96 protein-coding genes, 1 pseudogene and 1 riboswitch are annotated in these 106,470 nt (G+C 67.6%); of the genes and pseudogenes, 54 read left to right on the forward strand and 43 right to left on the reverse strand.

The window, feature by feature from the left end; all coding sequences use genetic code 11:
* On the reverse strand, positions 1–1,480 hold a 1,480-nt coding region (locus ACHQ4I_RS00005; RefSeq protein ID WP_420769620.1), incomplete at its 3' end, for a DNA polymerase IV.
* Positions 1,481–1,876: 396 nt separating this feature from the next.
* Here ACHQ4I_RS00005 and ACHQ4I_RS00010 point away from each other — a divergent pair.
* Positions 1,877–2,752: a UTP--glucose-1-phosphate uridylyltransferase gene (locus ACHQ4I_RS00010; RefSeq protein WP_420769539.1), complete on the forward strand. Its 876-nt coding sequence runs from the start codon at positions 1,877–1,879 to the stop codon at positions 2,750–2,752.
* A 10-nt stretch (positions 2,753–2,762) separates the two neighbouring features.
* On the opposite strand, the gene ACHQ4I_RS00015 is transcribed toward ACHQ4I_RS00010, so the two are convergent.
* The 24 genes from ACHQ4I_RS00015 to ACHQ4I_RS00130 all read right to left on the reverse strand — a co-directional run bounded on the left by ACHQ4I_RS00015 (position 2,763) and on the right by ACHQ4I_RS00130 (position 30,409).
* Positions 2,763–3,722, reverse strand: a complete 960-nt coding sequence (locus ACHQ4I_RS00015) for an SMP-30/gluconolactonase/LRE family protein (RefSeq protein ID WP_420769540.1) — start codon at positions 3,720–3,722, stop codon at positions 2,763–2,765.
* 53 nt (positions 3,723–3,775) lie between these two features.
* A complete protein-coding gene (locus ACHQ4I_RS00020) occupies positions 3,776–4,306 on the reverse strand; it encodes a C40 family peptidase (RefSeq protein ID WP_420769541.1) in 531 nt (176 codons plus the stop codon).
* Positions 4,307–4,664: 358 nt separating this feature from the next.
* On the reverse strand, positions 4,665–7,796 hold the full coding sequence (gene ileS / locus ACHQ4I_RS00025) for an isoleucine--tRNA ligase (protein ID WP_420769542.1): 3,132 nt from the start codon (positions 7,794–7,796) through the stop codon (positions 4,665–4,667).
* Between the two features lie 293 nt (positions 7,797–8,089).
* The gene (locus ACHQ4I_RS00030; protein WP_420769543.1) at positions 8,090–8,290 is read right to left on the reverse strand and encodes a hypothetical protein; all 201 of its coding nucleotides are present in this window, start codon (positions 8,288–8,290) and stop codon (positions 8,090–8,092) included.
* Between the two features lie 91 nt (positions 8,291–8,381).
* On the reverse strand, positions 8,382–9,245 hold the full coding sequence (wag31, locus tag ACHQ4I_RS00035; RefSeq protein WP_420769544.1) for a DivIVA-like cell division protein Wag31: 864 nt from the start codon (positions 9,243–9,245) through the stop codon (positions 8,382–8,384).
* An 80-nt stretch (positions 9,246–9,325) separates the two neighbouring features.
* Positions 9,326–9,616, reverse strand: a complete 291-nt coding sequence (locus ACHQ4I_RS00040; protein WP_420769545.1) for a YggT family protein — start codon at positions 9,614–9,616, stop codon at positions 9,326–9,328.
* 125 nt (positions 9,617–9,741) lie between these two features.
* Positions 9,742–10,515 (reverse strand): cell division protein SepF, encoded by a 774-nt coding sequence (locus ACHQ4I_RS00045; RefSeq protein ID WP_420769546.1) that lies wholly within the window; start codon positions 10,513–10,515, stop codon positions 9,742–9,744.
* 105 nt (positions 10,516–10,620) lie between these two features.
* Positions 10,621–11,370 carry a YggS family pyridoxal phosphate-dependent enzyme gene (locus ACHQ4I_RS00050; RefSeq protein ID WP_420769547.1) on the reverse strand — a complete coding sequence of 250 codons (750 nt, stop codon included), beginning with the start codon at positions 11,368–11,370 and terminating at the stop codon, positions 10,621–10,623.
* Positions 11,367–12,062: a peptidoglycan editing factor PgeF gene (gene pgeF, locus ACHQ4I_RS00055; RefSeq protein ID WP_420769548.1), complete on the reverse strand. Its 696-nt coding sequence runs from the start codon at positions 12,060–12,062 to the stop codon at positions 11,367–11,369. The genes ACHQ4I_RS00050 and pgeF overlap by 4 nt, the downstream gene beginning before the upstream one ends.
* Positions 12,063–12,272: 210 nt before the next feature.
* Positions 12,273–13,511: a cell division protein FtsZ gene (ftsZ, locus tag ACHQ4I_RS00060; protein ID WP_420769549.1), complete on the reverse strand. Its 1,239-nt coding sequence runs from the start codon at positions 13,509–13,511 to the stop codon at positions 12,273–12,275.
* A gap of 365 nt (positions 13,512–13,876) precedes the next feature.
* Entirely contained in the window at positions 13,877–14,569 is a 693-nt protein-coding gene (locus tag ACHQ4I_RS00065; protein WP_420769550.1) for a cell division protein FtsQ/DivIB, read from the reverse strand.
* A gap of 6 nt (positions 14,570–14,575) precedes the next feature.
* Positions 14,576–16,015, reverse strand: coding sequence for a UDP-N-acetylmuramate--L-alanine ligase (gene murC, locus ACHQ4I_RS00070; RefSeq protein ID WP_420769621.1), 1,440 nt, complete (start codon positions 16,013–16,015; stop codon positions 14,576–14,578).
* Positions 16,016–16,110: 95 nt separating this feature from the next.
* Positions 16,111–17,289 carry an undecaprenyldiphospho-muramoylpentapeptide beta-N-acetylglucosaminyltransferase gene (gene murG / locus ACHQ4I_RS00075; RefSeq protein ID WP_420769551.1) on the reverse strand — a complete coding sequence of 393 codons (1,179 nt, stop codon included), beginning with the start codon at positions 17,287–17,289 and terminating at the stop codon, positions 16,111–16,113.
* Positions 17,235–18,713: a putative lipid II flippase FtsW gene (gene ftsW, locus ACHQ4I_RS00080; protein ID WP_420769552.1), complete on the reverse strand. Its 1,479-nt coding sequence runs from the start codon at positions 18,711–18,713 to the stop codon at positions 17,235–17,237. The genes murG and ftsW overlap by 55 nt, the downstream gene beginning before the upstream one ends.
* A complete protein-coding gene (gene murD / locus ACHQ4I_RS00085; RefSeq protein WP_420769622.1) occupies positions 18,710–20,155 on the reverse strand; it encodes a UDP-N-acetylmuramoyl-L-alanine--D-glutamate ligase in 1,446 nt (481 codons plus the stop codon). Before murD ends, ftsW begins: the two co-directional genes overlap by 4 nt.
* 49 nt (positions 20,156–20,204) lie before the next feature.
* Complete coding sequence (mraY, locus tag ACHQ4I_RS00090; protein ID WP_420769553.1) at positions 20,205–21,281, reverse strand: phospho-N-acetylmuramoyl-pentapeptide-transferase; 1,077 nt, start codon at positions 21,279–21,281, stop codon at positions 20,205–20,207.
* The gene (locus ACHQ4I_RS00095; protein WP_420769554.1) at positions 21,278–22,792 is read right to left on the reverse strand and encodes a UDP-N-acetylmuramoyl-tripeptide--D-alanyl-D-alanine ligase; all 1,515 of its coding nucleotides are present in this window, start codon (positions 22,790–22,792) and stop codon (positions 21,278–21,280) included. Before ACHQ4I_RS00095 ends, mraY begins: the two co-directional genes overlap by 4 nt.
* Positions 22,789–24,504, reverse strand: coding sequence for a UDP-N-acetylmuramoyl-L-alanyl-D-glutamate--2,6-diaminopimelate ligase (locus ACHQ4I_RS00100; RefSeq protein WP_420769555.1), 1,716 nt, complete (start codon positions 24,502–24,504; stop codon positions 22,789–22,791). Before ACHQ4I_RS00100 ends, ACHQ4I_RS00095 begins: the two co-directional genes overlap by 4 nt.
* Positions 24,505–24,617: 113 nt before the next feature.
* The gene (locus ACHQ4I_RS00105; RefSeq protein ID WP_420769623.1) at positions 24,618–26,525 is read right to left on the reverse strand and encodes a peptidoglycan D,D-transpeptidase FtsI family protein; all 1,908 of its coding nucleotides are present in this window, start codon (positions 26,523–26,525) and stop codon (positions 24,618–24,620) included.
* 2 nt (positions 26,526–26,527) lie between these two features.
* Positions 26,528–27,352, reverse strand: a complete 825-nt coding sequence (ftsL, locus tag ACHQ4I_RS00110; protein ID WP_420769556.1) for a cell division protein FtsL — start codon at positions 27,350–27,352, stop codon at positions 26,528–26,530.
* On the reverse strand, positions 27,349–28,326 hold the full coding sequence (gene rsmH, locus ACHQ4I_RS00115; RefSeq protein WP_420769557.1) for a 16S rRNA (cytosine(1402)-N(4))-methyltransferase RsmH: 978 nt from the start codon (positions 28,324–28,326) through the stop codon (positions 27,349–27,351). The genes ftsL and rsmH overlap by 4 nt, the downstream gene beginning before the upstream one ends.
* Before the next feature lie 216 nt (positions 28,327–28,542).
* Positions 28,543–28,974 carry a division/cell wall cluster transcriptional repressor MraZ gene (gene mraZ / locus ACHQ4I_RS00120; RefSeq protein WP_330253784.1) on the reverse strand — a complete coding sequence of 144 codons (432 nt, stop codon included), beginning with the start codon at positions 28,972–28,974 and terminating at the stop codon, positions 28,543–28,545.
* Positions 28,975–29,423: 449 nt separating this feature from the next.
* A complete protein-coding gene (locus tag ACHQ4I_RS00125) occupies positions 29,424–29,846 on the reverse strand; it encodes a DUF3040 domain-containing protein (protein WP_354958034.1) in 423 nt (140 codons plus the stop codon).
* Between the two features lie 122 nt (positions 29,847–29,968).
* On the reverse strand, positions 29,969–30,409 hold the full coding sequence (locus ACHQ4I_RS00130; protein WP_420769624.1) for an SAV_6107 family HEPN domain-containing protein: 441 nt from the start codon (positions 30,407–30,409) through the stop codon (positions 29,969–29,971).
* Positions 30,410–30,560: 151 nt separating this feature from the next.
* Here ACHQ4I_RS00130 and ACHQ4I_RS00135 point away from each other — a divergent pair, with 151 nt between their 5' ends.
* The 5 genes from ACHQ4I_RS00135 to ACHQ4I_RS00155 all read left to right on the forward strand — a co-directional run bounded on the left by ACHQ4I_RS00135 (position 30,561) and on the right by ACHQ4I_RS00155 (position 35,714).
* A complete protein-coding gene (locus tag ACHQ4I_RS00135; protein WP_420769558.1) occupies positions 30,561–31,178 on the forward strand; it encodes a GNAT family N-acetyltransferase in 618 nt (205 codons plus the stop codon).
* Positions 31,175–32,743 (forward strand): phytoene desaturase family protein, encoded by a 1,569-nt coding sequence (locus tag ACHQ4I_RS00140; RefSeq protein ID WP_420769559.1) that lies wholly within the window; start codon positions 31,175–31,177, stop codon positions 32,741–32,743. The genes ACHQ4I_RS00135 and ACHQ4I_RS00140 overlap by 4 nt, the downstream gene beginning before the upstream one ends.
* On the forward strand, positions 32,740–33,705 hold the full coding sequence (locus tag ACHQ4I_RS00145) for a carotenoid biosynthesis protein (RefSeq protein ID WP_420769560.1): 966 nt from the start codon (positions 32,740–32,742) through the stop codon (positions 33,703–33,705). The genes ACHQ4I_RS00140 and ACHQ4I_RS00145 overlap by 4 nt, the downstream gene beginning before the upstream one ends.
* Positions 33,706–33,822: 117 nt before the next feature.
* Entirely contained in the window at positions 33,823–34,560 is a 738-nt protein-coding gene (locus ACHQ4I_RS00150; RefSeq protein ID WP_420769625.1) for an LppM family (lipo)protein, read from the forward strand.
* Entirely contained in the window at positions 34,557–35,714 is a 1,158-nt protein-coding gene (locus ACHQ4I_RS00155; RefSeq protein ID WP_420769626.1) for a glycosyltransferase family 2 protein, read from the forward strand. The genes ACHQ4I_RS00150 and ACHQ4I_RS00155 overlap by 4 nt, the downstream gene beginning before the upstream one ends.
* A gap of 169 nt (positions 35,715–35,883) precedes the next feature.
* On the opposite strand, the gene ACHQ4I_RS00160 is transcribed toward ACHQ4I_RS00155, so the two are convergent.
* Positions 35,884–36,606, reverse strand: coding sequence for a hypothetical protein (locus tag ACHQ4I_RS00160; RefSeq protein ID WP_420769561.1), 723 nt, complete (start codon positions 36,604–36,606; stop codon positions 35,884–35,886).
* A gap of 331 nt (positions 36,607–36,937) precedes the next feature.
* A riboswitch (SAM riboswitch) is annotated at positions 36,938–37,031 on the forward strand.
* A gap of 10 nt (positions 37,032–37,041) precedes the next feature.
* Here ACHQ4I_RS00160 and ACHQ4I_RS00165 point away from each other — a divergent pair.
* The 13 genes from ACHQ4I_RS00165 to ACHQ4I_RS00225 all read left to right on the forward strand — a co-directional run bounded on the left by ACHQ4I_RS00165 (position 37,042) and on the right by ACHQ4I_RS00225 (position 51,422).
* Entirely contained in the window at positions 37,042–38,067 is a 1,026-nt protein-coding gene (locus tag ACHQ4I_RS00165) for an amino acid ABC transporter permease (RefSeq protein WP_420769562.1), read from the forward strand.
* The gene (locus ACHQ4I_RS00170; RefSeq protein WP_420769563.1) at positions 38,064–38,861 is read left to right on the forward strand and encodes an amino acid ABC transporter ATP-binding protein; all 798 of its coding nucleotides are present in this window, start codon (positions 38,064–38,066) and stop codon (positions 38,859–38,861) included. Before ACHQ4I_RS00165 ends, ACHQ4I_RS00170 begins: the two co-directional genes overlap by 4 nt.
* A gap of 19 nt (positions 38,862–38,880) precedes the next feature.
* Positions 38,881–39,855 (forward strand): ABC transporter substrate-binding protein, encoded by a 975-nt coding sequence (locus tag ACHQ4I_RS00175; RefSeq protein ID WP_420769564.1) that lies wholly within the window; start codon positions 38,881–38,883, stop codon positions 39,853–39,855.
* A gap of 7 nt (positions 39,856–39,862) precedes the next feature.
* Positions 39,863–40,441, forward strand: coding sequence for a GNAT family N-acetyltransferase (locus tag ACHQ4I_RS00180; protein WP_420769565.1), 579 nt, complete (start codon positions 39,863–39,865; stop codon positions 40,439–40,441).
* Entirely contained in the window at positions 40,438–41,583 is a 1,146-nt protein-coding gene (locus ACHQ4I_RS00185) for an LLM class flavin-dependent oxidoreductase (RefSeq protein ID WP_420769566.1), read from the forward strand. Before ACHQ4I_RS00180 ends, ACHQ4I_RS00185 begins: the two co-directional genes overlap by 4 nt.
* Positions 41,580–43,199 (forward strand): ABC transporter substrate-binding protein, encoded by a 1,620-nt coding sequence (locus tag ACHQ4I_RS00190; RefSeq protein WP_420769567.1) that lies wholly within the window; start codon positions 41,580–41,582, stop codon positions 43,197–43,199. The genes ACHQ4I_RS00185 and ACHQ4I_RS00190 overlap by 4 nt, the downstream gene beginning before the upstream one ends.
* Before the next feature lie 2 nt (positions 43,200–43,201).
* Complete coding sequence (locus ACHQ4I_RS00195; RefSeq protein WP_420769568.1) at positions 43,202–44,206, forward strand: ABC transporter permease; 1,005 nt, start codon at positions 43,202–43,204, stop codon at positions 44,204–44,206.
* 123 nt (positions 44,207–44,329) lie between these two features.
* On the forward strand, positions 44,330–45,202 hold the full coding sequence (locus ACHQ4I_RS00200) for an ABC transporter permease (RefSeq protein ID WP_420769569.1): 873 nt from the start codon (positions 44,330–44,332) through the stop codon (positions 45,200–45,202).
* Between the two features lie 35 nt (positions 45,203–45,237).
* On the forward strand, positions 45,238–46,878 hold the full coding sequence (locus tag ACHQ4I_RS00205; RefSeq protein ID WP_420769627.1) for a dipeptide ABC transporter ATP-binding protein: 1,641 nt from the start codon (positions 45,238–45,240) through the stop codon (positions 46,876–46,878).
* Between the two features lie 53 nt (positions 46,879–46,931).
* Complete coding sequence (locus ACHQ4I_RS00210; protein WP_420769570.1) at positions 46,932–48,107, forward strand: LLM class flavin-dependent oxidoreductase; 1,176 nt, start codon at positions 46,932–46,934, stop codon at positions 48,105–48,107.
* Positions 48,104–49,471, forward strand: a complete 1,368-nt coding sequence (locus tag ACHQ4I_RS00215) for an NtaA/DmoA family FMN-dependent monooxygenase (protein WP_420769571.1) — start codon at positions 48,104–48,106, stop codon at positions 49,469–49,471. The genes ACHQ4I_RS00210 and ACHQ4I_RS00215 overlap by 4 nt, the downstream gene beginning before the upstream one ends.
* Positions 49,468–50,274: a DUF1684 domain-containing protein gene (locus ACHQ4I_RS00220; RefSeq protein WP_420769572.1), complete on the forward strand. Its 807-nt coding sequence runs from the start codon at positions 49,468–49,470 to the stop codon at positions 50,272–50,274. The genes ACHQ4I_RS00215 and ACHQ4I_RS00220 overlap by 4 nt, the downstream gene beginning before the upstream one ends.
* A complete protein-coding gene (locus tag ACHQ4I_RS00225) occupies positions 50,271–51,422 on the forward strand; it encodes an LLM class flavin-dependent oxidoreductase (RefSeq protein ID WP_420769573.1) in 1,152 nt (383 codons plus the stop codon). Before ACHQ4I_RS00220 ends, ACHQ4I_RS00225 begins: the two co-directional genes overlap by 4 nt.
* A 148-nt stretch (positions 51,423–51,570) precedes the next feature.
* Here the strand turns inward: ACHQ4I_RS00225 and ACHQ4I_RS00230 are convergent, their stop codons facing one another.
* Entirely contained in the window at positions 51,571–52,572 is a 1,002-nt protein-coding gene (locus ACHQ4I_RS00230) for a methylenetetrahydrofolate reductase (protein ID WP_420769574.1), read from the reverse strand.
* 175 nt (positions 52,573–52,747) lie between these two features.
* On the opposite strand from ACHQ4I_RS00230, the gene ACHQ4I_RS00235 reads away from it, so the two are divergent.
* The 4 genes from ACHQ4I_RS00235 to ACHQ4I_RS00250 all read left to right on the forward strand — a co-directional run bounded on the left by ACHQ4I_RS00235 (position 52,748) and on the right by ACHQ4I_RS00250 (position 58,295).
* A complete protein-coding gene (locus tag ACHQ4I_RS00235; RefSeq protein ID WP_420769628.1) occupies positions 52,748–53,890 on the forward strand; it encodes a polyprenyl synthetase family protein in 1,143 nt (380 codons plus the stop codon).
* 96 nt (positions 53,891–53,986) lie between these two features.
* On the forward strand, positions 53,987–55,570 hold the full coding sequence (gene crtI / locus ACHQ4I_RS00240) for a phytoene desaturase family protein (RefSeq protein WP_420769575.1): 1,584 nt from the start codon (positions 53,987–53,989) through the stop codon (positions 55,568–55,570).
* 62 nt (positions 55,571–55,632) lie between these two features.
* Positions 55,633–57,351, forward strand: coding sequence for an alpha-(1->6)-mannopyranosyltransferase A (locus ACHQ4I_RS00245; RefSeq protein WP_420769576.1), 1,719 nt, complete (start codon positions 55,633–55,635; stop codon positions 57,349–57,351).
* The gene (locus tag ACHQ4I_RS00250) at positions 57,348–58,295 is read left to right on the forward strand and encodes a phytoene/squalene synthase family protein (RefSeq protein WP_420769577.1); all 948 of its coding nucleotides are present in this window, start codon (positions 57,348–57,350) and stop codon (positions 58,293–58,295) included. Before ACHQ4I_RS00245 ends, ACHQ4I_RS00250 begins: the two co-directional genes overlap by 4 nt.
* 123 nt (positions 58,296–58,418) lie before the next feature.
* Here ACHQ4I_RS00250 and ACHQ4I_RS00255 read toward each other — a convergent pair whose 3' ends face one another.
* Positions 58,419–58,787 (reverse strand): Rv2175c family DNA-binding protein, encoded by a 369-nt coding sequence (locus ACHQ4I_RS00255; protein WP_420769578.1) that lies wholly within the window; start codon positions 58,785–58,787, stop codon positions 58,419–58,421.
* 330 nt (positions 58,788–59,117) lie between these two features.
* Between ACHQ4I_RS00255 and pknB the strand changes: the two genes are divergently transcribed.
* Positions 59,118–61,088, forward strand: coding sequence for a Stk1 family PASTA domain-containing Ser/Thr kinase (gene pknB / locus ACHQ4I_RS00260; RefSeq protein ID WP_420769579.1), 1,971 nt, complete (start codon positions 59,118–59,120; stop codon positions 61,086–61,088).
* Between the two features lie 64 nt (positions 61,089–61,152).
* Here pknB and ACHQ4I_RS00265 read toward each other — a convergent pair whose 3' ends face one another.
* On the reverse strand, positions 61,153–62,538 hold the full coding sequence (locus ACHQ4I_RS00265; protein ID WP_420769580.1) for a class II 3-deoxy-7-phosphoheptulonate synthase: 1,386 nt from the start codon (positions 62,536–62,538) through the stop codon (positions 61,153–61,155).
* Positions 62,539–62,645: 107 nt separating this feature from the next.
* Between ACHQ4I_RS00265 and ACHQ4I_RS00270 the strand changes: the two genes are divergently transcribed.
* Complete coding sequence (locus tag ACHQ4I_RS00270; RefSeq protein WP_420769581.1) at positions 62,646–63,164, forward strand: polyadenylate-specific 3'-exoribonuclease AS; 519 nt, start codon at positions 62,646–62,648, stop codon at positions 63,162–63,164.
* 57 nt (positions 63,165–63,221) lie between these two features.
* Here the strand turns inward: ACHQ4I_RS00270 and qcrB (ACHQ4I_RS00275) are convergent, their stop codons facing one another.
* The 4 genes from qcrB (ACHQ4I_RS00275) to ctaE are packed head-to-tail and all read right to left on the reverse strand — an operon-like array spanning position 63,222 to position 67,572.
* Positions 63,222–64,844 (reverse strand): cytochrome bc1 complex cytochrome b subunit, encoded by a 1,623-nt coding sequence (gene qcrB, locus ACHQ4I_RS00275; RefSeq protein ID WP_420769582.1) that lies wholly within the window; start codon positions 64,842–64,844, stop codon positions 63,222–63,224.
* Positions 64,841–66,016 (reverse strand): cytochrome bc1 complex Rieske iron-sulfur subunit, encoded by a 1,176-nt coding sequence (qcrA, locus tag ACHQ4I_RS00280; RefSeq protein ID WP_420769629.1) that lies wholly within the window; start codon positions 66,014–66,016, stop codon positions 64,841–64,843. The genes qcrB (ACHQ4I_RS00275) and qcrA overlap by 4 nt, the downstream gene beginning before the upstream one ends.
* 20 nt (positions 66,017–66,036) lie before the next feature.
* Positions 66,037–66,900 carry a cytochrome bc1 complex diheme cytochrome c subunit gene (gene qcrC / locus ACHQ4I_RS00285; RefSeq protein ID WP_420769583.1) on the reverse strand — a complete coding sequence of 288 codons (864 nt, stop codon included), beginning with the start codon at positions 66,898–66,900 and terminating at the stop codon, positions 66,037–66,039.
* Between the two features lie 60 nt (positions 66,901–66,960).
* Complete coding sequence (gene ctaE / locus ACHQ4I_RS00290) at positions 66,961–67,572, reverse strand: aa3-type cytochrome oxidase subunit III (RefSeq protein ID WP_420769584.1); 612 nt, start codon at positions 67,570–67,572, stop codon at positions 66,961–66,963.
* A 221-nt stretch (positions 67,573–67,793) separates the two neighbouring features.
* On the opposite strand from ctaE, the gene ACHQ4I_RS00295 reads away from it, so the two are divergent.
* Together ACHQ4I_RS00295 and trpD are read left to right on the forward strand one after the other, a co-directional pair.
* The gene (locus ACHQ4I_RS00295) at positions 67,794–68,219 is read left to right on the forward strand and encodes a hypothetical protein (protein ID WP_420769585.1); all 426 of its coding nucleotides are present in this window, start codon (positions 67,794–67,796) and stop codon (positions 68,217–68,219) included.
* A 71-nt stretch (positions 68,220–68,290) separates the two neighbouring features.
* The gene (trpD, locus tag ACHQ4I_RS00300; RefSeq protein ID WP_420769586.1) at positions 68,291–69,346 is read left to right on the forward strand and encodes an anthranilate phosphoribosyltransferase; all 1,056 of its coding nucleotides are present in this window, start codon (positions 68,291–68,293) and stop codon (positions 69,344–69,346) included.
* A gap of 162 nt (positions 69,347–69,508) precedes the next feature.
* On the opposite strand, the gene ACHQ4I_RS00305 is transcribed toward trpD, so the two are convergent.
* Both ACHQ4I_RS00305 and ACHQ4I_RS00310 read right to left on the reverse strand, forming a co-directional pair.
* The gene (locus ACHQ4I_RS00305) at positions 69,509–69,784 is read right to left on the reverse strand and encodes an Lrp/AsnC family transcriptional regulator (protein ID WP_420769587.1); all 276 of its coding nucleotides are present in this window, start codon (positions 69,782–69,784) and stop codon (positions 69,509–69,511) included.
* Positions 69,785–69,789: 5 nt separating this feature from the next.
* Positions 69,790–71,559 carry a DEDD exonuclease domain-containing protein gene (locus ACHQ4I_RS00310; RefSeq protein ID WP_420769588.1) on the reverse strand — a complete coding sequence of 590 codons (1,770 nt, stop codon included), beginning with the start codon at positions 71,557–71,559 and terminating at the stop codon, positions 69,790–69,792.
* 605 nt (positions 71,560–72,164) lie between these two features.
* Here ACHQ4I_RS00310 and ACHQ4I_RS00315 point away from each other — a divergent pair.
* The 18 genes and pseudogenes from ACHQ4I_RS00315 to ACHQ4I_RS00400 all read left to right on the forward strand — a co-directional run bounded on the left by ACHQ4I_RS00315 (position 72,165) and on the right by ACHQ4I_RS00400 (position 89,280).
* Positions 72,165–72,737: a C40 family peptidase gene (locus ACHQ4I_RS00315; RefSeq protein ID WP_420769589.1), complete on the forward strand. Its 573-nt coding sequence runs from the start codon at positions 72,165–72,167 to the stop codon at positions 72,735–72,737.
* 271 nt (positions 72,738–73,008) lie between these two features.
* Positions 73,009–74,034, forward strand: coding sequence for an NlpC/P60 family protein (locus tag ACHQ4I_RS00320; protein ID WP_420769590.1), 1,026 nt, complete (start codon positions 73,009–73,011; stop codon positions 74,032–74,034).
* A 6-nt stretch (positions 74,035–74,040) separates the two neighbouring features.
* On the forward strand, positions 74,041–75,039 hold the full coding sequence (locus ACHQ4I_RS00325; RefSeq protein WP_420769591.1) for a hypothetical protein: 999 nt from the start codon (positions 74,041–74,043) through the stop codon (positions 75,037–75,039).
* A gap of 77 nt (positions 75,040–75,116) precedes the next feature.
* Complete coding sequence (locus ACHQ4I_RS00330) at positions 75,117–76,244, forward strand: glycosyltransferase family 4 protein (protein ID WP_420769592.1); 1,128 nt, start codon at positions 75,117–75,119, stop codon at positions 76,242–76,244.
* A 48-nt stretch (positions 76,245–76,292) separates the two neighbouring features.
* Complete coding sequence (locus ACHQ4I_RS00335; RefSeq protein ID WP_420769593.1) at positions 76,293–76,676, forward strand: polyketide cyclase / dehydrase and lipid transport; 384 nt, start codon at positions 76,293–76,295, stop codon at positions 76,674–76,676.
* A 45-nt stretch (positions 76,677–76,721) separates the two neighbouring features.
* Positions 76,722–77,159 carry an SRPBCC family protein gene (locus tag ACHQ4I_RS00340; protein ID WP_420769594.1) on the forward strand — a complete coding sequence of 146 codons (438 nt, stop codon included), beginning with the start codon at positions 76,722–76,724 and terminating at the stop codon, positions 77,157–77,159.
* Between the two features lie 38 nt (positions 77,160–77,197).
* A complete protein-coding gene (locus ACHQ4I_RS00345) occupies positions 77,198–78,451 on the forward strand; it encodes an ArsA family ATPase (RefSeq protein WP_420769630.1) in 1,254 nt (417 codons plus the stop codon).
* Positions 78,448–78,927, forward strand: coding sequence for a hypothetical protein (locus ACHQ4I_RS00350; RefSeq protein ID WP_420769595.1), 480 nt, complete (start codon positions 78,448–78,450; stop codon positions 78,925–78,927). The genes ACHQ4I_RS00345 and ACHQ4I_RS00350 overlap by 4 nt, the downstream gene beginning before the upstream one ends.
* Positions 78,924–79,937 carry an ROK family protein gene (locus ACHQ4I_RS00355; RefSeq protein WP_420769596.1) on the forward strand — a complete coding sequence of 338 codons (1,014 nt, stop codon included), beginning with the start codon at positions 78,924–78,926 and terminating at the stop codon, positions 79,935–79,937. The genes ACHQ4I_RS00350 and ACHQ4I_RS00355 overlap by 4 nt, the downstream gene beginning before the upstream one ends.
* 134 nt (positions 79,938–80,071) lie before the next feature.
* A complete protein-coding gene (locus ACHQ4I_RS00360) occupies positions 80,072–80,797 on the forward strand; it encodes a lysophospholipid acyltransferase family protein (RefSeq protein ID WP_420769597.1) in 726 nt (241 codons plus the stop codon).
* A gap of 104 nt (positions 80,798–80,901) precedes the next feature.
* Positions 80,902–81,582 carry a phosphoribosylanthranilate isomerase gene (locus tag ACHQ4I_RS00365; RefSeq protein WP_420769598.1) on the forward strand — a complete coding sequence of 227 codons (681 nt, stop codon included), beginning with the start codon at positions 80,902–80,904 and terminating at the stop codon, positions 81,580–81,582.
* A gap of 136 nt (positions 81,583–81,718) precedes the next feature.
* Positions 81,719–82,594, forward strand: coding sequence for a hypothetical protein (locus ACHQ4I_RS00370; protein ID WP_420769599.1), 876 nt, complete (start codon positions 81,719–81,721; stop codon positions 82,592–82,594).
* 285 nt (positions 82,595–82,879) lie between these two features.
* Positions 82,880–84,504 (forward strand): annotated as a pseudogene (qcrB, locus tag ACHQ4I_RS00375) (cytochrome bc1 complex cytochrome b subunit).
* On the forward strand, positions 84,501–84,734 hold the full coding sequence (locus tag ACHQ4I_RS00380) for a hypothetical protein (protein WP_420769600.1): 234 nt from the start codon (positions 84,501–84,503) through the stop codon (positions 84,732–84,734). Before qcrB (ACHQ4I_RS00375) ends, ACHQ4I_RS00380 begins: the two are co-directional and overlap by 4 nt.
* A gap of 153 nt (positions 84,735–84,887) precedes the next feature.
* Positions 84,888–85,352: a nitroreductase/quinone reductase family protein gene (locus ACHQ4I_RS00385; RefSeq protein WP_420769601.1), complete on the forward strand. Its 465-nt coding sequence runs from the start codon at positions 84,888–84,890 to the stop codon at positions 85,350–85,352.
* Positions 85,353–85,425: 73 nt separating this feature from the next.
* On the forward strand, positions 85,426–86,979 hold the full coding sequence (locus tag ACHQ4I_RS00390) for an alkaline phosphatase D family protein (protein ID WP_420769602.1): 1,554 nt from the start codon (positions 85,426–85,428) through the stop codon (positions 86,977–86,979).
* A 52-nt stretch (positions 86,980–87,031) separates the two neighbouring features.
* Positions 87,032–88,309, forward strand: a complete 1,278-nt coding sequence (locus ACHQ4I_RS00395; RefSeq protein ID WP_420769603.1) for an FAD-binding oxidoreductase — start codon at positions 87,032–87,034, stop codon at positions 88,307–88,309.
* A gap of 146 nt (positions 88,310–88,455) precedes the next feature.
* Positions 88,456–89,280, forward strand: coding sequence for an SDR family NAD(P)-dependent oxidoreductase (locus ACHQ4I_RS00400; protein WP_420769604.1), 825 nt, complete (start codon positions 88,456–88,458; stop codon positions 89,278–89,280).
* A 66-nt stretch (positions 89,281–89,346) separates the two neighbouring features.
* On the opposite strand, the gene ACHQ4I_RS00405 is transcribed toward ACHQ4I_RS00400, so the two are convergent.
* Both ACHQ4I_RS00405 and ctaC read right to left on the reverse strand, forming a co-directional pair.
* Positions 89,347–89,763 (reverse strand): cytochrome c oxidase subunit 4, encoded by a 417-nt coding sequence (locus ACHQ4I_RS00405; protein WP_420769605.1) that lies wholly within the window; start codon positions 89,761–89,763, stop codon positions 89,347–89,349.
* A gap of 13 nt (positions 89,764–89,776) precedes the next feature.
* Entirely contained in the window at positions 89,777–90,829 is a 1,053-nt protein-coding gene (gene ctaC / locus ACHQ4I_RS00410; protein WP_420769631.1) for an aa3-type cytochrome oxidase subunit II, read from the reverse strand.
* 517 nt (positions 90,830–91,346) lie between these two features.
* Between ctaC and asnB the strand changes: the two genes are divergently transcribed.
* Entirely contained in the window at positions 91,347–93,290 is a 1,944-nt protein-coding gene (gene asnB, locus ACHQ4I_RS00415) for an asparagine synthase (glutamine-hydrolyzing) (RefSeq protein ID WP_420769606.1), read from the forward strand.
* Positions 93,291–93,454: 164 nt separating this feature from the next.
* Here asnB and ACHQ4I_RS00420 read toward each other — a convergent pair whose 3' ends face one another.
* A complete protein-coding gene (locus ACHQ4I_RS00420) occupies positions 93,455–94,423 on the reverse strand; it encodes a carbohydrate kinase family protein (RefSeq protein ID WP_420769607.1) in 969 nt (322 codons plus the stop codon).
* A gap of 205 nt (positions 94,424–94,628) precedes the next feature.
* Complete coding sequence (locus ACHQ4I_RS00425) at positions 94,629–94,979, reverse strand: HesB/IscA family protein (protein WP_040688522.1); 351 nt, start codon at positions 94,977–94,979, stop codon at positions 94,629–94,631.
* Positions 94,980–95,152: 173 nt separating this feature from the next.
* Here ACHQ4I_RS00425 and ACHQ4I_RS00430 point away from each other — a divergent pair, with 173 nt between their 5' ends.
* Positions 95,153–95,824: a DUF3043 domain-containing protein gene (locus ACHQ4I_RS00430; RefSeq protein WP_420769608.1), complete on the forward strand. Its 672-nt coding sequence runs from the start codon at positions 95,153–95,155 to the stop codon at positions 95,822–95,824.
* Between the two features lie 350 nt (positions 95,825–96,174).
* Here ACHQ4I_RS00430 and ACHQ4I_RS00435 read toward each other — a convergent pair whose 3' ends face one another.
* Positions 96,175–96,333 (reverse strand): hypothetical protein, encoded by a 159-nt coding sequence (locus ACHQ4I_RS00435; RefSeq protein ID WP_420769609.1) that lies wholly within the window; start codon positions 96,331–96,333, stop codon positions 96,175–96,177.
* 86 nt (positions 96,334–96,419) lie between these two features.
* Here ACHQ4I_RS00435 and ACHQ4I_RS00440 point away from each other — a divergent pair, with 86 nt between their 5' ends.
* The 5 genes from ACHQ4I_RS00440 to ACHQ4I_RS00460 all read left to right on the forward strand — a co-directional run bounded on the left by ACHQ4I_RS00440 (position 96,420) and on the right by ACHQ4I_RS00460 (position 101,522).
* A complete protein-coding gene (locus tag ACHQ4I_RS00440) occupies positions 96,420–97,403 on the forward strand; it encodes a helix-turn-helix domain-containing protein (protein ID WP_420769610.1) in 984 nt (327 codons plus the stop codon).
* A gap of 370 nt (positions 97,404–97,773) precedes the next feature.
* A complete protein-coding gene (cobU, locus tag ACHQ4I_RS00445; RefSeq protein ID WP_420769611.1) occupies positions 97,774–98,328 on the forward strand; it encodes a bifunctional adenosylcobinamide kinase/adenosylcobinamide-phosphate guanylyltransferase in 555 nt (184 codons plus the stop codon).
* A gap of 173 nt (positions 98,329–98,501) precedes the next feature.
* Positions 98,502–99,656 (forward strand): nicotinate-nucleotide--dimethylbenzimidazole phosphoribosyltransferase, encoded by a 1,155-nt coding sequence (gene cobT / locus ACHQ4I_RS00450; protein WP_420769612.1) that lies wholly within the window; start codon positions 98,502–98,504, stop codon positions 99,654–99,656.
* A gap of 276 nt (positions 99,657–99,932) precedes the next feature.
* Complete coding sequence (locus ACHQ4I_RS00455) at positions 99,933–100,682, forward strand: adenosylcobinamide-GDP ribazoletransferase (RefSeq protein ID WP_420769613.1); 750 nt, start codon at positions 99,933–99,935, stop codon at positions 100,680–100,682.
* Between the two features lie 126 nt (positions 100,683–100,808).
* Entirely contained in the window at positions 100,809–101,522 is a 714-nt protein-coding gene (locus ACHQ4I_RS00460) for an MBL fold metallo-hydrolase (RefSeq protein ID WP_420769614.1), read from the forward strand.
* Positions 101,523–101,543: 21 nt separating this feature from the next.
* Here the strand turns inward: ACHQ4I_RS00460 and ACHQ4I_RS00465 are convergent, their stop codons facing one another.
* Positions 101,544–102,644: a branched-chain amino acid aminotransferase gene (locus ACHQ4I_RS00465; RefSeq protein ID WP_420769615.1), complete on the reverse strand. Its 1,101-nt coding sequence runs from the start codon at positions 102,642–102,644 to the stop codon at positions 101,544–101,546.
* A gap of 57 nt (positions 102,645–102,701) precedes the next feature.
* The gene (gene gcvT, locus ACHQ4I_RS00470) at positions 102,702–103,802 is read right to left on the reverse strand and encodes a glycine cleavage system aminomethyltransferase GcvT (RefSeq protein WP_420769616.1); all 1,101 of its coding nucleotides are present in this window, start codon (positions 103,800–103,802) and stop codon (positions 102,702–102,704) included.
* A 108-nt stretch (positions 103,803–103,910) separates the two neighbouring features.
* Between gcvT and ACHQ4I_RS00475 the strand changes: the two genes are divergently transcribed.
* Positions 103,911–105,446, forward strand: a complete 1,536-nt coding sequence (locus ACHQ4I_RS00475; protein ID WP_420769617.1) for a leucyl aminopeptidase — start codon at positions 103,911–103,913, stop codon at positions 105,444–105,446.
* Positions 105,447–105,518: 72 nt separating this feature from the next.
* Here the strand turns inward: ACHQ4I_RS00475 and ACHQ4I_RS00480 are convergent, their stop codons facing one another.
* Entirely contained in the window at positions 105,519–105,881 is a 363-nt protein-coding gene (locus ACHQ4I_RS00480) for an oxidoreductase (protein WP_420769618.1), read from the reverse strand.
* 258 nt (positions 105,882–106,139) lie between these two features.
* Between ACHQ4I_RS00480 and ACHQ4I_RS00485 the strand changes: the two genes are divergently transcribed.
* The coding region (locus ACHQ4I_RS00485) for a biotin/lipoyl-containing protein (RefSeq protein WP_420769619.1) at positions 106,140–106,470 on the forward strand (331 nt) is incomplete at its 3' end.

Consider the following 106,470-nt stretch of genomic DNA (forward strand, 5'->3'; position numbering starts at 1 on the left):
CCGCCGATCCGCCCGAAGCCCCCTCACCGCCCGCCGGTCCACCCGAAGGCCCCGGACCGTGCGCCGCCTCAACGCCTGCCAGTCCGACCGACGCCCCCGCGCCGAGCGCCGTCTCGACGCCCGCCGGTCCACCCGATCCCGCCGCGCCAAGCGACGCCTCGACGACCGCCGGTCCACCCGAAACCCCCTCACCGCCAGCCAGGCCACTCGACACTCCCGCGCCGAGCGCAACACCCGCCACTCCGCCCGAAGCCCCCGCGCCGAGCGCCGGTCCACCCGTCGCCCCCGCGCCATGTGCCACCCCGACGCCCGCCGGTCCGCCCGAAGTCCCCGCTGCACGCATCGCCCCACCAGCCGACTGGCCGCCCTCGGCTGCGGACGGCTCCGCCTGTGCACCCCAAGCATTGCCTTCCCGGACGCCCGCGTGCTCGACCGGAGCCTGATCCAGTTCCGGAAACAGTGATTCCTGCCGGACCGTCGATAGGCCGCCGTAGCCGACTCCGACCAGCCGGATCGGCCCGAGTTCGGTCGGATCGATGGCCGAGCGCTGCGCGGCGGTTGTCAGGGTGGCCAGCTCCGTTGTCGCGTACGGCAGCGTGAACGACCTGGTCACGATGCTCATATCGGATTTCTTCAGCTTCAGCACGACCGTGCGCGCGGCGCGCCCGTCCTTTTCCAGGCGACGGTGCGCGGCCGCCGCCATCGTCTCGATGGCCGGGCGCAGCTGGGCCATCGAGACGATATCGGTCTCGTAGGTGGTCTCGGCGCTGATCTGTTTGGCCTCGGCACGCTCGGTCACCGGGCGGTCGTCGATCCCGCGGGCCAGGCGGTGCAGTGCCGCGCCGACACTGCCGCCGAGGATGGAGACCGCCTCCAATTCCGGTAGCGCGGCGAAGGCGCCGACGGTCTCGATGCCGAGGGAGCGCAAGCGGCTCTCGGCCACCGGACCGATACCCCACAGCTTGCGCACCGGCAGGCCAGCAAGCAGTTGCTGCTGTTCGTCCGGCGAAATCACCCGCACCCCATCGGGTTTGGCCATCCCGGAGGCGATCTTGGCGAGCTGCTTGCCGGTACCGGCGCCCACCGAGGCGACCAGCCCGGTCCGCTCCCGCACCAGCGCGCGCAGCTCCTCACAGAATTCGCGCACCCGTTCGACCGTCGCCCCCGCCAATTCCTCGGGTTCCGCGAAAGCCTCGTCGAACGACAGCGTCTCCAGCACCGGAATGCGGCTGCGCAGCGCGTCGAACACCCGCGCGCTCACCACGCTGTAGACCGCACCGCGCGGCGGCACCACCACCGCGGTAACCCCGACCAGCCGCCGCGCCTGATGCATCGGCATCGCCGAGCGCGCACCGAACACCCGCGCCTCATAGCTCGCCCCCGCGACCACCCCACGCCCACCGGTACCACCGACCAGCACCGGGCGTCCACGCAGCGTCGGCCGGGTCAACTGCTCGACCGAAGCGAAGAAGGCGTCCATATCAATGTGCAACACCCACCGCCGGGCCGTGCGCGCCCCCGCATCCCCCACCTCGCCCCGCGGGGCCACAGCGCCGTCGTCAGTGCTCACGCCGCGAAATCTACGCGTCCCCACCGACACCTCAGCCCACCCGCACACGATCAACCGGACAAACTCGTGCGCGGCGCGCCGATTCATCGCATGGGCGGACAACCTGGGCGTCGGATGTGCATCGGCCGCGTAATTACTGCGAAATTGCTGCCGATCTCGAGAGTGCCACGGCCGGCCGAGCGCGCCGCGCGGGGCAGGCGGACCGCCTGTGACCTGGTCTGATTCCAATGTGTTGCCGCCCCGGCGCGACCTGCCGAAGCCCGGGATCGCAGGGTCGGACCCGCCCCGGTATGTGATGATCGGACCATGAAGATCCGCAAGGCCGTGATACCGGCCGCCGGAATCGGCTCCCGGCTGCTCCCGCTGACCAAGGCCATCCCCAAGGAGATGCTGCCGGTCGGCGACAAGCCGGTCATCGAGCACACCGTCCGTGAGTTGGTGGCGTCGGGAATCACCGATATCACCATCGTGGTCAGTGGCGGAAAGTCCTTGATCCAGGACCATTTCCGCCCCAACCCGGCGCTGGTCGCCCAGCTACGCGCCGACGGCAAGACCGCATACGCCGACGCCGTGGAAGAGGTCGGCGAACTGTCCAGGCTCGGTCACATCACCTACCTCGACCAGCACGGCCCCTACGGCAACGGCACCCCGGTGCTCAATGCCGCCCGCAATCTCGGCGACGAGCCCATGCTGGTGCTGTGGCCCGACGACGTCTTCGTCGCCGGCGTCCCGCGCGCACAGCAGTTGATCGACGCCTACGAGACGACCGGCGCCCCGGTGCTCGCGCTGATGCCGATGAATCCGGCCGAATCGCAGCGCTACGGCGTCCCGGTCGTCGCCGACGACCACGGCAACGGTCTGCTGCGCATCACCGGTCTGCGGGAGAAGCCCAAACCCGAGGACGCGCCGTCGAACTTCGCCGCGATCGGCGGCTATGTCGTCACCCCCGGCATCATCTGCGAGCTGCGCAGACAGACCGAGCAATGGTACGAACACCGCACCGGCGAGGTGTATCTCACCGATGCGATCAACGTGCACGCCGCCGATAACCCGGTCTTCGGCCAGGTCATCCGGGGCCGCTGGTACGACACCGGCAACCCGGCCGACTACCTGGTCGCCCAATTCGCCTCGGCGCTGGCCCATCCGCAGTACGGTCCGCTACTTCGCCAGCTCGTCGACTGAATCGGGTCGCTCAGGGCAGGGCGACGGTGGCGACCTTATCGTCGGCCATCGCGGGCACGATCAGGTTCTTCCCGGCCCCGTCGAGGGTGAAATCGGCTGGGCCGTGCAGATCCTGGGGCAACTTGACGCTCGACACCTCGGTGCCGTCGGTGCGATAGATCTTGATCGTGCCGGGCACCGGCTTATCCAAGGACACCCAATCCGATACCGCGAGATCACCGTTGGGCAGCAGTGCGATGCCATCGAAAATTCCGTGCACCGTACCGACCTTGCCCACGGCGGCCGGAGCGTGCCCGACACCGAACTTGTACAGATCGCCGCCTACGAACCCCGCACCGACCGCCGCGACATAGGCGGTCTTGCTCGACTTGTCGATCACGATGCCGTTGGCGCCCGGAATCGACGTGGTCAGCGTGCCGAACTTCTTGCTCTCGATATCGAGCTGGTACACCGAACCGCGCACCGTATCGGTGACGAGCAGGGTCTTATCGTCCAGCACCGCGATGTCATTGAGCAGCGACGCGGCATCGCCGCCCACCGGGGCCTCGAAGACCTGTCCCAGCGTGTCGACGTCATAGCCGACGACGCGGTCGATATCGGCGACGAACACCTTGTTGTCCGCGAAGGCCATCCCCTTGGGCGCGTTGAGCGGCGGATCTCCCGCACGCGGAATCGCCTTGCGCTCGATCACCTTTCCGGTCGCGTCCAGCCGCGACAGAAAACCGTCGCGGTCCTTGGTCATCGGCTCCTGCGCGGCGCCGATATTCGACACGAACCACTTGTCCCCGGCGATCAGCACACTCTCCGGCTTCGAGAAGCCGTCCACCACACCGGGTGCCGCGGCGGCCGCATCCTTCTTGTCGCCGCCACAGCCGGTTACCGCCGCGACGAGCAGTAGCGCACCGGCGATTCCACCCGCCGCTCGCACTACCGATCCGCTACGCACACCGATCACCATCTCGTTCCCCATCGTTTCCGTTTCCGCGCAACCGCGCTGGTCGGTGGAAACGTAGCCGATCAGGATCAGAAACGACGGATCGTGTAGATGTCGAATTCGCTGAGCGGGTGCAGACCGACCGGGATGCCCCAGTCGTGCGCGTCGAGGATCTGGCCGCGTCCAGCGTAGATGCCGACGTGGGAGGCATCGTCGTTCAAGATGACGACATCGCCGAGCGACAGCGCCGCGAACGGGACGGCGGCGCCGACCTTGGCCTGCTGGTAGGTGGTACGCGGGAGATGCACGCCCACCTGACGGAATGCCCACTGGACCAGTCCCGAGCAGTCCCAGGTGAACGGACCGGTGCCGCCCCATTCGTAGGGCTTGCCGATCTGAGTGGTGGCCGCGGCCAACGCACCGAGTCCGGCGATGCTCGGCAACGGCAGAGCCGCGGAGCCGCTGGAACTGCCGGACCCAGAGCCGGAGCCGGAGCCACCCGAACCGGAGGCGCTTCCGGTGCCGGCGCATACCGGTCCGGCCAGTACGAGCATCGCCACGGCGGATACCAGAAACCCGATGGCTATCCGGCGCAATGCCCCTTTGTGCCCGCTGATCATGTGTGCTCGCCCCTTCCGTCGACCCGGCTTCCGCGCGGCACCGGCCTCGACGTCGGGGATGGAACCGCGCGCACAGCACCTGCGCTCATCACGTATCTGATTGCGGCGCAAGGTATTTCAGGTACAGCAGTCCAAGCACGAACATTCACTGCCGCCACAGGGGTATACCTGCGCATCAGCAGCAACATTGCAGATTGTGCCGGGCATTGTGCGGGCACGACAAGGAAATCAGCTATTTCCTGGCATGTGATATACGTCACATGAAACGGGCAAGCAGCCCGAATACGAGCCGGGGCGGGACCTCATGGTCCCGCCCCGACCGCGGATCGAAAGACCCAGCTAACGCCGACGCGCCGGGTCAGACCTTGGCGATCGACACCCGCACACCACCGACGATATCGGCGGCGGCCGCACCCGGATCGCCGAAACTCAGCTCGGTAGCCAGGATTTCACCCGCGATGAGGTCACGGTGCGCCTGCGCCCATGCCTGCTTATCCGCGGGCACCTCGAGCACCACGGTGATGCGGTCGGATACATCCAGCCCCAGGGACTTTCGCGTCTCCTGCAGATCGCGGATCACATCGCGCGCCCAGCCCTCGGCCTCGAGTTCCTCGGTCACCACCGAATCGAGCACGACCAGACCCGCATTGCCGGGCAGAGCCGCCGTGGACTCCGGTTCGGCCGCGACCAGACGCTGGGTGTACTCCTCCGGCAGCAGTTCGATGCCCGCCGCGATGACCACACCGTCGGCGTTCTCGGACCATTCGCCCGCCTTCACCGCCTTGATCACCGTCTGCACATCCTTGCCAAGGCGCGGGCCAGCGGCACGGGCGTTCACGACCAACTCGAATCGGCCGTGCACGGCGACATCGGTGGTCAGGTCGACCTTCTTGACGTTCACCTCGTCGGCGATGATGTCGGCGAAGGGCCGCATCCGCTCGGCGTCGGGCGCGGCGATGGTTACCTCGGCCAGCGGCAGGCGCACCCGCAGGTTCTGCGCCTTGCGCAGGCTCAGCACCGTCGAGCAGACCACCCGGACCTCGTCCATGGCGGCCACCAACTCCGGATCGTCGGGCAGCGCACCCTCCTTCGGCCAATCGGCGAGATGCACCGATTCGCCGCCGGTGAGCCCGCGCCAGATCACCTCGGAGATCAGCGGCAGCAGTGGCGCGGCCAGCCGGGTGACCACCTCGAGCACCGTATGCAGCGTGTCGACGGCGTCGCGGTCCTCCTCCCAGAAGCGCGAACGCGACCGGCGCACGTACCAATTGGTCAGCGCGTCGGCGAACGAGCGCAATTCCTCGCAGGCGCCCGCGATGTCGTAGACCTCGAGCGCCTCGGTCATCGCATCCCGGGTCGCGGCGAGCTTGGCCAGGATGTAGCGGTCCAGCACATGCGGCGAATCCGTGCGCCACACACCGGATTTCGAGGCGTACAGCTGCAGGAAGGTCCACGCGTTCCACAGCGGGCGCAGCGCATGGCTGACACCCTCGCGGATACCGCGCTCGGTGACGATGAGATTGCCGCCGCGCAGGATCGGCGAACTCATCAGGAACCAGCGCATCGCATCGGAGCCGTCCCGGTCGAACACCTCGTTCACATCCGGGTAGTTGCCCTTGGACTTGCTCATCTTCAGCCCGTCGTCACCGAGCACGATGCCGTGCGCGGCAACGGTTTTGAAGGCCGGGCTGTCGAACAGCGCGGTCGAGAGCACGTGCAGGGTGTAGAACCAGCCGCGGGTCTGCCCGTTGTACTCGACGATGAAATCGCCGGGGAAGTGGTTGTCGAACCAGTCCTTGTTCTCGAACGGGTAATGCACCTGGGCGTAGGGCATCGAACCGGACTCGAACCAGCAGTCCAACACCTCCGGCACCCGGCGCATGGTCGACTTGCCGGTCGGGTCATCGGGATTCGGCCGCGTCAGCTCATCGATCATCGGCCGGTGCAGATCGGCCGGGCGCACGCCGAAGTCGCGCTCCAGCTCGTCGAGCGAGCCGTACACGTCGGTGCGCGGATAGGCCGGATCATCGGACACCCAGACCGGGATCGGGCTGCCCCAGTAGCGGTTGCGGCTGATATTCCAGTCCCGCGCGCCCTCGAGCCACTTGCCGAACTGGCCGTCACGGATGTGCTCGGGCACCCAGGTGATCTGCTTGTTCAGCTCGACCATCCGGTCCCGGAATTTGGTCACCGCGACGAACCAGGACGGCACCGCCATATAGATCAGCGGCTGGCCGGAGCGCCAGCTGTGCGGGTAGGAGTGCTCGATCGTCTCGTGCCGCAGCAGCTTTCCGGCCGCCTTGAGGTCCTTGATGATCACCGGGTTGGCGTCGAAGACCATCAGGCCCTCATACGGCGGCACCATCGAGGTGAATTTGCCGCCCGGATCCAGCGGCTGCACCAGCTCGATGCCATTGGCCGCGGCGACGTCCATATCCTCCTCACCGAAGGCCGGTGCGAGGTGCACGATTCCGGTGCCGGAGTCGGTGGTCACATAGTCGGCGTTCAGCACGCGGTGCGCGTTCGGATGGCCGACGAAGAAGTCGAACGGCGGGGTATACGACAGATCCGCGAGAGCCGCGCCATCGAACTCGCCGAGAACAACTGGCTCCTCGCCGAATTCGCGGGCGTAGTGCGAGACCCGTTCGGCGGCCAGCAGATAGCGCTTGCCGTCGGTGGCGCGCACGTGCACGTAGCGCACATCCGGATGCACCGCGATCGCCAGGTTCGACGGCAGCGTCCACGGCGTGGTGGTCCAGATCAGCGCGTTCGCGCCGTCGAGTTCGCGCAGCGGATGCTCGCCGGGCACGCGCAGCACCATATCCACGGTGACGGCCGGGTCCTGACGCATCTTGTAGGCGTCGTCGAGGCGGGTTTCCTGATTCGACAGCGGAGTCTGCTCGTACCAGCTGTAGGGCAGCACCCGGAAGCCCTGGTAGATCAGGCCCTTCTCGTGCAGCGACTTGAACGCCCACATCACCGACTCCATGAAGTCGAGATCCAACGTCTTGTAGTCGTTGTCGAAGTCGACCCAGCGGGCCTGACGCGTCACATAATCGCGCCATTCACCGGTGTAGCGCAGCACCGAGGATTTACAGGCCGCGTTGAATTCCGCGAGCCCCATAGCATCGATCTGTGATTTGTCCGTGATACCGAGCTGCTTTTCCGCTTCGATTTCCGCGGGCAGTCCGTGACAGTCCCAGCCGAAACGCCGATCGACCCGCTTGCCGCGCATCGTCTGGAAACGTGGGACGAGATCCTTGACGTAGCCGGTGAGCAGATGTCCGTAATGTGGCAATCCGTTGGCAAACGGCGGACCATCGTAGAAGACGAACTCCGCCGCACCCGAGCGGTTCTCGATGCTGGCGCGGAAGGTGTCGTCGGCTGCCCAAGCGTCGAGCACACGACGCTCCAGGTCCGGGAAGGATGCCCCGCTGCCAGCACCCAGATCGACGCGCGGGTATGCGCTGCTGGAAGGTTCGTCCGCCATCGCGGATGCGTCTCCTCGTGCCGCCGCGCCGTAGCGCGTATGTGTCAGCACGGGGACGATGACGACGCCCGTTGCGTCGAAACCGCGGTACCACCCCGCTTGCCCGGGAGCCGCGCACGATCCGCGCAACCACCAGGACCTCTCGTTATGAGCTGTGACGGGCTCACCCGTTCGGTTCTACTGAGCGCGCGTGGCGCACCGTTCTTCCGAAGACTCCCCGGTGATGGCCGGATCGACGCCGTGTACATGTTTGATTCTAACCAGTGCGGTCAAACCACTTCGTAGTGGCCACTTCACCGCTTCGCATGCCGCCCGGGTGGCGGCGCGGTATCGCCGTCCGAACTTCGCATGGAGAGCGCACTAACCAGCAACAGCACAGCACCAACGACACAGACGAGGATGCACCCCCAGGCCCACAGCACCGACCCGGTGGTCAGCGCGGCCACTAGCAGGGCGAATCCGATCGCGGCAAGGACGAGCGTCAAGACGAGCATGATGACCCCCTAGGCATGCCAGGCGGCTCGGCAGGTACCTCTAGCTGCTCGAACAGCAACTACAGCAGAGAGATGTCTCTCTACTACGAGATTACTTGCCGCCCTTGGCGAACGATGCCGGAGCAAGATTGTTCGCGGTATTGGCGTCGACGAAGGCCTCGCCGCCGTCGACCGGAACGGCCGAGCCACGGTTCTCCAGCTCCTCGAGCTGCGATTCCAGGTACGACTTCAGCCGCACTCGGTATTCCCGCTCGAAGGTCTTGAGCTGCTCGATCCGGCTCTCCAGCACGCTGCGCTGCTGGGTGATGGTGGCCATGATCTCGGTGTGCTTGCGCTCGGCATCGGCCTGCAGCGCGTCGGCCTTCTCCTTGGCCTGCCGTAGCTGGTTGTCCGAACGGGTCTGCGCATCCGAGAGCATCGCGTCCGACTTCTGGCGGGCATCGGCGATCATCGCTTCCGAGCGGGTCCTCGCATCGCCGACCAGGCGTTCGGAATTGGCACGCGCGTTGGAGAGCAGGTTCTCCGCTTCGAGCTTCGCATCGCTGGTCAGCCGGTCCGCCATCTCCTGGGCGAGGCTGAGCACCTTGGCCGCCTGCAGATTCGCATCGGCGCTCGGCGACTCCTTGGCTACCGGCGCGGCGACGGGCATCGGGGGCGGCGGCGGGGCCTGCTGCACCGGGGGTTTGATGGGCTCGGGCTGTGGTGGCGGGGCTTGCTGTACCGGCGCCTTGACCGGGTTCGGTTGGGCCGGAGGGCGATTCTTCTTGGCGTCGGCCAGTTCGGCATCTAGCTCGGCGACCCGCTGCCGCAGGTCAGCGTTCTCCTCGATCAGACGCGAGAGCTCCTGCTCCACAAGATCCAGGAACGCGTCTACTTCATCCTCGTTGTAGCCGCGCTTCCCGATCGGCGGTTTGCTGAACGCGACGTTGTGCACATCGGCTGGGGTCAGCGGCATGGAAGGATCCCTTCGCGCGTCTTTTGGAGATCTAGCAGATCTAGCAAGCTATCTTCTCGGTTCATTCTGTCACACCGGGGCTACCCGTCGGCGTGGCCGCCCACAAACGTCATCGAGATGAAGACGACGAAAAGCAGGACCATAATCGACAGATCGAGTCGAATTCCTCCCAATGACACCGGTGGTATCAACCGCCTCAGGAGTTTCACCGGAGGATCGGTGATCGTGAAGATCACCTCGAGGACCACGACGACGAAGCCGCTAGGGCGCCAGTCGCGGGCAAAGCTACGGATGAACTCGACGATCACTCGGCTGATCAACAACAGCCAGAAGATGAACAGTACGAAGTACAGCACCGCGAACAAGGCCACGACCTCACTCTGCCCCAAAATCCGCGTCGCGCAAAATGACCACACCGCCCGCGACTGCTCGCACGTCGCTCGAAAAGATCGCCCCGATACGCAACGGGTCTAACAGAACCCCCCGGATCAAAGCGCTATTTCTGGTTGTAGAAGCCGGTTTCGGCGATCCTGCGACGTTCTTCGGCCGAGACGTCCACATCGGCGGGTGAGAGCAGGAACACTTTGGTCGCGACCTTGTCGAATGACCCACGCAGGGCGAAAGCCAGACCGGCGGCGAAGTCGACCAGCCGCTTCGCGTCGGCGTTGCTCAGGTCGACCAGATCCATGATCACCGGGTTGCCCTCGCGGAAGCGCTCACCGATGATGCGGGCCTCGCTGTAGTCGCGCGGGCGCAGCGTCGTGATCTTGGACAAGGGACCTCCGTCCTCGAAGATCCCAGGCCGACGCGCGGGGGCGGGTTCGGGGCGCACGCGCTCCTGCCGACGCTCCTCGGCCTCGGGATCGACGGCGAGCGCACCTCTGGTGGCTCCCCGTAGCATCGGCGCGTTACCGCCAGCACGGAATCGGGACGCGGTCGGCGCGGTATCGATTCTGGTGGGACGAGGCCGCGCGTCATAGCGATCGTCGGTATAGGGCTCGTCGACGTAATCGTCGCGCCGCGATACCGGATAACCCGCCTTGTACGGCGACTTGTACGCGGGCTCAGGGTAATCCGGCTCATCGTCGTATCGGTCATCGGCATAGCGGTCCGCGCCGTATCCGGCGCGCTCGGAGTAGTCACGGGGCCGGGGTCGACGCGAGCCACGCTCGTCCACACCCCGGGGGGCGGGCTCGGCGACATAGTCGTCTTCGTAATCCTCGAGCGGAACCATGCCGAAGTACGCCTTGAACTTGTGCAGCGTGCTCATTTCATAGACCTTCCTTCGGCCCCGGTGGCGGCCGGGTGTTGAAGTCTTGCTCAGTCCTCTGCAGTCCCAGCATATGTGTCAAATGTGACTGATGAGGTTTCTTTGCTACGCCGAGGTTATCGGTCGAGCGCCCATCAAGGCGGTACCGACACGCACACAGGTCGAACCGTGTTCTATCGCCGATTCCAGATCGCCCGACATTCCGGCGGAGAGTTCGACGGCCTCGGGATGATTCGCTCGTACCAGCGCGTGCAAATGTGCAAGGCGTGCAAAAGCGTCGGCGGGCATGGCGTCCAGCGGGGGAATCGCCATCAGGCCCGCGAGCCGCAGTCCCGCCGCGGCGGCCACCCGATCCGTCAGTGCCACAAGATCTTCGGGGGCGACGCCACCGCGACCCGGGTCGTCGTCGAGGCTCACCTGGACCAGCACCCGAACAGGTTCGGTGCGCTCCCCGGCGTCCAATGCGGCCCGTGCCGCGGCGTCAAGGGCCGTTGCCAGGCGTTCGCTGTCCACCGAGTGCACGGTGTGCGCCCAGCGCGCGACGATGCGCGCCTTGTTGCGCTGCAGTCGACCGATCATGTGCCAGGCCACATCCGGCAGGGCGGCCAGTTCGGCGACCTTCGCGGTGGCCTCCTGCTCCCTCGATTCGCCGAATTCCCTACAGCCCAAGCGGTACAGGATCGCGACGTCGCTGGCGGGGAAGAACTTCGTCACGGGCAGCAGCCGCACCGATCCGGGATCACGCCCTGCCGCTTGACAAGCCGCCCCTATGCGTTTGTTCAGATCGGCGAGGTTCGCCGCCAGTTCGGCGGTCCGGCCGTCCATCGCCTCGGCCGCAACGGATTCCGTACTCATGCGCCCGCCTGCATCCAGATCACCCCGGCGATGCGGCCGGTCGGCGCACCGCGGCGATGACTGAACAGGGTCTTGTCCTCGATCGTGCAGCGCGGGTCGACGGCGACCGCGCCGATCCCGGCCTCGGTGAGCTGGCGCCGAATTCCGGCGCGCAGGTCGAGTCCGGGTGTGCCGCGCACGGTGGTGGTCGCACTGCCGGGCAGATGCGCCTCGACATCGGCGCGCATCGCGGCGGGGACCTCGTACTGCCTGCCCGAGGCCGCCGGGCCGAGGAAGGCGCCGGTCCGCTCGAGGCGGGCACCCACCGAAACCATCGCGTCCAGCACCCGCGGCACAATGCCGATGCGCGCGCCGATCCGTCCGGCGTGCACCGCCGCGATCACGCCCGCCTCGTCATCGGATAGCAGAATCGGCACACAGTCCGCGGTGAGCACCACCAGAGCCAGACCCGGCACAGTCGTCACCAGTGCGTCGGTGGCGGGCACCGGCGCATCCCGTGGCCCATCGATGATTTCGACGTTGCGCCCGTGGATCTGTTCCATCCACACCAGCCGATCCGGCGTCAGGCCGATTCCCTCGGCCAGCCGGTCCCGGTTCCGTTGCACGGCCGCCGGGTCATCCCCCACATGATCCCCGAGATTGAACGAATCGTACGGCGGCGCCGAGAAACCGCCCGCTCTAGTGGTCGTCACTCGTCGAACGGTCGATGTCGGCGCTGCTCCCCCGCCTCCCCGGAACTTTTGCCGGTCGTCGAGCGCGTCAACGGCGCCGTCGCGGACCGGCAGTCGTGTGCCCGGCTGGGTGCTCGGCGTACCCGTCGAGTTACCCATGTACGTGCGAGATCAGTTGTTGCTTGGGCATACCGCCCAGTGTGCCAGTTCGATCTACCGATTTGTTCTTGGCTACCGACGCATGAACGACGGCACGTCGACGTCGTCGTCGTCATCGGAATCGGGCGGATCGATGTGCGAGCGCGAGTTGTGCGCCACGGTCGGCTCGGCCAGTGTGCGGGCCCGCTCGGAATCGCGGTAGCTGGGCACGGCACCCCGGGTGGAGCTGTGTTGACCTGCGGCGGAAGCGGTTTCGGCACGCGTGGACGCGGCGATCTCGCTGGTCCGGCTGCTCTGGCCGATCTCACCGGCCCGGCCCGAGCCGATCGCGCCGCGGCCCGCCTCGAAGGTGCGTCGGGCCGGGCCGCCGCCGTCGAAACCGGCCGCGATCACCGTGACGCGAACCTCATCGCCGAGCGAATCATCGATGACGGTACCGAAGATGATATTCGCCTCGATATGCGCGGCCTCCTGCACCAGCGAGGCCGCCTCGTTGATTTCGAACAGACCCAGATCCGAACCGCCCGCGATCGAGAGCAGCACGCCGTGCGCACCGTCCATCGATGCCTCGAGCAGCGGCGAATTGATCGCCGATTCGGCGGCCTTGACCGAACGGCCCTCGCCGCGCGCCGAGCCGATGCCCATCAAAGCGCTGCCCGCGCCGGACATCACGCTCTTCACGTCGGCGAAGTCGACGTTGATCAGACCCGGGGTGGTGATCAGATCGGTAATGCCCTGCACACCGTTGAGCAGCACCTCGTCCGCGGAACGGAAGGCGTCCATCAGGCTGACCGCGGCATCGCCGAGCTGCAGCAGCCGATCGTTCGGGATGACGATGAGCGTGTCGCAGGATTCGCGCAGCAGGTTGATGCCCACCTCGGCCTGGTTGCCACGCCGCTTGCCCTCGAAGGAAAACGGACGCGTGACCACACCGATGGTGAGGGCGCCGAGCTTGCGCGCGATGCTGGCGACGACGGGCGCGCCACCGGTACCGGTGCCGCCGCCCTCGCCCGCGGTGACGAAGACCATGTCGGCGCCCTTGAGCACCTCTTCGATCTCGTCCTTGTGATCCTCGGCGGCCTTGCGGCCGACCTCCGGGTCGGCACCGGCGCCGAGGCCGCGCGTGAGCTCACGGCCGACGTCGAGCTTGACGTCGGCATCGCTCATCAGCAGCGCCTGCGCGTCGGTGTTGACCGCGATGAACTCGACTCCCTTGAGTCCCTGTTCGATCATCCGGTTGACGGCATTCACACCGCCGCCGCCGATACCGACGACCTTGATCACAGCAAGGTAGTTGTGCGGGGGCGTCATGGGCCTTCGCCTTCCTTCGATCTAAAGTCTGTCGTTTTCGGATTCTCGACATTCGGCCTATGGAAACCCCGGTTGTTTCGCTCCGGCAGTTTCGCGAAGTGCTCCACCGTCCGAGCAAACCCTAAACCTCAACCATAGGGTTAGCGTTATGTCAAGTATCCGACTGCTGCGGAACGCTATTCGCAGCCGCCGCGATAGGCGCGCAGGCGCGCCGAAACGAGTGCGGAGAATCTTGTGTGATCTCGCTCGTGTCGCCGCACAACACTCGTATCGTGGACGGTTGCCCCCAAACCCCCGGTCTCGCTGGCCTGTTCCCACTGCGGTCACAGTTCCATCGAAAATCCCCTGGGCACAATGGGTATCGATCACTTTACCGTGACCAGATTCGGACTCGAAACATCGAACACCGTTCCATCGCGGGTCAGCAGCGGCATTACCACTGCCGCCTTGCGTTCCGCGTCATTGGTTCCTCCCCACAGTACCGTGCGACCGTCGCGCAGGTTGAGCGAAATATCCGAAATCGACCGCGCGACAACCTCGTCCACCTGAATGACCAAAGCCGCAGGCAGTACCGACATTACCGAGACCGCCGCGCGGGTGACCGGATCGTCGCCGCCGGGATGGGCGGTATCGAGCTTCGGAACACCGATCGGCGATACCTCGATCGCGAACTCCACACCCTCGGTATCCATCAGATGCGCGCCCTGCGGGCTGTCCCAGAACAATACGGGCGTGCGCTCCACGACCGTCACCTTGACCGTGGACGGAAATACCCGTTGCACCCGGGCGGTGCGCACCTTCGTAATGCTCGCCACCCGCCGCGCCATCGCATCGGTGTCGATGCGCAACATCGAGCGCCCCGACGGGATCTCGAGTTTGTCGCGCACCTCTTGTTCGGGCACCGCGGCCGCTCCGTCGATCTCGACGGTGCTCACCGACAGCGCGGGCGTGAACCAGGCCACCACGGCGAGAACGGTAAGGACGCATACGCCGAGCAAACTCCACAGCCGCAACCGTCCCCGGTGTTGTGCGCCGAACCAGTCACCCGCGGTTCGCATCGCGGGTCACCGCCCGTATTGCGGACGCGCTCGCAGACCGTCGAGGATCTGGCTGCCCAGCATCGTCACATCGCCGGCGCCCATGGTGATCACGACATCACCGGCCAGCGCGAGTCCGGCGACCTGACGGCCGACCCGCGACATATCCGGCTGGTAGTGCACGGGTTTGGTGACGGCTTGGGCGACCAATGCGCCATTGACGCCCGGCAGCGGCTTCTCCCGCGCGCCGTAGACATCGAGCACGACGACCTCGTCGGCGAGGCTCAGCGCCGCGCCGAAATCCTGGGCGAAGGTGGCGGTGCGGCTGTAGAGGTGCGGCTGGAAGACCACGATGACCCGGCCCTGCCGGGAGCGGGCGCCGTCGCGGGCCTCCTGCTGCACCAGTTCGGCCGCGGCGCCGAGTACGGCCCGCACCTCGGTCGGGTGGTGGGCGTAATCGTCGAAGACCCGCACGCCGTTTTCCCGGCCCGAGAACTGGAACCGGCGGTGCACACCGCCGAAACCCTCCAGCCCCTGGACGATTTCGTCGACGTCGGCGCCCGCGGCCCGCGCGGCGAGCAGCGCGGCCAGCGCGTTCAGCGCCATATGCCGACCGGGTACCGACAGTCGCAGGGTGCGCGGCGCCGCCTCGTCGGCGAGCTGGAATTGGGCAAGTCCGCCGACATCGCGCGGCTCCCAGCTGTGCAGGCGCACGCCGACCGGCACCGGCGCGTCGGGCAGTTCACCCGATCCGTAGCCGAGCACCCGGACGTTCTTCTCCGCCAAGCGCGCACCGACCCGCTCGGCCAGCGCCCGCGAACCGGGATCGTCCAGACACACCACCAGCAGGCCGCCCGGACCGAGACGATCGGCGAAATCGTCGAAGACCTGGACGTAGGCCTCATCGGAGCCGAAGAAGTCCAGGTGATCGGATTCGATATTGGTGACCACGGCGACATCCGGGTCGTATTGCAGCAGTGAGCCATCGCTCTCGTCGGCCTCGGCGACGAAGATCTCGCCGGTGCCGTGGTGGGCGTTGGTGCCCGCCTCGTTGAGTTCGCCGCCGACGGCGAAGGACGGGTCGAAGCCGCAGTGCTGCAACGACACGATCAGCATCGAGGTGGTGGAGGTCTTGCCGTGCGTGCCGGAGACCAGCAGGGTGCGATGCCCCTGCATCAGCGATGCGAGCACGGCGGGGCGCAGCAGCACCGGAATATCACGCCGATTCGCTTCCACCAGTTCGGGATTGGTCTTCGGAATGGCGGCGTAGGTGGTGACCACCGCGGTCGGCCCGCCGGGCAGCAGGTCGAGGGCGCTGGCATCGTGACCGATGCGCACCTGGGCGCCGCGCGCCCGCAATGCGAGCACGCCGCGGCTCTCCTTGGCGTCCGAACCGGAGACCGACCCACCGCGCGCGAGCAGGATGCGCGCGATTCCGGACATTCCGGCTCCGCCGATCCCGACCATGTGCACGCGCGCCAATTCGGGCGGCAGGGCCGAGAGCGCATCGTCGGCGACCTCGGATTCGACCGCCCCGGATTCGGTGGCATCGGCTCCCGTGGTCACCGGCCGCTCACCTCCACGACAATGCGCGCCAGCTCGTCGGCGGCATCGCGATGCCCGGCGCCTGCGGCGGACAGGCTCATCTCGATCAGCCGTGCGCGGTCGGTCAGCAGCGGTATCACCTCATCGATCACGTATTTCGGGGTCAGCTCGGCATCGGGGACGATTCTGCCACCGCCCTGGCGGACGATCGGCCTGGCATTGAGTTCCTGCTCACCGTTGCCGTGCGGCAGCGGCACATAGAACGCGGGCAGGCCGACCGCCGACACCTCGGCGACGGTCATCGCGCCCGAACGGCAGACGACCGCGTCGGCGGCGGCATAGGCCAAGTCCATCCGGGAAAGATACGGCACGGCCAGATACCGCGCGCCGCCCTCACCCGAATCCTGGACCTCGAGGGTGTTCTTGGGGCCGTGCGCGTGCAGCACCGAGATGCCCGCGGCGGCCAGCTGTGGCGCCGCGCCGGAGACCGCGTTGTTCAACGACACCGCGCCCTGCGATCCGCCGAAGACCAGCAGCACCGGGCCCTCGGCGGGCAGGCCGAAGTGCGCGCGGGCCTCGGCCTGCAACGCGGCCCGATCCAGTGACGTGATCGACCCGCGCACCGGGATGCCGATGACCTGGGCGTTGGCGAGTCCGGAATCGGGTACCGCGGCGAGCACCCTGGCCGCGCGCCTGGCGCCGACCTTATTGGCGATGCCCGCCTTGGCATTCGCCTCGTGCACCACCACCGGCACCGCGCGCCTGCGCCGCAGCGCCCCCTTGCCCGCGGCGAGGTAGGCGGGCAGCGCGACATAGCCGCCGAAACCGACGATCACATCGGCCTCGACCGCATCGATGATCGACCTGGTCGCGGCCACCGAGGCGCGCACCCGGCCGGGCAGGCGCAGCAGATCCGCGGTCGGCTTGCGCGGCAAGGGAACCGGCGGGATCAACTCGAGCGGATAGCCGCGCTCGGGCACCAATTTGGTCTCTAGTCCGCGTTCGGTGCCGAGTGCGGTCACCCGGATCGAATCGTCGAGTCGCTTCAGCGCGTCGGCGACGGCGAGCGCGGGCTCGATATGGCCCGCGGTGCCACCGCCCGCGACGATCACCGACAGTGGTCTGCGGGGTCGCTCCGCACTCACCTGGATCTTCCCCGATCTCTCGCATGGTTTATCGGATAGCTGGGCTCCCATGCCCTGGTCGCCCGCAGGGAACTCGTCCCCCGGCTCTCGGGCACGCGGCGACGACCCGGTTCGGACTGCGGCCGTCGACCTGGAGGCAGTGCGCCCCGTCCCCGCTCGGCCTTGGCCCGTTCGGTCCGCGCCCGCTGTTCGGCCGCCTTGGCCTTGGCCGCGGCCGAGCGCGCCCGCGCCGCATCCGCCTTGGCCGGTGAGTACACCTCCGGCTTCGGCAGCCGCAGCAGTCGGCTGAATCGTCCGTCCTGTCCGGCCTGCAGCGCCGAAATCGCCTCGGGCTCATGCCTGGCCGCATTGGCGATGATGCCGAACATGAACAGCGTGATGGCCAGCGACGAACCGCCCGCGGAGACCAGCGGTAGCTGCAGACCGGTCACCGGCAGCAGGTTGACCACGTAGCCGATATTGATCAGCGCCTGACCGGTGATCCAGGTCGTCGCGGTCGCGGTGAGCAGCCGCAGGAACGGATCGACCGAGCGGCTCGCGATGCGCAGGCCGGTATAGACGAACAGCGCGAACAGCCCCAAAACCAGTGCGCAGCCGAGGAAGCCGAGTTCCTCGCCGATGATGGCGAAGATGAAGTCATTGTGCGCGTTCGGCAGGTACTGCCATTTGGCCCGGCTCTGACCGAGGCCACGGCCCCAGATGCCGCCGTCGGCCAGTGAGTACAACGCTTGGCGCGCTTGGTAATTGATGCCCTGCGGATCATCGCCCGGATTGAAGAACGCGCGCATGCGGTCCGAGCGGTACCCCGCGGACAGCGCGAGAATGCCCGCGGCGATCACGCCCGAGATCGCGATGGTGACGAACAGTCGCACCGGCAGTCCGCCGAACCACAGCAGCGCGGCCAGTACGATGCCGAGCGCGATGGTGGTCGACAGGTTCGGCTCGAGCACGACGAGCAGACACACCAGCAGACCGGCGGGCACCAGCGGCGTCAGGATCTCTTTGAGGCTCGCCTGTTCGGAGCGGCGCGAGGCGAGCAGATGCGCACCCCACACCACCAGGGTCACCTTCACGATCTCCGAGGGCTGCACCGAGATCGGGCCGAGGAAGAACCAGCGCCGCGCGCCCTGCACCTGTGAGCCGATGCCGGGAATCAGCACCAGCACCAGCGCCAGCACCGAGATCGCGAACAGCGGAAACGACCATTGCCGCAGCCGCCGCAGCGAAATCCGCAGTGCCAGATAGAACAGCACCGCACCGATCGCGGCGAACATGGCCTGCTGGATGAACAGCGAATACGCCGATCCACCATCCACATACGCCTCGACGCTCGACGCCGAAAGCACCATGACCAGGCCGAGCACGGTCAGCAGTGTCGCGATCGTGACGACGAGGTGGAACGACGCGAGCGGGCGCGCCAGCCAGGCGCCGAATTTGGTGGCCGCCAGCCGATTCCGCCGTGTCGTCTCGGTCATAGCTGCCGCCCGATGTCACCGTCTTCCAGCGCGGCCACCGCGGCGGCGAAACTGCGCCCGCGGTGGGTGTAGTCGGCGAACATATCCAAGGAGGCAGCGGCCGGAGCCAGCAGTACGGCGTCGCCGGGACGTGCGAGCCCGGCCGCGGCGCGCACGGCCCGCGCCATCACGGCATCGGCACTGGCCGCCGCATCGTTCCCAGCGTCACCCATCCCTGCATGGTCTCCCGCGCGGACCTCGACGACCGGGACCTCGGGCGCGTGTCGCGCCAATGCGGCCGCTATCACCGGTGCGTCGGCCCCGATCAGCACGGCGGCGACAAGGCGGTCGGCGACCTCATCGACCAGATCCTCGACCGACGCACCCTTCAGTTGCCCACCGGCGATCCACACCACCTGCGGGTGACCGAGAATCGACGAACGCGCGGCATGCGGGTTGGTGGCCTTGGAGTCATCGATGAATTCGACACCGGCCACCTCGCGCACGAACGCGGCCCGATGCGGACCGACCTTGTGCTCGATCAGCCCCTCTCGCACGAATTGCGGTGCGACCTCGATCGCCCTGGTCAGTGCGGCGGCGGCGAGTGCGTCGGCGACGCCGGCGGGTCCCTTGGGGCTGATATCGCCGACCTCGGCCAGGATCGCGGCCTTCGTGAAGGCGCGGTCGAGCAATTTGCCGTCCACCACACCGAGTTCGCCGTCGGCGGGCACGCCGATCCGGAAGCCGACCGTGCGGCGCGCCTTACTGCGGCGGGCCAGCGAGGCGGCCACCGGATCGTCGAGTCCGACGACGCCGACACGGCCATACAGCGCTCTGGACTTCGCCGCGGCATACGCATCGAGCCCGCCGTGCCAATCCAGATGATCCTCGGCCACATTCAGCACGACACCGGCCTCGGGCCGCACCGAAGGGGCCCAATGCAATTGGAACGAGGACAGCTCGACAGCCAACACCTGCGGACCGGGATTGCGCCGCAGCGCATCCAGGATCGGCAGCCCGATATTGCCGCAGGCGACACTGGCGATGCCCGCCGCGCGCAGAATCGAATGCACCATCGAGGTGGTGGTGGTCTTGCCGTTGGTGCCGGTCACCACCAGCCACTTGCGGACCGGACCGTAGATTCTGGCCTGATCGACCCACCAGGCGAATTCGACATCACCCCACACCGGGGTGCCCTCGGTGACGGCCGCGGCGAGCACCGGTGAGTCGGGTCGCCAGCCCGGGCTGGTGATGACCAGCGCGAAGCGGCTCCAGTCCGCGGACTCCAGTTCTGTGCAGGTCGCGATGTCCAGGCCGAGCCCGGCCGCCTCGGCCAGTGCGGCCGCGCCGCCGTCGGTGACCACCGGGCGCGCGCCGATATCGCGCAGCGGTTCGATCAGCGAGCGACCCGAAACACCCCATCCGGCCACCAGAACGTCACGGCCACGCAGGAATTCGAGCATGGGCCCTGGCGATCGCAGGGCCCGCGGAGAATGTTCGACCATCGCTACTTCACCCGACCGCTGAGAGATATTCGCTGTAGAACAGGCCGAGTCCGACCGCCGACGCCATGGCCGCCAGTAGCCAGAACCGGATGATCACCGTAGTTTCGGCCCATTTGCTGAGCTCGAAGTGATGATGGAACGGCGCCATCTTGAATAGCCGGTTGCGGGTTGTGCGGTACACCGCGACCTGCAACACCACCGAGGCGGTCTCGGCGACGAACAGCGCGCCGATCACGACCATTAGCAATTCCGTTCGCGTGGTGATCGAGAGTCCGGCGAGCATGCCGCCCAGTGCCAGCGAACCGGTGTCGCCCATGAAGATCTTTGCGGGCGCGGCATTCCACCACAGGAAGCCCACGCACGCGGCCGCGGCCGAGGCGCACACCAGTGCCAGATCCAGCGGATCGCGCACGTTGTAGCAGCCTGCCTCGGGAATCGTCGCGCAGGCATTGCGGTACTGCCAGAACGTGATGATCACGTAGGCGCCGAGCACCAGGCTCATCGAACCCGCGGCGAGACCGTCCAGGCCGTCGGTGAGATTCACCGCATTCGACCAGGCGACGACCAGCAGGCAGACCCAGCACAGGAAGATGATCGCACCCATCGACACCGTGGTGATGTCGCGGACATAGGACAGGTGCTTACTCGCCGGAGTCAGCCCGTTGCCGCCGTGGAACTGCAGCGCGAGCACGCCGAAGATGACCGCGGCGCTGAGCTGACCGATGTACTTGCCCGCGGCCGACAAACCCAGATTGCGCTGCTTGCGCAGCTTGATGAAGTCGTCGAGGAAGCCGACGACACCGAGTGCGGTGGTCAGCCCGAGCACCAGGATGCCCGAGGCCGACGGGCCGTCCGCGTCGTAGCCGATGCCGATGAGGTGTGAGCCGAGGTAGCCGGCCCACATGCCGACCAGGATGGCCACACCACCCATGGTCGGGGTGCCGCGCTTGGCCTGATGACTGGCCGGGCCGTCGACCCGGATCTCCTGGCCGAAGCCCTGCTTGGCGAAGATCCGTATCAACAGTGGCGTCAGCAGGATGGAGACCGCCAGCGCGATCCCCGCCGCGAACAGAATCTGCCTCATCCAAGAGCCTCCGTGCTACCCCTGCTAGTTCCCGCACGCTCCGTACCGGTCAAATGCTCGGCGACCTCCCACAGGCCGACCGCCTTGGACGCTTTGACCAGCACCACATCGCCCGACTCGACCTCGTCGTCGAGCAGCGCGATGGCCGCGCCGATATCGGGCACGAGGATCGACTCCTCGCCCCACGAGCCTTCCATTACCGCACCCTGGTGCATCGCGTGGGATGGCCTTCCGGTGCCGACCACGATCAACCGGGAGACATCCAAGCGCACCGCCAAGCGGCCGATCCGGTCGTGTTCGATGACCGATTCCTCGCCGAGCTCACCCATTTCACCGAGCACGGCCCAGCTGCGGCGCGGAGTGTCGCCCGCGCGGGACATGGTCACCAGGGCCTTGAGGGCGGCGCGCACCGAATCCGGATTGGCGTTATAGGAGTCGTTGACGACGGTGATGCCGTCGGCGGTGGTGCGCACATCCATGCGACGCGCCGAGGCGGCGTGCGCCCCGGACAGTGCCTGCGCGACGGTGTCGAGGTCGGCGCCGCATTCGAGCGCGACCGCGGCCGCGGCCAGTGCGTTGCCGACCTGGTGTTCGCCGTGCACGGCCAGCCGCACCGCAACGCTGCCCTCAGCGGTGTGCATGGTGAAACCCGCGCGTGCCTCGCCGTCGAGTTGTACATCGGTGGCGCGGATTTCGGCGTTGGTCGCCTGTCCGACCGTCACCACCCGGGCATTGGTGCGCGCGGCCATCGCGGCCACCTGCGGATCGTCGGCGTTGAGGACGGCGAGTCCGGTGGGCGGCAGTGCCTCGACCAGTTCGCCCTTGGTCTGCGCGATCACCTCGCGGCTGCCGAATTCGCCGAGATGGGCGGTGCCGACATTGAGCACCACGCCGATCTTCGGCGGCGCGACCCGCGCGAGCGCGGCGATATGACCCGGACCGCGGGCGGACAGTTCCAGCACCAGGAAGCGGGTGTCGGCATCGGCGCGCAGCGCGGTCCACGGATGACCGAGCTCGTTATTGAAGGAACCGGGCGGTGCGATGACCGGACCGAGCGGCGCGAGCACGGCGGCGAGCAGATCCTTGGTCGAGGTCTTGCCCGAGGAGCCGGTCACCCCGATCACCGTGAGTCCGCCTGCCGCGGAAAGACGTTCGACGCTCACCTGGGCGAGGGTAGCCAGCGCGGCCAGCACAGCGGCTCCCGACCCGTCCGAATCACCGGCCAGCGCAACGGATTTCGCGGGAACGGTGCCGGGGCTCGGGGTCACCACGATCGCGGGCACGCCCACCGGCCGGGCCGCGAGCACCGCGACCGCACCGGCGTCGATCGCTGTCTTCGCGTAGTCGTGGCCGTCGGCTTGCTCGCCGGGCAGGGCCAGGAAAAGATCCCCGGAACCGATTCGGCGCGAATCGAATTCGACCGAACCCGTTACCGTCACCTCCGGGTCGGGGGCGTCGTGCAGCGTGCCGCCGACGACCTCCGCGATCTCCCGCAGTGTCATCTCGATCATGAAACCGTCAAGTCCTCCGCGTCCGACCCCTGCGGACTCTGCTCAGTGTTGTCATCCTGCGTCGCCTGGTCGCCGCGCAGGCTCCGCTCCGGTCCCCCGAGTCGCCGTTCCAACGCCGCCGCGAGCACCTCGCGGTCGTCGAACGGATACTTCACACCCTGGATCTCCTGCCCGGCCTCATGGCCCTTGCCCGCCACCAGCACCACGTCACCGGGACGGGCCCAGTCGACGGCGGCGGCGATGGCCGCGACCCGGTCCCCGATCTCGCGCACCTCGCCGCGTTCGGCGGGCGGGACCTCCAGCGCACCTCTGCGCAGTGCGGCACGGATCGCGGCCGGATCCTCGGAGCGCGGATTGTCATCGGTAATGATCAGCAGGTCGGCGCCGCGCGCACCGGCCGCACCCATCAGCGAGCGCTTGCCCGCATCCCGGTCACCGCCCGCGCCGACGACCACGGCCAGCCGACCACCGGTATCCGCGGCAGTGTTGGATTCGCGGCGCCCGCCGTGGCCACGCTCGGCAACCGCCTCCGGGCCCGTCGCTCCCGCCGCCAGATGGCCGCGCAGCGTGGCGATCACCGACTCCACCGCGGCGGGTTTGTGCGCGTAGTCGACGATGGCCAGGAAATCCTGGCCCCGCTCGACCCGCTGCATCCGGCCCGGAACGTCCACGGTGGCCAGCGCGGGCGCCGCGACGGCGGCATCGGCTCCGGCGGCCGCGCACACGGCGACCGCGAGCAGTCCGTTGGCGATGTTGTAGCGGCCCGGAAGCCGCAGGCGCACGTCGACATTCGTCTCCGGTCCGGCGGCGGTGAACTCCTGTTCGCCGCCGTGCGCGGATATCTCGCCGGTGAGCTGCCAAGTGCCGGAACCGGTGGTGGACACGGTGATCGGGTCGGCGAGGTCGGCGGCGAGGCGCTGTCCCCACTCGTCATCCACGCAGATGACCGCGGTGCGCGCGGCGATCGGCGACTCCGGTTCGAACAGCCTGCGCTTGGCGGCGAAGTAGTCCTCGAAGTCGGCGTGGAAGTCCAGGTGGTCCTGCGACAGATTGGTGAACGCGCCCACCGTGAAGCGCACGCCGTCCACCCGGCCCAGCGCCAGGGCGTGGCTGGAGACCTCCATCACGACCGCGTCCACACCCTGCTCGACCATCAGCGCGAAGATCGCGTGCAGCTGCGGCGCCTCGGGCGTGGTCAACGCGCTCGGCACCCGGCGACCGCCGATCCTGGTCTCGATGGTGCCGATCAGCGCCGTGGACAGGCCGGCGGCGGCCAGTCCGGCCTCCACCAGATATGCGGTGGTGGTCTTGCCGGAGGTGCCGGTTATGCCGACGATGCGCAGTTGCTCCGACGGATTGCCGTAGAGCGCGCCCGACAGCTCGCCGAGCACCGACCTCGGCTGCTCACGCACCAGCACCGGCACGCCGAGATCACCGGCCAGCTCCGCACCCGCCGGATCGGTGAAGATCGCGACCGCGCCCCGTTCGACGGCGTCGCGAGCGAACCGGGCCCCATGCGACTGCGCGCCGGGCAGCGCGGCGAACAGGTCACCCGGCAGCACCGCGTTCGAGCGCTGCTCGATGCCGGTGACCTGGATCTGGGCGAGATCCGCACGCGACGAGCTGGCGCCGGTCAGTGCCAGCACGGTGGACAACGACGTCGACCGCGGATGGGTCGGCCGGAGCGCGTGCTGGCTGGACTGCGCGGGCACAGGGCTCCTCTCGGGAATCGGCACGGATGGGACTGAGTGGATCTATAGGAAGGCAGGGAACGTCGAGTCAGGTTACCGACGTCGGCTCGCGGCCGAACAACGCGGCTCCAATCTTATGGAGCCTGCAGAACGAACCGCCGCGACGGCTCGGGCGAGGGCGGGATCCGGTCGCGTTGCAGCGCCCAGGAGGCGATGTTGTGGAACAGCGGCGCCACCGACCCGCCGCCGCTGCCGTCGGAGCTGCGAATCGGCGCGTCGAGCATCAGGCCGATGACATAGCGCGGATTGTCCGCGGGGGCCATGCCGGCGAAGGTGATGTAGAACGACGAGGTCGAATAGCAGCGGCAGCTCGGATCGACCTTCTGCGCGGTGCCGGTCTTACCCGCCACCTGATAGCCATCGATCGACGCTGGCGAACCGGTGCCCGTCTGCACACCCATCGGATCGCGCTGCACGACCGCCTGGAACATGGTGCGCAGCGTCGCCGCGGTCTGCTCGCTGACCACCCGCACGCCATCGGGCTGGGTCTCCTCGGTGCGGGTGCCGTCCGGCGCGACTTTGGCCTTGACGATGCGTGGCGGAATCCGCAGGCCGCCATTGGCTATGGCCTGGTACATCCCGGTCATCTGCAGGTTTGTCATCGAAAGGCCCTGTCCGATGGGCAGATTCGCGAAGGTACCGCCGGACCACTGGTCGCGCGCCGGCACCTGCCCCGGACTCTCACCCGGCAGTCCGACACCGGTGCGCTGACCGAGGCCGAACCGGTTGACCATATCCGCGAACCGGTCCTCACCGACCCGCTGCGCCAGCATCAGCGTGCCGACATTGGAGGACTTACCGAAGATGCCGGTGGTGGTGTACGGCGTGGTGCCGTGCACCCAGGCATCGTGCACGGTGACACCCGCCATCCGGATCTCACCCGGAACCTGTAGCACCTCATCGGGATTGGTCAATCCGTATTCGATGGCCGCGGCCGCGGTCACGATCTTGTTGACCGAGCCGGGCTCGAACGGGTCCTGCACCGCGGGGTTCTGCATTTCGGCATTGCCCCAATGCTGTGGTCCCAGTCCGGGATTGAAGGTGTTGTCATTCGACATCGCCAGTACCTGGCCGGTTTTCGCATCCAGCACGACGGCCGAGGCCGCGTTCGCCCCGGACGTCTCCTTGGCCTGCTGCACCTGCTGCTGCACGTAGTACTGCAGATCCGAATCGAGGGTCAGCTCGACGCCGTAGCCGTTCACCGCGGGCTGCTTATCGCGCCAACTGCCGGGAATGACCGCGCCGTCGGACCCACGATCGTAGGTGTGCGAGCCGTCGGTACCCGCCAGCAGCGAGTCCAGTGACGATTCCAGCCCCATTTGGCCGTGTCCGTCCCAACCGGTGGTGCCCAGCACATTGGCGGCCAGCGATCCGCCCGGATATTCGCGCACATCCTGGCGTTCGACGCCGACCTCGGGACACAGCACGGTGATATCGGAGGCGATGCGCGGATCGACATTGCGGGCGAGATAGACGAAGGTGTCGTCACTCTTCATCTTCTCCAGCAGCGCGGATTCGGCGGGCGCGTCCTTGCCGAGCTTGTCGTGAATGGTCTTCGCGATAGTTTTGAGCCGCTCCTCCGGATCCGGCGCCTTGGCCGATTTGGCCTTCGCATCGGCGAGTTGCTTGCGCACGATCGGCGGCTGGAAGTTCAACGCCTGTGCGCTCAGCGTGAACGCGAGGGATTTGCCGTTGCGGTCGGTGATGGGTCCGCGGGTCGCCGTATCGATCTTGCGAGTGGTGCGCTGATCGGCCGCCTGCGCGGACAGGCTCGGCGCGGAAATGCTCTGCACCCACAGTAACTGGAGCGCGACGACCGCCAGCGCGACCAGCATGATCACCCGGCCGACACCCAAGCGCAGACGCAGCGGCCGGTCGACGGTGGCCGTGCGCGGTCTGGATGCACCGGTCGCCCTCGACGATCCAGCCTTGGACGCCGCTGGCCCGCGGCGCTGGCGCGACGCGGGCTTGGTCTGACGCATGCTCATCGGGCGCCCCCGTCCGGGGTGCCCGGTGGTTCGGATTGCGCTTCTGCCTGAGGTGTCGCGGGCTGGGGTGTTTCCGGTTGGGGCGTCGCGGGCCGCGGCGTTTCGGGCTGCGGTGTTTCCACCGGAGCCAGCGCGGCGGGACTCGGCGTCGGCAGCGAACTGGCAGGCGTCGGGCTGGGCTGTCCGGCAACGGCATTCGCGGGCTGCCCGGTATTCGGCTGGGCGGACGGAGTCGGCGCGGGCGTGGTCGTCACCGGAACCACCCGCTCGCCGCGGGCCAGCGCGTTACCCGGCTGCGCGGTGGTCGGCGCGGTCGGCGAGGGGTTCAGCGGGGGCACGGGTGCGCCCTGGGCGGGCGTCGGCTTGCCGATCACCGTCACCCCGCCATCCGGCCCTATCACCAGCCGGGCCGGATCCTTGGCCGGGATCATCCCGAGTTCGCGGGCCCGCGCGGCGAGTTCGGGCGCGGAGTCGGCGGCCTCCACCTCGCGCTGCAGCGCCGCCCGTTCGTCGGCCAGCCTGCGGTTGGTCGCCCTGGCGTCGCCGAGCTGATAGCTGTCCTCCGCCGAGCGGGTGGTGAGCAGCAGGGTGAGCGCGAGACCGCAACCGAGCAGCGCAATGATCGCCGCTACGAACGGAATTCGCTCCGTCATCGCCGAGGCGCGCAGCTTCGGCAGGTCCTGGCGGCCCCCCGACTGCTCGGCCCGCATCCGGCGCTTGGCGTAGGCCCGTTGTGCGGCACCCGATTTCACCCGCTCGGCGGCCTGAACCCGGCGGGCGATCCGGCCCGGCGCCTCGACGGTACGCGTGCGCACACTCATGCAGTCCCCTCCTGGATTCGCTCTGCCGCGCGCATCCGCACAGGAGCCGCCCGCGGGTTCTCTTCGATCTCTTGTTCGGTAGCCTTCTCGGCGCCCCGGGTCAGCAGCTTGAATTCCGGTCCCATACCGGGCAATTCGACCGGCAGGTCGACCGGTGTCCGCGATGTGGTGCGCGGCGCCAACTCCTGTTTGACCACCCGGTCCTCGAGCGACTGATACGACATGATCACGATTCGCCCGCCGACCCGCAGCGAGTCGAGGGCGGCGGGCAGTGCGGCCCGCAGCGAATCGAGTTCGCCGTTGACCTCCACCCGCAGCGCCTGGAAGGTCCGCTTGGCCGGGTGGCCGCCGGTCCGCCTGGTCGCGGCCGGGATTGTCGCGTAAAGCAATTCGACCAGTTCGGCACTTGTGGTGAACGGCTTCTGCTGGCGACGGCGCACAACCGCGGAGGCGATTTTGCCCGCGAAGCGTTCCTCGCCATAGGTTTTCAGCACCCGCGCCAAATCGCCATGGCTGTAGGTGTTGAGCACATCGGCGGCGGTGATGCCGGTGGTCGGGTCCATCCGCATATCCAGCGGCGCGTCGACGGAGTAGGCGAAGCCGCGCTCGGCCTCGTCCAGCTGCATCGAGGAGACGCCGAGATCCATCAGGATGGCGCTCACCGAACGGGTGGTCGGCAGTCCGGCCTGTTCGAGCGCGGCGGCGATTCCGTCATATCGGATGTGCACCAAGGTAATTCGGTCCGCGAACGGGGCCAGGCGGGCACCCGCCAGCGCGAGCGCGTGGGTGTCGCGGTCGAGTCCGACGAGATGGATGTTCGGGTAGGTCCGTAGGAAGTGTTCGGCGTGACCGCCCAAACCCAGCGTGGCGTCTACATAGACGGCGCCGGGTTCGGACAGTGCCGGGCCGAGCAGCGCGTCGGCTCGCTGGAGTAGAACCGGAACATGGCGGGGGCCGTCGTGTTCACGGTTCACCTCGTCCTCCCGGAATCGTGCCTCGCGTCGTTGCGCACCGAGCGGTGCCATTGGTTCACTCGCTACGCCCGATCACGGGTCGCCTTGTTACACAGCTGCTTTCAAAAATACGAATGCCCCGGGGTCTCTGACCGGAGCCTCGGCACCTGGCGTCGGGGAAGTACGTCAGGGTCCGCGCGTCCGGGCAGAGGCCGCGTGGCACTCGTTCGCTCAGGGCTAGAAGATGCCGCCCAGCGACTCGTCTCTCGCTTCGGCGTAGTCCTCCTCGTGCTCGGCGAGGTAGGACTCCCACGCCTGCTTATCCCATATCTCGAGGAAGTCGACCGATCCGATCACGACACAATCCCGCGAAAGGTTCGCGTAGCGACGATGATCGGCCGACAACACGATCCGGCCCTGGGCGTCCGGACGCTGTTCATCGGTTCCGGCCGCAAGTGCCCGGACGAACGCGCGCGCCTGCGGATTGCTTCGAGACGCCGCCGCGGCTCGCCGAGCGAGCGCGGTGAACTCTTCCTTGGGGTATACGGCAAGGCTGTGGTCCTGACCCTTCGTGACCATCAACCCTCCCGCCAGATCGTCTCGAAACTTCGCAGGCAACGTCAGTCGCCCCTTGTCATCCAACCGAGGAGTGTAGGTACCGAGAAACAACCCGCTACCTCCTGGATCAACCCCGCTACGCGGGGAGCGCGATCTCCTCGGATGTATGCCCTTCCTCTAGTGCGCGCTCCACATTACCCCACTTTCCCCCACTTTCAATCGAAACTCGGGGTGATCTGGCTCCCCGCGTCGTCGATTACGCAGGTCATCCCAGCTATCACGGTGGTGGAGAACTTTTTCCGTGTTCTGGCGACACGCGCCGCACGGCCAGACGATCGCCCGACAACAACCAGCAAACGCCCTGGTTCGCCCCATTTCAACCAATGATGGGCGGCCGCGCGGGTGGGTGGTGGGGCACGGTGGGGGAAGATCGTGGGGCGTTGTGGGGTACCGCCCGCGGAGACCACCCAGCAGCCGGGCGGTTCACACATGCGAACGCGCCGCCGCACCCTTTCGGTGCGGCGGCGCGTTTCGATATGTAGATGTCGGCTACGGGCGCGCTACTCCTGATCGAAGCGGCGGCGGAACCGATCCTCCATGCGTTCGGAGAAACCACCGGACTTGCGCTGTCGCCCACGTCCGCTCGATCCACCACTCGCGCCACCGGATTGGGCATTGCCCGACCGGTCGCCCTTGGCGATGCCCTTGGAACTGCCGAGCAGCAACAGCACGCCTGCGGCGAACATCACGATGAATCCGATCAGGCTGATGATCGGAAAGTCGCCGAGCTTCACCGGAGCGGCGATGCCAGCGACGAGTAGAAACAGACCAAGGACGAACAAGGCCGCGGCCTGGAGTCTGCGGCGACTCGAGGTCGAGCGAAGGCGTCCGCCGCGGACGGACGACGCGAACTTCGGATCCTCAGCATAGAGCGCGCTCTCGATCTGTTCGAGCATGCGCTGCTCGTGCTCGGAGAGTGGCACGGTACCTCCCCCGGCACTAGGACGTGGCTGTCGCCTCCGGGTAGGCGACAGATAGCCAAGGTCGGCTATCTGCCACCAATGATACGAGTTCGATCAGTGCCGTACCACCTACTCGCCGATAACTAAGCGGTCATACCGCCCGACCACCCCGGCGCAGGGCGCAGTCGAGCACCGGCGTTCAGCAGATCTTCGATGTCGTGGAGGAATGCGCCCACCCGCGAATAGAACTCGTCGGCCTGCTGATCATCGATGTTGCGGTCCAGCCCCGCCTCCAGCGCCGCCCTGATCTCCGAGCGAGCGCTGAAGTAGTCGGCCCACATGACGAATTCGGGCGCGGCGCGCTGCATCAGCACCCAGGCATTGCGCGAACGCGCCCGCGGCGCGGCGTCCGCCCCGGTATACGCGAGCACCGCCCCGGCGCCGCGCAATGCGGCGAGATACGCGGTCCGGAAACGCTCGCGCGGGTCCAGCTCGCCCGCCGCCTGCATCAGCAAGCCGTCCGCCCGCTGCAGCAGCTTGCCCGCCTTGCCGGGTTGCCCCGGGTGTTCGATCCGACCAGACATCAGCCGTCCCTCCGAGTCGCTCACCTGGCCTATCCTGGGCGCGAGCGCCGAGTTTCCCAACACCGCGCGGATCGAACAGGTATTCGAACGTTTGAATTGAGATTGAATATAGGGACACCCACCGACAACTTTCCGCGGACCGACGAGAGCCATGACCGCCGTCAAGCCCAAACACACCCCCGCAAACGCACCCGTCGTCATCGATCTATCGATCACGGCCCTACGCTCCCGGCTGCACGATGCGCTGGCGGTGTACGTCGCGGCGATGGAGTATCCACACGGCACCGAGCACCATCGCGCGCCGATGTGGACCGAGCACACCACTCGCCCCGGCTGGCAGGCCGTCGCCGCCGTCGTCCCCGATGATTCCGGGCAGATCGACCTGCGGACCGCGCCGATCGTGGCCATCGCCTACGGCTATCGCGGCGCCGCCCACCAGTGGTGGCATCAGCAGGTGCACAGCGGGATGCGCCGCTCGGGGTGGCCGGAACACTCTGCGCGCGAACTACTTTCGGACTATTTCGAATTGACCGAGTTGCATGTGCATCCCTCGGCGCAGGGCCGAGGCATCGGCGCCGCGCTGCTGACCCGGCTGCTGGCGAACCGCACCGAGAACGTGGTGCTGCTGTCCACACCCGAGGTGGAGCGCGAGGCCAACCGCGCCTGGAAGCTGTATCGGCGACTCGGATTCACCGATGTGATCCGGGATTTCGTCTTCGCCGGGGATACCAGGCCGTTCGCGATCCTCGGGCGGCGGCTGCCCCTGTGACGGTCGTTGTCGTCGGGTCGGGCCACAACGCGCTGGTCGCCGCATGCTATCTGGCACGCGCCGGTGAGCGGGTGGAGGTGCTCGAACGCGATGAGGTGCTCGGCGGCGCGGTGTCGACGGTCGAACGCTTCCCCGGCCATCTGGTCGATCGCGGATCCTCGGCGCACATCATGGTGCGCCATACCGGGATCATCGAGGAACTGGAGCTTTCTCGCTTCGGACTGCGCTATATCGACTGTGATCCTTGGGGTTTCACGCCCGCGGGACCGGATGGTGGTGCGCCGATCGTGTTCCATCGTGATCTCGATCGCACCTGTGCGGGGATCGCGGAGGTCTGCGGCGCGCGGGATGCGGCGGCGTATCGGCGCTTCGTCGAGATCTGGGGACCGCGCTCGGCGCGGGTGATGCGCGCGTTCGGCGGCGCGCCGACGCCGGGCCGGCTGTTGCGTTCATTCTGGGGGCTGGACGCGCGCGATGGCGGGAGTGCGCTGTCGCGGGAGTTCCTGCAGACCGGGGATGCGCTGCTGGACGCCTACTTCGACGACGAGCGACTCAAGGCGTCGCTGGCCTGGTTCGGGGCGCAGTCCGGGCCGCCGATGTCGGAACCGGGGACCGCGCCGATGGTCGGATTCGCCGCGCTGATGCACACCTTGCCGCCCGGGCGGGCGGTGGGCGGGAGTGGCGCGCTCACAACGGCATTGGTCGCGCGGTTGCGTGCCGACGGCGGTGTTGTGTCGGCGGGCGATGCGGTCACCGCACTTCGACAGGTCGGTTCGGGCTGGCGGGTTTCGACCGCTTCGGGCCGAATTCTGCACGCGGACACCGTGATCTCGGGAACGCATGTGCTGACCACGCTGGATCTGTTGCGGGACGGCGGATTCGACGGTGCCGTGCTCGACGACTGGCAGCGGCGGATCCGGGTCGGTCCCGGCATCGGCATGGTGGTGCGGCTCGCGACCAACGCGCTGCCGCAGTATCCCGGAAGCTCGACTGCCGAATCCGCCAACGGTCTGCAGTTTCTGGTTTCGGATCGACGCCAGCTGCGCCGGGCGCACGGTGCGGCCTCGGCCGGTGATCTGCCGCCGCGTCCGGTGGTGCTCGCGATGAGCTTCAGCGCGCTGGACCCGAGCATCGCCCCCGCCGGTGAACATCAACTCTCGCTCTGGGCGCAATGGCATCCGTACCAGTTGGCCGACGGGAGCGACTGGGCGGCGCACGCGGAGCCCGAGGCCGATCGGCTCATCGCCGAAGTCGACTCCTACGCACCGGGTTTCGCGGCGAGCGTGCTGCGGCGGTATGTGCAGACGCCGGTGGATCTGGAGCGTGAGATGGGGTTGCGCGGCGGGAACGTGATGCATGTGGAGATGTCGCTGGATCAGATGATGTTGTGGCGGCCGCTGCCGGAATTGTCCGGGCAGCGGGTGCCGGGGGCGGCGGGGTTGTATTTGACCGGGGCGTCGACGCATCCGGGCGGCGGGGTGTCGGGGGCGAGTGGGCGCAGTGCGGCGCAGTTGGTGCTGCGTGATCGACGGCGTAATCGGTTTCCCCTGCTGCGCAGGCGATGACAGAGCCGGATCCGCAAACGGACTGCTGGCAATGGACGCCGCGATTCGTCGTGCCGGCGGTATTCGCGGTGCTGCTCGTGCTCGCGCAGATCGGTTATCCGCTGTCCTCGGGCATCGCTCGCGATCGGGTGACCGTTGTGGTGGTGATGTTGTCGGCGGGCACGGCGTTGGTGCATGCCGCAGCGACGCGCGGGATTCGGTATGCCGTGGGCTTTCTGATGATCGTCTCCGGGCTCGGACTACTTGCCGAGATCATCGGCACCGCGACCGGATTCCCGTTCGGCTGTTATGACTACGCCGACGGCAGGATAGGTCCTACCGTGGCGGGGGTGCCGTTGGTGGTCGCGCTGGCCTGGACGGGCGGGCTGTACCCGGTGTGGGTGGTGGCCGGGCTGCTGACTCGACGGCTGCTCGGCCGGGTGCTGATGACGGCGGTAGGCGCGGTGGGTTGGGACCTGTTCCTGGATCCACAGATGGTGGCGGACGGGCAGTGGAGTTGGTGTGCCGCGGGGTGGGGTCTGCCCGGGCTGCACGAGATTCCATATACGAACTACCTGGGCTGGTTCGCCGTGGCGGTGGTCATGGCGGCACTGCTGACCGGTTTGGATCGTGTGGTGGGAATGCGGGTGATGGGCGCGCGATCGGCGGGTGTGCGGGTTTCGAACGCGGAGACCACCGGAGGTGGAACCTCGCCGGCGGAGTCGAGAACCGGAGCCAGGGAGTTGCAGACCGCGCTGGCGTCGACTGCTCCCGGATCGGAGGAGGAAGCGCGGGGGCCGGGATGCCGAATTCCGGCGGGGGTACTGGTGCCGGTCGCGGTGTTTCTGTGGACGTGGTTGGGGTCCACGCTTGCGCATGCGGTGTTCCTCGATCTGCCGTATTCGGCATGGTATGGGTGTGTCGGGTTGGGGGTGCTCGGCGTGCCGCTAATGGTGCGGTTGGTCGGCGCTCGGCGGGGGTGAATGGTGCGGACACCATTTGTCCGATACTTCAGTCCATGCGCGTTCCGCCCGTCGCGTGGCAATCCGGGTCGGCGGCCTGGCACGATGTGAGCCGTGCAGCCGAGTCCTCTCACCGCAATGCCCGATACCCCGGTTCTACGTTCGCCCCGGCCCGGGGCGCGGGTAGCGGCGGCAGTTCTGCTGGCCGCATTGTTGGTGCCCGTGCTCGCGGGCTGCCTGCGGGTGCAGGTTTCGATGGGTGTGTCGTCCAATGACCGGGTCTCCGGCCGGATCGTCGCCGCGGTCGTGCCCGCGGATGCCAATGACAAGGGCCCGCAGCTGAAGGCGCCCGATTCGCTGGCCGCGAAGGTGCGAGTCGAGCCGTACAGCCAGGACGGCTACGTCGGCAGCAAGGTGTTCTTCGAGGATCTGTCCTTCGGCGAGGTCGGCCAGCTCGGCGGACTCTCCGAGCAGACCCAGGGCATGTTCAATCTGTCGTTCCAGCGCACCGGCGACCTGGTCAGCCTCAACGGCCGAGTCGACCTGAAAGCCGTGCCACCGCACGGCTCGGACGTGCAGTTCACGGTGGCATTCCCGGCCCGGGTCGCCAAAACGAACGGCAACCGCGAGGACGACTCCACCGTCTCCTGGAAACTCCCGCCCGGCGACGTCTCCACCCTGCGCGCCGAAGTCAGCTACGCAGACCCGAACACCCGCTCCTTCGCGGGCTGGGCCGGAATCGTCGGCGGCATCACCCTCGCCGTCGCCGCCATCATCGCCGCCATCGCCTACATGGACCGCAACCCCGCACCCCCCGGCGCCCCCCAAGGCGGTTTCTCCCTGAACAGCCTGTTGCGTTCGCGGATCCGACGCTGACCTTGCCGAGGGCGGCCGCGGCTGTCGGGACCCGGATCGGCGCGGCGATCGCGTTGTTCGGTTGCGGGGTTGCGCTATTCAACCGGGCCACGGTGCGCAGGCTGTCAACTGGATCGACAACCGCGATCGAACACGTGACGATCTGCGTCCCCGCGCGTGACGAGGCGCGGCGACTGCCCGGGCTGATCGACGATCTTCGACGGCAGGTGGGGGTACCGCGGCTGCGGGTGCTGATACTCGATGACGCGTCCAGCGACGGGACCGAAGCGGCCGCGGTGGCCGCGATCGCGGGCGATGCCCGATTCACGGTGATCCGATCCGAGGCCGAACCCGCGCCGGGGTGGACCGGGAAGGCCGCGGCCTGCGCCCGGCTGGCCGAGTTGGCCGACGCGTCGGTGCTGATCTTTCTCGACGCCGACGTGCGGCTGGCGCCGAGCGCGGTCGCCGCCGCGGTCGCCGAGCTGCGCCGGAGCGGGGCCGCGTTGCTGTCGCCGTGGCCGTATCAGGTGGCCGAATCGCTCGCCGAGGCGCTGGTGCAGCCGCTGCTGTGCTGGTCGTGGGCGGCGACCCTGCCGATCGCGATCGCCAACCGCAGCCGCAGACCCTCGACAGCGGTCGCCTGCGGCCAATTCCTCGTCTTCGATGCCGCCGCCTACCGCGCCATCGGCGGCCACACCTCGGTCGCCGCCAGCCCCACCGAGGATCTGGATATCGCTCGCGCCCTGCGCCGTTCCGGTCGCCGCACCGAACTGGTCTCTGCGGGCCGCTCGGCGCGCACCCGAATGTACCGCGACGCAACCGAACTCGAAGCAGGCTATACCCGCTGGCTCTGGTCGGCATACGGCGGCACGACAGTCGGCGGCGCGGCCGTGGGAGCTATCGCCGCACTGGCCTACTGGGTACCACCCCTCGCCGCCATCGCCGGTCGCGGCCGGACGCGCGCCACCGGTCTCATCGGCTACACCGCCGCAGTCACCAGCCGCCTACTCACCCGCTCCCTGGAAAACGGCCCCCTCACCCGCACCGATACCCTTGCCGCCCTAGCACACCCACTCTCCATCGCCGCCTACCTCCGCCTATGGACCCACTCCCACCAAGCCCACCGCACAAACACCCTGACCTGGAAAGCCCGCCCCCTCACCCCCACCCACTGACCCGCCCCTCTCCCCGCCGCCCTCAATTGGCGACCAAGATCAGGTGGAATCTATGGCGGCATCGCCCGAGAGAACCCCGCCACCAGTTCCACCTGATCTTGATCGAATCCGCGGCAGGTTCGCGACCCCGCTTGGTGGGTCTGGTTGGCGACGTTGGAGTTCGCCGGGGTCAGCGGACCGTGGTGATGCCCACGGTCGGGAGGAAGTAGCAGGGCTTGCCGCCGTTGTCGATGGATCCGAAGACTGCGGCGAGGACGGTGCCGGAGCCGGTGTCGACCGGGACGGCGCGGACGCCGCCGGCGGGAAATGCGCTGAAGAAGTCCTGGATGGCGCGTTCGGCGAGTGGTCTTACCTCGGCGGGGATTTCGGCGGGGACGATCGATCGGACCACGTCGGAGAGCGGGCCCATCGCGGTAATACCGCTGCGGCCGTTTGCCAGGTTCACCCAGGCGACATTCATGCCGGAGACGTTCGTGCGCTCCGGCCCCACGCCGTAGGGCACGAAGGTGAACATCGTCTGGCCCGACTTGACCGCGGACAGGTCGAGTCCGGGGATGGCCACAGTCGTCTTCGGCCACGGGCCGGGAACCGCGCCGGCGACGGCGGGGGTCAGGCCGAGGGTGGTGTCGTTGGAGCAGAAGGCCGCGGCCGCCGGATACAGGAACGGGTCGATGCCGAAGGCGCGCAGCGCTTCGACGGCGGCTCGGTAGGCGCTGAGTAAATCGCCGGGCGCGGCGGTACCGGCTTGGCCGGCCGGCTCGCCCGGCGTGGTCACCGCGGGTACGGGCATCGGCGCGGGAGCCGCGGCGGCGATGCCGGGGGCGGCGAGTGTCACCGCGGCCGCACCGGTCGCGATGGCGGTAAGCGTGGTCAGACGGCGCAGCACGGTCATACAGACCTCCTCATCGTCGGGCACGATCGAGGTCCGAGAGTACTCCGGCAAACCTTCGCAACTGGGCTCATTTCGACTGCCAACTCGGCCGCGTCGCGCGCCCGATCGGACTGCCGCACCGACCCGCCGCGCGGGCGAACCAGACGAAAGGCGCGGAAAGGACTGCGCCCCATGCACCACGAGCAACCGCACGACCGGGCCAATAATCGCTGCTCATGGCCATTCGGACAAGGTCTGCGCTCACGCTGATTCGTACCCTTGTGCCGGACTTCGCCTGCTTCGCATGATATTTCGGCTAGACCCATTGACCGACCCGTGCTCGGCGTCGGACACACCATCCAGAGCGACCGAGAGACCTGGCTCGTCGACGTCGCAGCAACCCCCCGGCCACCGGGTGCGGGTGCTTCCGCCGGGAACGATGGAGGAACCGAAATCATGAGCGCGTCCGTCGCATCCGATGCTGTGGCATCGGATGCCCCGATACCGGGTGCCCACACACCCGATGCCACGGCATCAGGTGCACTCGGCGCTGCCGTAACCACCGCCGACGCCCCCACCGTCGCAAGGACCTGGCACCCGTGGCGCTGGGTGGTCAGCGTCATCGCACTCGTCCTGCTCGCGCAGTTCATCCACGGGCTGGTCACCAATCCGGGCTGGGATTGGTCGACCTTCGCCAAGTACTTCACCGCGAAGTCGGTGTTGTCGGCGCTGAAGGTCACGCTGGAGCTGACGCTGTGGGGTACGGCACTCGGATTCCTGATCGGCACCGCGCTGGCGATCGCCCGGTTGTCGAATAATCCGGTGCTGCGGGTGATCTCGTGGGTCTACATCTGGGCGTTCCGGTCGATTCCGCTGATCGTGCAGCTGTTGTTCTGGTTCAACATCGCCTACCTCTACAACACGCTCTCACTCGGGATCCCGTTCGGCCCCGGCTTTCTCACCTTCGAGGTGAACGGCGTGATCAGCGGGTTCACCGCGGCGGTCATCGGCCTGGCACTGCATCAGGCCGCGTATTCGGCCGAGATCATCCGGGCGGGATTCATCTCGGTCGATCCCGGACAGCTGGAAGCCGCCGCGGCGCTCGGCATTCCGCGCCTGCGCCAGTTCCGCACCGTCATCGTCCCGCAGGCCATGCGCTCGATCCTGCCGAATGCGACCAATGAGGTGATCAGCCTGTTCAAGGGCACCTCGATCGTCTCGGTGATGGCGATCGCCGAACTCTTCTACCAGGTTCAGGTGATCTACGGGCGCAATGGCCGGGTGGTCCCACTGCTCATGGTCGCCACGGTCTGGTACATCGTGCTGACCACGATTCTCTCGGTGGCGCAGTACTACATCGAACGCCACTACGCCAAGGGCGCGCACCGCACACCCCCGCCGACGCCATTGCAGAAGGTGTGGAGCAAGCTGCGCGAAATCGCCGAAAGCGGTTCCGCCGCACCGCGCGGAGCGACCCGATGAGCGCGCCGGCAGCCGACGCGGTCGGCACCGACAAGGCCCCGGCCGTAGCGGTCCGCGGCGTGCGAAAGTCCTACGGCGCCACCGAGGTACTGCGACACATCGATCTGATTGTGCGTGCCGGCGAGGTGGTCACCGTGATCGGCCCGTCCGGCTCCGGCAAGTCGACCCTGCTACGCGTGGTCAACCACCTGGAGTCGCTGGACGCGGGCACCGTGCACATCGACGGCGAGCTGATCGGATACCGGCTGCGCCGCAACAAGTTGCACGCGCTGTCCGATCGCGAGGTGCGCAAGCAGCGCTCGCACATCGGCTTCGTCTTCCAGCAGTTCAATCTCTTCCCGCATCTGACGGTGCTCGACAATGTCACGCTCGCGCCGATTTCCGCGCAGGGTCGCCCGCGCCAGGAAATCGAGCGCGAGGCAAAGGAACTGCTGGACCGCGTCGGGATCGGCGAACTGGCCGACGCCTATCCGCGGCGGCTGTCCGGCGGACAACAGCAGCGCGTGGCCATTGCCAGGGCGTTGGCGCTGCGACCGCCGGTGATCCTGTTCGACGAACCGACCTCCGCACTGGATCCGGAACTCGTCGGCGAGGTCCTCGACGTGATCCGCGATCTCGCCGACGGCGGCACCGCGCTGGTGATCGTCACCCACGAAATCGGTTTCGCCCGTGAGGTGGCCGACACCGTCGTATTCCTCGACGGCGGCGTGATCGTCGAACAGGGCCCGCCCGTCGCCGTGCTCGACAACCCCGAGCATCCGCGCACCCGCGCATTTCTATCCCGAGTCCGCTGAGCGCGGTGCGCGCTCCCCGATGAACAGGTATTCCATGAAGATCTCCGCCCTGGTCGGCCTGGCCGCCACGGTCGCCCTGCTGGCCACCGGCTGCGGCACCGACCCCGATGCGGAAAACTCCGCCCAGCCCGCCGGTTCGATCACCTTCGACCTCTCCCCGGCCCAGTCCGGCCGGATCCACGCGCCCAAGGTCGATGCCATCGCCGCCGAACTGCCGCAGGCCATTCGGGACCGTGGCACGCTGGTGGTGACCGGATCGGGCAGCGCCGCACCGCCGCTGCGGTTCTACGCCACCGACGATAAGACCATCGTCGGTTCCGAGGTCGATTTCGCCTCGCTCATCGCCGATATCCTCGGACTGAAACTCGTTGCACAGGTGGCCGATTGGTCGCAGAACTTCGTGCGGGTCGACTCCGGCGAGGCCGATGTGTTCATCTCCAACGTCACCGTGACCGAGGAGCGCAAGGAGAAGTACGACTTCGCCACCTACCGCAACGACACCGTCGCGCTGGAGATCCCCAAGCAGAGCACGCTCGACTACAAGGATCGCAAGAGCCTGGCGGGCAAGCGGATCGGCGTCGGCAGCGGCACCAATCAGGAGCAGCTGCTGGTGAAGTGGAACGAGCAGAACATCGCCGAGGGCCTGCCCGCCATCGATATCGCCTACTTCCAGCAGATCACCGACTACTATCTGGCGCTGGCCTCGCAGCGCCTCGACGGCTACATCGGCCCGAATCCGTCCGCGATCTATCACAGCACGACCGCGAACCAGACCAAGATCGTCGCGACCTTCTCCGGTGCGGGTGAAACGCTGCAGGGCGAGATCGGTGTGCTCACCAAGAAGGACAACGGTCTGATCGGCCCGATCAACAAGGCGATCAACAACGCCATCCAGACCGGCACCTATCAGCAGGTCATCGATCGCTGGGGATTGAAGACCGAGACCGTGCCGAGTTCCCGGATCAACCCGCCCGGCCTACCGAAGAAGTCGTGATCGGCTTATGACAGCACGACTTTCACCGATCACGCGGCGGACATCGGCGCGGCCGGAGCTGCGCGTGCACGCGGTCGCCCAGGATGATCCGCTGACCACACCACTGCTCGCCGAACTCGCCGTCGAATACAGCACCCGATACGGCGGAACCGTTGGCGAGGTGCACGATTCGCTGCGCGACTACCCGGCGCAGGAGTTCGCTCCGCCGCGTGGCGGACTGCTGGTGGTCACCCGCGACGGAGAACCCGTGGCGGGTGGGGCATTCCGCCGCTACGACGACGAAACCGCCGAGCTCGAACGGATCTGGACCGCCCGCGAACACCGCAGGCAGGGGCTCGGCCTATTCGTGCTCGAGCAGTTGGAGACCCAGATCGCCGAACGTGGTTACCGGCGCATCTATCTGACCACCGGCCCACGCCAACCCGAGGCTGTCGGGCTGTACCTGGCGCACGGGTACACCGCGCTCTACGACCCGGATATCCCGGCCGAAGAGGTCGGCCCGCACCCCTTCGAAAAGTATCTGTCCCCCAAAAGCCATCTCCCCGCATCGCATTCCATCGCCGACCAGGTAGGGGCCCGCGCATGAAGTTCCTGCTGTTCACCCTCGTCACCCGGGTGCCCGATCCGAGCACCGGACGGCTGCCCGGCACGAGGGAACGTCTGACCAATGTCATCGACCAGGCCCGCCTCGCCGAGGAACTCGGCTACGACGGGTTCGCCGTCGGTGAGCGGCACGAGGATCCGTTCCTATCGGCCGCGCCGCCGGTGATTCTGTCCCATATCGCCGCGGTCACCTCGCGGATCAGCCTGTTCACCGCCGTCACCACGCTGAGTCTGCTGGATCCGGTGCGCGCGTTCGAGGACTACTCGACGCTGGACAACCTCTCCGGCGGACGCCTCGAACTGATCATCGGCAAGGGCAATGGCGCGGCGCAGGCGAAGCTGTACCACGTCACCACCGAGGACCAGTGGGATCGCAATCGCGAAGGCTACGAACTGTTCCGGGCGCTATGGGATAGCGACATCGTGACCTGGTCGGGCCGGTTCCGTCCGGAGTTGGTCGAGGCCAAGGCCCTGCCGCGACCGTGGCAGCCGCGCATCCGGATCTGGCACGGCAGCGCGACCAGCCGCGATTCGGTGGAACTCGCTGCACGCCACGGTGATCCGCTGTTCTCGGCGAATGTCACCAATCCGATCGAGCCGTATGCCGAACTGGTGCGCCACTATCGGGAGCGCTGGGAGCACTACGGGCACGACCCGGCCGACGCGCTGGTCGGTGCGGGTACGGCCGGATTCCACGTGGCGCGCACATCCCAGGAGGCCCTCGACGTATACCGCCCGATCTTCGAGGCGCGCTTGGCGCTGGCGCGCAGGGTCGGACTGCCGATCGTCTTCGAGACCCTCGACGATTTCGTCGCGCGCAGTTCGGCATTGGTCGGCAGCCCGGAGCAGGTGATCGACAAGGTCGGCCGCCAGCACGAGGCCTTCGGGCACGAGGTGATCCACCTGTCCGCCGAACGCGACGGGCGCACCGAGGCCCAGCATCGCGGGAGTCTCGAACTCTTCCAGGCCGAGGTCGCACCCGAACTGCGTCGTCGCATTCCGAGCAGACCGCTGGCCACCGACCGCGACACCGCCGAAAACGGCAGCGGGCGTCCAACCACTGACTACGACATCGATTCCCGCGGCGAACTCGTCCGCACCGAAACATCTGGAGTATCACAGTGATCCGTCCTCGACACCGAGTCGCGGCCATCGCCGCCGCCGTCACCGCGGCCGCGAGTCTTGCCGCCTGCGGCAGTGATTCGGCAACGGGCGGCGGCGACGCGGGCCCTGCGAAACCGGGCGGAACCTTGCGTTACGGCCTCTCGCAGGCCCCGACCTGCTCGGATCCGGCGCAGTCCGGTACCAACCAGACGCTGTATGTGACCCGCCAGATCGTGGATTCGCTGACCGATCAGGACCCCGCGACCGGTGAGATCAAGCCCTGGCTGGCCAAAAGCTGGGAGATCTCGCCCGACGCCAAGGTATTCACCTTCCACCTGGCCGATGGCGTCACCTTCAGCAATGGCACGCCGCTCACCGCGGAATCGGTGCGCAACACCTTCGATTCGGTGATCAAACTGGGCGCGGCCAAGGCACCGCTCGGCGCCAGCTATCTCACCAACTATGTCGGCACCACCGCGGTCGACAAGGTGACCGCGCGGGTCGAGTTCAGCAAGCCGAATGCGCAGTTCCTGCAGGCCTCCTCGACGGCGCAACTCGGCATTCAGGGCGATGTCACCACGGCCAAGGCCGCCGATCAGCGCTGCCTCGGCGACAATGTCGGCAGCGGCCCGTTCACCTATGCGTCCTGGCGGCAGGACGCCTCGGCGACCCTGGCCAAACGCGCCGGGTACAGCTGGGGTTCGACGGTCTTCGCCCATCAGGGCGAGGCGTACCTGGACAAGATCGAATTCACGGTGGTGCCGGAATCCGGTGTCCGCACCGGCAGTCTCATCTCCGGTCAGCTCGACGCCGTCAGCGACGCGCTCCCGCAGGACGCGCCGCAGATCGAGGCCGCGAGCGGGCGGGTACTGAGCACCGCGAATCCCGGTGTGCCGTTCGGCTTCCAGGCCAACCTCACCCGTGGTCCGCTGCGCGACGCCGCGGTGCGCCAGGCGCTACTGCCAGCGATCGACCGGAAACAGCTGGTGGACACCGTGCTCGGCCCACAGTTCAAACCGGCCACCAGCACACTGGCCAGCAGCACGCCCGGCTACCAGGATCTTTCGGCACGCCTGGCCTACGACCCGGCCAAGGCGCGCGGCATCCTGGATCAGGCGGGCTGGGTGCCCGGCGGTGATGGCATTCGCACGAAGAATGGTGAGCGCCTGTCCTTCTCGGTGCTCTTCAGTCAGGTGTTCGCGGGCAACCAGGCCATCCTGGAGCTGGTGCAGCAGCAGCTGCGGCAGGTCGGCGTCGAGCTGAAGCTGGACTTGGTGTCGGGGCCGGAGAGCACGGCCCGGCAGAACGTCAAGGACTTCGACACCACCTACTACAACACCACGCGCGCCGACGGTGACATCCTGCGCACCTCCTTCAGCGTCGACGGCCGCAATCTCAATGCCCGCGAACGCATCCCGGCGCTGGACGATGTCCTCGACGGCCAGTTGAGCGCCTCGGATACCGCCGCGCGCACCGCGCTGATCCGCACCGCGCAACAGGCGGTGCTCGATGCGGGGCTGTGGATTCCGACGGTCGAGCTGTCCCAGGCCATCGGTGCGGCACAGAGCGTGCAGCAGCTGAAGTTCGAGGCCTCGGCCCGGCTGCAGTTCTTCGACACCTGGTTGAGCGGGCGATAGTCATGGCGCGGTATGTCGTTGTGCGGATACTGCAGGCGATTTGGGTGCTGTGGGCGGCCTTCACCATTTCATTCGTCGTGCTCTACCTGCTGCCCGCCGACCCGGTCTCCATCGCGGCCGACGGCGCGGGTGCCGGCACCCCGATCGATAAGGCCGCCATCGCCGAACTGCAGGCGCGCTACGGGCTGGATCGCCCACTGTGGGAACAGTATTGGACAGCGTTGACGCATGCGGCGACCGGCGACCTCGGCCACTCGATCAGCACCGGCCAGTCCGTCACCCGCGCACTCGGTGACGCAGTGCCCAACACCCTCGGATTGGCCGGGCTCGCGCTGCTGTTCGCGGTGGTCGGCGGGGTCGGGCTGGCCTTCGCGGCGACCTATACCCGTCGTCCGTGGTTGCGCAACGCGCTGAGTTCGGTTCCGTCGCTCGGGGTTTCGGTGCCTACCTTCTGGACGGGACTGCTACTGCTGCAGCTGTTCTCGTTCCGCTGGCACCTCGCCCCGGCCTTCGGCGGTCACGGTTTCAAGGGCACGGTGCTGCCCGCGCTGACGCTCGCGATCCCGATCGGCGCGGTCATCGCGCAGGTGCTGACGGCCGGACTCGAATCGACCTGGCGACAGCCGTTCGTCGATGTGGCGCTGGCCAAGGGGGGTTCGCGCTCGTGGGTGCTGCGCAAACATGTGCTGCGGCCCGCCAGTGTGCCCACCTTCACCATCGCCGGGGTGCTGGTCGGCAATATGCTCGCCGGTTCGGTCGTGGTCGAGACGGTCTTCGCCCGCCAGGGTGTCGGGCGGCTCACCCAGACCTCCGTACTCGCCCAGGACATTCCGGTCGTGCAGGGGATCGTGCTACTCACCTCGACGGTGTTCGTCACCGTGAATCTCGCGGTCGACCTGCTGTATCCGCTGCTCGACCCGCGCATCGCCGGACGCAGCCGCAGTGCGGCGACCGATTCCGAGACCGCCGATATCGATACTGCCGAGGAGGTGGTCGTGCATGCGTGAGACACAGGTACCCGAAACCGACGCGGTGCGCGATAACGCCCATGCCGACGCCAGGAATTCTCGCCGTGGGCTACGGCTTCGCACCGTGGCTGCTCGCCGACCTTCGACAGCAAGTGGCCGATCATGGTTGATGTAATCGATGAGTCACGGCGAGTCGCGTTTCCGGGGCTGCGGCGTCCGGTATGGCGGTGGAAGTCGTTGCGCGGCAATGCCGCGGTCGTGCTCTCCGGTGCGGTCGCCGCGCTGGCGCTCGGCTGGGCGCTGCTGCCCTCGGTATTCGCCAGCGGTGATCCGCTGACCGGCGTGCCGGCACAGAAGTTCCAGGGGCCCAGCGCTCAACACTGGTTCGGCACCGACAATCTCGGCCGTGACCTGTACACCCGGATGGTGCACGGGGCTGGGCTCTCGCTCACCGCCACGCTCTCTGCAGTCGCCATCGCACTGGTCGCGGGTTCGATTCTCGGGCTGCTGTCCGGGTCGATCGGCGGCATCCTCGACACCGTCATCATGCGATTCGTCGATGTGCTGCTGTCCATTCCGTCGCTGCTGTTGTCGCTCGCGCTGGTCACCGCGCTGGGCTTCGGCACCCGGAACGTGGCCGTCGCGGTGGGTGTTTCGCTGATCGCCAACTTCGCCCGGGTGATGCGTTCGGAGGTGCTGCGGGTGCGCCAGGCACCCTATGTGGAGGCCGCACACGCAGCGGGCGTCCGCTGGTACACGGTGCTCGCCCGTCACATCCTCCCGAACTCTTATCAGCCCGTCCTGGCCTTGGCCGCAGTCGAATTCGGCATGGCCGTGCTGGCCGTCTCCGCACTGAGCTTCCTCGGCTACGGCGCGAAGCCGCCGACACCCGAATGGGGCTCGCTGATCTCCGAGGGCCGCAACTTCCTCGCCACGGCCTGGTGGCTGACCACCCTGCCCGGTCTGGTGATCGTCGCCGTCGTCCTGTCGGCCCAACGTCTCGGCCGCGCCGTAGCAAGGAGTCATCGCGCATGAGCGAGCGAACAATAGACACAGCCGATATCTCGGTCATGCCGGAGGCGAGCGTCAGCGAGGCGCAGTCGGCCTTGCTGACCATCGAGGGCCTGCACGTTCGCTATCGCTCCGACAGCGGCGCTGTCACCGCACTGGCCGGTGTCGGCCTCACCGTCGCCCGCGGCGAAGTCGTGGCGCTGGTCGGCGAATCCGGTTCCGGCAAGTCGACTCTCGCACAATCGGTGATCGGGTTACTCGGGCCGAATGCCGAGATCACCGGCGGAACCATCACTTTCGACGGGGAACAGGTGGACACCGGATCCGAGCGCGCGCTGCGCCGGATTCGTGGTGCACGCATCGGTTTCGTGCCGCAGGATCCCGGACTGTCGCTGAATCCGGTACGGCGCGTGGGTGCTCAGGTCGCCGAATCGCTGCTGGTACACGGGCTGGCCGACCGGCGCGACGCGGCCGCGCAGGCAGTCGAGCTGCTCGGGGAGGCCGGTTTGGATCGACCGGAATTGCGGGCCGCGCAGTATCCGCACGAATTGTCCGGTGGCCAGCGGCAGCGAGTGCTGATCGCGGCGGCACTGATCGCCGGACCGGAGTTGGTCATCGCCGATGAGCCGACCAGCGCGCTCGACGCCACGGTCGCGCGACGGGTGCTCGACAAACTCGCCGCGCAGACCACGGCCCGCGGCACCGCGGTCCTGCTGATCACCCACGACCTCGCGATCGCCGCCGAGCGAGCCGATCGCCTCGTGGTGCTGAGCGGCGGGGAGATCGTCGAAACCGGACCGACGGCAACGGTGCTCGCCGAACCCCGGCATCCGTACACCAAGCGGCTGCTCGCGGCCTCGCCCAGCCTGGCCCCGTTCGAGGGTTTCCGCGCACCGCGGGTCAGCGCTGGTCCACCGCTGCTCACGGTTCGCGACGTGCACAAGCGCTTCCGCGCACAGGCCGGTGATTCGGTGACCGCGGTGGCCGGTGTGGGATTCGAACTCGGACGCGGCGAAACCCTTTCGCTGGTCGGCGAATCCGGCTCCGGCAAGTCGACCACCGCGCGAATCGCCCTGCGGCTCACCGAACCCGACAGCGGTGCGGTCACCTTCGACGGTCACGACCTGACCACCGTCAAAGGCGGACGACTGCGCGCGCTGCGCCAGCGTTTCCAGGTGGTCTACCAGAATCCCTACGGCTCACTCGATCCGCGCTGGCGGGTCGGCTCGATCATCGAGGAACCGCTGCGCGCCTATGCCGTCGGCGACCGCAAGGCCAGGCAGGAGCGGGTGCGCGAACTGCTCGGCCAGGTCGCGCTGCCGGAGAACTTCGCGCAGCGCCGCCCCGCGGAATTGTCCGGCGGACAACGCCAACGCGTCGCCATCGCCCGCGCCCTGGCCCTGCACCCGGACCTGCTGGTGCTCGACGAACCGGTCTCCGCGCTCGACGCCTCGGTACAGGCCCAGATCCTGGAGCTGCTGGACCGCCTGCAAACCGAACTCGGACTGAGCTATCTGTTCATCTCCCACGACCTCGCCGTGGTCCGCCGCATCAGCGACCGCGTCGCGGTCATGCGTCACGGCCGCATTGTCGAATCCGGTTCCACCGCAGACATTTTCGACAACCCCCAGCACGAGTACACCCGCGAACTGCTGTCGGCCATTCCCACCCCGCACGCCGCATCGGGGGCAGCCCGATGACCTGCAGCTCGAACACCCCATCGCCGCGCATCGACTGGAAAGGACGGTAGGTGATGACGGAGCTCTTCCTCGCCATCGAGCTCGACGGAACCGGCGCACATCCCGCATCGTGGCGGCGTCGGGATTCCCGCGCCGAGGACCTGTTCACCGGCGGGTACTGGGTCGATGCGATCACGGCCGCCGAGAAGGCCGGTGTCGACGCGGTTTTCGTGCCCGATTCGTTCGGTCTGCAGCCCGGCGGCCCCGGGGTGACCCGCGGTGTGCTCGACGCGATCGCGATCAGCGCGCGGGTCGCCGCCGCCACCCACCGCATCGGTCTACTCCCCCAGGCCCCGGTCACCCACACCGAACCGTTCCATCTGGCCAAGGCGATCCAGAGCCTGGACTTCGCCAGTCTCGGCCGTGCGGGCTGGGAGGTCACCGTGTCGGAGGGGCCGGAACAGGCGGCAGCCTTCGGCCGCAAGCCGGCCCAGGCACCCGCTGCACTGTGGCAGGAGGCCGATGAGGCGATCGAGGTGGTCACCCGGCTGTGGGACAGCTGGGAGGACGACGCCGAGATCCGCGACGTCCGCACCGGCCGCTTCATCGATCGGGACAAACTGCACTACATCGACTTCACCGGCGAGCACTTCTCGGTGCAGGGGCCATCCATCACCCCGCGCTCGCCACAGGGCCAGCCGATCGTCGCGGTCCGCGCCGAGGATGCCGCGAGCAGCGCCGTCGCCGCCCGCCGCGCCGATCTCATCCGCATCGCCGCAACCGATCTCGGCAGCGCGCACGTCCGACGCGCCGCACTGCGCACGGCAATCCTCGCCGCCGACCGTGACCCGGATGCGGTACAGGTGCTGCTGGACATCGACATTCACCTCGCCGACACCACGGCGGCGGCACAGGCCGAGCTTGCGCAACTGGATCAGTGGGCCCCGATCACCACGCCCGGCCCGGCACCGCGCTTGCGGCACATCGGTACCGCGGAGTCGCTGCGCGAGCTGCTGTCCGCCGTCGCCGAGGCGGAGGCCGCCGACGGCGTCGTGCTGCGTCCCCTGGCCGCACCCGCCGCTCTCCAGCACCTTCTCGGGACCCCTTCCGCGCGAATCCTGGCTGCGGATCCCGGCCCGACCCTGCGCGCCCGCCTCGGCCTGCCCCGTCCCGCCAGCCGCTACGCCGCACCCAACACCAGCCCCGGCATGACCGCCCCGGCCACCTTCGCGAAAGGAATGCGGTCATGACCGAAAAGCCCCGCAAACCAGTCCATTTGGCCGCACACTTCCCGGGCGTGAACAACACGACCGTGTGGAGCGATCCGGCGTCCAAGAGTCAGGTCGACTTCGAATCCTTTGTGCACCTGGCGAAGACCGCCGAACGCGGTCTATTCGACTTCTTCTTCCTCGCCGAGGGATTGCGGCTGCGCGAACATCGGGGCCGCATTCACGATCTCGACGTGGTCGGCAGACCGGATACCTTCACCGTGCTCAACGCACTGGCCGCGGTCACCGACAAACTCGGCCTGGCCGGCACGATCAACAGCACCTACAACGAACCGTTCGAACTGGCCAAGCAATTCGCCTCACTCGACCACCTCTCCGGCGGCCGTGCCGCCTGGAATGTCGTCACCTCGTCCGACGCGTTCACCGGCGAGAACTTCCGACGCGGCGGCTATCTGGAGCACAGCGAGCGCTACCGCCGGGCCGCCGAGGTCGTCGAGGCGACCCGTGCGCTGTGGGACAGCTGGCCGACCGACTCGCTCGTTGTCGACCGCGCGGCAGGCGTGTTCGCCCGCGACATCCCCGAAACCAGCTACCGCAATACCCAATTCGATATCACCGGACGATTCACCCTGCCGCCGAGCCCGCAGGGACATCCGGTGCTGTTGCAGGCGGGCGATTCCGATGACGGTCGCGAATTCGGCGCCGCCACCGCCGATGCCATCTTCACCGGGCACGGCTCCCTCGAAGCGGGCCAACGCTTCTACGCCGACGTCAAGGGTCGACTCGCGAAATATGGTCGCGCACCCGAGGATTTGAAGATCCTGCCCGCCGCGACCTTCGTACTCGGCGATACCGCGACCGACGCCGAGGAGCGCGCCAGGCATATCCGGCTGCAGCAGGTCGGGCCGCAGACCGCCATCGCCTTCCTCGAACAGGTCTGGGGCCGTGACCTTTCCAGCTACGACCCGGACGGTCCGCTGCCCGAAATCGAACCGGCGGCCGATGTGAACATCACCCGCGGCCGGGTGCGCCACGCCAAAGATCCGCGCGCGGTCGCGGCGGCATGGCGGGCCAAGGCGGAGGCGGGCAACCTGAGCATCCGCGAGCTGATCATCGAGGTGACCGCGCGGCAACAGTTCGTCGGCACCCCGGCCGCGGTCGCCGAGCAGATCGACGGCTATGTGCAGGCCGATGCCAGCGACGGGTTCATCCTCGTCCCGCACCTCACGCCCGGCGGGCTCGACGAATTCGTCGACCACGTCGTCCCGGAACTGCAGGAGCGCGGCAGTTTCCGAACCGAATACACCGGCACCACCCTGCGCGACCACCTCGGCCTAAGCCATCCCCATCGCAACCGCACACTCGAAGGAGCCAGAGCGTCATGACGACCAGCATCACCAGTCTTTTCGAAACCGAATGGGCGCATTGGCACAACGCCAGGGAGGACCAGTTGCGCGATCCGCTCGGCTTCCTGAGCCTGACCGGATTGCATTGGCTCACCGACCAACCCGAGCGTCTCCCGGACGTCCCGGGCACCTGGTGGGTCACCGACGACAAGGTGTTCATCACCGCCCAACCCGCCGACCGGCTGGAGTTCGACGGCAGCCGCATCGGGGGCGTGCAGATCATCGCACCCGTCGAAGGCGCGCCGGGACTCAATGTGCTGCACGAGAACCGGGTGCTCGAGGTGATCCGCCGCACCGGTCTGTACGCCGTGCGCGTGCACGATCCGGCCGCACCGACACTGCTGAGCTTCGAGGGCATTCCCACCTACGCCCCCGACTCGGGCTGGGTGATCGAGGGCCGGTTCGAACCGTTCGACGAGCCCCACACCGTCACCACCGGCGCCGTCGTCGACGGTCTCGAACACCACCACACCGCCTCGGGCACCATCGAATTCACCATCGGCGCGGTCACCGAGCGCGTCATCGCCTTCGGTGCGCCGACCGACCTGCGGGTGCTGTTCACCGACGCCACCAGCGGCGTCACCACCTACCCGGCGGCCCGCTCGCTGGCGGTGGCGGCACCCGATGCGGACGGCACCGTGCGCCTCGACTTCAATCGCGCGGCCAACCTGCCCTGCGCCTTCACCGATTTCGCCACCTGCCCGCTGGCGCCCGCCGAGAACCGGCTGCGGGTGGCCATCGAAGCGGGCGAACAGCACCCACGCCTAGGACGGTCCGCATGACGATCCCGCTTTCCATCCTCGATCTGTCCCCGATCAGCGCCGGATCCACCGCACAGCAGGCACTGCGCAACACCATCGATCTGGCCCAGCACGCCGAACAGTGGGGATACCACCGCTATTGGCTGGCCGAACATCATTTCGTCTCGGTGGCCAGTTCCTCATCGATCACGCTGATCGGCTTGGTCGCCGCGGCCACCACACGCATTCGGGTCGGCTCGGCGGCGGTCCAGGTCGGCCACCACACCTCGGCATCGATCGTGGAGGCGTTCGGCACCATCGACGCGCTCTACCCGGGCCGACTCGACCTGGGCCTGGGCCGATCCGGTCATCGCCGGACCCAATTCGGTGCACAGCCCGCACATCAGAAGGGCGGCCATCCGGTCGTCGATACGGTGACCGGGCGCACCGAAGTGCGCGACGGCGTGGTGGTTCCGCCGCCGTTCGATCCGGGCCGGATCACCGATAAGTCGAGGTTCATCGCCTCGCTCGGCGCACTGCAACAGCAGGGCGCGCAGGCGCTGGATTTCCCGGACCAGGTCGACGAGGTGCGCGCCCTGCTCAACGGCACCTACCAGAGCGCCGAAGGCATTGCGCTGCACGCGGTTCCGGGTGAGGGCGCACAGGTCGAGCTGTGGCTGTTCGGCAGTTCGGCCAGCGAAAGCGCCGAATTGGCAGGCAAACTCGGCCTCCCCTTCGCCGCCGCCTACCACGTCTCCCCCGGCACCGCCCTGGACGCGGTCGCGGCCTACCGCGCCGCCTTCCGCCCCTCGGCCGACCTCGCCGAGCCCTATGTCGTGATCTCGGCGGATGTCGTCGTCGCCCCCGATGACGCGCGCGCCCAACATCTGGCCGCCACCTACGGCCACTGGGTGCACAGCATCCGCAGCGGCGCGGGCGCGGCCGAATTCCTCGATCCCGACACCGCCACCGCGCTGACCCCGGAACAGCGCCGTCTGGTCGACGACCGCCTCGCCACCCAGTTCGTCGGCAGCCCGCGCACCGTCGTGGACCGCCTAGAGGCCCTGCAACGAGTCACCGGCGCCGACGAACTCCTCGTCACCACCGTCACCCACCACCACGAAGACCGCCTCGAATCCCACCGCCTCCTAGCCGATGCCTGGGGTCTCAGGACGGCCCGCGCCGCCTGACCCACCCCCGCGCGGCCTCGGTATGCAACCGCCCACCGAGGCCGCACATCGCGCCGTTCACTCACCCAGCCCGCCCTCCGAACTGCGCGACGAGATTGGGGGCGGGTTGGTCCCGGGGCTGTGGGGGGCGGCCTGCTGTTGGCGGGGGTTAGGCGCTGATGGGGGCGGCGGTTACGCCGTAGCCGAGGTTGGTGAGGACCTCGCTGGTGGCCTTGGCGAAGTTCAGGGTGATGAAGTGGAGGCAGGGGGCGCCCTCGTCGATGAGGCGCTGGCCCATCTCCGTGGCGATTTCGATGCCGACCGCACGGACTGCGGCAGCATTCTCCTCCGGCCCGTCACCGGCGGCCTTGTGCAGGCGCTCCATGACCGCGGGCGGCAGCGGACGGCCGCACAGTTCCTCGGCGCGCGCGACGGTGCGCAGGGAGGTGATGGGCATCAGTTCCGGGATGATCGGCTTCGCGCCCTCGATCGGATCGAAGGCCGCGATGCGGTCGCGCAGGCGCAGGTAGTGCTCCACGTCGAAGAACATCTGGGTGATCGAGTACTCCGCGCCCGCGCGCAGTTTCGCGGCCAGGTAAGCGGTGTCGTGCTCCAGGTCCGGGGAGCGGTGGTGGCCTTCGGGGAACGAGGCGACGCCGACATGGAAGTCGCCGAGGTCGCGCACGATGCGGACCAGTTCCTCGGCGTAGGCCACCCCGTCGGGGTGTTTGCGCCATTCGCCGAGCGGATCGCCGGGCGGGTCGCCGCGCAGCACCAGGATATTGCGGATACCGGAGTCGGCGTACGCGCCGACCAGCGAGCGTAGTTCGGCGACGCTGTGCTCGACGGCGGTCAGATGCGCGACCGGCAGCAGGGTGGTCTCCTCGGCCAGCGCGCCGGTGATCCGCACGGTGCGGTCGCGGGTGGTGCCGCCCGCGCCGTAGGTCATCGAGACGAAGGCCGGATGCATGCGCTCGAAGGTGCGCGCGGCACGCCATAGTCGCGCCTCGCCCGCGCCGTCACGCGGCGGATTGAACTCCACCGAGAAGGGCACCGAACCCCCCGAATGGGTCCGCAGACTCTGTACAACCGAGGGTGTTCCAGAGACGATCGGTGGCGTCGGCGACGGTCGGCCAGGGGTCGAACGTCCCCGCACGTTATCGAAAGTCACCGGTTCAGTGTAGTGGTGGCCGGTCACAGCCCCGTCGGGTCGTCATAACCCGACGCGTATTCTGCGACCAGGCGACATGTTCGCCACCGCCGGGCGACACGCGCGACCACCCCCGCCCGGCACCGAAGTACCTATAGCGCCACGAACCACCGCGCGCCCCACCACCCGCACGACCTTGGAGGCTCCCCTGTCCGCCGGAACCGGTATCCAGACGCCTCGGACCACCCTGCCCGCGAACATGACGCCGGGCACCCCGGGATTCGTCGCGGCGGTCGAAGACGCCCTCAAAGCCTTCTTCGTGACCCGGCGCCCCATCGTCGAACCGCTCGGCCCGGTCTTCATCCAGGCCGCGGAGGCGCTCGAGCTCTTCGTACTGCGCGGCGGCAAGCGCACCAGGCCCGCCTTCGCCTGGACCGGCTGGCTCGGCGCGGGCGGCGACCCCACCGGCCCGGATGCCGCCGCCGTCCTGAACGCCTGTGCCGCACTCGAACTGGTGCAGGCCTGCGCGCTCATCCACGATGACATCATCGATTCGTCGCGGACCCGCCGCCGCTTCCCCACCGTGCACGTCGATTTCGAGCAGCGCCACCGCGACCGCGGCTGGTCCGGTGATTCCGAACACTTCGGCACCAGCGTCGCCATCCTGGTCGGCGATCTGGCGCTGGCCTGGGCCGATGACATGGTGCACGCCGCCGGACTCGGCGCCGACGCGATCGCCCGGTTCGCGCCGGTGTGGGCGCTGATGCGCACTGAGGTGCTCGGCGGACAGCTGCTCGATATCCACGGCGAGTCGGCGGGCGACGAATCGGTCGCGGCCGCACTGCGCATCAACCGGTACAAGACGGCCGCGTACACCGTGGAGCGCCCCCTGCACCTGGGCGCCGCACTCGCCGACGCGGACCCGCGACTGATCGAGGCCTACCGCACCTTCGGCACCGATATCGGCATCGCCTTCCAGTTGCGCGACGATCTGCTGGGCGTCTTCGGCGATCCGACGGTCACCGGCAAACCCTCCGGCGACGACCTGCGCGAGGGCAAGCGCACCGTGCTGGTCGCCGAGGCGCTGCAGCGGGCCGACGCCACCGATCCGGCCGCCGCGGCCCTGCTGCGCACCAGCATCGGCGCCGATCTGAGCGCGGACCAGGTCGAACACCTGCGCGGGGTGATCACCGACCTCGGCGCGGTCGACGAGGTGGAGCGCCGCATCACCGAACTCACCGAGCAGGGCTTGGCCGCTTTGGAGTCCAGCACCGCGACGCCCGCCGCCAAGGAGCGTTTGCGCGCCATGGCCCTGGCCGCGACGAGTCGCACGCATTGATCGCAACATCGTGAAAACCATCGAGCCAGCGCCTGATCGCGCGACCACGACGAGCGCCGGTCCGCACGGCATCGCGGGCACGGCGAGGAGATTCTGATGAAATCCGTTGCGGGACCGACCGATCGCGTCGTGGTGGTGGGCGCGGGCCTATCCGGACTCGCCGCCGCCCTGTATCTGACCGGGGCCGGGCGCACCGTGACCCTGCTCGAACGCGCCGACCACCCCGGCGGCCGAGTCGGCCGGTACCGCGGCCCCGACTACGAAATAGACTCCGGCGCAACGGTACTCACCTTGCCGGAGCTGATCGACGACGCCCTCGCCGCCGTCGGCCTGACCCGCGAGAGCTGCACCCCGCCGCTGCGCATCCACCAACTCACCCCGAGCTATCACGCCCGCTTCGCCGACGACTCCACCCTCCGGGTCTTCGCCGATCCCGAGGCGATGGCCATCGAGGTGGCCCGCGTCTGCGGCGATGACGAGGCCCTGCGCTACCGACGGCTGCGCGCCTGGCTCGCCCAGATCTACCAGGCCGAATTCGGCGAGTTCATGGATACGAACTTCGATTCGCCGCTCGATATGATCCGCTACCCGGCCAAGCGCCGCGCCCTCATCGCACTCGTTCGCCTCGGCGGGTTCGGCAGGCTCGGCCCGCGCGTCGCCCGGTTCCTGCGCGATCCGCGCCTGGCCCGACTGTTCACCTTCCAGGCGCTCTACGCGGGCATGGCACCGGCGAAGGCGCTCGCCGTCTACGGCGCGATCCCGCACATGGATACCTCACTGGGTGTGTACTTCCCCGAGGGCGGCATGCGCGCCATCACCGCCGCACTCGCCGACGCCTTCACCGCGGCAGGCGGCACATTGGAGCTGAACACCGAGGTCACCGGAATCGAGTACGCGAACCGCCGGGCCGAGAAGGTGCACACCGCCGACGGCCGCGTCTTCGACTGCGACGCCGTGGTTCTCACCGCCGACCTCGGCTCACTCGAGCAGTTCGGCGTGCGACACCGCCGTCGACTACGGGCCGCCCCGTCGGCCGTCGTCGCGCACGGCACCATCCCCGCCGCGATCGCGCAAACCTGGCCGATCCAGGCCCACCACACCATCGATTTCGGCGACGCCTGGGATCGGACCTTCGACGAGATCGCGGCGCGACCGGGCAAGGGTCGCCTGATGAGCGACCCCTCGCTGCTGCTCACCAGGCCCGCGCTCACCGATCCGGGCCTCTACATCGACCGCGAGGACGGCAGACACGAACCGTTCTCGCTGCTCGCGCCCTGCCCGAATCTCGACGCCGCACCGCTGGACTGGGACCGACTCGGGTCGTCCTACCTGCGCGAACTCCTCGATGTCCTGGAATCGCGCGGCTACCACGGCATCGCCGAACATTTCACTGTCGATCACCTCGACACTCCCGGGACCTGGCGCGACCAAGGCATGTTGGCGGGCACGCCGTTCTCCGCCGCACATCTGTTCCGGCAAACCGGACCATTTCGGCCACGCAATTTCTCCGGCGATAGCGACAACGTGGTTATCGCAGGTTGTGGCACCACTCCGGGTGTCGGCGTGCCCACCACATTGCTGTCCGGAAAACTGGCGGCAACCCGGATTGTCGGGGCCGCGCGACCCGCTCGGGATGAATCCCCGCGCACCAGCGGGATAGTGTTCCCGGCAAGCCGATAAACTAACGGCCGACCTATTCACCAGCGGGCGACCGCCGACCACTCCGGGGGGACCGACACCACATGCATCCCCCTGAGACGACGGCCCCCGCGCCCACCGACAACTCGATTACCGCGACCGATGCCGAGGCGCGCCCATCGAGTGCTCCGGCGCGCGACGCGACCTCGGTCTTCGCCGAGCGCGGATTGCGCACGTGGATACGAACCTCCGCCGATTTCGCCCGCAGCCCCGAGGGGCATTCGGCGCTGCTCGGCTTCTTCGGCGCGCTGATGATCACCTTCGGCGGCTTCGGCGCGGGCAGCGTCCGCAAACGCGATCCGCTGCTCGAGGCGATGCATCTATCCTGGCTGCGGTTCGGACACGGCTACGTGCTTTCCACCATGGTCATCTGGGTCGGGGTGCTGCTGATGATCACCGCGTGGGTGCGGTTGGGCCGCACCACGATCGGGTTCGGCGACCGGCCCGACGCCGGTGTCACACTGAACGAACTGCGCGCGATCGTCGGCATCTGGATCTTCCCGCTGCTGTTCGCGGTGCCGATGTTCAGCCGCGACGCGTATTCGTATCTGGCCCAGGGCGCGCTGCTGCGCGACGGCTTCGATCCCTACGTATCGCCGCCGGTCGCCAATCCCGGTGTGCTGCTGGACAATGTGAGCCCGGTCTGGACCGCGACGACCGCGCCCTATGGTCCGATCTTCCTGCTGCTCGGCCGTGCCATCACCGCGATTACCGGCGATAACGTGGTCGCGGGCACCATCGCGCTGCGACTGGTCATGCTGCCCGGTCTGGCGCTGATGATGTGGGCGGTGCCGTATCTGACCAAACATCTCGGCGGTAAGCCGGCCGTCGCACTGTGGCTCGCCGTGCTCAATCCGCTGGTGCTGATCCACCTGATCGGCGGCGTGCACAACGAAATGCTCATGGTCGGGCTGATGTGCGCGGGTATCGCGCTGGTGCTGGAGCGCCATCATGTGGCGGGCATCGTGGTCGTCGCGATCGGCGTCGCCATCAAGGCGACCGCTGGCGTCGCGCTGCCATTCCTGGTGTGGATCTGGATGCTGCACGAACGTGAACGCCGGGCACTGCAACGCGCCGCGCAATCACCGGGCGCCACCGCCAGTGTCGGGAGCGAGGCCGAACCCGCGCGGCCGAGCGCGGAAGTGCCGCATCCGGCACTGATGTTCGCCAAGATCGCCGGACTCGGATTGAGCGTCTTCGCGGCGGTCTTCGTGGCCGCCTCCGCCAGCGCCGGGGTCGGCATCGGCTGGCTGACCGCGCTCTCGGGCTCGAAGAAGATCATCAACTGGCTCTCGCTGCCGACGATCATGGCGCATATGGTGCGCTGGGTGACGCCGTTCGCGATGGATCCGGTCCTCGTGGTGACCCGTGCGCTATGCGCGGTGGCGCTGGTCGCCGTGCTGGCCTGGACCTGGTGGCGGTTCCGGCACAGCGAGCGCGAGGCGGTCTTCGGCATCCTCATCGCCTTCGTCGCCATCGTCATCCTCTCGCCCGCCGCGCTGCCCTGGTACTACTCCTGGCCGCTCGCGCTGGCCGCCGGGTTCGCCCTGTCCACCACCACGCTGATGGTGTTGGTCGGACTGTGCACCTGGCTGATGCTGGTCTTCCAGCCGGACGGCTCGATCGGGCTCTACAGCTTCTGGCACGTCGCCGCGGCGACCTTCGCCGCCGTGGTCGCGGCACTGTCACTGCGGACCGTCGACCCATTGCGATTGCGCGCCACCCCGCCGGAGAGCGATCCGGTCGCCATCACCCGGTCATGATCGAGTTCGAACCAGACGGCCGTGGCCCGGAACTGGCCGCGGCATACCGCGTCTGCCGTGCCATCGCCGCCACCCACGGCCGCACTTACTTCCTGGCCACCCGACTGCTGTCCGCGCCACGAAGACCCGCCGTGCACGCGCTGTACGCGTTCGCACGGATCGTCGATGACATCGTCGATCACCCGACGCTAGACGCCGAACACGGTCCGGCTGGAGAACTCGATCTGATCGAGAAGCAGTTGCGCGTCGCGCTCGAGCAGCAGGCGCCGATAGGGCGTCCCGCCGATCGCCGCACCCTGGTGCTGACCGCGCTGGCCGACACCATCCAACGCTATGACATTGCGCCCCAGCACTTCTGGATCTTCCTGGATTCCATGCGAATGGATGTGCCGGGAACCGCACACTTCCGTGCCCACTACGCCACCATGACCGAACTGCGCGACTACATGCGCGGTTCGGCGGCCGCGATCGGTCTGCAACTACTCCCCGTGCTCGGCACGGTCGTCCCGGTGGCCGAGGCCGAACCCGCCGCCGCCGCGCTCGGCGAGGCATTCCAGCTCACCAACTTCCTGCGCGATATCGCCGAGGACCTGGACCGCGGCCGGATCTACCTCCCCGCCGACGAACTCGCGGCCTTCGACGTCGACGCGGACCTGCTGACCCACTGCCACCGCACCCGACACACCGAGCAACGGGTCCGCCGCGCCCTGGCGCATCTGATCGCGATCAACCGCGACCTGTACCGCATCGCGAATCCGGGCATCGATCTGCTCGACCCGCGCGTGCGCCCGGCCATCCGCACCGCGAGCACGCTGTACTCCGGGATTCTCGACGAAATCGAGCGCAGCGACTACGAGGTCTTCGGGTGCCGCGCCGTGGTCCCGCGACAGCGCCGGCTGCGCGTCGCGGCCGCGGAATTCACCGCTGCGGCCCTGCGGATCTGAGGTCCGATCGCAAGGCCGCCACGCACGCAAATCACCACGGAGCGAGTCTTACGAGCCACCCGCTCGCGGCCGTGTGGCCGAAGCGCATGCGCCGCGAACACACCGCACCCCCGCAACCAGAATTCAGAAGGGCTCTGCGGCGGCGCGGCGCAGCACCTCGCGCGCCAGCGGGCCGTGCAATGCGTCGACGGGCTTACCGGGCAGGCTTTCGTCGTCGGTGAAGATCCACTCCAGGATCTCCTCATCGGTGTACTTGGCGTCTTTCATGACGGTGATCAGGCCCGGCAGCGGCTTCACGATCGCGCCGGTATCGTCGAAGAATCGCTCGGGCACGCCCGCTACGCCGTCGCGGCGCACCGCGAGCAGCTGATGGTCGCGCAGCATCTGATGCACTCGGGTCACCACGAGCCCGAGCTTGTCGGCCACCTCGGGTAGCGGGATCACCGCCACCGACTCAGGAAGAACATCATCACTGCAAGGAAATGCACTCACCCGGATAACGGTAGACGGTCCCGCGCCGCGTGGCCCGAGACACCCTGGGCGGGTGCTCGCGTGATCCGATCAAACGATCCGTGACCTGGCGACCACAGACCGCGAGGCCGTCGAGCGCCGTCCGCGGCCGGCTCGCGGCCGACCGGTCGCAGCGCATGCGACGCGGTCGTGACCGGTCGGCCGCGAGCCACCAAGGGCCGCGGACACGCCGAGCCGCCAGGCGAGGCCATTCGACACAGCTACGATCGTGGGCGGGCCGTGCGAGGCGGTCAATCGCTTGTCGCATCCGCAGCGAGGGGTGAGAACTTTGTGAAAGCCGGAGGACATCACTTGATCGGGCAAATCCTGGAGGGGCGCTACCGCATCGACGCGCCGATCGCGCGTGGCGGGATGTCGATGGTCTTCCGAGGTGTGGACACCCGACTGGACCGCCCGGTCGCCATCAAGGTGATGGATCCCAAGTTCGCCGCCGATCCGCAGTTCCTGTCCCGGTTCGAATTCGAGGCCCGTGCGGTCGCCAAGCTCAAACATCCGTCCCTGGTCGCGGTCTACGACCAGGGTGTGGACGGCGAGCACCCGTTCCTGATCATGGAGTTGGTCGAGGGCGGCACGCTGCGCGAGCTCTTGCGCGAGCGCGGTCCGATGCCGCCGCATGCGGTGCGCGCGGTCGCCGAACCGGTGCTGGCCGCGATCGGCGTCGCGCATTCGGCGGGCCTGATCCATCGCGATATCAAACCGGAGAATGTGCTGATCTCCGACTCCGGCGAGGTGAAGATCGCCGACTTCGGCCTGGTGCGCGCCGTCGCGGCCGCGACAACGACCTCGGCCAGCGTGATTCTCGGCACCGCCGCCTACCTGTCCCCCGAGCAGGTGACCGCGGGCACCGCCGATTCCCGTAGTGACGTCTACTCCTTCGGCATCCTGATCTTCGAACTGCTCACCGGCCAGGTCCCGTTCACCGGCGATACCTCGCTATCGGTGGCGTATCAGCGGATCGAGAACGACGTGCCGAGCCCGAGCGAATTCATCTCCGGTGTCCCGCCGGAGTTCGACGAGCTGATCGCGCGCGCCACCAACCGCGAACCCGCGCACCGCTTCGCCGATGCGAACGAGATGGCGGCCGAACTGCATTCGATCGGTGTCGCGCTGAATCTGCCGCCGTATCGGGTGCCGGCGCCGCAGGAGTCGGCCGAACACCTCAGCGCCAGCTTCAAGGTCGCCACACCGAACCAACAGCAGGCCAGGGCCGCGGTGCCGCCGACCCCGCAGCCGGTGCAGCACACCAAGGTGGTCACCGCGCCGCGGCCGCGCGTCCCCGATTACGGCGCGCCCGATAACTACGGGCCGCCGGACGCCTACGGGCCGCCCGATCAGTACGCGCCGTCGCATTTCCCGCAGCCCTCCCCCTTCGCGGACGATCGCGCAAAGTCGCGCCGCACGGTGCTGCTGTGGGTCGCCATCGTCGCGATCCTGACCCTGCTCGTCGGGATCGGCGGCTGGTGGCTGGGCTTCGGCCGTTACTCGCCGGTCCCGTCGGTGGCCGGGAAGGACCAGGCCAGCGCCATCACAGCGCTGCAAGACGCGGGCTTCTCCACCGAGATCCGGCAGAAGACCTCCGACACCATCCCGGTGGGCGGAGTGGTCGGCACCGATCCCTCGGCCGGATCCAAGGTCACCAAGGGCACGACCGTGGCCGTGCTGATCTCCAGCGGCAAACCACGGGTGCCCGACCTCAAGGCGGGCGATGCGATTTCGAAGGTCAACCAGCTCATCCGCGATGCCGGACTGCAACCGGTGGACGCGGGTGAAACCGGCAGCTCCGCGCCGAAGGGCACCTTGGCCAAGGTGGATCCGGCTCCGGGAACCGTACTTCCGCTGGCCGCGCAGGTAAAGGTGTACCGCAGCAAGGGATCTCAGCCCGTCAAGATGCCCGATGTGCGCGGCAAGACCAGCGAGGAAGCGAATAAGGTGCTCACCGCCGCCGGAATCACGGTGCGCGAGACCAGAACTCAGTTCGACCGCGTTATCGAGGCGGATAAGGTCATCGGCACCGATCCCGCCGCGGGCACCACCATCCAGTCCGGTGACGCTGTCACCTTGATCGTCTCCACTGCCGTGAAGGTGCCCCTGCTGGTCGGCGAGAGCGTCGGCGACGCCCGCTCGAAACTGCAGGCTCTCGGCCTACAGGTGACGGTGCGCCAGCTCACGCAGTCCGACAGCTCCGTGGTGATCGGCCAGAACCCCGCCGGGGGCACCAATGTCGAGGCGGGCACGACCGTCGCCCTGACCGCGCTGCCCTGAGCCCTGAAAAGACGTCAGGAGCGCCGCAAACCGCGACGCTCCTGATCTGGGTCGAAGGCCGTGTTCAGCGCAGCATTTCGGCTACCAGGAACGCGAGTTCGAGCGACTGCTGTGTGTTCAGCCGCGGGTCACACGCGGTCTCGTAGCGACCGGAAAGATCCAGATCGGAGATGTCCTGCGCGCCGCCGAGGCATTCGGTGACGTCCTCGCCGGTCAGTTCGATATGCAGACCGCCCGGGTGGGTGCCCAGCGCGTGGTGCACCTCGAAGAAGCCCTGCACCTCGTCGATGATCCGGTCGAAGTGCCGGGTCTTGTAGCCGGTGGAGGCCTCGTGGGTGTTGCCGTGCATGGGATCGCACTGCCAGATCACCTGGTGTCCGGTCGCCTGCACCTTCTCGATAATGGGCGGCAGCACATCGCGGACCTTGGTGTTGCCCATGCGCGAGACGATGGTCAACCGGCCGGGCTCGTTATTGGGATCGAGGCGCTCGACGTACTCCACGGCCTGATCCGGCGTGGTAGTCGGGCCGATCTTCAGGCCGATCGGGTTGGCCAGCAGTTCGGCGAAGGCGATATGGGCGCCGTCGAGCTGACGGGTGCGCTCACCGATCCACAGGAAGTGCGCGGACAGGTCGTAGAGCACCGGCTCACCCGCCGGATTCTCGCCGAGGCGCAGCATGGCGCGCTCGTAGTCGAGCACCAGCGCCTCGTGGCTGGCGTAGATGCGGGCCGACTGCAGGCTGGGATCGTTCACCCGACAGGCGGTCATGAAGGCCAGACCGCGGTCGATCTCCTCGGCCAGCGCCTCGTAGCGCGCACCCGCGGGCGACTGGGCGACGAAGTCGCGGTTCCAGTCGTGCACGCGGTGCAGATCGGCCATGCCCGCGCCGGTCAGCGCGCGCACGAGGTTCATGGCCGCGCTGGCGTTGGCGTAGGCGCGCACGAGTCGCGACGGGTCGTGCTCGCGCACCTTGGCATCGGCGACCAGCGAGTTCACCATGTCGCCGCGATAGGACTTGAGGCCGAGCGCGTCGGTATCCGAGGAACGCGGCTTCGCGTACTGACCCGCGATGCGCGCGACCTTGACCACCGGCAGGCTGGCGCCGTAGGTGAGCACAACGGCCATCTGCAGCAGGGTGCGGATATTGCCGCGAATATGCGGTTCGGTGTTGTCGGCGAACGTCTCCGCGCAGTCACCGCCCTGCATCAGGAAGGCCTCGCCGCGCGCGACCTCGGCGAGCTGCGTGCGTAGCTCCTCTACCTCGGCGGGCACGCAGATCGGCGGCACGCTCTCCAGCACAGTGCGCATCATCGCCGCCTGCCCCGGATCCCAAGACGGCTGCTGCAGCGCCGGACGCGACAACGCGTCGTCCAGCCGCCTACGCAGCTCTGCGGGCAGCGGCGGCAGCTCCGGCAGGCGATCGATCGGTACGTCGACGGTCCAGTTCACCCGTTCAGAATACGGATACCCCAGCTCGCGCAGGTACCCGGTATCAGGGGTGGTTTCCGCCCACCTAGGGTGGATAGCCGGGCACTATCGCCGCACCGTACCGACCGTTGGAGGAGAGACCGATCTCGCTTCGATATTTTTATGACTGCGAATTCATCGAGGACGGGTCGACGATCGACCTCGTATCGATCGGTGTCGTCTGTGAGGACGGGCGCGAATACTACGCGGTCTCAACCGAATTCGATGCCGAGCGGGCAGGCCCGTGGGTGCGCCGGTACGTGCTGCCGCAGCTCCCGTCGCCCTCCTCCCCGCTCTGGCGCACCCGCGAACAGATCCGCAAAGATCTCTACGAATTCCTGGTCCCGCGCCCCAGCGTCACCCCCGAACTCTGGGCCTGGGTCGCCGCCTACGACCACGTCGCCCTGTGCCAGCTCTGGGGTTCGATGGTCGATCTCCCCAACGCCCTCCCCCGCTACACCAACGAACTGCGCCAGCACTGGGAGGCCCACGGCCGCCCCGAACTCCCCCCGGTCCCCCCGGACGCCCACGACGCCCTCGCCGACGCCCGCCACAACCTGGCCAAATTCGAGGCCATCGAAGCGGCGCGCCGCCGGGTTTCCCTTTAACAGCGAAAGGCCCCGAGTCGAATTCGACTCGGGGCCTTCTGCTTTCGAGCTAAGCGATCAGTGGCTGGACTTGCCGTTCTGACCGTTGGCCTGCTCTTGGACCCGCTGCAGCACGGCGAGCTGCTTGTGCTCCTCCGCGTGCTCGGTCTCGAAGGCCTGCTCGATCTCGTGCAGCGGATCGGCCCGCAGGAAGCTACCGGTGCCCGGCTGACCGGCCGAACCCAGCTTGTTCATCTTCTTGGGCACGTGCGCACCCTGGTACTCCAGCGGAACCGGGTGGCCGTGGTCGTCGACCGGGCCGAGCGGCTGGTGCACCTCGATGTACTCACCGTGCGGCAGGCGCTTGATCACACCGGTCTCGATGCCATGCTCGAGCACCGCGCGGTCGCTGCGCTGCAGACCGATGCAGAACCGGTAGGCGATGAAGTACGCGACCGGCGGCACGACCAGCAGGCCGATGCGACCCATCCAGGTGGTGGCGTTCAACGAGATGTCGAACTTCAGCGCCAGGATGTCGTTGACGCAGGACAGCGTCAGCACCACGTAGAACCCGATCGACATCGCGCCGATCGCCGTGCGCACCGGCACGTCGCGCGGCCGCTGCAGCAGGTTGTGGTGCACCTTGTCGCCGGTGAGGCGCTGCTCGATCCACGGGTAGGCGATCAGCACCGTGAACACCAGACCCATGATCAGCGCGACCCAGAACACGGCCGGAACCGTGTAGCGACCCAGGTACAGCTCCCACGGCGGCATCAGACGCGCCAGACCGTCGGTCCACATCATGTAGAAGTCGGGCTGCGAACCCGCCGACACCTGCGAGGGGTTGTACGGACCCAGGTTCCAGATCGGGTTGATCTGCAGCACACCGGCCAGGATGGCCACGATGCCGAGGGTGAAGGCGAAGAACGCGCCCTGATCCGAGGCGAACACCGGCACGATGCGCGCGCCGACGACATTGTTCTCGGTGCGGCCCGGACCGGGGAACTGCGTGTGCTTCTGGTACCAGACCAGCGCGACGTGCGCGGCGATCAGGGCCAGGATGATGCCGGGGAACAGCAGCACGTGCGCGATGTACAGGCGCGGGATGATGATGTCGCCCGGGAAGTCACCACCGAAGATCAGCCAGTGCATCCAGGTGCCGATGATCGGGATGCTCATCGTGATACCGCCGAACGCGGCCCGCAGACCGGTACCCGAGAGCAGGTCGTCGGGCAGCGAGTAACCGAAGAAGCCCTCGAACATCGCCAGGATCAGCAGCAGGCAGCCGATGACCCAGTTCGCCTCACGCGGCTTGCGGAACGCACCGGTGAAGAAGATACGGAACAGGTGCACGATGATCGACGCCGCGAACAGCAGCGCGGCCCAGTGGTGCACCTGGCGCACGAACAGACCGCCGCGCACCTCGAAGGTGATGTTCAGCGCCGTCTCGTAGGCCCGCGACATGGTCACACCACGCAGCGGCTGGTAGGCGCCGTTGTAGACGACCTCGCTCATCGACGGATCGAAGAACAGGGTCAGATACACACCCGACAGCAGCAGAATGATGAAGCTGTAGAGCGCGATCTCGCCGAGCAGGAACGACCAGTGGGTCGGGAAGACCTTGTTGATCGACCGCTTCATGAACGCGGCGGCGCGGTACCGCTCGTCCGCGGCGTGGGCTTGGGCTGCAACCCGACTCATGAACGACGCTCCCAGTAGGCCGGTCCGAGCGGCTCGATGAAGTCGCCGGCGGCGACCAGGTAGCCCTCGGAGTTGACGGTGATCGGCAGCTGCGGCAGTGCGCGGGCGGCGGGACCGAAGACCGGCTTACCCCATTCGGTCGCGAGGAACTGCGACTGGTGGCAGGGGCACAGGATCTTATTGGTCTGCTGCTCGAACAGCGACGTCGGGCAACCGAGGTGGGTGCAGATCTTCGAGTAGGCGAAGTAGTCGCCGTAGTTGAAGCTCTCCTGACCCTTGCGCTTGATGGCCTTCTGCGCGTCTTCGGTGCGCAGCCGGATCAACATGACGGCGTTGCGGATACCGCGCAGGGACTGCAGCGTCGCGTGCTCGTCGCCGCGCCACTTCTCCTTCCACGGGAACACCGTCTCCATGGCGCCCGCGTCCAGATCCTCGGGACGCACCAGCATGACGTCCTCCGGGCGACCGGTGTCGCGACGGATGTAGATCGTCTCGCCCGGGAAGTCCGGGGTCCAGCCCGAAACCCACAGCGGCGACTTATCGCCCTTGGCCCACGGGTTCTTGATCATGCCGCCGACGAAGACCAGCAGCGCACCGATGCCGAGCACGCCGACACCGGCGCCCGCGGTCCGGGTGATCATCTTGCGGCGACCCAGCGTGGAGGTATCCAGCGCGTCCTGCAGCTCGGCGACCAGGGTGCGGCGCTCGACCTCGGGCGAGGGCCCGTCGTGGCGCACCTGGATGGACAGCTCGGCCGGGATGAACTTCTTGCGGATCAGCACCACCGCGATGCCGATTACCAGCACCGCGATACCGAAGCTGAGGCCGACCAGCGGGGTGAACAGCGAGTAGGCGGTGTGGCCTTCCTCGTCCTTGCCCTTGAATTCCCAAGGCCAGAACAGGAACACACCGACCAGCACCGCGGCCGCGATACCGGAGACCGCGAACCAGAACGAGACCTGACGCTCGGCGCGCTTCTCGGCGCGGGTGCCCGGCACCGGGAACCGTTCGCGCCGGTAGGCGACGTCGACGCCGTCGCGCTCGGTACCGAGCTTGACCAGTTCGTCGCGCGACATCGCGTCGAGTTCTTCCTCGGTGGGCTCAGCCGGTGTGGCGTTCACCTGCTCGTTCGACGGCTCCACGCCGTCGTGGCCCTCATCCGGCCGACCCATGTCAGTTGGCTCCTTGTCACTCATGAACGTGATCCGATCCACATCGCGGCGCCGACGACGAGCGTGATGCCGACCACCCACATGGCCAGACCCTCGGTCGCGGGACCGAACCCGCCGAGGTCCCAGCCGCCGGGGCTCTTCTCCTCGGTGGCGTTCTTGACGTAGGCGATGATGTCGCGCTTCTCTTCCGGGCTCAGCTGCCGGTCGGAGAACTTCGGCATGTTCTGCGGGCCGGTGACCATCGCGTCGTAGATCTGCTGCTCGCTCGCCGGTTCCAGCGGCGGGGCGAACTTACCGGAGGACAGCGCACCGCCGCGGCCGGTGAAGTTGTGGCAGGACGCGCAGTTCATCCGGAACAGCTCCGAACCGCGGGCGATATCGGGACCGCGCAGCGATTCCTGGGCGACCTCGCCGTTGGCGTCGCGCACCACGCTCGGGCCGCCGCCGTTGGCCGCGACATACGCGCTCAGCGCGTCGATCTGGTGGGCGTCGAACTTCGGCGGCTTGCGTGTCGCCTGGGCCTCGTTGCGCGCCATCGGCATGCGGCCGGAGGAAACCTGGAAGTAGACGGCGGCCTCGCCGACGCCGATCAGGCTCGGGCCGCGGTCGGGCACGCCCTGCAGGTTGGCGCCGTGGCAGGTGATGCAGGAGGTCTCGTAGAGCTGCTTGCCGTCGCGGATCAGCGCGGACTGGTCCTCGTGCGCGGTCGCGACCTGCGGGTCCGGCGTGATCGCGGTGGCAAGGAATCCGGCTCCGACGAGGCCCACCAGCAGCGCAAGCCCACCCGCGATGCGACGCCGGATGCGGCGCTGCTTACGCGTCTTGCTGGCCTGGCCATTCCCGGGGCTGGCGGGCTCTGGCGCTGACGGGGGAGATGAACTCATCTGTGTCCCTTTGGAGTAGACGGAACCGACTTGTGCAAAAGATTGGGGGTACTGGCCCGCTCAGCGGACGAAGTAGATCGTGGCGAACAGCCCGATCCAGACGATGTCGACGAAATGCCAGTAGTACGAGACGACGATCGCGGCGGTGGCCTGTGCGGGGGTGAACTTACTGACCTTGGTGCGGACCAGCAGGAACACGAAGGCGATCAGACCGCCGATGACGTGCAGACCGTGGAAACCGGTGGTGATGTAGAACACCGAGCCGTAGGCACTGCTCGAGATCGAGGTGCCCTCCCTGACCAGGTTGCTGTACTCGTAGCCCTGACCGGCCACGAACATCGCACCCATGATCAGGGTGATGACGTACCAGCGGCGCAGTCCGAACACATCGCCCTTCTCCGCCGCGAACACACCCATCTGGCAGGTGAACGACGAGGCGACCAGCACGGTGGTGACCGGCACGGCAAGCTTGAGGTTCAGCTCGGTCGGTTCCGGCGGCCAGTTGCCGTGGGCCTGGGCGCGCGCGACGAAATACATCGCGAAGAGCCCGGCAAAGAACATCAGCTCGCTAGACAGCCAGATGATGGTACCGACGCTCACCATGTTGGGCCGGTTCAGCGAATGCACACGCTGAGTAATGGCCGATCCTGGGGTCCCTACTGCGGTCGTCACGGGGGTAAGTATGACTCGTCGTAGTACGACACAAGTACCCGGGTGCGAAACTTGTCCTCCCGTGTCGGAAAACGCACGGACAGACGGGGTCTCGCCCCCAGGTATCGGCGTGTTGGTTCGGAGTCCGGCGCACCTGCGGTGCGGCATGTCGGCGACCTGTGTGACTCCCTCGGCGAGCATGACATGTGTTGGTAAGTAAAAGCTGAGATCAGGAGGCGGATGTGACGCGATGGTGGCAACGATTATTCGGCAGGGACGAACCCGAAACGCTCGATCCGAACCGTTCCGATCTAGTAGTCGTCGCGCAGTGCTTCGATGACTCCGAAGCGTGTTCGACGACACTGGCGCGCGCCTCGGCTCTCAATCCCGATCAGCCCGTATTGCTGCGGCACTATCTGCGGATCCCGCCCGAACAGGTGGCGCAGGTGTGCGGGATCGCGGCCCAGGACGGTTACGCGGCGGCCCCACGCACCGCGGATCCGGCTCCGTACGAGCTGGAATCGCTGATCCTGCAACGCGTCCAGCTGCTCGACGCGCTGCATTGTTCGCAGGAACGGTCCAGGATGGTCGGTCTGGCGCAACGGCACGACGGCGTCGCCGACGGCTGGGATGCCATGCAACCGGGTTCCGCGACCGCGCATCGGTAATAACGTCTCGACCACTACGCTCTAATCGCGACAAACTGGTGCGCGAACCAGTGGTGACAGGAGAAGTGGACATGCGCAGCTGGCCCCAGATACTCGGGACCCTTGCCGATGGCGGCGATCTGGCAGCGGACGACACGACCTGGGTGATCAACGAGATCTTCACCGATAACGCGACGCCGGCACAGATCGCCGCGTTCGGTGTCGCGATGAAGATCAAGGGCCCGACTCCCACCGAACTGTCCGGAATGGCCGCTGGCATGCTCGGCCACGCCCGACTCGTCCATGTCGACGGCGATGCGGTGGACATTGTCGGGACCGGCGGTGACCGGTCGGGTTCGGTGAATATCTCGACGATGTCCTCGGTCGTGGTCGCCTCGGCCGGCGTACCCGTGGTCAAGCACGGCAATCGCGCGGCGTCCTCGAAGAGCGGCGGCGCCGACGTGCTCGAGGCGTTGGGCGTGAAGCTGGCCCTCGGTCCGGAGGCCGTTGCTCGCTGCGTGCGCGAGGTCGGCATCGGCTTCTGTTTCGCGCCGCTATTTCACCCCGCGTTGCGCTTCGCCGGTCCAGCCCGCTCGCAAATCGGCATCCCCACCGTTTTCAACGTGCTCGGGCCACTCACCAACCCCGCGCAACCACGAGCCGGGCTGGTCGGCTGCGCATTCTCCGACCTGCTGCCGGTGATCGCCGGGGTCTTCGCCGATCGCGGCGCCAGCGCCATCGTGGTGCGCGGCAACGACGGCCTGGACGAGATAACCACTTCCGACACCACCGACGCCTGGGTGGTATCGCGCGGAAAACTGCGGGAAACGACCATCGATCCGACCCGCATCGGCATCGCCCGGGTGGATCTGGACGCGTTGCGCGGCGGCGATGCCGAGGTCAACGCGGGCGTCGCGCGCAGCGTATTCGCGGGTACCGCGGGCCCGGTGCGCGATGCGGTACTGCTCAACTCCGCCGCCGCCATCGTCGCCTACGACCTGTCGCGCGGCACCGGCGATCCCGACGCCGACGTGCACGACGCCCTGGCGGCGGGTATCGAACGCGCCGCCGAGGCCATCGACGCGGGCAAATCCGCCGCCCTACTGGAACGCTGGGCCAAACTCACCAATACCCTCGGCGACAACTGAGCCGGAGCGCGCATTCCGGGCAGCCGAAGCGGTCGACAGTGGCCGCGGCATCCGGCGTCGGCCCCGTAATCGATGTCGGACCTGCGCCGGCGGTCTCCAGCGGTTAGCGCCGTCCTTCTCTCCGGCGCCTCCCGCATGCTCTCGGGCTCCTCGTCCCCTGAATCATTCCCCCAGGGAGAAGCCCGCTTCTACATCGGCACTGGAGTAGGACTTGAAGGCGATGTGGGTGGTGGTGCGGGCGACGCCGGGGGTCTTGTCGATGCGGCCGGTCACGATCTCGGCGATCTCCGCGTGGTCGCGCACCCGCACGATCGCGATCAGGTCGACATCGCCCGCGCAGGAGTAGACCTCGGTGACGCCAACGGTGTCGGCGACCGCCTGTGCGGTCTCCGGGATGCGGGCGTTCTCGGCCTGGATCATCACGATCGCGGTAATCATGGCTGTCAGCCTAGGCGGTCGCGACGCCGGTACTCCGAGACTTCGGTGTCCTGGTCCGGGAGTTGGACGCGCGCGGCCGCGGCGGCGAGTTCGGCCCATCCGGCCCAGCGCCCGGCGCCGCGGATCGGCTCGCCGTATCCGTCACTGGTGCGCACGATCCGAACCCCCGGCCGACCGAGCCACCGCGTGACCAGACCCACCTCCTCCGGCGACGCACCGCGCAATGGCGGCGCGGGCTCGGGCAGCACCGTCTCCGCCGCCGCGACGATGCGTTCGATCACCGGCATGGGCGGCACGCCCCGCACCGAGGTACCCGCCCCCGCCAATCGCCCATATCGGATCACCGCGTACTCCCACCCGCCCGCGCCGTCCGGATGCGCCGCGATCAGTTCCGCGATCCGCGCGACCGCGGACAGTCGTTGTGTGCGGTGCAGGGCTCGAACCACCGCGACGGCCCGATCCCGCAACCGGGCGGCGGCCTCGAAATGTTCGGCCTGCGAATGGGTTTCGATGCGGTCGAGCATGGCCCGCAGCGGCGCGTCGGAATGCCCGGCGAGCAGTGCCCGAACACCTGCCGCGGCAGGTTCGTATTCCTCTCTATATAGAGGACGGCCACCGATGGCCGCCGGGCATCCGCCGACCACCGCGGGCGGGCAGTCGTGGCGACCGTCGCGCGGCAGTCGCGTCGTGCAGGTGCGCAGGCCGCTGTGCTCGGCGATGGTGAGCGCGACATCGTTGGCGTCCATCCGAGAAGGGAAGGGCCCCAAGGCATCCGCGGTCGGCGTGCGCGCGATGGCGAATCTGGGGAACGGTTCGTCGGTCAGCGTGATCCACCAGCCGCGCTTGGGAAATTTCGACCGCCGGTTATAGGGCGGGGTATGCGCGACGATGAGCCGCAACTCGCGCACCCCGGCCTCGAGACCGTGCGCGCACACCACATGGTCGACCCGAATGGCAAGGGAAACCATCTCTTTCATCCGGCCACGGGTCTCGGATCCGGTGAAGTAGTTGCGCACGCGGCGACGCAGATTCACCGCGGTCCCTATATAGAGGACTTCGTCGGAGGGCCCGCGGAAGAGATAGACACCGGGACTCGTCGGCAGATCGTTGGCGAGGACCCGTTTGGCGCGCTGGCGCGGTGTGACATTCGGCAAATAATCGAGCAGTTCGGTCAGGCTGTGCACGCCCAGATTGCCGACCCGACCGATCAGGGCGTGCAGCACATCCACGGTGGCCCGCGCGTCGTCGAGGGCGCGATGGTTCGGCTGGGTAGCCGCACCGAGCAGCGGCGCGAGCACGCCGAGTCGAACCGAGGGCGCCTCGTCGCGGGCGAGTACGCGCCGCGCCAGCTTCACCGTGCACACCACCGGCCCGCTCGGCCACGGCGTATCCATCCGAGCCGCCGCGGCGCGCAGGAACGCCATATCGAAGCGGGCGTTGTGCGCGACCAGCACAGCGCCCTTGGCGAACTCCAGAAAACCCGGCAGCACCGCCTCGATCCGCGGCGCCTCGTAGACCATCGCGGTGGTGATCCCGGTGATCTGGACGATCGCCGGCGGGATGGCCCGTCCCGGATTCACCAGCGTCGCGAACTCCCCCAGCACCTCGCCGCCGCGCACCTTCACCGCGCCGATCTCGGTGATCGCGTCGCCATCCGGGCTGGTGCCCGTGGTCTCCAGATCGACGACCACGAAGGTGGTGTCGTAGAGCGGCGTCTCGAGCTCGTCGAAGGCCAACTGCAGTGCGGCGGCCTGGCGCGGCGTCGGATCGGGCACGGCGTGCAGCGTAGGGCCCGGGTACGACAGGAACGTGCCGGAACGCCACCTCGGATTTCGCCACGGAAATACCCGAATTACGCGATGAGGATTTCGCTCCGATTCCCACGAAATGATCTAGAACACCAAAATGTGGCACAGGTCACATTGTTTCGAAAATTACATCATTACACCGGACACGCCCGGGCGTTCGGAGTCGGAGCCCCGGGCGTGCTGCCGCCGATCCCGACAAGGAGACCGACCGGTCTGGGATGTTGGGTGGAAATCGAGCCGACATACCTTTCCGACCTGGGCAAATGCCGAGAACAGCGGCGTCTGGGACACCCCGCCGTCACTTGACCGCCGGCTCGGTAGCGACGCCGGCGCCCCCCGATAATCGCTGGTCGTTATTGTTTCGTGATTGCTGTGACGCAACTCGCACATAATCCGGGGAAAATTTGTTGAGCGTCGCCATTTCTGATCTTGCCGACTTTACAAACCACCGTGATGTGTTCGTAACCTTTTTGAGACCTCACGGAGTTCGACGCACCACCCGACGGTGTCCGAGCAGAAGTCCGCCGCACCACCGGGTGCGGCGTCGTGGGGCAGATTGGGAGAACCGCATCATGGCGACCAACACCGTCAAGCGACATGCAAAGCGTGCCGTCGCGGCCGGAGCCGTCGGAGCTGCCACGCTCGGCGCCTTCCTGTTGCCCGCTGCACCCGCCTCGGCCCAGCCGGTCACCATCCCCGGCGTCGGCACGTTCGACGTGCCGAACGAGATCCCGATTCCGCAGGGGATCCCGGGCATCGAGGTGCCCGCCGCCCCCGCGCTGCCCTTCCTGGCCCCCAAGAAGTCCGTCGGCGATATCGCCCTCGACGCCGCGATGAGCAAGATCGGCTCCCCGTACGTCTACGGCGCCGCGGGCCCGAACGCCTTCGACTGCTCCGGTCTGGTCAAGTGGTCCTACCAGCAGGCCGGCCTGGAGCTGCCGCGCACCAGCGGTGAGCAGCTCGCCGCTGGCACCCCGGTCTCGCTCGACGATCTGCAGCCGGGCGACGTGGTGTCGTTCTACGGCGGCAGCCACTCCGGCCTCTACGCCGGTGACGGCAATGTGGTCCACGCGTCCACCTCCGGCACCCCGGTGAAGCTCGCGCCGATCTCCTCGATGCCGATCGCCGGCGCTCGCCGCTACTGAGCGACCCGTCCGATCAAAGCGCCCGGCCTGTGTGCACGGCCGGGCGACGGGACGGCGTAGCGTTGCGATCGCCGGAAAGCACGAGTGATCGTTTTGTGGCCTACTGGACACGGACCTATGCCGTTCCGTAACCTAATTGAGACCTTCCCGGGTTGCGGAGTTCGCGGCAAACGTTCCCGCAGCTCACGGAGGCGATAAGTCGCTTCACGAGAGAAACGGGGCCTGGCGCGCTGTGACAGCACATCACCGGAGACATCGCAGGAAACGTCTGGTGGCAGAGGCATTAGCGGCGGGAGTCCTGGCCGCGGCACTCTGCAGTGGCAGTCCAGCCGGAGCCGATCCGGCCGCCCTGCCGACCACGGCCAGCGAGGCCGTGCAGCGCATGATCGACCTGTCCCGCGAATCCGAACAGCTCAATCAACAGGCCCTCGGCGCGCAGGCCGATCTCGACACCAAACTCGCCGCCCTGCACGACGCCGACGCCAAACTCGCCACGGCCACGCAGATCGCCGATGCGGCCCGCGAGGAAGTCCGCAAGTTCCAGCCGATCATCGATCGCACCGTGATCGCCGCCTATCAGGGCGCACGCACCAACCGGCTCTCCGCCGTGCTGCTCAGCGACTCACCGCAGCGTCTGCTCGACCAGATGTCCACCATCGACGTGATCTCGGCCAAGAACTCCGAGCAGCTCAATCTCTACCGGCAGGCCACCGCCGCGGCGACCGAGGCGGAGAAGACCGCGCGCACCGCCGCCGATACCGCCCGGGCCGCCTCCGATAAGGCCGACCAGGTGCGCGCCGATCTCGAGCGCAAGCGGGCCGGCCTTTCCGGGTCCATCGCGCAGGTGGTCGAGGCGTGGGGGCAGTTGTCCACCAAGGACAAATCGGCATTGGCCGGATCGCCCTTCCCGCCCGGTTTCGATTCCGACACCCTGTTGCGCGGCCTGGTTCCCGGCAGCGGCACCAGCGCGCTGGCCGCCGGACTCACCCGCATCGGCGACCCGTACGTGTGGGGCGCGACCGGACCGCACCAGTTCGACTGCTCCGGACTCGTGCAATGGGCCTTCAAACAGGTCGGCAAGGATGTGCCGCGGACCAGTTCCCAGCAGGCCACCTATGGCACCCCGGTGGACAAGAACGATCTGCAGCCCGGCGACGTCGTGTTCTTCTACTCCGATATCTCCCACGTCGGCATCTACGCGGGCAATGGAATGATGCTGCACGCCTCCACGTTCGGTGTCCCGGTGGCCGTAGCACCACTCGGGTCGACCCCCTATCACTCGGCTCGGCGATACTGATCGGCTATGAGTAGCTTCCGGCGGGCCCGCACCTGGTTTTTCGTGCGGCGACGCTTCCAGTTCGTCGCCACCGTCGCGACGGTGACCGTGCTGACCGGCACCTGTGGCGCACTGCTGATGGTGCCCAATTCGGTCCTGCCGAAACTGCGCGCGGCCCAGCCGACTTCGATCGGCAGTCTGCGCGCCGCGGCCGACGACGATCCGCGCTTGAGCGCGGTCCGCCGGAGCCTCGAACCCTTCGGACAGCTGGTCACCGAACAGGTGCCGACCGGGGACGGTCAGCAGTCCCTGGTCGTCGGTCATCCCGCGCAACGGGCCGAAATCGATACCCTCGCTGGCGAACTCGCCACCGCGACCACGGCCGTCACCGGCGTCTGGGGACCGGGGTGGGCCCGGTCCGCGATGGTCGTCGTCGCGTCGAACCCGTCGGAGTTCGCCGCGCTGGTTCGTTCGGCGACTATGCCCGCCGATGTCGCCGCGGCCTCGGTGGCCGACCCGTTCGTACCGGGCACCCAGCCGACCGGGCAGCGCGTCGTCTTCAGCGCCGACGCCGGACGCCGCCTCGACAGCGACGGCCTGCGCACCCTGCTGCGTCACGAACTCACCCATATCGCGACCCGCGCCCAGACCGTCGACGGCGCACCGCAGTGGATGCTCGAGGGCTTCGCCGAATTCGTGGCCCACCTCGGCGCCGGACACCACTTCGCCGATATCGCGCCAACGGTCACCACCCGGGTCCGTGCCGGGGATGTCCCGCGCGATCTCCCGGCCGACGCCGACTTCGCCGGGACCGGCGCCGTCGCGGCCTACGAACAGGCCTGGTCGGTCTGCGCTTTCGTGGCCGAGAAGTTCGACCAACCGCGCCTGGTCGAGCTCTACCGTCGCATCGCCGCGGGCAAACAGGACCCCGCCAGCGAGGACCGCATCATGCGCGATGTCCTCGGCACCAGCCGCAGTGACCTGGTCACCGACTGGCGGAACTGGCTGTCCGCCCCCACCGCTTGAGCCGGACCATTACCGCACTCCGGCCGCGAACACGCCGCGCCGAACGCGCGACAAATCCAACACAGTAGTTTGTTCGCATGGCCCGAACTCTGCTGGTTACCAATGATTTCCCGCCGCGGCCGGGCGGTATCCAGTCGTATCTGCAAGCGCTGGCCGGTGAGCTGCCGCCCGATGATCTGGTTGTCTACGCACCGCGGTGGCGCGGCGACAGTCATCTGAAATTCGATGCCAGACAGAAGTTCCAGGTGGTCCGCCACCCCACCACGTTGATGTTGCCGACCCCGCTGGTGCTGCGGCGGGCGGCGCGCCTGCTGCGCAGCGAGAACTGCGACACGGTGTGGTTCGGTGCGGCGGCGCCGCTGGCACTGCTGTCGCCGATGCTGCGGCGCGCGGGCGCCACCCGGATTCTGGCGAGTACGCACGGGCACGAGGTGGGCTGGTCCATGCTGCCGGGTGCGCGGCAGGCGCTGCGCGCGATCGGCGAGCACACCGATGTCGTCACCTACGTCAGTCGCTATACCCGCAGACGGTTCGCCTCGGCGTTCGGGCCGAATGCCGCGCTCGAGTATCTGCCGCCGGGGGTGGACACCGAGGTGTTCCGGCCGGATCCGGCGGCGCGCGCGGAACTGCGCGAACGCTACGGCCTGGGCGACCGCCCGACCATCCTGTGCCTGTCCCGACTGGTGCCGCGCAAAGGGCAGGACGCGTTGATCGTCGCCATGCTCGAGATCCGCGACCGCGTTCCCGGCGCCGTGCTGGTGATCGCGGGCGGCGGGCCGTACGAGGACAAGCTGCGCGGGCTCGCTGCGGCCTTGGGTGTCGCCGACGACGTGGTCTTCACCGGGCGAGTCCCGTCCAGCGAACTGGCCGCCCACCACACGCTGGCCGATGTGTTCGCGATGCCGAGCCGGACCCGAGGGGCCGGACTCGATGTCGAGGGTCTCGGCATCGTGTACCTGGAGGCGTCGGCGTCCGGGGTGCCGGTGGTGGCCGGGAGTTCGGGCGGCGCTCCGGAGACGGTGCTGGAGGGCAAGACCGGGCGCGTGGTCGACGGACGCAATACCACCGAGATCGCCAATGCCATCGTCGACATCCTGTCCGATCGCGACGCCGCCGCCGAGATGGGCGCGGCGGGGCGAAAGTGGGTCGAGGAGCAGTGGCGCTGGGACAGCCTGGGCGCTCGGCTGCGTCAACTGCTGCAATAAGGTGATGGCGGCGCACGGTGCGGCGCTCTGATCTACTACGCTCGGCCCGTGAGCAGTATTCAGGTCGCAGATCAGACTTTCGTCGCCGCCCCGGGGGCGGCGGTCGCCGAGATCCTGTCGGGCCGGAACAATTGGCGCCGCTGGTGGCCCGACCTGACCCTCGAGGTCCGGGAAGACCGGGCCGACAAGGGGATTCGCTGGACGGTCGCCGGTGCGCTGACCGGAACCATGGAAGTATGGCTCGAGCCCGCACTGGACGGGGTGATCCTGCACTACTTCCTGCACGCCGAACCGAAGGCGCCGACCCGGGACCTGGCCGCCGCCAATCGGGCCCGCCGGGTGGCGGGTAAGACGATGTCGTTCGAGATCAAGGCCAGGCTGGAAGCGGGCCGCGCGGCGGGTGTCGCACCCGCGCACACCACCGCCCGCTGACGCACACGAGTACAGCAGAGCAGCTGAAAGGAATCGTTGTCCGCCATGGCCGACAGGACCCAGAGGTCGATCATCATCGATGCACCGTCGCAGCGGGTGATGTCCGTCATCGCCGATCTGGAGTCCTACCCGGAGTGGGTCTCGGCGGCGAAATCCGTTGAGGTGCTGGAGAAGAGCGCCGATGGCAGAGCGCGAACCGCGCGCTTCGTGCTGGACGCCGGGGTCGTCAAGGACACCTATGTGCTGTCCTATACCTGGCGGCCCGACGACAAGTCGGTCAGCTGGACGCTGGTCAGCGGCGATCTGCAGAAGGCGCAGGACGGCACCTACGAACTCATCGATCAGCCCGACGGCACCACCGAGGTGACCTACGAGCTGACCGTCGACCTGAACATCCCGATGATCGGCATGTTCAAGCGCAAGGCGGAGAAGGTGATCACCGATACCGCGCTCAAGGAACTGAAGAAACGGGTCGAAGGCTGATCACGCACAAGCCCGAGGCAAGCGGGACCCGGGTCGAACTGTTCATCGGCAAGGGCGGGGTCGGCAAGACGACATTGGCCTGCGCCACGGCCATGGCCTATGCGCGGGCGGGTCAGCGGGTGCTGGTGGCCTCGCTGGATCAGGCGCATTCGCTCGGCGATGCCCTCGGCTTCCGGTTTCCGCACGATCCCGGCACGGTGGCCGGGATCGCCGGCGTGCTGCCCGGGCTCGATGTGATCGAGGTAGATTCCCTTGCGCTGCTGGAGGATCGGTTCCGCGACGTGGTTCGGATGCTGACCACCGGGACCGGCCACGAGCACGGCATCGACCTGGCGGCACTGGATCCGGCCGAACTGACCGGACTGCCCGGCGTCCAGGAATTGCTGATGCTGGTGGAGATCACCCAGTTCGCCCAGGAGAACGACTGGGATGTGATCGTCGTCGACTGCCCGCCATCAGCGGATATGCTGCGCATCCTCACCGCACCGGAAACCTTGCTCGGCTATGTGGAGCGGGTGTGGCCGCCGCACGCGCGGGCAATGAGCACCGTCGGCACCGACCTGCGCCGCGCGGTGCTGGCCACGACGGTCGAACGGATCGTCAAGGCGGTGACCGAGGTACGTGATCTGCTCGGCGATCACGCACGCACCGGGGCACGGCTGATCACCGTCGCCGAACAGGTGGCCATCGCCGAATCGGAGCGGGTGCGCTCGGCCGCGGCGCTGCTCGGTCTGCGATTGGACGCGGTGGTGGTGAACAAGGTGCTGCCGGCCACGCCGCCGCCGACCGCGCTGGAGGTCGCCTCCCATCCGGCGGTGCAGTGGTATCTGAACCGGCGCGCCGAACAGCTGGACGTGGTGAACCGGCTGCAGCGGGGTATGAACGGAACACGGGTGCTGATCGCCCAGCACACCGGACCCGAACCGGTCGGGCTGACCTCGCTGTCCGCGCTGTCGTACGCGATGGACTCGGGCGAACGGTTAGACACCGACCCCGCGCTGCGCGACAATCCGGCGGAGGTTCGCACAAGTTCCGGCGAGCCGGTGGTTCGATTGGAATCGGGCACCGGTCTGCATTCGGTGTACGCGTTGCGGATGCACCTGCCCGTCGTCGATGCGGCGACGCTGCGACTGGGACGAGTGGAGGACGATTTGATCGTGGGAGCGGACGGGGTCCGGCGCCGGGTGCGCTTGGCGCCGGTATTGCGGCGGTGCACGGTCGATGGCGCCGAACTCGATGACGGCTATCTGGTCGTGCGTTTCCGTCCGGACCCGGAGGCGTGGCCGGTATGAGTGATCCGAACGACGGCCGGACGGATGGCTGGCCAGGTGATGCCGATCCCGGTGACGGCCTCGGCGAATTCGCCGCGGAGTTGAGACTGCTGGCGGAGGCGGTGTTGGAGCGGGTCGAGCCGGTATTGCGCCGGGCCGCCGACGGACAGCCGGACTGGTCGAGTTGCAGTTGGTGCCCGGTCTGCGCGGCGGCCGCGCTGGTGCGCGGTGAGCACCACGACATGCTGGCGACGGTGGCCGATCACGGCACCGCGATCGTCACTGTGCTGCGCGAGGCGCTGGCCGGGGTGCCGGTCGAGCCGGTCATGCCCGAAGACGCGGCACCGCACGATCATTCGGTGTCCTTCGAGAAGAACGCGGACGCGCCGGACGCGGCAGCCGCACCCGCCGAAGCGAACACCCACACCCAGCGGTCGACCTCGGCCGGGCGCAAACGCGCGCGCTACGTCGGCATCCCCGTGACGATCAAGGCATGACGGTGCGCGTGGCAGGTGCGCGACCCCTGACCGTCGGTATCGACGTCGGCGGCACCAACATTCGCGCATCGGTGGTCGACGGCGACGGCGAGGTGCTCGACACCGTCGTCGCGCCGACACCGCATTCGGCCCGCGCACTCGAGGACGCACTGGACCGTGCGGTCCGCGAGCTGTGCCACCGGCATCCGATCGGCGCGGTCGGCCTCGCGGTGGCCGGATTCATCAACGGTGATCGCTCGAGCGTGCGCTTCGCACCGCACCTACCGTGGCAGGACGCCCCGGTCGCGCAGCGGCTCACCGAACGCCTCGGGCTGCCGGTAATCCTGGAGCACGACGCCAATGCCGCGATGTGGGCCGAATACCGCTTCGGTGCGGCGGCGGGCGGGCACAATTCGGTGCTCGTCGCGATCGGCACCGGGATCGGGGCGGCGCTGATCATCGACGGCGAACTCTATCGGGGCACCCACGGCGTCGCACCCGAACTCGGGCACCTACAGGTGGTGCCGCAGGGACGGGGCTGCCCGTGCGGTAAGCGCGGATGCTGGGAAAGATATTGCAGCGGAACGGCGCTGGCCGATACCGCGATCGAAATGCTGGCCACCGATCCGGTGCATTCGACCGTCCTGGCGCGCGAGGTGTTCCGCGATCCCGGTTCGCTGACCGGACGCCGGGTGGCCGGGGCCGCACAGGACGGCGATCCGCTGGCCGTGCGGGTGATGGCCGATTTCGCGCGCTGGCTCGGGCTCGGGCTGGCGTTCGTGAGCGATATCTTCGATCCCGGACTGATCGTGATCGCCGGTGGGGTCAGCAGTTCCGCGCCGCTGTTCCTGGACGAGGCGCGAGAGGAATACGCGCGGGCGATCACCGGGGCCGGCCATCGGCCGCTGGCCCGGATCCGCACCACGCAGCTCGGCGAGGCGGCGGGCATGGTCGGCGCGGCGGAGCTCGCCAGGGCCACTCTCGCCGACACCGGCCGCGGGCGATCGTGGGTCGCCCGTTCCACCCACTGAGCGGTCGGATATCAGCATTCGAGAACATGTGGTGAGATACGCCGCTCCGCTTGGATGTGATCTGTGACCAACGGTAAAGTCGGCAACTGACGGTTGTACCCGTAAACGATCCCGGCCGCGGGGGTTAGGACACCATGCTGTACTGGATGCTGAAGTACCTGTTCCCGGGACCGTTCATGCACCTCTACAACCGTCCGACAGTCGAAGGCGTGGAGCACATTCCCGCCGACGGACCGGCGATCCTGGCGGGGAACCATCTGTCCTTCTCGGACTGGTTGTTCGCGCCATTGATGAGCCCGCGCCGCATCAGCTATCTGGCCAAGGCCGAGTACTTCAACACCCCCGGCTTCAAGGGTCGGCTGCAGAAGTTCTTCTTCAGCGCCACCGGCCAGTACCCGATCGACCGCAGCGGTGCCAGCGCGGCCGAGGACGCGCTCATCGCCGCGCGCAAACTCCTCGACAAGGGCCATCTCGTCGGCCTCTACCCCGAGGGCACCCGCTCCCCCGACGGCCGTCTCTACAAGGGCAAGACCGGTCTGGCCCGCCTCGCCCTGGAAACCGGCGTCCCCGTCATCCCGGTCGCCGTCATCGGCACCTTCGAGGTCTGCCCGCCCGGCCCCTTCCGCTGGCGCCGCCAGCAGGTCACCGTCAAATTCGGCGCCCCCATCGACTTCTCCCGCTACGAGGGCATGGGCGGCAACCGCTTCGTCGAACGCGCGGTGACCGACGAAGTCATGTACGAGCTCATGCAACTCGGCGGCCAGGAATACGTAGACGTCTACGCCGCCAGCCTCAAGAAGGGCGTCCCCACCGAATCCGCCCCCACACCCACCCGCATCCCGGAGACGGCCGCGAGCTAGATTCTCCGCCTTTCTTCACGAGCCCGGTGCCGAACGCACCGGGCTCGTTTTGTCCCAGCCGCCGGTAACCGCGGCGGCAATGCGCTGGCGCTATCGTTTGCCCGGTGACGGTGCGTACCAAGGTGTGCGGGATCAGGTCCGCGGATGACCTGCGGACGGCGGTGTCCTCGGGCGCCGACGCCGTCGGATTCATCTGCGGCATTACCCATGTCAGCGAGGATGCCCTCGACGCGGCACAGGCCGCGCAACTCGCAGCGCTCACCCCCGCCTTCGTGACTCGGGTTCTGGTCACCCATCTCGAGGACGCCGCGGCGATCGTGGACCTTGCCGATCGGATCGGCGTCGATGCGATCCAGGTGCACGGGCTGGTGCCGGTGGCGACGGTCCGCCAGGTGCGCAACGCGGCGCGCGGCCGGCAGGTCATCGCGGCGGTGCACGTAACCGGTCCGGAAGCCATCGACACCGCACGCCGACTCGCACCGAACTGCGATGCGGTACTCCTGGATTCGCGCACGGCGGACCGGTTGGGCGGCACCGGCCGTACGCACGATTGGTCGATCAGCGCCGCCATCGCCGACGCACTGCGGGAACTCGGCCGTCCGGTCATCCTCGCCGGTGGCCTCACCCCGGAAAATGTCGCCGCCGCTATCCACGCGGTGCGCCCGTACGCGGTCGACGTCAATAGTGGAGTCGAGAACGCCACGGGCGATAAGCAGCCGGACGCCTGCGCGACATTCATATCGACGGCACACCGAGCTTCGATCGGGCCGACCGTCGACCGCTGACGCCGCATGCGGACCTGAGCAACTCGGTCATGGGCGGGCAGCCGGAGGGGCACAATCACGGGTGTAGGTGTTCCGAGTGCGGTAACTGCGAGTGTGGCGAAAGCTGGTGCACCGCAAGACGAGCGAGGGGGCCACGATGTCCGAGGAATCGCCGGATGTGCTGTTGTCTCTCGCCGTGGCGGCGGCCCATCAGTTGGGATATTCGTGCCAGGTGGCGGCCGCGGATGACGTGATGTTGTCCGGGCCCGCGGGGCATGTGATGGTCGGTTTGACGAATTTGCGGCGGATGGCGGCGGACGAGCCGCCGGATCAGTGGCCCGCATTGGTGGCGGACTACCTCAGTACCGGACTGGTCGATCTGGAGGTCGACCATGATCCGCTCGATACCGGGGATTTCGCGATGATGCGGGGGCTGATCCGGACTCGGCTGTACTCCGGGCAGGGCGGGGCACCGGATGTGGTGCGTCGCGAGGTCGCGCCCGGACTGATCCAGCGGGTGCTGATCGATCAGGTGCACACCATGGCGCCGGTCACCTATCCGATGCTGCGGCAGTGGCCGATCGACGAATACCACCTGTTCGCCCTCGCCGAACAGAACACCCGCGCCGACGGTCCGCTGGAGGCGATCACGCACCGGGTCGATACGCCGACAGCCGACAGTGTCGAGATCACCTTGCTGTGCGGCATTTCCGATTACGTCACCGCGCACGCGCGCTGGCTCGGCGAGTATCCGGTGGTCGGACCTGCGGGGTCGGTATTCATTGTGCCGTCCCAGCGCCATATCTACGCGCATCCGGTGGCCGATCTGGAGGTCGTGCGGGCAACCACGGTGCTCGCCCAGGTCGCGGTGCTCGACTACACCCAGCGCCCTTGGCCGGTCAGTCAGGACGTCTACTGGTGGCACGGCGGCACCATCGAACTGGCCGCCACCACCCAGCACACCGGCGACGCACTCTGCATCTATCCGTCGGATGACTTCCTCGCCGCATTGAACGAACTCCCCGAGCCCTGACGAGATCTCCGTCACTCACTCGCGCATCGAAATGCCCTCCCATCAGGCACTCGGGGTAGGGCGCTCGCCCCATACCCGCCGCGTCCCGACTTCTCGCATCGGAGCTGTCACGTTTCGGGCCGCTATTGCGTCTTATGCGTGACAGCTCCCGGCGGAGAAGGAGATGACCATGCCTGTGCTGTTCATTGGTGATGAGGTGGCGGACGAGAGCATTGCCGAGGTGTCATGGGAGGCGCAGGCGCCCACGCCGCCGTTCGGCCTACTCGACTCGTACGGGATCGCGCGATGAGCTCGAAGGTGGCGCATCAGGCCGCTGCGGCCGACGAGCGGTACCGCGCCGCCGCCTTCGTGAAACGCTCGATCAATAAGGTCTTTCCGACGCACTGGGCGTTCCTGCTCGGCGAGATCGCGTTGTACAGCTTCATCATTCTGCTGATCTCGGGTGTGTACCTGACGCTGTTCTTCGATCCGTCGATGACCGAAGTCGTCTACGACGGTGCGTATCAACCGCTGCGCGGTGTGCACATGTCGGCGGCTTATGCGAGCGCCCTGGATATTTCGTTCGAGGTGCGCGGCGGTCTGTTCGTCCGGCAGGTACACCACTGGGCCGCACTGATGTTCGTGGCCGCGATCATCGTGCACTGCCTGCGGATCTTCTTCACCGGCGCGTTCCGCAAACCGCGCGAAGCGAATTGGGTGGTCGGTTCGACGCTGTTGGTGCTGGCCATGTTCGAGGGTTACTTCGGTTACAGCCTGCCCGACGATCTGCTCTCCGGCACCGGCCTGCGCGCGCCGCTCGGCGGTTTCACGATGAGCATCCCGATCGTCGGAACCTGGATCCACTTCGCCCTTTTCGGCGGTGAGTTCCCCGGCGAGGTGCTGATTCCGCGCCTGTTCATCACGCACGTGCTGCTGTTCCCCGGCATCATGCTGGCATTGATCGCCTCGCATATCGCGCTGGTCTGGTATCAGAAGCACACGCAGTTCCCCGGGCCGGGACGCACCGAGAACAACGTCGTCGGGGCCCGCATCGTGCCGGTCTTCGCCGCCGACCAGGGTGCGTTCTTCATGTTCACCCTCGCCACGGTCGCGATCATGGGTGGTCTGTTCCAGATCAATCCGATCTGGGAACTCGGGCCCTACAACCCGGCCCAGGTGTCGGCGGGTTCGCAACCGGACTTCTACATGATGTGGACCGACGGCCTGACGCGTCTGATGCCGCCATGGGAGATCTATATCGGCAACTACACCATCCCGGCGGCATTCTGGGTGGCCGTCGTAATGGGTGTGGTGCTGGTGATCCTGCCCGCCTACCCATGGATCGAGAAGCGGCTCACCAAGGATTACGCGGCCCACAATCTGCTGCAGCGGCCGCGAGATGTGCCGGTGCGCAGCGGCATCGGCGCGATGGCGATCGCCTTCTATCTGGTGCTGACGCTGTCCTGCGTCAATGACATCATCGCGTTGAAGTTCGATATCTCGCTCAACGCCACCACCTGGATAGGTCGCATCGGTATGTTGATCGCGCCGCCGATCGCGTACTTCGTCACCTATCGGTTCTGCATCGGTCTGCAGCGCAGCGACCGCGCGGTGCTCGAGCACGGCATCGAAACCGGCATCATCAAGCGACTGCCGCACGGCGAGTACATCGAGGTGCACCAGTCGCTCGGACCGGTCGACGAGCACGGCCACCCGGTCCCCCTGCCCTACCAGGGCGCCGCGATCCCGAAGAAGATGAACAAACTCGGGTCGGCGGCAAGCCGGGCATCGGCAGCTTCCTGTGGCCCGATCCGGCAGCGGAATCCGAGCGGCACTTCGAGATCGAGCACGCTCAGGAACGCAAACAGCTCGCCGTGCTACAGAAGTATCAGGACCGAATCTCCGCCGACGGTGAAAGGCATGCACCATGATGTGGCTCGAACGCTCCTACGAGCCGGGTACCGAGGACTACGGCCTGCTGGTCGCGGCCGCCACGGTGGCCAGTGCGACCACCGCCCACGCGGTCCGTGACCTCTTGCGATACAACGGGATCCGGGCCACCACCGGCCCGGCCCACTCCCACCCCACCCGCCAACGCGTACTCGTCTTCCCCGAAGACGCGATGCGCGCCTACGAAGTCCTCTGCGACAACACCCTGTGAGCCTCCGGAGCTCTCACCACAAGCCCGGACAAGTCGGCCCCGAACCACCCGGTTCGGGGCCTTCGGTCATATTGATCGAGGTCGGCCTCGGAATGATCACCGCGGTGCCATGCTGGTAGCTGAGCACAGTTCCGAACCGTCAGGGAGCGGACCATGAGTTTTCAGAAGATTCCCGCGGGGACCCGAGGATCCCGACCGCCGTCATCGAATCCGGTGTTCCGTTTCCTCACCCGGGCGATGGAGCGATATCACCGATTCCGCCACGACCGATTCCTGGGCATGGACCTGGTGTATCTGACCACTGTCGGAGCGAAGAGCGGTCAGGAACGTCGAGTGACGGTCAGCCGTTTTCCGGCGGAGGACGGCGGGTGGCTCATCGTCGCCTCCATGGGTGGCGCGATCCAACATCCGGGCTGGTACCACAATATCGCCGCGCATCCGGATCAGGTGTGGGCCGAGGTGGGCGGGACGAACTACCACGTCACGGCCGAACAGCTGGACGGCGAACGACGTGACCGGGCCTGGCAGCAGATCACCGCGGGACAACCGCGCTATCTCGGCTACCAGAAGAAGACCGACCGCCTCATCCCGATCATCGAACTCCGACCGCGCGGCTGACGTCGGGAGCCTGTTGGCCGAGCCGACGATGGGAGTTCACATGGTGTTGGACTGCCTGCGCCAAGGTGGGCGAATGACTGGTTCGGACTTCTCCCGGCGGACTCTGCTGCGCACCTGCGCCCTCGGTCTCGTCGCGGCCCCGGCGCTGGCCGCCTGCTCGAACGACGGTCCCGCGCTGGTCCGTTCGCGCCCGAACCTCACCCACGGCGTCGCGGTCGGCGATCCGCGCACCGACGGCGCGCTGATCTGGGCGCGCTCGGATCGGCCCGCGAAGCTGATCGTGGAGACCGCGGCCACCGAATCCTTCAGCGACGCCAAACGATTCGCCGGCCCGCTGCTGACCCCGGACTCCGACGGCACCGGACGGGTGCGCGTCAATGGCCTGCCCGCGGGCCAGCAGGTGCACTACCGGGTCGTCCTCGAGGGCGAGGACGGCGCCACCTCCGAACCGATCACCGGCGTATTCCGCACCGTGCCCACCGGCGCGTCCGATATCAAACTGCAGTGGTCCGGTGACGTGGTCGGTCAGGGCTACGGCATCAATCCCGAACTCGGCGGCATGAAGATCTTCTCCGCCATGGCCGCACGCGATCCGCACCTGTTCATCCACTCCGGTGACTCGATCTACGCCGACGTTCCGTTGCGGGAATCGGTGACGCTGCCCGACGGACGGATCTGGCGCAATACCGTCTCCGAGGCGAAAAGCGCTGTCGCGCAGACCCTGGACCAGTTCCGCGGCAATTACGCCTACAACCTGACCGACCAGAACTACCGTCGCTTCAACTCCGCGGTCGCCCAGGTGGTCCAGTGGGACGACCACGAGACCGTCAACAACTGGTACCACGGCGGCCTGGTCGCCGAGACCAAGGGCTACAGCGAGCGCAGCATGGACACCCTGGCGACCCGCTCCTGGCAGGCCTTCCACGAGTGGATGCCGTTGGAGCCCAAGGAGGCAGTGGACGGACGCCTCTACCGCAAGATCGCCTACGGCCCGCTGCTGGACATCTTCGTGCTCGATATGCGGACCTATAAGGACACCAACGACATCAACAACGGCCCCAGCGGTCACATCTTCGGTCCGGAGCAGACGAAGTGGCTGATCGAGGGTCTGCGCGACTCCAGGGCCACCTGGAAGATCGTCGCCAATGACCTGCCGCTCGGTCTGGTCGTCAAGGACGGTGAACAGAAGGTGACGGCCTATGAGGGCCCCGCCAACGGCGACAACGGCGCACCGTCCGGCCGGGAAACCGAGATCGCGCAAGTACTCTCGGCGATCAAGGCGAACAAGGTGGGCGGTGTGGTCTGGCTGACCGCGGACGTGCACTACACCGCGGCCCACCACTACGCACCGGAGCGCGCCGCGTTCACCGACTTCGACGAATTCTGGGAGTTCGTCTCCGGACCGCTGAATGCCGGTGCGTTCGGCCCGAATCCGCTGGACGGCACCTTCGGTCCGGATGCGGTATTCGTACACGCCCCCGACGTCCAGAACGCCTCACCGCTGGAGGGCTTCCAACATTTCGGTGAGGTTGTGATCGACGGCAAGTCAAGGGAACTGACGGTCAATCTCTGCGACGCCGCCGGATCTGTCCTGTTCAGCAAGCGGCTCGCGCCGCAGGTTCGGTAACCGGTGAGATCGGACGAGCATCGGAGCCCGCGCTGTGGTTAGCTTTCGATCCATGAGCACGCCGCACACTGTCGCCGCCGAAGAATATCTACCTCGTGACACCGCGGATGTCGTTCGTACTGTGCGGAATTCACGCGGTCGAGCGGAAAACCTCACGGTGCGCGGCGGCGAACCGATCGACGATGGACTTTCGTTACCCGATCAACGCGCGGTGGTGTCGCTACGAAAGATGAACGCGGTACTCGATATCAACCTCGGCAGGCGCACCGTGCGCGTGCAGGCGGGCGCCAAACTGTCCGATATCGATCGGCGTCTCGGCGCGCACGGACTCGGTCTGCCGATCGTCGGCGACCACCGCGATATCACCGCGGGCGGCTTCGCCTCGGTCGGCGGAGTGAGCACGGCGTCGCACAAGTACGGCATGTTCATCGATCAGATCGTGGATCTGGAATACGTCGATCCGGACGGTCGCATCGGCACCTGCGGGCGCAACCACCACACCGAGCGCTTCCACCGGATTCTGGGCGCGGGCGGGCGCGCGGGCATCATCACCGCGCTCACCCTCGACGTGGTCGATATCGATAAGGACCACACCTGGCTCACCACCGACGCCGACCGGTTCCTGGACTTCGACTCCTTCGTCGAGCACGCCTACGCCGAGATCGCCCGGCCGGGCAATGTCGCGCTGCAGGTCGGTCGCTGGGTCGATACCGCGCCGCTGAAGGTGTCGCGGCCGGTCGGCACCGGACATGTGCAGTTGGGGACCGTACGCTTCGGTCAGTGGTCGAGCCTGTACCCCACCACGCCGACCCGATCGCTGCGCGCGCGCCGCGAGGTCGGCACCAAAACCAGGAAGTCGCTGGGCGTCATCGCCTCCGCCGCGGGCGGGCGCGCGGGCGCGCCGGTGCGCAATGCCGCGGCGGGCGCGCTCATGTTCGCCCCGAAGGTGCTGACACTGCGGGACGCGGAGTATCTGGCCGATACCGTGATCAGCTCCTCGGAGCGCGGCCCCGCCTACCGGGTCGCGATCTTCGCACCGCTGTCGACCTACACCTCGGTCTTCTACCGGCTGCACGACCTGTTTGCCGGACACCGGGAACGGACCGGCTGCTTCACCGTCATCTCCGCGATGACCTACGGTGTGCGCTCGAAGTACCTGCGTGCGGAGGCACAAACGCGCGGGCTGTCGATCGAGGACCACGGGCTGATCACCTTCACCTGCCGTTTGCGGCCCTCGGCGCTGCCCTCAGAACTGTTGCGCGACATCGTCACCGGAATCGATGAGATCTGCGTTTCCGAACGAGCCCTGCGGTACGACTCCGCGGATTAGACTGTGTCGCGCCGCACATAGTCGCCAGCAAATAACCTCACCGCCCATCGGCGGTGCGGCCATCTGCTGGCGGCAGCGGTCGACTTCGGCACTGTCGGCGGGGTGTCGATGCGTTGGTTCAGCCCATCTAGGTGAAGGTTGCTCTGATGCTCGAATTCCGCCCCGCACCCGTCCGTCTGCCCGACCGTAAGCGCCAGCGTCCCGAATCCATCGAAGGCCTGCGGGTACTCGTGACCGATGCGTGTTCCGATATCGGCCGCGCCACCGCCATGCTGCTGGCCCACCAGGGCGCTCAATTGCTGCTGGTCGCCCGGCGTGCGGATCAGCTCGTCGCCGCCCGCAATGACATCGTCGGCGCGGGCGGTGCGGCGAACTGGTTCCGCTGCGATACCTCCGCGCTCGGTGACGTAGACCAGCTCGTCGACTGGGTACTCAGCGAATTCGGCCGGATCGACGTGCTGATCAACAATGCGAGCCGCCCGCTGCGCCGACCCGTCTCGCAATCGCTGGACCGCTTCCGCGACTACCAGCGGATGATGGCCACCAACTACTTCGGCCCGCTGCGCCTGACCCTCGGCCTGCTGCCCGCCATGCTGGAATCCGGCTCCGGCCAGGTGATCAATGTCGGCCCATGGAATCTGAACATCGGCGCCGCACCGAATTTCGCCTCCTACGCCAGCTCCCAGGCCGCCTGGACCACCTTCGGCCAATGCGCGGACGCCGAACTGTCACCTCGCGGCATCCAGGTGACCGCCGTCCAATATCCGGCCGTACAACCGGAAACCGGCGCCATCGCGCACTTCGTCGCCGAACCCGCGCTGGACCCCGACGACACCGCCCGCCTGATCGAAACGGCCATCCGCACGCGCCCGACCCACCTCGAACCCCGCTTCGCGCGCACCCTGCGCGGGCTGGCGGGCGTGGCGCCCCGCTGCACCAACCGCATACTCTCCCGCCTCGCCTCGTACTAGCACTCCCCCGAAACGCCGAAGCGCCCCACCGGAATCCGGTGGGGCGCTTCGAAACGAGCTACTCGCTCAGTGCTTCTCGGGGCCGAGGTAGTACTCGAAGACCAGGCCGGCGGCCGCACCGAGGACGCAGACCACGCCGATGCCGATCAGCCAGAACTGGAAGAAGGCCAGGCCGAGTGCGGTGATCGAGCCCGCCGCGGCCAGGGTGATGGGCCAGAAGCTGCCGGGCGAGAAGAAGCCCAGATCGCCTGCGCCGTCGACGATTTCGGCGTCCTCGTAGTCCTCCGGGCGCAGGTCGAGGCGACGTGCGACGAAACGGAAGTAGGTGCCGATGATCAGCGACAGACCGGCGGTCAGCACCGTCGCCGTGGTGCCCGCCCACTCGACACCGGTCCGCGACTGGCCGGTGAAGTAGCCGTACACGATTGCCACGATGATGAAGAACACCGTGAGCAGTTCGAAAATCCGCGCTTCGATCTTCATATCAGATCAGTCCTCACTTGCTCTCTGCCGCGGACGCGCTCTTGATGTCGCGCTTGGTGTTGAACGGCTGGGTGGAGGTGGCGACCGGGGATTCACCGATGGACTCGAGCGCCTCGGCGTTGGTCTTACCCGCCTTGCGCGCATCGATGTACTTGGTGAACTTCTCCGGCGACACCGCACGGACCTCGAAGTTCATCATCGAGTGGAAGGTGCCGCACATCTCGGCGCAGCGGCCGACGAAGGCGCCTTCCTTCTCGATCTTGGTGATCTGGAAGACGTTATCCGAGTGGTTTTCCTTCGGGTTCGGCATCACGTCGCGCTTGAACAGGAACTCCGGCACCCAGAAGGCGTGCACCACGTCGGCGGCGGCCAGCTGGAATTCGATGATCTTGCCGGTCGGCAGCACGAGCACCGGGATCTCGGTGCTGGAGCCGACGGTCTCGACCTTGTCGTAGTGCAGGTAGGACAGGATGTCGTTCTCCGGCTTGCCGTGCACCGGGCCCGGCTGCGGGTGACCGTCCTTGGTGCGCTCCTTGTACTCCAGGAGCTGCTCCTGGTTGGCGTCCTCGCGGGCCTTATCGATGCCGTCGAAGCGGAAGCCGTCCTTGAAGTCGACATTGCGGTAGCCGAACTTCCAGTTCCACTGGAAGGCGGTCACGTCGACGGTCACGTCCGGGTTGTCGACCTTCTCGTGCACGTAGTTCTGCACGACCACGGTGAAGTAGAACAGCACCGCGATGATGACGAACGGCACGGCGGTGTAGGTCAGCTCCAGCGGCACGTTGTAGCCGGTCTGGCGCGGGAACTCCGGGGAGTCCTTCTTCTTGCGGTGGAAGGTGACGGTCCAGAAGGTCAGACCCCACACCAGCACGCCCATCAACAACGCCGCGATGACCGACCACGTCCACAGTTCCCGCATCCGGGTGGCCTGCGGCGTGATACCCGAGGGCCAGCCGAATCGCAGCCAAACATTGTCGATCGAGCAGCCCGAGACGAGCATCGCGGTGATCCCCAGGGACACCGCCAGCCCGGCCCGCCGAAGGAGACGGCCCCGCCGACCCTTCACGGGTCGTGCCCCGATCTCTTCGCTCGCCTTGTGCGCCACGCTCACGCCTTCCTGGTCGCCACACATTCCGACAGTGCACCGTCCGGGTTGCGATCGCCCGGCGGTACGTCCTAAGCACGTTTCAGGGCATTCCGGTCGGCCGGCCCGTCCGGGCGCGATCCACCTAAGAATGTCCTGAGTACTACGCAGCGTAGACCAAACCGGCGCCCCGTTTGACGTCGGGTCGCATTCGACACTCCGCCGATCCCGGGGTGGGTCCGGTCACCCGGACATCGTCCCAGTACAGGGCGTGCGCCGCGACCGGATTCGGCACGTGCGACGTAGGCGGACACAACATTTCGAATGCCGGTCGGGGCAGCGGCGATAGCGCCCTATCCAGTGGCGCGACACACGAATCCGCCGGGTGCGGCATACTCGGACACGAGATTTCACCCTGTGCGCCCACAGTATCGGGCGCAGCCACCAAGTGAATCGGGCCCGCGCCCGTACCGAATTAGGAAACGAGGTTGCCGAGGCCGTGTGTGGACTGCTCGGATTTCTGACATCTGATGCGGCAACCGAGGACGTCGTGGAGCGGGTGTACGACGCCCTGCACTGCGTGCGCCATCGCGGCCCGGACGAGCGCGGTACCTGGCACGACGACCATGTGATCTACGGCTTCAACCGCCTGTCGATCATCGATATCGAGCATTCGCACCAGCCGCTGCGCTGGGGTCCGGCCGAGAACCGGGAGCGCTACGCGCTGACCTTCAACGGCGAGATCTACAACTACATCGAGATCCGCGAAGAGCTCGCGAAGGCGCACGCCGAGGAGTTCCCGAACGGGAAGATCTTCGAAACCGAGGGTGACAGCGAGGCGATCGTCGCGGCCTTCCACTACTGGGGTCCGGATGCGGTGCGCAAGCTGCGCGGCATGTTCGCGTTCGCGATCTGGGATACCGAGACCCAGGAGTTGTTCCTGGCGCGCGATCCGTTCGGCATCAAGCCGCTGTTCTTGGCGACCGGCCCGGGCGGGACCGCGTTCGGCAGCGAGAAGAAGAGTCTGCTGGAACTGCTGCCCACCCTCGGCCGCTCCGATGCGCTGGATCCGCGGGCGCTGGAGCACTACACGGTGCTGCAGTACGTGCCGGAGCCGGAGACGCTGCACAAGGACATCCGCCGCCTCGAATCCGGGCACTACGCGACCGTGCGGGCGGGCGAGGCGCCGAAGATCACCCGCTACTTCAACCCACAGTTCAAGGTGCGGGCCTTTGCACCCGGCTCCGAGGGCGCGCGCTACCGCGAGATCGCCGAGGCGCTGGAGGACTCCGTCGCCAAGCACATGCGCGCGGATGTGACGGTCGGCTCATTCCTGTCCGGCGGCATCGACTCCACCGCGGTCGCGGCGCTGGCCATGCGGCACAACCCGAAGCTGATCACCTTCACCACCGGCTTCGAGCGCGAGGGCTACTCCGAGGTCGACGTGGCGGCCGAGAGTGCGGAGGCGATCGGGGCGCGGCATATCGTGAAGGTGGTCTCCCCCGCCGAATTCGCCGCGGCGATCCCCGAAATCGTCTGGTACCTGGACGATCCCGTGGCCGACCCGGCGCTGGTTCCGCTGTACTTCGTGGCCAAGGAGGCCCGCAAGCACGTCAAGGTGGTGCTCTCCGGCGAGGGCGCGGACGAGCTGTTCGGCGGATACACGATCTACCGGGAACCGTTGTCGCTCAAGCCCTTCGAATATCTGCCGCGCGGGGTACGCAAGCTCGCGGGCAAGCTGTCGGAGCGGATTCCGGACGGCACGCGCGGCAAGAGCCTGCTGCACCGCGGTTCGCTCACCTTGGAGGAGCGCTACTACGGCAACGCGCGCAGCTTCAGCGACGCGCAATTGCGTGCGGTGCTGCGCGAATTCCGGCCGGAATGGACCCATCAGGACGTCACCGCGCCGATCTACGCGCAGTCGCGCGGCTGGGATCCGGTGACGCGCATGCAGCATCTGGATCTCTACACCTGGCTGCGCGGCGACATCCTGGTCAAGGCCGACAAGATGACCATGGCGAACTCGCTCGAGCTGCGCGTGCCGTTCCTGGACGCCGAGGTGCTGAAGGTCGCCGAACAGCTGCCCTACGAGCAGAAGATCACCAAGGAAACCACCAAATACGCACTGCGCCGAGCGCTGGAGGGCATCGTCCCACCGCACGTGCTGCACCGCGCGAAACTGGGTTTCCCGGTCCCGCTGCGGCATTGGCTGCGCGGCACCGAACTCTACGACTGGGCGCACCTGCAGATCGCCGAATCCCAGACCGATCACCTGCTGGACAAGGGCGCCATCAAGGGCATGCTCGAAGACCACCGCGCGGGCCGAGGCGACCACAGCCGCCGCCTGTGGACCCTGCTGGTCTTCATGGTCTGGCACGGCATCTTCGTCGAAAAGCGCATCACCCCCGACATCCAGGAGCCGGTCTACCCCGTCTCCCTGTAGTCGCTGGTACCACGCACGTTTCGCACGCCGCGCATGGATTTGGGGGAATTCGTGCGCGGCCCGCTTGAACATGCGAGGCAGCGGAATCGGCGCTGAGCGGCGCGTAGGGGGTAGATACGAACGGCCGCACCGGGGTTCGGTGCGGCCGTCTAGTTCGGTGTGGCTCAGAGAAGCGGCTTGATGTCGGCGGCGGCTTCCGAGCCGTATGCGGCGGCAAGGCGCTCGAGGGCATCGTCCTTGTTGAGGGTCCACTCCTGGGTGCCCATGGTCTCGAGTACGAGAACCGCGATGAGGGAACCCAATTGGGCGGCGCGCTGCAGGGAGAGTCCGGCGGTGTGGCCGGTGAGGAAGCCCGCGCGGAAGGCATCGCCGACGCCGGTGGGCTCGACCTTGTTCACCTCGGGAACCACGCCGACGGTCACCTCGGTGCCATCGCGGTCGACGATCTGGACGCCGTCCTTGCCGAGAGTGGTGACGCGGATGCCGACCTTGCGCGCGATCTCTTCCTCGCTCAGACCGGTCTTCTGCAGCAGCAGCGCCCACTCGTACTTATTGGTGAAAAGGTATGTGGCGCCGTCGATCAGCTGTACCGACTGGTCGCCGTCGAGGCGGGCCAGCTGCTGGGAGGGGTCGGCGGCGAACGGGATGCCGAGTTCGCGGCATTCGGCGGTGTGCCGCAGCATCGCCTCGGGGTCGTTGGCGCCGATGAGCACCAGGTCGAGCGGGTGGTTCTCGGCGAGTTCACCGATCGAGATATCGCGGGCCTCGCTCATCGCACCCGGATAGAACGAGGCGATCTGGGCCATATCGTCATCGGTCGTGCAGACGAAGCGCGCGGTGTGCGCCCGGTCCGAGATCTTGACGGTGGAGCAGTCGACACCGTGCTTCTCCAGCCAGGCGCGGTACTCCGCGAAATCGGCGCCGACCGCGCCGACGAGCAGCGGTGTGCGGTTCAAAACGCCCATGGCATAGGCGATATTGCCCGCGACGCCGCCCTTGCGGATCTGCAGATCGTCGACGAGGAAGCTCACCGATACATGGTCGAGCTGATCGGCCAGCAGCGCGTCGGCGAACCGTCCGGGGAAGCGCATTAGGTGGTCGGTCGCAATGGACGCGGACACGGCGATAGACACGAAGCTGAGCCCTTCGGTAGGCGGCTAGACGGTGAAGATTCGGGAAACTAGGTCCCCGTCTTTACCGTACCTTCCCGTCTGTCCGGATACGCTTTTGCGCCGCGGCAATATTGAGCCGATCAGCGAGTGTCACACGATTCTCATCGTGGACGAGCGGTCAGCAGATCGCCGGGTCTCGGATGGACCCGGCGACAGACTTCACAGATCAGTTGAACGAGTCGCCGCAGGCGCAGGAACCCGTCGCGTTCGGGTTGTCGATCGTGAAGCCCTGCTTCTCGATGGTGTCGACGAAGTCGATCGAGGCGCCCTGGACGTACGGCGCGCTCATCCGGTCGACGGCCAGCTTGACGCCGCCGAAGTCGACGGTCAGGTCACCGTCGAGCGAGCGGTCGTCGAAGAAGAGCTGGTAGCGCAGGCCCGCACAGCCGCCCGGCTGCACGGCGATACGCAGGGCGAGGTCGTCGCGACCCTCCTGGTCGAGCAGCGCCTTCGCCTTGCTGGCGGCGGCGTCGGTCAGGGTCACACCGTGGGTGGTCGTCTCGTCTTGCACAGTCATGAACTCTCCTCAGGACAGCTGTGTTCAACCCGTGAACAGCGCACGGCTCGTGGCTGTCAACACCACTCAGCGGGCTGCTATTCCCCCATCTTGCCACCACCGGGCGCGACGGTGGACACAACCTCCCACCGACCACATTTCCCGCTGGGTAGCGCATCGAATAGCCTGGTCGCGTGAAATTGTTCCGTCGCGGCGAGTCCAGCACCACCGACGAGAGCGCCGACCAGACGGCGGGCTCGGACGGCGGCTCGACCGCAGTCTCGACCACGAAAGCGGCCACCGCCACCGAGGGTAAGGGCCGCCCCACCCCGAAACGTCGTGACGCGCAAGGCAAGCGGCGTGGCCCGGTGGCCCCGGCCCCGCTCACCGCGAAGGAGGCCCGGGCCCGGCGCAGGGCCACTCGCGGCAACCGCGAGGAGCGCAAGGCGGCCTCCGCCGAGCGTCGGCTGGCGGCCCAGGATCGGCGCGCCAGGATGCTCGCCGGCGAGGACAAGTACCTGCTGCCCCGCGATCAGGGTCCGGTGCGGGCTTATGTGCGTGACATCGTCGACGCCCGGCGCAACCTGGTCGGACTGTTCATGCCGATGGCGCTGGTGTTGATCATGTCGATGTTCGTGGCGCCCGCGCTGCAGAGCATTGTGACTTTGGCCATGCTGGTGATGTTGGTCTTCATGATGGCCGAGGGATTCCTGCTCGGCCGGATCGTCAACGGACGGGTGCGGGAGCGCTTTCCGGAGAGCACCGATACCGGGTACAAGCTGGGTTGGTACGCGTTCGTGCGCGCCTCGCAGATCCGCAAGATGCGGGCCCCGAAGCCGCGGGTCGGCCCCGGCGACAGTGTCTGATTCGCAGCGCCTGCGGCGCTGCGTGTTCGCGGCCCCGAATCTCAGCATCGCGTAGCGATTCGATGAGGGGTGGCGGTCGGGCGACGGGTGGGCCTCGCGGCTGACCCTTTCGAGCGACCTGCAAGCAGTCGCTAGCGGCCCCTTTCGAGCGACCTGCAAGCAGTCGCTAGCGGCCCCTTTCGAGCGACCTGCAAGCAGTCGCTAGCGGCGCGGCCGAGGCTCGCGACTACGTCGCATGCGCTTCGGCCACTCGGCCGCGAGACGGGCCGCTCGCTCGTAAGACTCGCTCCGCGATGGGAGGGAGAGTGGCGATGACGCCCACAGCCCATCGCGCTCCCTTGCGTGCGACTTCAGTGGTGGTGTGAGCGGGCGAGGATCGCGGACAGGTCGGACTGGAGCCGCTGGGCGTCGCGATCGATGGCGTTTTCCGATCCGGCGTGGCCGCGTCCTCGCGTGATGAGGACCGCGAAGCCCACAACGACCGCCATGCATACGAGAAAAGTAATCATGGCAGTAATTTTGCGCTCGGTGATTTACGGCCGAAAGTGGCTGTACTGACATTGTTCGTAAAGATCCAGCCAGGTACCCTGTAGCCATGCTGTCCAAGGTCGCCGTGGTGCTGTCACAGCGCTTGGCCATGTTCGAATTCGGCGTGGTCTGTGAGGTTTTCGGGCTCGACCGCACCGCGGACGGACTGCCCGGATTCGATTTCAAGGTATGCGGGGCCGAGCCGGGCAAGCCGCTGCCGTCCACCACGCCGGGCATCACCGTCACCCCGGAGTACGGGCTGGAGGAGTTGGCGAAGGCCGATCTCGTGGCGATTCCGGCCTTTCCCGCATCCGACTTCGAGCGGGGGCTCGACCCGCGGGTCGTCGGCGCGATCCGGGATGCGGCCGATGCCGGGGCGATCGTGCTCACCGTATGTTCGGGGGCATTCCTGGCGGGGGCGGCCGGCCTGCTCGACGGTCGCAAATGCACGACACACTGGCGTTATGTGGACCAGTTGGCGGCGCGGTTCCCGGAGGCGACGGTCGATCCCGACGTGCTGTTCGTCGACGAGGGCAATCTGATCACATCCGCGGGCACGGCGGCGGGCATCGACGCGTGCCTGCATCTGGTGCGCCGGGAGATCGGCAGCTCGGTCGCGAACGCGATCGCCCGGCGCATGGTGGTGCCGCCGCAGCGCGACGGCGGGCAGCGCCAATTCATCGAGCGCCCGGTCCCCGAATGCACCTCCGACAGCCTCAGCTCCACGCTGCAGTGGATGAGCGAAAACCTCGACCTGCCGCACACCATCGACGACCTCGCCGCCCGCTCGATGATGTCCACCCGCACCTTCGCCCGCCGCTTCGCCGCCGAAACCGGAACCACCCCCGTGAAATGGCTGACCAACCAGCGCGTGCTCTACGCCAAGCATCTGCTGGAGGACACCGGCGAGGGGCTGGAACAGATTGCCGCACAAGCGGGTTTCGGTTCCGGCGCGCTCCTGCGACACCACTTCCAGAAGGTTGTCGGCATCGCGCCGACGGAGTACCGCCGCCGGTTCGGAGCTGCCGAGGCGAGTGAGCAACGCACCTGAGCGCACACGCTTGATTCACGATCGCGCCCGCGACGCCGATGCGGGTCGGATCCCTTTGCCGGTTCGGGCCGCAGAGGCAACCGAGCGCCTCAGCGCACCGGTCGTTCCACGATCGCCCGCGCGACGCCGATGCGGTCGGTCATCCAGCTCACACCCTTCGCCGGTTCGGCTCGCCGAAGCAACCAAGCAACGCACCTGAATTCGCCCACCGGTCGTTCCACGATCGGCCGCGGGCCGAATGCGGTCATCTGGCACGAACCCCTGCGGCAAAGTGCACACCCTGTGTAGCGGGTGTGCACGGTCGACAGCGGGGTGCATCCGAGGCAAGCGGTGTGCGGATGCGGCGCCGCCCGATTGATACGGTGCTGCGGTGTCGGACAGTTCATCTTCTATCGGCCGCGCGCACCGCATCCTGGTGCTCGGTGGCGCGCGATCGGGCAAGTCGGCGTTCGCGGAAGTACTAGCGGCCGAGGGCGGGCCGGTGCGTTATATCGCCACCGCGATTCCGGATCCGGCCGATCTCGACTTCGCCGAACGCATCGCCCGCCACCGTGACCGCAGGCCCGCGGACTGGACGGTCCTCGAAAGCGCTGATCCGGCAGCGGTTCTCGATACCGCTCCCCCGGCCGGAACCACATTGATCGACGATATCGGCACCTGGCTCACCGCCCGCATCGATGCCCGCGATGCCTGGGACGCCCCGCGCGGCACCATCACCCCCGACGCCGACGCCCTTCTCACCGCCGTCGCCGCATATCCAGGCCGCCTGGTAATCGTCACCCCCGAGGTCGGCATGGGCGTCATCCCCGCCACCCACTCCGCCCGCCTCTTCCGCGACGAACTCGGCACCCTCAACCAACACCTAGCCCAAACCTGCGACGAAGCCTTCCTCATCGTCGCCGGCCTCCCCCTCCGCCTCAAGTAGGACGTGTGATCAGGTGGAAGCTGTGGCGGCATCGCCCGAGAAGCCTCCGCCACCATTGCCACCTGATCTTGATCCCACCCAGCGGCGCCGAGGTGGGTGGGGTGCGGGGTGGTTGAGCGGGTGGGTGGGGAGGGCGGCAAGATTGGGGGCGGTAAGGAGTGCGCGGTGTAGGAATGGACTGCCCCGACCTGGAAGGCTCGACAGTGACAGACGGATTCGGACCGGTTACGCCACCCGACGCGGAAATTCGGGCCGCGGCGGAGCAGCGGCAGGCGCAGCTGACCAAACCCGGTAGGGCGCTCGGTCGGCTCGAGACGCTCGGGAATTGGGTGTCGGCGTGCCAGGGGGTTTGTCCGCCGAAGCAGTTCGAGCGGGCGCGGGTGGTGGTATTCGCCGGGGATCACGGCATTGCGCGCCATGGCGTTTCGGCGTATCCGAGCGAGGTGACCGCGCAGATGGTCGCCAATTTCCTCGGCGGCGGGGCGGCGGTGAATACCCTTGCCGCAGTGGCGGGCGCGACGGTCCGCGTTGTCGATATCTCCGTCGACGCCGAAACCGATCCGATGGTCGCCGGGCATAAGGTGCGCCGCTCGAGCGGAGCGATCGACCGCGAGGACGCGCTCAGCGACGACGAGATCCAGGCGGCACTCGCCGCTGGCAAGGCTATCGCCGACGAGGAGATCGACGCCGGTGCCGACCTGCTGATCGCCGGCGATATGGGCATCGGCAACACCACCCCGGCGACCGTACTGATCGCGACCCGCACCGATACCGAACCGATCGCCGCAGTCGGCCGCGGCACCGGCGTGGACGACGCGGGCTGGATCCGCAAGGTCGCCGCGATCCGCGACGCCATGCGCCGTGCCCGCCCGGTCGCCAAGGACCCGGTCGAACTGCTGCGCGTGGCCGCGGGCGCCGACTTCGCCGCCATGGCGGGCTTCCTAGCCCAAGCCGCGACCCGCCGCACGCCCGTCATCCTCGACGGCGTGGTCGTCACCGCGGCCGCCTTGGTCGCCGAAGACTTGGCCGCTGGCGCGAGCGCCTGGTGGCTCGCGGGCCACCGCTCCACCGAACCCGCCCACACCCTCGCCCTGCGCCACCTGCGCCTCGACCCCCTCCTCGACCTGGACATGCGCCTCGGCGAAGGCTCCGGCGCCCTCACCGCCCTCCCCATCCTCCGCGCCGCCGTCGCCACCCTCGCCGAGATGGCGACCTTCGCGGAAGCCGGTGTGAGCACAGCCGATTCGGACGCCGAAGCCGAAGCCGAAGCCGAAGCCGGGATCAGCCTCACCCCCGAGGCGACTGCGCAACCGGACCTCCGGAAGTAGGCACGTGGCCAGCGGCTTGCGATGCCCTCTCCGACGATCCTTCCCATGCGACGGGCGGCACCAGCGACTGCACCTCGGCCAGGTCGACGCACATGAACGGATTCCGGCTCGCGATGCCCCCTCCGACGGTCCTCCCCGTGCGTCGGGCAACACCAGCGACTACACCTCGGCCAGGTCGACGCACATGAACGGATTCCGGCTCGCGATGCCCCCTCCGACGGTCCTTCCCGTGCGTCGGGCAACACCAGCGACTGCACCTCGGTCAGGTCGACGCGCATGAATGGATTGCGGCTCGCGGTGTCCTGGCTGACGGTTTTGCCGGTTCGGGGGCCGGACAGTGTTGATCGGGGGGCGGGTGGGCGGGCTATTGCGTTGGCGCCGCTGGTGGGTGCGGGGTTGGGGGTGGCGGCGGTGGGGGTGCTGTGGGGGCTGGTGTGGGGTGGGGCCAGTGCGGCGGTGGCGGGGTTGGTGGTGGTTGCCGGGTTGGCGCTGATCACTCGGGGGATGCATGTGGATGGGCTGGCCGACACGATGGACGGGTTGGGGTCCTATGGTTCGCCCGAGCGGGCCAGGCAGGTCATGAAGAGTGGTGGCGCCGGGCCGTTCGGGGTCGCCGCGATCGTGTTCGCCGTTGGGGTCCAAGCATTTTCGTTCGCAGGGCTGGCGCAGGCCGATCGCTGGTTCGCGGTGGTGCTCGCGGTGGCCGTCGGCCGGGTAGCGGTGGTACTGGCCTGTCGGCGTGGCATCGATGCCGCGCCCGAGACCGGTTTCGGCGCACTCGTTGCCGGAACCCAGCGCCCGATCACCATCGCGCTGTGGGCCACACTCGCCCTTGTCGCCGGCGCCTTGGCCGTCCCAGAGCACCGCTGGCTCGGACCGCTCGTCGTCCTTGCCGCCCTGGGCATTTCGGCCCAATTGGTCCGGCACTCCACTCGTCGCTTCGGCGGACTCTCCGGTGACGTCCTCGGCGCGACACTCGAGATATCCGTCGCGATCACCGCCGCCGGATTGTCTCTGGGCACCTGACCCAGCCGACTCGTACCAGCACCACCCAGCACTCAGCACGCGCACAAGCATGTCCGGCGCATCCCGGACCGGAAGATAGCTGACGTAGTGCGCGCATTGTCTGGGTCAGGCAATAAGGTAGGCGGTATGTCTTCCGAGCGCCTCTACTTTCGCCAGCTGCTATCCGGTCGGGATTTCGCGGTGGGTGATCCGATCGCGACACAGATGCGGAACTTCGCATATCTGATCGGCGACCGGGAGACCGGGGAATGCGTGGTGGTGGATCCGGCGTATGCGGCTGGGGATCTGGTCGATATCGCCGAGGGGGACGGGCTGCGGCTGACCGGAGTGCTCGCCACCCATCACCATCCCGACCATGTCGGCGGCACCATGCTCGGATTCACCCTGCGCGGGGTGCGGGAGCTGCTCGAAAAGACCAGCGTCCCGGTGCATGTCAACGCCGAGGAGTTGTCCTGGGTCGCCAATGTCACCGGCATCGCCCCCAGCGAGCTGACCGGCCACCAACACGGGGACAAGGTCACCGTCGGCGCCTTCGACATCGAACTGCTGCACACTCCCGGCCATACCCCCGGCAGCCAGTGCTTCCTATTCGACAACCGCCTCATCGCCGGTGACACCCTCTTCGTCGACGGCTGCGGCCGCACCGACTTCCCCGGCGGCGACTCCGATGCCATGTTCCGCAGCCTGCGCTACCTCGCGGGCCTGTCCGGCGATCCCGTCGTCTACCCCGGCCACTGGTACTCCCAGGAGCCCTCCGCCGCCCTGTCCGCGGTCAAGGACAGCAACTACGTCATGCGTCCGCAAACCATCGAGGAATGGCGCATGTTCATGCCCAGCTGAGGCATTCACGCAATCCAGGGGTTACATCCCCCGCATCCACCCGTGGATATCGGCGAACGTGCCGCGCTGGATTCCGGTGAGGGTGTCGCGCAGCGCCATGGTGACCTCGCCGGGTTCGCCACCACCGACGGAGAATTCGCCTTCGGCGGAGCGAACCCAGCCGACGGGGGTGATCACCGCGGCGGTTCCGCACGCGAAAACCTCGGTGATCTCACCGGATTCGGCGCCCTTGCGCCACTCCTCGACCGAAACCTTGCGCTCCTCCACCACATAACCCGAATCGGCGGCGAGGGTGAGCAACGAATCGCGGGTGATGCCGGGCAACAGCGAACCGGACAGTTCCGGGGTGACCAGGCGCGCCTCGGAACCGGAACCGAAGACGAAGAACAGGTTGTTGGTGCCCATCTCCTCGACATAGCGACGCTCGCAGGCATCGAGCCAGACGACCTGGTCGCAGCCCTTCTCCGAGGCCTGCGCCTGGGCGAGCAGCGACGCCGCGTAGTTACCGGCGACCTTCGCCTCGCCGGTGCCACCCGGTGCGGCCCGCACGTATTCGGTGGACAGCCAGACCCGCACCGGCTTCACACCGCGCGGGAAGTACGCGCCCGCAGGCGAACCCAGCAGCAGGTACTTGTAGGCGGAGGCGGGCTTCACGCCGAGCCCGGCCTCGGTGGCGAACATGAACGGCCGCAGGTAAAGCGACTCCTCACCACCGGCCGCGGGCACCCAACCACCGTCGACCTCGAGCAGCTGACGCACGGATTCGATGAACAGTTCCTCGGGCAGTTCCGCCATCGCCATCCGGCGCGCGGACTTGCGGAAGCGCGCGGCGTTCGCATCGATGCGGAAGCAGGAGATGCTGCCGTCGTGCTGGCGGTATGCCTTCAGACCTTCGAAGATGGCCTGGCCGTAGTGGAACACCATCGTCGCCGGATCCAGCGCCAGCGGCCCGTACGGCTCGACGCGGGCATTGCCCCACCCCTCGCCCTCGGTGTAGTCGATGGAGACCATGTGGTCGGTGAAGAAGCGCCCGAAACCGGGTGCCGCCAGAATCTCCTGTACCCGCTGCGCCGGGGTGGGCGCGGGATGCGGAACACGGGCGAACTGTGCGGCAGCGGTCATGCGCCTGATCCTAACCGGCGCCGATCCGCCGCAGCGCGCGTGTTCGGCAAGCCCGTGTCAGGAGGTGCGGACCTGGACGAACGGCGGGCGGATGACCTCACAGCGCAGGCGACGACCACGAACGTCGACCTCGACCTCGGCGCCCGGTTCGAGGTCGGCCTCGGTATCGAGCAGGGCGAGGGCGATACCGATCTGCAGGGTGGGCGAGAAGGTGCCCGAGGTGGTTTCGCCGACCGGTTCGCCGTCGCGCAACACGGTCTGCCCTTGGCGCAGCACGCCCCGATCGAGTGCACGGAGCCCCAAAAGGATTCGCCGCGGTCCCGCCGACTTCTCCTGTTCCAGTGCGTCTTTGCCCCAGAACTGCGGCTTCTTCCAGCCCACCGCCCAGCCGCACCGCGCCTGCACCGGCGAAATTTCCAGGGACAATTCATGTCCGTGCAGCGGATAACCCATTTCCGTGCGCAAGGTATCGCGAGCACCGAGACCGGCGGGCTGACCATCGTGCGCGCGGACCTGCTCGACGAGCGCGCGGAACAGCGGCTCGGCATCGGCCCAGCGTGGCAGCAGTTCGTAACCGTGTTCGCCGGTATATCCGGTACGGCAGACCCGGATCCGACGCCCGTCCCATTCGGCGTCGGCGTAGGCCATGTACTCCATATCGGTCGGCAGCCCGAGCGCGGTCAGGACCTGCGTCGAACGCGGGCCCTGCACCGCGAACACCCCGTACTCGCGGTGCTCGTCGGTCACCGTGATGCCCTCGGGCGCGACCTTCTGCAGCTCGGCGACGACCGCCGCGGTGTTGGCGGCATTGGGGACCAGGAAGATCTCGTCGTCACTGACGTAATAGGCGATGAGATCATCGATCACGCCACCGTCGGGCGCACAGCACAACGTGTACTGCGCCTTGCCCGGCCGGATCCGGCCGAGATCATTGGTGAGCGCCGAATTCACGAACTCCGCCGCGCCCGCGCCACGCACCGTCGCCTTGCCGAGATGGCTCACATCGAACAGCCCGACGGTATTGCGCACCGCCTGATGCTCACCGACCGTCCCCGCATATGACACCGGCATCTCCCACCCACCGAACGGGGCGAACTTCGCCCCGAGCTCGACGTGGACGTCATGGATCGGGCCCTGCAGCAGATTCGTCTCGGTCACCCGGCGAGCTTATCCCGGCCTCGTCCACCCCTGGGCTCGTACTCGACCCGGGCGAGACGAACTCGATCAGCCGGTCTGGTCCAGGGTCCGGCCCAGTAACCTGGGCCCATGACCGCAGTTGCAGATCGCTCGCTCGGACCGGAATTGGACCTGGTCGACACCATCGGCCCCGACACCGACGTCCTGGTGATCGGATTGGTGTCCGGCGAGGACGGCCCGACGATCGCCACCCTGGAGGACGACTTCGTCGACAACATCCTCACCACGGAGGTGCGCGCGACGCTTCAGGAGCAGCTGCGCGCCGTCGGCGCGAAGGGTAAGGCCGAAGAACTCACCCGAATTCCGGCGCCGACCGGCCTCGGCGCCAAGAGTGTGCTGGCCGTCGGGCTCGGCGCCGCGGAGAAGATCGATGCCGAGCAGATCCGCCGCTCCGCCGGTGTGGCCGCGCGCTCGCTGACCGGTGTCGACCTGGCCGTGACGACGCTATCGGGCCTGGAGGGCGGCATCGGCCCGAGTGCCGAAGGGTTCTTCCTCGGCGCGTACACGTTCACCGAGTTCAAATCCGAGAACGCCGAGGGCAAGCCGGACGAGCGTCCGGTGCGCAAGGTCGAACTCCTGGTCGGCGATCCCAGCGCGTCCTACGGCAAGGGCTTCAAACATGACTGGGTGATCGCCGAATCGATCGCCACCGCACGCGATTTCGTCAACACCCCGCCCAGCCACCTGTACCCGGCCGAATTCGCCACCCGTGCAAAGGCTCTCGGCGAGGCCGCCGGTCTGCAGGTGGAGGTGCTGGACGAGCAGGCGCTCGCGGACGGCGGCTACGGCGGTGTGCTCGGTGTCGGCAAGGGCTCCTCGCGCCAGCCCCGGCTGGTGCGCCTGACCTACAACGGGGGCGATAAGAAGATCGCGCTGATCGGCAAGGGCATCACCTTCGACACCGGCGGCATCTCCATCAAGCCCGCCGCGAATATGGAGAATATGACCTCGGATATGGCCGGCGCCGCCGCGGTCATCGCCGCGACCATCGCGGCCGCCAAGCTGGACCTGCCGGTCACGGTGATCGCGACCGTGCCGATGGCGGAGAACATGCCCTCGGCCACCGCGCAGCGCCCCGGCGACGTGCTCACCCAGTACGGCGGTAAGACCGTCGAGGTGCTGAACACCGATGCCGAGGGCCGCCTGATCCTGGCCGACGCGATCGTGCGCGCGAGCGAGGACGAGCCCGAGTACCTCATCGACGTCGCCACCCTCACCGGCGCCCAGATGGTCGCGCTCGGCACCCGCACCCCGGGCGTGATGGGCACCGACGACTTCCGCGACCGCGTCGCCCGCATATCCCGCCTGGCCGGCGAAAACGGTTGGGCCATGCCGCTTCCCACCGAACTGCGCGCCGATCTGAACTCCAAGGTCGCCGATCTGGCGAATGTCGCACCGCATCGCTGGGGCGGCATGCTCTCGGCGGCGACCTTCCTCAAGGAGTTCGTGCCCGAAGATGTGCAGTGGGCGCACCTGGACGTGGCGGGTCCGGCCTACAACACCGGCGGCCCATTCGGCTACATCGGCAAGGGCGGCACCGGGGTTCCGGTCCGCACACTGGTCTCGGTGATCGAGGACATCGCGGTCGAGGACGCGTCGGAGTAACCGAATCCGGTGCGGCGTCCGGGTTACCGGGCGTCGCACCGTCGAGAACAAATTGAACGAAACGAACAGCCGCTAGGGGTCGCGCAGATCGCGTTCCATCGCCCGCTGGCGCTCGATCCGCTTGCGGGCATCGTAATCGCGCATGCGTCGCGGATATCCGGTCCTGCGAACGTCGTAAACGGGGATCCGCAAATCACCGGCTAGCCGTTGTGCGCCGCGCTCGCCGACCACCCGACGGGTCCATTCGCCGTCGGCCGCGATCAGCACGACGGTGACATCGGTCACGGTCGTCTTCGGTTCTACGTAGCCTTCGACCCCGATATGAGTGCGTACCCACTCGGCCAGATAGCGGGCATCGTCACTGCTGCCCTTACCCCCGCGCAACGCGCTGCCACCCCGGGCCGCGCCGCTGCGGAAACGATCCAGCAAACCCAACGACGCCGACCTCCTTTCACCTGTCACCGGGTGCTCGGCACCGGTCATTCCATCTTGCCAGCCCTGTGCAGTTCGCTGCCCTGTGCTACACGTCTCGCGGGCGAGTGCAAGGATGGCACGCGGTACAAGAACCACACAGATCTCCGGTGCCACGCACAATGATCGGTGGCTTTCGGGCTTTCGTCGCGACCGCGGCGAGCGCCCGCAGTGAGATCAACTGTTGTAGAACCCGTCGAGCAGTCAGAGGAGTCAACGGACATGGCCTTCTCCGTCCAGATGCCGGCTCTTGGTGAGAGCGTCACCGAGGGAACGGTGACCAGGTGGCTGAAGCAGGAAGGAGACACGGTCGAGGTCGACGAGCCACTGCTCGAGGTCTCCACCGATAAGGTCGACACCGAGATCCCGTCCCCGGCGGCGGGTGTGTTGTCGAAGATCGTCGCCGCCGAGGATGACGTCGTCGAGGTCGGCGGTGAGCTCGGTGTGATCAGCGAAGCCGGCGAAGCGCCCGCGCCCGCCGCCGCACCCGCACCTGAAGCCGCGCCTGCCCCCGCCCCCGCCCCGGCACCGGAACCGGCCCCCGCGCCGGCCG

Origin of the sequence: Nocardia nepalensis, from assembly GCF_048910785.1 — a bacterium.
Lineage (GTDB): Bacteria > Actinomycetota > Actinomycetes > Mycobacteriales > Mycobacteriaceae > Nocardia > Nocardia nepalensis.

Excerpts from the sequence above, each read along its gene's own strand:
- ACHQ4I_RS00380 (WP_420769600.1), top strand. The coding sequence starts at position 84,501 with ATGATGTGGCTCGAACGCTCCTACGAGCCGGGTACCGAGGACTACGGC.
- ACHQ4I_RS00045 (WP_420769546.1), bottom strand. The coding sequence starts at position 10,515 with ATGAGCACGCTGCACAAGTTCAAGGCGTACTTCGGCATGGTTCCGCTC.
- ACHQ4I_RS00015 (WP_420769540.1), bottom strand. The coding sequence starts at position 3,722 with ATGGGGAACGAGATGGTGATCGGTGTGCGTAGCGGATCGGTAGTGCGA.
- ACHQ4I_RS00145 (WP_420769560.1), top strand. The coding sequence starts at position 32,740 with ATGACAGAGCCGGATCCGCAAACGGACTGCTGGCAATGGACGCCGCGA.
- ACHQ4I_RS00355 (WP_420769596.1), top strand. The coding sequence starts at position 78,924 with ATGACGGTGCGCGTGGCAGGTGCGCGACCCCTGACCGTCGGTATCGAC.
- ACHQ4I_RS00185 (WP_420769566.1), top strand. The coding sequence starts at position 40,438 with ATGAAGTTCCTGCTGTTCACCCTCGTCACCCGGGTGCCCGATCCGAGC.
- ftsL (WP_420769556.1), bottom strand. The coding sequence starts at position 27,352 with ATGAGTGTGCGCACGCGTACCGTCGAGGCGCCGGGCCGGATCGCCCGC.
- ACHQ4I_RS00465 (WP_420769615.1), bottom strand. The coding sequence starts at position 102,644 with ATGACCGCTGCCGCACAGTTCGCCCGTGTTCCGCATCCCGCGCCCACC.
- ACHQ4I_RS00135 (WP_420769558.1), top strand. The coding sequence starts at position 30,561 with ATGACCGCCGTCAAGCCCAAACACACCCCCGCAAACGCACCCGTCGTC.
- ACHQ4I_RS00095 (WP_420769554.1), bottom strand. The coding sequence starts at position 22,792 with ATGATCGAGATGACACTGCGGGAGATCGCGGAGGTCGTCGGCGGCACG.
- ACHQ4I_RS00205 (WP_420769627.1), top strand. The coding sequence starts at position 45,238 with ATGCCGGAGGCGAGCGTCAGCGAGGCGCAGTCGGCCTTGCTGACCATC.
- murD (WP_420769622.1), bottom strand. The coding sequence starts at position 20,155 with ATGCTCGAATTCCTGCGTGGCCGTGACGTTCTGGTGGCCGGATGGGGT.
- ACHQ4I_RS00210 (WP_420769570.1), top strand. The coding sequence starts at position 46,932 with ATGACGGAGCTCTTCCTCGCCATCGAGCTCGACGGAACCGGCGCACAT.
- ACHQ4I_RS00065 (WP_420769550.1), bottom strand. The coding sequence starts at position 14,569 with ATGCGAACCGCGGGTGACTGGTTCGGCGCACAACACCGGGGACGGTTG.
- ACHQ4I_RS00400 (WP_420769604.1), top strand. The coding sequence starts at position 88,456 with ATGCTCGAATTCCGCCCCGCACCCGTCCGTCTGCCCGACCGTAAGCGC.
- ftsW (WP_420769552.1), bottom strand. The coding sequence starts at position 18,713 with ATGACCGAGACGACACGGCGGAATCGGCTGGCGGCCACCAAATTCGGC.
- ACHQ4I_RS00195 (WP_420769568.1), top strand. The coding sequence starts at position 43,202 with ATGGCGCGGTATGTCGTTGTGCGGATACTGCAGGCGATTTGGGTGCTG.
- ACHQ4I_RS00325 (WP_420769591.1), top strand. The coding sequence starts at position 74,041 with ATGAGTAGCTTCCGGCGGGCCCGCACCTGGTTTTTCGTGCGGCGACGC.
- crtI (WP_420769575.1), top strand. The coding sequence starts at position 53,987 with ATGAAATCCGTTGCGGGACCGACCGATCGCGTCGTGGTGGTGGGCGCG.
- ACHQ4I_RS00215 (WP_420769571.1), top strand. The coding sequence starts at position 48,104 with ATGACCGAAAAGCCCCGCAAACCAGTCCATTTGGCCGCACACTTCCCG.
- ACHQ4I_RS00385 (WP_420769601.1), top strand. The coding sequence starts at position 84,888 with ATGAGTTTTCAGAAGATTCCCGCGGGGACCCGAGGATCCCGACCGCCG.
- qcrB (WP_420769582.1), bottom strand. The coding sequence starts at position 64,844 with ATGAGTCGGGTTGCAGCCCAAGCCCACGCCGCGGACGAGCGGTACCGC.
- ACHQ4I_RS00225 (WP_420769573.1), top strand. The coding sequence starts at position 50,271 with ATGACGATCCCGCTTTCCATCCTCGATCTGTCCCCGATCAGCGCCGGA.
- ACHQ4I_RS00350 (WP_420769595.1), top strand. The coding sequence starts at position 78,448 with ATGAGTGATCCGAACGACGGCCGGACGGATGGCTGGCCAGGTGATGCC.
- ACHQ4I_RS00165 (WP_420769562.1), top strand. The coding sequence starts at position 37,042 with ATGAGCGCGTCCGTCGCATCCGATGCTGTGGCATCGGATGCCCCGATA.
- mraY (WP_420769553.1), bottom strand. The coding sequence starts at position 21,281 with ATGAGGCAGATTCTGTTCGCGGCGGGGATCGCGCTGGCGGTCTCCATC.
- ACHQ4I_RS00010 (WP_420769539.1), top strand. The coding sequence starts at position 1,877 with ATGAAGATCCGCAAGGCCGTGATACCGGCCGCCGGAATCGGCTCCCGG.
- ACHQ4I_RS00370 (WP_420769599.1), top strand. The coding sequence starts at position 81,719 with ATGTCCGAGGAATCGCCGGATGTGCTGTTGTCTCTCGCCGTGGCGGCG.
- ACHQ4I_RS00245 (WP_420769576.1), top strand. The coding sequence starts at position 55,633 with ATGCATCCCCCTGAGACGACGGCCCCCGCGCCCACCGACAACTCGATT.
- ACHQ4I_RS00440 (WP_420769610.1), top strand. The coding sequence starts at position 96,420 with ATGCTGTCCAAGGTCGCCGTGGTGCTGTCACAGCGCTTGGCCATGTTC.
- ACHQ4I_RS00405 (WP_420769605.1), bottom strand. The coding sequence starts at position 89,763 with ATGAAGATCGAAGCGCGGATTTTCGAACTGCTCACGGTGTTCTTCATC.
- ACHQ4I_RS00425 (WP_040688522.1), bottom strand. The coding sequence starts at position 94,979 with ATGACTGTGCAAGACGAGACGACCACCCACGGTGTGACCCTGACCGAC.
- ACHQ4I_RS00395 (WP_420769603.1), top strand. The coding sequence starts at position 87,032 with ATGAGCACGCCGCACACTGTCGCCGCCGAAGAATATCTACCTCGTGAC.
- ACHQ4I_RS00455 (WP_420769613.1), top strand. The coding sequence starts at position 99,933 with ATGAATGGATTGCGGCTCGCGGTGTCCTGGCTGACGGTTTTGCCGGTT.
- ACHQ4I_RS00200 (WP_420769569.1), top strand. The coding sequence starts at position 44,330 with ATGGTTGATGTAATCGATGAGTCACGGCGAGTCGCGTTTCCGGGGCTG.
- ACHQ4I_RS00435 (WP_420769609.1), bottom strand. The coding sequence starts at position 96,333 with ATGATTACTTTTCTCGTATGCATGGCGGTCGTTGTGGGCTTCGCGGTC.
- wag31 (WP_420769544.1), bottom strand. The coding sequence starts at position 9,245 with ATGCCGCTGACCCCAGCCGATGTGCACAACGTCGCGTTCAGCAAACCG.
- ACHQ4I_RS00180 (WP_420769565.1), top strand. The coding sequence starts at position 39,863 with ATGACAGCACGACTTTCACCGATCACGCGGCGGACATCGGCGCGGCCG.
- ACHQ4I_RS00130 (WP_420769624.1), bottom strand. The coding sequence starts at position 30,409 with ATGTCTGGTCGGATCGAACACCCGGGGCAACCCGGCAAGGCGGGCAAG.
- ftsZ (WP_420769549.1), bottom strand. The coding sequence starts at position 13,511 with ATGACGCCCCCGCACAACTACCTTGCTGTGATCAAGGTCGTCGGTATC.
- cobT (WP_420769612.1), top strand. The coding sequence starts at position 98,502 with ATGGACTGCCCCGACCTGGAAGGCTCGACAGTGACAGACGGATTCGGA.
- ACHQ4I_RS00030 (WP_420769543.1), bottom strand. The coding sequence starts at position 8,290 with ATGCTCGTCTTGACGCTCGTCCTTGCCGCGATCGGATTCGCCCTGCTA.
- ACHQ4I_RS00315 (WP_420769589.1), top strand. The coding sequence starts at position 72,165 with ATGGCGACCAACACCGTCAAGCGACATGCAAAGCGTGCCGTCGCGGCC.
- ACHQ4I_RS00340 (WP_420769594.1), top strand. The coding sequence starts at position 76,722 with ATGGCCGACAGGACCCAGAGGTCGATCATCATCGATGCACCGTCGCAG.
- ACHQ4I_RS00330 (WP_420769592.1), top strand. The coding sequence starts at position 75,117 with ATGGCCCGAACTCTGCTGGTTACCAATGATTTCCCGCCGCGGCCGGGC.
- murC (WP_420769621.1), bottom strand. The coding sequence starts at position 16,015 with ATGGTCGGGATCGGCGGAGCCGGAATGTCCGGAATCGCGCGCATCCTG.
- ACHQ4I_RS00170 (WP_420769563.1), top strand. The coding sequence starts at position 38,064 with ATGAGCGCGCCGGCAGCCGACGCGGTCGGCACCGACAAGGCCCCGGCC.
- ACHQ4I_RS00250 (WP_420769577.1), top strand. The coding sequence starts at position 57,348 with ATGATCGAGTTCGAACCAGACGGCCGTGGCCCGGAACTGGCCGCGGCA.
- ACHQ4I_RS00360 (WP_420769597.1), top strand. The coding sequence starts at position 80,072 with ATGCTGTACTGGATGCTGAAGTACCTGTTCCCGGGACCGTTCATGCAC.
- qcrC (WP_420769583.1), bottom strand. The coding sequence starts at position 66,900 with ATGAGTTCATCTCCCCCGTCAGCGCCAGAGCCCGCCAGCCCCGGGAAT.
- ileS (WP_420769542.1), bottom strand. The coding sequence starts at position 7,796 with ATGGCGGACGAACCTTCCAGCAGCGCATACCCGCGCGTCGATCTGGGT.
- ACHQ4I_RS00305 (WP_420769587.1), bottom strand. The coding sequence starts at position 69,784 with ATGATTACCGCGATCGTGATGATCCAGGCCGAGAACGCCCGCATCCCG.
- ACHQ4I_RS00160 (WP_420769561.1), bottom strand. The coding sequence starts at position 36,606 with ATGACCGTGCTGCGCCGTCTGACCACGCTTACCGCCATCGCGACCGGT.
- ACHQ4I_RS00020 (WP_420769541.1), bottom strand. The coding sequence starts at position 4,306 with ATGATCAGCGGGCACAAAGGGGCATTGCGCCGGATAGCCATCGGGTTT.
- murG (WP_420769551.1), bottom strand. The coding sequence starts at position 17,289 with ATGGGAGCCCAGCTATCCGATAAACCATGCGAGAGATCGGGGAAGATC.
- ACHQ4I_RS00105 (WP_420769623.1), bottom strand. The coding sequence starts at position 26,525 with ATGCGTCAGACCAAGCCCGCGTCGCGCCAGCGCCGCGGGCCAGCGGCG.
- ACHQ4I_RS00475 (WP_420769617.1), top strand. The coding sequence starts at position 103,911 with ATGACCGCAGTTGCAGATCGCTCGCTCGGACCGGAATTGGACCTGGTC.
- ACHQ4I_RS00390 (WP_420769602.1), top strand. The coding sequence starts at position 85,426 with ATGACTGGTTCGGACTTCTCCCGGCGGACTCTGCTGCGCACCTGCGCC.
- trpD (WP_420769586.1), top strand. The coding sequence starts at position 68,291 with ATGCGCAGCTGGCCCCAGATACTCGGGACCCTTGCCGATGGCGGCGAT.
- ACHQ4I_RS00050 (WP_420769547.1), bottom strand. The coding sequence starts at position 11,370 with ATGAGTACGGAATCCGTTGCGGCCGAGGCGATGGACGGCCGGACCGCC.
- ACHQ4I_RS00220 (WP_420769572.1), top strand. The coding sequence starts at position 49,468 with ATGACGACCAGCATCACCAGTCTTTTCGAAACCGAATGGGCGCATTGG.
- ACHQ4I_RS00175 (WP_420769564.1), top strand. The coding sequence starts at position 38,881 with ATGAACAGGTATTCCATGAAGATCTCCGCCCTGGTCGGCCTGGCCGCC.
- ACHQ4I_RS00150 (WP_420769625.1), top strand. The coding sequence starts at position 33,823 with ATGCCCGATACCCCGGTTCTACGTTCGCCCCGGCCCGGGGCGCGGGTA.
- qcrA (WP_420769629.1), bottom strand. The coding sequence starts at position 66,016 with ATGGGTCGGCCGGATGAGGGCCACGACGGCGTGGAGCCGTCGAACGAG.
- ACHQ4I_RS00460 (WP_420769614.1), top strand. The coding sequence starts at position 100,809 with ATGTCTTCCGAGCGCCTCTACTTTCGCCAGCTGCTATCCGGTCGGGAT.